Here is a 110,145-nt window from a genome sequence, read left to right as displayed (position 1 = left end):
CCCCTCCCGTAGTCACCAAGTGGGGCGAGATCACCCTCCAGAAGGTCAACGAGACCGGTGCTGCACTTGCTGGTGCTTCCTTCTCGGTGTACTCCACCGAGGCTGACGCCCTGGCCGGAACCAACCCCATCACCCTCAACGGTGCGAGCACCTTCACCGTTGCTGCTGACGGTACGCTGACCATCTCCGGCCTGCGCTACTCGGACTGGGCCAACGGTGCAGCTGTTGCACCCGGCTCCGCTGATTACCGCACCTACTACCTGGTGGAGACCACTGCTCCGTCCGGCTACGAGCTGCTTGCTGAGCCCGTTTCCTTCCTGGTAAACGCTGCGTCCACCACCGTAGGCATCGACCTCGAGGTCAAGAACGTACCGTCCAACGGCGGCTTCGAGCTGCCGCTGACCGGTGGCGTTGGAACCGGTCTGCTGTACGGAGCCGGCCTTCTCCTGATCGCCGGTGCCAGCCTGTTGTTCGTCCGCACACGCAGGACCACCAACAGCTAATTCCGGGAGCCGGTCAAAGCCGCGCTCCAGGTGAAAACAGGGTGGGGGAAGACGCATAACCTGCGTTTTCCCCCACTTTGGTTCCTGCATGTACCGTTATCTGCCCAGGATTCTGATGTCACAACTCCCAGCCCGTATCCGCAGCTTTTCCCGACAATGGAGCAAACAGCGAGTTTTCATAGTCCTTGCTGCTGTGATCGGTGTGGGAGTGCTCCTGTATCCCACCGCTGCCGCCTGGTTCTCGGATCGGGTCCATGCCACGGAAATCAGCGGCTACGTGGACTCCGTGCAAAATCTCAATCCCTCGGAACAGAAAGCGCTGTTTGAGGAGGCCCGGAAGTTCAACGAGGGTCTCCCGTCGGGACCCCTCCGCGATCCGTACTCACTCAACAGCAAAGGCGAACAGGCCGTCATCGGCGCCGGTTCCGAGGCCTACAAGAAGATGCTTGCTGTGGGACCGGGCGGAATGATGGGCCGCATCAGTATCCCCTCCATCCGCGCCGACCTGCCGATCTTTCACGGCACGGAAGAAGATGCGCTCTCCAAGGGAGTGGGGCATTTGTTCGGATCTGCGCTCCCGGTCGGGGGCGCCAGCACCCACAGCGTACTGACCGGGCACTCCGGCTTTGTTAATGCGACCCTCTTTGACCACGTGGACCAGATGGCCGAAGGCGATGTCTTCAGCATTTCAACCCTGGACGAAACCCTGTACTACAAGGTGGACCAGATCCTGACGGTACTTCCGGATGAAACCGACGCCCTCAGGAAGGTTGAGGGCAAGGACTACGTCACCCTCATCACCTGCACGCCCAAGGGTGTCAACAGCCACAGGTTGCTGGTACGGGGTGAACGCACCGAGCCTCCCTCTGCCGATGACGGACAACAAGTCCTTCCCAGCACCACGATCGATCCCGGCTTTCCCTGGTGGGCTCTTGCCATGCTGGGCATCACTGTGGTTGCTGTGGTGGTGACCCGGCCACGCGCCAGTAAGCCGGAACCAGTGGGTTCCGGAGGCCACCCCTACTAGTCTTGGCCCATGACCATACGAGCCAATGAACTCACTGCCCTGATCACCGGGGCCACCGCGGGGCTCGGTGCTGAATTTGCGCGCCAACTCGCCGAATCGGGCCATCACGTGGTCCTTGTGGCCCGTGACCAGGAACGCTTGAAGGAAAAGGCCGCCGAGCTCGAACGCGACTTCAGTATCTCGGCGGAGATCCTTCCCGCCGATCTGACCACCGGCGTCGGGGTTTCGGCGGTGGCGGACCGACTCCGGGACGCCACCCGGCCCGTGGACGTACTGGTCAATAACGCCGGGATCGGCCTTCTGAAGTCTTTTGAACGCAATGACCTGGACGAGGAACGGCGGCACCTCCGGCTCCACGTGCAGACACCCATGGAGCTGTGCCACGCCGCCTTGGAGGTCATGTTGGTCCGGGGCAAGGGCAGGATCATCAACGTGGCCAGCGTTGCCGCCTTCGCCAACCGTGGCACGTACTCGGCGGCCAAGGCCTGGCAGGTGACCTTCAGCCGATGGGCAAACATCACCTATGCGAAGTCCGGCGTGCAGGTTACCGCAGTGTGCCCGGGTTTCACACACACCGAATTCCACGACCGCATGGGCATGGACAAGTCCGTAGCCCCCCGGTTCCTTTGGCTCACCGCTGAGCGGGTAGTGCGCGAAGGCCTGGCGGACAACGCCAAAGGCAAGGGCGTTTCCATCCCGACGCGCCGCTACAAAGTGGTCACCTTTTTTGCCCGCGTTCTGCCGGCCAAGCTGACGTCCGGCCCGCCCCGGAAGCCGCTGGAGCCGTAGGCCGGTGGTGCGGACCAGTTCCTACTGCGGAACACGCCTACGAGGCGCCCGAACCAGCACCGCCACCGCAATGCCCACCACTGCGCCCACGAACGTTTCAACAGCACGCTCCATCACCAGCAGGCCCGGGTCCATGGGTGCTGCCAGCTGTGCGATCAGCAGGATCACCGGCGTAAAGAACACCATGGCCCACCCGTAGTGCCGGGCCATGAAGAGCTCCGTGGGGAACTGGCACAGAACCACCAACACGGCGAGCACCACGGTTGTCTGCCCGGGGAAGTACTGAAGCGGCGATAGCGGACCTGGGAAAAGTACGACGGCGACCACCGCCAAGCCGAGGAACGTCCCCACGATGCGGTGGATACCTCGGTGGACGCGGCTTGGGAGGTCGGCTCCGGCGAGGGGCACAGCCGCGGCAGCCATGGCCCAGTGCGGATGCCCGCTCCCGCTCAGCACTCCGATGGCCCCGGCTGCACCGACCGCGAGCGAGTAGCGAGCGGCGTGGACCAGGGCAGCCTGGACCAAGGCTGCCTGGCGCTGCGGTCCGCGAAGGATGGGAACATCACGTCCGGCACCGGCCTCCCACACACGGTGACGGAGCCAGCCGGCAAACCCCACCAGAAGCGAAAAGGCGGCCGACCCGGCACCGATGAGTACCGCCGTCGTGAGTGGAACGTTGGTTGGCACGGAGGCGCAGGCGCCCAAAGCGAGGATGCCGAAGAACGGGCCGATCGGTTTGAGGCGCACTGCGTCCGCGTACAGGGAGCCCGCCCCGGCAAAGCAGGTGGCTACCAGCACCAACCACCATGAATGGATGTGGTTGACCGAGAGGAAAACGCCGATGGTCAGCCCACCCACCAGGAACAGGGCCGCCTGGGCTTGGTGCTTGAGCCTGAGCTGATGCGTTTCGTTGCGGCCGTACATTCCGGTCAGTGCACCGAAGACGGCGTACATCATGAGGTCCGGGCGGCCGATGAGAATGAGGACCAGTGCCGGTACCGCGACGCTCAGGGCAACGCGCACGGCTGAGAGGCGATCGTTGTTGGCGGGCCCAAGCCGGTGGAGTTCGCGGGCGTGGACCATCAATCCGGGCACGGGGGAACACCACCAATCAGTCAGGGCTTGCCTTTGGAAATTAGCACTATCACCGTCGTGGCCGCCATTAGCCCGGTCACAAGCCGTAGCGGACGTCGGTGCGCTGAGGAGGAAAGGTCTGGGAAGATCGAGGTATGCCCGTCGCTTTCGTTTGCCGCACCCGCTCCAGCATGTCGCCGCAGGAGCTGTTTGATCTTTCCCGCAACATCGACGCCCACGTGGGATCGATGACCAAAAGCCGGGAGAAGGCAGTGGCCGGAGTGACCACCGGCCTGATTTCCGAAGGCCAGACCGTCACGTGGCAGGCGTGGCATCTGGGTGTCCGCTTCCGTATGACCAGTCGCATCACGCGGATGGAGGCGCCGTCGTCGTTCTCTGACGAACAGGTGAAGGGCCCCTTCAAGTACCTCCGCCATACTCACGAGTTCCGGGCGGACGGCAGTGGGACGCTCATGGTGGATACCGTGGAATTTGCTGCGCCGTTCGGTCCCGTGGGCAGGCTCGTGGAGAAGCTTGTTCTGGCCCGGTACCTGCAGAACCTGATAGAGAAGCGCAACGAATTCCTGGTGGCCCAGGCACCACCGGCATCACCTTTGGATTCCCGGCAATGATCAGGCTCGCGCATGCCGACGACCTACTGGTCCTGCAGGAGATCGAGCGTGCCGCGGGTGAGGCCTTCCGTTCCTTGGGGATGGATTCAGTGGCGGACGACCCCCCACTTTCCGTCGATGAGCTGCAGGGTTACGCCGCAGCGGGCAGGGCCTGGGTTTCCGTGGACGGGCTCGATTACCCGGTGGCTTACCTGTTGGCGGACGTCGTTGATGGCAACGGCCACGTGGAGCAGGTCAGCGTCCATCCGGATCAAGCGCACCAAGGCCTGGGCCGCGAGCTCCTGCATGCCGCCCGGGTGTGGACCCGTGGACACGGCATGCAGCGGCAAACGTTGAGCACATTCCGCGATGTGCCCTGGAACGCTCCGTACTACCGCCGGCTTGGTTTTGACGTGCTCGACGCCGGCACTTGGGGTCCGGAGCTGACCCGCCTCATGGATCACGAGGCTGAGTTGGGCCTGACCCGCTGGCCCCGCGTAGCCATGTGGCGCCCAGCGGTCCCGCCCACCTAGCTCAGCTGCGCTGGTCCGCCACCAGCTCTACCTCGTAGCTGTCCGTATTGAGCAAGTACGCCGCGTAGTGGTCCGGGCCGCCCGCGTGCGGATACTTCGACTCGAACATCTCATACCAACCCGCGTCCGCACCCAGTGCCCGGATCCGGTCCACGTTCTCCCGGGTTCCGGCATGGAAGGCTACGTGGTTGAGCCCAGGATCGGTGCGCCGGTGCGCGGTCCCGGTGATGGCATCCGTCTGCTCTACCACCACGTAGGTGCCGTCAAGCTTCCAACTGCACCCGGTAGGCCACTCCTGGAACGGCTCATAACCAAGCTCACCCAGCAACCAGCCCCACTCTTGCCGTGCCCGTTCAAGGATCGGCACCCAGATCTCAAGATGGTGGATGGACCCCACCGGACTCTCGCGCATGCGCCGATTCTACGAGGTCCGGGCCGGTTCCACACCGGCTGCGCTCGCGGCACGCGGAATCCTACTTCCTGAGCCTGACACGGACGGCGGCACCGGCGCACAGAATCACCACGAGGCCGCCGATCACGGTGGTCCATGTCATCGATTCGCCGAGCAGGAGCCCTGCCCAGGCGATGCTCATGACGGGTTGGACCAGTTGGATCTGGCTGACCTGCGCCATGGGCCCGATGGCCAGTCCGCGATACCAGGCGAAGAAGCCCAGGAACATGCTCACTACGCCGAGGTAAGCGAAGGACAACCACTGGATGGTGGTGGCGGCAGGCATACCCGGACCCAGTGACACCACCGTCAGAAGAATCATTACAGGGGAAGCCACCACCAACGCCCAGGAGATGGTCTGCCACGCACCGAGTTCCCTGGCCAGCAGCCCGCCCTCCGCGTAGCCAATGGCCGCAGCCACCACGGCACCCAGCAACAGAAGGTCGGCCCAGTGCAGCGAACCGAAACCACCCGATTGGACCAGGGCGAACACCACAGCGGCAACCACGCCCACTGCCGTGAGGACCCAAAACAGCATTCGTGGCCGTTCCCGTCCCCGGATCACCGCTACAGTCGCGGTTGCTGCGGGCAGCAGCGCGATCACCACCGCGCCATGGCTGGCGGACGTACTGGTCAAGGCGAACGTGGTCAGGAGCGGGAACCCGGCTACGATTCCTCCGGCAACCACCGCAAGTCGAATCCATTGCCGGCCTTGAGGAAGACGCTGCCGGGTCAATCCCAAGGCAAGAGCCGCGAGAATGGCCGCAACCACCGCCCTGCCCGCTCCGATGAACAAGGGGGACATCCCCTCCACAGCCACCCGGGTGAGCGGAACAGTGAAGGAGAAAGCAACGACGCCGAGGAGGCCCCACCAGATCCCTGTTGACATCCTGGTGGATACCACTGGCCGCGAAAGTGTAGTAGCGCTACTATTATGACTCATGAATCACGATAGCAGTTCACGGATCGTCGTGCGAGTAAAAGAATGGATCGCAGGAGCGGCGCCCGGAGCCAAACTGCCATCGACCCGGCAACTCGTGGCCGAGTACCAAGCCAGCCCCGTCACGGTTCAAAAGGCACTGCGGACACTCACCGCACAGGGCCTGATTGAGAGCCGTCCCGGCGTGGGAACCTTCGTGCGCGCCTACCGGACGGCCAGGCCCTCGGACTACGGATGGCAAACAGCAGCGTTGCGGGCAGCCCAAGCCGCACGACCATTGAACTCTGCCGCCATGCGGAGCGCCACCAACGATGTCATCGCTTTCCACTCCGGGTATCCGGACCGTGAACTCCTCCCCGAGCGGCTCGTCCGCGCCGCCCTCACTCGTGCCGCAAGGGGAGATGCGGCCCTGTCCCGGCCGCCGGCGCAAGGTCTTCCCGAACTCCAGACCTGGTTCGCGCAGGAACTCAGTACCTCAACGCCGGTGGGCATTACACCGCCCCAGCCGAGCGACGTCGTCGTACTTCCGGGGAGCCAGAGCGGACTCAGCTCGATTTTCCGAGGCCTGGTGGGGCACGGCCGGCCGTTGCTGGTGGAGTCGCCCAGTTACTGGGGCGCGCTGCTGGCGGCAGGCCAGGCGGGCGTCAATGTCATCCCTGTTCCGTCCGGTCCGGAAGGTCCGGACCCGGAAGAACTGGACCGGGCTTTCGAGGAATCGGGCGCGCGGTTGTTCTACGCACAGCCAAACTTCGCCAACCCCACGGGTGCTCAGTGGTCGGCCGAACGTGGGGAAGAGGTCCTGCGGATTCTCCAGCGGCACGGAGCGTTCCTTGTGGAGGACGACTGGGCGCACGACTTCGGTATCACCGCACGCTCAGTCCCGCTGGCGGCCAAGGACGATTCCGGGCATGTGGTCTACATTCGTTCGCTGACCAAGAGCGTTTCGCCCTCCGTCCGCATCGCTGCGGTTATCGCACGCGGGCCGGCACGCGAACGGATCATGGGAGCGCAAGCCGCCGAATCGATGTACGTCAGCGGGCTGCTCCAAGCAGCAGCGCTCGACGTCGTCACCCAGCCCGGGTGGCAAACTCACCTTCGCGGACTCGGACACCAGTTGCAGTCCCGCCGCGACCTCCTGGTCACCAGCCTCCGCGAGCATGTTCCCCAAGCACACCTAAGCCACCTGCCCAAGGGCGGCTTGAACCTGTGGTTGCGGATGCCGGACGGGTTCGACGTCGATCACCTCACCAAGGATTGCGAGGCGGCCGGGGTGCTCATTGCCGCGGGCACGGAGTGGTTCCCGGCGGAACCGGAAGGACCTTACATCCGGCTCAATTTCGCCGGCCCCAATCCCGGCGGTTTCCCGGAGGGGGCCCGGATTATCGGCGAGGCAGTGAAGGCCCAGTTGGGGCTTTAACAGCCGCAGCCACCAACCTCAAGGAGAGCGCCTTGGGGCTGGTGGCTACGGTGGGCGGCACGGCGGCCGCGAACTATCTGAATGGCTTCGCAGAAGTTGCAGGCAAAGAATTCCTAAGCGGGGGTCAGGTCCTTGTTGCCTTTACCGAACACCGCGTCATCAACGGGCTGGCCGTCGAACGGCATCTCGTCCAGGTTGATCAGCGGGTTGGTGTCCTGTGTTGCTACGAGCTCGCGTGCCTCTGCCTGGGTGTCCACGCTGGGCATGGAGCCGGGCAGGGGGCGCTGGGCGGATTCACGCAGGAAGTAGATGGCGATCGCACCAATGATGGACGTAGCCATCAGGTAGTACGCCGGCATCATGTCATCGCCCGTGCCCTCGATCAGGCCCTGCACGATGAACGGTGTGGTTCCACCGAAGATCGCCACCGAGAAGTTGTAAGCGATGCCCATTCCGCCGTAACGGCTGGACGTCGGGAACAGTGCCGGCAGTGCAGAGGCCAGGTTGGCGATGTAGAACGTCACCGGGAAGGCAATCAGGGCAAGGCCGGCCAGCGTGGACCAGATATCGCCAATGCCGATCAGCATGAACGCCGGTATGGAGAAGACGATGGTGCTGCCTGCGCCGACCCACAGCACGGGGCGGCGGCCGATCCGGTCCGAAAGCTTACCGGTCAGCGGGATGCACACGGCCATGATCACCAGGACCGGGATGGTCAGCAAGGTGCCGTGGACGGGGTCGTAACCCTTGGAATCAGTGAGGTACGTGGGCATGTACGAGGTCAGTGCGTAACCAACGGTGTTGGCTGCAGCTGCCAGGATCATGGCCAGCACGATCTGGCGCCAATAGGCCTTGATGATGCCGATGGGTCCCTTGGCCACGGCAGCATCCTGTGAGGCTGCATCCTTGGCCGAGGCTTCCTGGGCATCCAGGGTTGCCTGGAACTGGGGGGATTCCTCGATCTTGCTTCGGAAGTACACGGCAATGAGGCCCAGCGGACCGGCGATCAGGAACGGAATCCTCCAACCCCATTCCTCCATGGCTGCCTGTCCGAGCGTGAGCTGCAGGACCGAAACCAGGGCGGCGCCGAGGGCGAAGCCGATGTAGCTGCCCATATCAAGGAAGCTGGCAAAGTAGCCGCGGCGCTTGTCCGGGGCGTACTCGCTGACAAAAGTGGTGGCACCGGCGTACTCGCCACCGGTGGAGAAACCCTGGATGAGCTTCAGGATCACCAGCAACGCGGCGGCCCAGATGCCGATCTGCGCGTAACCGGGAAGGAGGCCGACGGCGAACGTACTTGCCGCCATGAGCATCAGTGTTGCTGCGAGCACCTTCTGGCGGCCCACCTTGTCGCCGAGCCAACCGAACACGACGCCACCGAGGGGGCGTGCGATGAAGGTTGCGGCGAAGGTGCCCAGAAGGAAAAGTGTCTGGACGGACTTGTCTGCTTCCGGCAGGAAGACAGGGCCCATGGTGGTGATGAGGTAGCCGAACACGCCGACGTCGTACCATTCCATGGTGTTGCCGACGATGGTGCCGCCGAGTGCTTTGCGCAGCATCGGCTTGTTCACCACATTGACGTCGGATTCTTTCAGCCGGCGCTTCGGGCGGAGCTTGGTCTTCTTTGTTGCGTTCTTTACTGCGTTTGCGGCGCCCGTGGGGGCTGCCGCTTCCTGGTTTCCGGTGGCGTTCCTTGCGCCATCCGGAGAGACGGACGTGCTTTGGTCTATGGGCATTTGGGCTTCTCCTAGGGAGGTCATTTGCTTGCGACTTCTGCTGCCCCGCTCTGGGCAGGGTTTCAATTTTACGGGTTTTGGGCCGAAAACCCGAGTTGAGATCCGATTTTTGGGCTCTGAGAGGGTGCAAATTGCCTAGGTGTGTTGCATCTCATTACCTGCTCTTGCCCTGCAATCATGCGGATGACCGGCCGTTTTTGCCCTCGGGAGCACGTTGTTACCAAATTGTTTAGCTACACCCATGTAACGGGGCTGATTCGGCCCTAAAAGCTGACGGTTTGGGAGCCGATTCCGCAGATGAGCCTGCGCGAGAAAGTGGTGGTCCAGCAGTTGCCCGGGCAGAACGAGTCGCTTACACATTGACGGCGGCCACCAGCATCGCGCCAATGGCCACCGCTCCCGGTTAGGGGATGTTGTGCCAGAACAGGCGGACGACATCAACGACTAGTCGGATGATGTTCACCGCCAAGTTCCAGGCGCCCCATGGTTCTTCACGTTTCCGTTTGGATTCCATGCCGGCACCTCCTCCCGGAGGAACAGGGCACGGGCTACACGTGTCTATGAGCACAACAACGTTGCGCCCCACGTGCGTAGGGCCATACACTCAAAGTGTTCGGATTTGAGGATATGACCCTCTGACCGCACCAATGAGCGCACCGCGCTGAACAAAGACCCGATTGCACTCGGGTCTTTTGTTCTTTAACGGCACCTCAGGCTCTTACCTGATGTTCCCAGCGTATCGGCCAGAAGGCGCCCCAACGACCACACCAGCGCAGCCTCAGGCGTTAAGCCGTGCGTCCACAAACCGAGGAGCCATAGACTCCATCTGCTCCATCACCAGTTTGATCGCTTCCGGTTGCTTGTCCGGCGGGTACCCGAAACGGACCAGAAGCCTTTTGATCGATGAACGAAGTTTTGCCTTGACGTCATCGCGTACCGTCCAGTCGGTCCGAACGTCCCGGCGCATCACCGCCAGCAGCTCGCGGGCGATATCGGCGAGCACGCCTTCGCCCTGTATCTCCACGGCAGACTCGTTGGAGGCCACAGCGTCGTAGAAGGCCAGTTCGTCCGAATTCAGAGGGGGAGTGAAATGGGCGCCTCGATTGCCCTCGGCCGCGACTTCGCGTGCCAGCTCGACCAACTCGGCGATGATCTCCCGACGTCAGCTGCTGGTTGGTGTACTTTCGCATCAGCTCGGTAACGCGTTCTGAGAAGGCCCGTTGGCGAATCACGTTGTTTCTGGTCGCAACAGCAGACTCGTCAGCGATGAGCTTCCGCAGTGCCTCTATTGCCAGTTGCGGGTTGCGGGCATTCTGGGTCTTGGCCATGAATTCCGGCGTCAGGTCGTCCAGCGAGGGCTTCGGCATGCCCGCTGCCTCGTAGATGTCCAGTACCTCTCCGGAAGAGGTTGCTGACGCCACGAGGTTACCCAGCAGCCGCTGGATCTCCTCCGGCACCGGCTCCCCGCTGGCCTGTCGGTCTGCGGCGTCGAACTTGGCCATGTAGACCCGCGTCTCCTCGTAGATCTGGATTTCGGGCAGAAGTTCAGCCAAGTTATCCGAGCCGGAACACAGCGCCCACGCCCGTGACAGCTGGCCGGAGTACCGGCGGTACTTTGAGGCCAGTGTTTCTTCGCCTTCAGCCGGCTTGTTCCCCGGTGTTTCCGGGCTCCGCAGGTAGTTGGCCGCGCCCGTGGCCGCGCTGACAAAGGCCCGCGGGCCGCCCTTCACTTTCGGCTTGCGAACGCCAAAGCGGAAGATCTCACCATTAGGAAGCTCACGCGAGGCAACTCGACGATGACCGCCAAATTTGCCGAGTTGGAGGCGGCGAAGACGGCAGGGTGGGACGTCAACTGACGGGCCATTCAGAAAGCCGCTGAATGTACTGCTTCCGCCGCAGATTCTAGAGAACTCCACAGCAGCAATGGACTGACCGACACTTCCTGAGACAACGAAGACCGGCACCCGGAACGGTGTCGGCCTTCGCTGTCTCTGTGTGGGCGGTTCTTTGGTCAAGGCTGAGGGTTGGACGGGCTATGCTCGATGACCGATCACCACGGTTGCATCCAGCTCTTCATCGGAGGCAAGCTCCACCCGCAGCCCGGCCCCGCCAAGGATCCGGGCCGTCCCAGGCGACTGCTCCTGCGATGTTTCGATCAACAGCCACCCGCCCGGCGCCAACCACCCGGCTGCCCCCAGCGCAACCCGACGCTGGAGAACCAAACCGTCAGCGCCGCCGTCGAGCGCTAACCGCGGCTCATGGACCCGCGCCTCCTGCGGCATCATCTCGATGGCCCTGGTAGGAACGTACGGCGCATTGGCGAGCAGCACGTCCACCTTCCCGCGCAGTTCAAGGGGGAGCGCCGCGTAAAGGTCGCCCTGGTGAACAGTGCCGCCGCGGGGCTCGATGTTGTGTCGCGCGCAGTGGACAGCGTCGGGATCGATGTCTGCCGCGTGCAACTCACTGCTTCCCAGACGATCACTGAGCGCGGCACCGATGGCCCCGGAACCGCAGCACAGATCCACGACGACGGCTCCGGGTTGGGCGATCATCGCTGCCATCCGCACCAGGAACTCCGTGCGACGCCGCGGGACGAACACGCCGGGATCCACCGACATCCGCGTCCCGCAGAAATCGGCCCACCCCACGATGTGTTCCAAGGGCAGGCCGCTGAGCCGTTGATCCACCATGCGGCTGAGCTGGTCCGGATGGTGGGCGGCCTCGATGAGCAGTTGCGCTTCATCTTCCGCGAAAACACAGCCGGCGGCGCGCAGGGTGGCCACAACGTCGGATCCCCGGGTCATGAAGGCCATGCTAGCCAAGGGGTTCCCAAAGTTCTCCGTTTTTGGTTAGGGTATGAGGCATGGGAACACTGATTTTTGAGTAGACCGGCCTTTGCCTGAGCGGCACAGCCGAGTTTCACCTGACAAAAATCCACGCCTGTTGAGGCCCTGCCTCCATGCCGTTCCCGTTCTCGATGCCTTTTCCCGAACCGCAACGACAGGGATACGTGTCTCTTCAGGACTCACACTTTTAGGAGTCCACACATGACTGCCAACCCTTCCGAAAACAAGAAGACCCCGGCTACCGGCGGTATCAAATCCAAGCTGACCGACGCCCAGAAGGCCATGCTGGCCAGCAAGTCCGGAGGCGGTGCCCCCGCCGGCTGGCAAAGCACCGGCAAGGGGCACAAGCCCACCTCCGCCAGCGGCAAGCAGGCCAAGACCGAGAAGAAGGTCCGCTGGTAAAAACTGCGGACAAGTACCACTGGAAAACAGGCACAACTGGAAATACAGGCACACTGGAAAGGAAGAACCATGACTGCGAATCACGAATCTGAACGCATCAATCCTGAGGTTGCTAGCCACTTGGTGGAGTCCATGGGCTTGGCGCCGATGCCCGAGCCGACAACCATTGCCATCGCACTGGGCGCTGACCAGAGCAAGCAGTGGCCGGACGGCAATGGCAAACGCCGCCACCCGAAGGACCGCGACCAAGCCCACGGCCGCATGGGCCAGGGCGCAGCTGTGACGGCGATCCACAGGACAAGCCGCCCGCAGATGCCGCACTCCTCCTAACCGAACCACCCGCACCACCCGCGTAGCCAGCCCAACTGAGTGACAGCAAACGTCCCATTGAACCCTCAATAGAGCGTTATCTGTTACTCAGTTGGGCTGGCTTACGTCGTCAGGGGACTTGTCCGGACGCCAACCACGCCACACTGGATGACGTAGTCGGCCGGGCCCTGTCCATTCGCCGAACGTCACCTCGGCCACCAAGTCCGGGCTCACCCATCTGGCGCCCGCAGCGTCCTCCCGTGGAATGTCCGCGAAGGGGGAGTCGCTCACTGCCCGGGGCTCCAACTGCTCCATGACCTCGCGGAGTTGCCAGTCCTTGAAACCGGTGCCCACCCGGCCCACGTAGTGCAGCTTCCCGCCGTCGGGAATGCCCAGCAGCAGCGCACCGAACGTCCCGCTCCGTGCCCCGGCGCCCGGACGCCAACCGCCCACCACAACTTCCTGGCTTTGCTCCAGCTTGAGCTTGATCCAGGACCTGCTGCGGCGGCCGATCACATAACGGCTATCGGCCTTCTTTGCCATGACACCTTCCAGGCCAAGCTCGGCAGCGCTGGTCATGAGGTCCTCAACGTCGTGGTCCAACACTGCTGAAAGGTGCAGCGGGCAGCCTTTGCGTACACGCTCCGCAAACCCCGAAAGCTTCTCCCGGCGATCGCGGAACGGCAGCCCGCTCAAGTCCGTGCCGGCGTCGTAAAGAAGGTCGAACAGCATCAGTTGCACCGGAACGGTTGTGCGGGCACGTTCAATGTCCGCGGCTTTGACGAGGTTCATCCGGAGCTGCAACCGCCCGAAATCAGGCCTGGATCCCTTGCCGAGCGCCACGATTTCGCCGTCAGCCACGAAGTCGCCCTCCGGCCAGCAACCGCGGTCGGTCAGCTCAGGATAGGCGGCGGTGAGTTCGTTTCCGTTACGGCTCATCAGGCGGATCCTGCCCTCGGTGCCGGTGATGATTGCCCGGATTCCGTCCCATTTCAGTTCATACAGCCAATCGTCGCCACGGAGATCAGCAGTGGTCCCGGAGGTAGCGAGCATGGGGGTGTAGTTCGGCATGGGTTGCGGAGCTGCAGGCGCGGCTGCCGGGGGCCGTGTCCCGGACTTCGACGAACTGGTGGCAGAAATTCTCCGACCCCCGGGCTGTTCCTTCATGAGGTGGATGAGCCAATTCTGACCAGTGTTGATGAGCGCGAACCGCTTGGTTCCACCCAGGCCACCACCGGGTTCGCCGGTGAGAGTGGCGATGACTTCCTTGCCGTCCCGCCACTTCTCGCACGTGTACTCGCCGCGATCCCAGATGGTCATGGTTCCAGCCCCGTACTCACCCTTGGGAATGACGCCCGCGAAGTTCGCGTACTCCATGGGGTGGTCTTCGGTGTGCACGGCAAGGTTGTTCCGGTCGGGGGTTTCCGGGACACCCCGCGGCAACGCCCACGACGCCAGGACGCCGTGATGCTCCAACCGAAGGTCCAAGTGATAGCGCCGGGCGTGGTGCTCCTGGATGACGAAGATACCCCCCGGCGGCGGAGGGTCTCCGGGTTTCGGCTGATCGGAGGACTCCGCGGTTTGCGGGGAACCAGCCGACGACGACGGAAACGGCTCCGGCGTTTTCTGCGGATCGCGCATCCCGACGTACTTGGCGAGACGATTCTCCACCGTCACCACACGCTCGCGGGAACGGCCGGGACCGCTGGTGCTGGAACCGGCGCCGGGACCGCTGGTGCCGGGACCGCTTGAAGCAGCACCGCCGTCGTCGTCCTTCTCATCCTCGCCGTGAGGTGGAAGGTGCCGCTCGGAAATCGGGGCGAAGTGGTCCTTGCCCGTCCTGACGCGCTTCATGACGGCCAAGTAGTCGAGGTGGTCCAGCGAAGGGGAGGCGAGCTCGCGCCACGTGCGGGGCGCAGCGACCGTGGGGTGGGCCTTTCCGCGCAGCGAATAGGGGACGATGGTGGTCTTGTTGCCGCTGTTCTGGCTCCAGTCCACCAACACTTTTCCGTGGCGGAGGGACTTTTTCATATCGCTGACCACCAGTTCCGGGTGGTCCGATTCCAAAGCTCGGGCGAGTTCTTTGGCGAAGCCGGACACTTGCTCGGACTTCAGGGTTCCGTCGAGGCCGGTATAGAGGTGGATTCCCTTGCTGCCGCTGGTGACTGGGACAGGATCCATGCCCATGTCCTGCAGGATGGAACGGGCCAGCTTGGCTACTTCGACGCACTCAGGCAGCCCGGCGCCGGGACCGGGATCGAGGTCCAGGACGAAGCGGTCCGGCCGGAGCGGCTTCCCTGAAGGATCCACTTGCCACTGCGGAACGTGGATCTCGAGGGACGCGATCTGGGCCATCCAGGTGAGCGTGGCCAGGTTGTTGACCATGGGATAGACGTTGGTGTGGTCCGAATGCTCAATGGCGGCACGGGGAATCCATTTCGGCGCAGAGTCCTCGAGGTTCTTTTGGAAGAACACCTGGCCGGGATTTTCGGCGGTGCCCACCCCATTGACCCAGCGCTTACGGGTGACGGGCCGGTTGGCCGCGGCAGGAATCAGGAAAGGTGCCACGGCGGCGTAATACTCCAGCACTTCGGCCTTGGTGGTGCCGGTTTCCGGGTAGATGATTTTCCCCAGGTTGGTGAGGGTGAGTTCGTGGCCTTCCACGTTCACGCGCTCTTGTTGCTTGCCTGCCACCTCTTCTCCTCTGCTGTGTTGTGCTGTTGACTGGGTGCATGAGGGCCATATGGAAGGGATCTATCGCGTTCGGTCTGGTCAACGTACCAGTGAAGCTCTACAGTGCCACGGAGGATCACGATATAAGCCTGCACCAAGTCCACAATAAGGACGGCGGGCGCATTCGGTACCAGCGAAAATGCGAAATTTGCGGCGAAGTTGTGGCGTACGAGGATATTGATAAGGCCTACGAAGAAGAGGGCCGCACGGTGGTCCTGACGTCGACCGAATTGAAATCGTTGCCGGAAGAGAACAGCCGCGAAATTGAGGTGGTGGAGTTTATCCCCGCCGAGCAGTTGGACCCCATCATGTACGAGCGCAGCTATTTCCTGGAGCCGGACTCCAAATCGCCCAAGGCGTACATGCTGCTCCGGCAGACACTCGAGGACACGGACAGGATTGCAATCGTCCAATACGCGTTGCGGCAGAAGACCCGTTTGGGGGCGCTGCGGGTGCGTGGGGACGTGTTGTTGTTGCAAGCGTTGCTGTGGGGCGACGAGGTCCGGGAGGCCAAATTTCCGTCCTTGGAGACTGATATCAAGATTTCCGACAAGGAATTGGAAATGTCCTCGGCCCTGGTGGAATCCATGGCCCACGACTTTGACCCCGATGAATATACCGATGACTATCAAGTGCAGCTCCGAACACTGATCGAGGCCAAACTGGAAAAGGGCGAGGCCCTGGATACCGAGGCCACCTTCGGTGCCGTGGAAGGCGAAGGCGAGGGCGGCGACGTCATCGACCTCATGGAAGCCCTCAAGCGCAGCCTGGATAAGAAACGCGGCAAGGAAAAAGCGGACGACGACGCCGCTGCCGCCGGCAAAACTGCCACCAAACCAAAGGCGCGGGCCAAGAAAAAGGCGTGAACCGGCGTCGTAAATAAATCCATCAGAATCCAAGAAAGCAGCGGCCGCCGTACAAGCGGCCGCTGCTTTTTAGCCGCTGTCAGTGATTTCTCAGCATGGAGATAAGCTCGGATTTCTTCTTATCCGAATACCCTTTGAGGCCTAATTCCTTGGCGCGGGACTTCAGCTTGCCTACCGTCCAGTCATCGTAATCACCGGACTTTCCACCCTTGCTTCCTATTTCCTTGCGCCCCTTGGCCGCTGCTGCGTTGGAGACGCGGGCTGCTTTCTCCTTGGACGCCCCATCTTCGCGGAGCTCTTCATAAAGTTCGGGGTCCTTCAAGCTGGAGTTTTTCTTGCCTGGCATGATGTGTTCCTTTCCCGGATGTGGCTAGGCGCCAGTCTCGTAGTGGGGCTCTGCAACCGGCTTTGACTCCGGCGAGCCCCTCTCCCGGAGGTAGACGGAGGCTCCTACCAGCACGGCGACGGCCAGGAACTCGCTTTGCCAGTTCTGGAAGGACTCGAACCAGAACTGGCTGGAACCCATGTACTCCCAGGTGGAGACCTCGGGGAGGCCGTGGCTGCGTTGCTCGTCGTTGTAGGCCGCCGTACCGCCGAATGCGTGCAAGGTGAATGAGAGCAGGAAAAGCAGGCCCAGGAGGCCGGAAAGCGAATGCTCATAGACCTTCAGGACCCAGCCGCCCCGGCGTACCGGCCAAGGGGTCTTCGCGGTCATTTTGGCGTCGCGAGGGTCCTCATCCTGGGGTGCGTCCTTGTCCACGGGCTTCGATTCGGAGGAGCCTCTTTGGAAGAGGAAAACCGTCAGGACCACGTACATGGCCATCTGGAGGAACTCCGATTCCCAGTTCTCGAAGACGGCTTCCCAGAAATTTCCTGAGGTCAGGAAATCAGCAATGCCCGTTGCCGGCTGCCCGTGCGCTTGCTGTTCTTCGCTGTAGCTGGCGGCTCCTGAAATGATCATTCCGCCGAGGAAAACGAAGAACAGGCCCGCGTTGACCAGCAACAAGCCGTGGTCCTTGACCCAATTGCGCTTAGGTCTCTTGTCCTTGCCGGGTGCCTGGTGATCTTGGGCAGGTCGCAGCATCTTGCTCACACCTCTCTGGAATCTCCGCCGTTGGCATAGCCGTTTCCGTTGCCATTTTCGTTGCCGTGTCCGTTGCGGACGGCACGGCGATGTAGCCACAAGGGGGCGCCTACTACCAGCAGCAGCAGCACCAGGATGATGAAGCTGGCCGCCACAATGCCCGCGGTCCGGCCCGCAACGAAGTCGAACACCAAGGTGGCCGAACCCACGATCAGGAGTGCCACACCGCCCAAAGCCCACTTGGTGACGACGTCGGCGCTCGAAACCAGCGTGGCTTTGAGCCCCCTCCGGAACAGTCGCCGATGAACGCTGACGGGAAGGACAATGAGGACGGTGGTCAGTGCTGCCACCATCACGTTGAACAGGTACAGGCTGCGTTGCCAGTCGTCCAACTCTTCGAAGCGTTCTTGGAAGGGCAGCGTCAGCAGGAAGCCGCCCAGAATCTGGACCCCGGTTTGGAGTACCCGCAATTCCTGGATGAGTTCCATCCAGTTGCGGTCCATGCGTTCCTCAAGGGATTCGTTGCGACCGGTTCTGGGAGCCTGCTCCGGCTCTACCATCTGTGCACCTCCATGGTGGTTTTGGTGGACGACGACCATACACGGGACTACGGTCGAACTGTCAGCATTCCTCGATCTTCCATCGGGGCCTCATCGCCATTTCCAAGGAGGAAGCAATGAGCCAGGACGAACACCGCGTGGACCCGGAGAGCGAACCCGGCGGCTACGGCACCCCCACCCCCGAACAGGAAATGCCTGGTCAGGGTGATGAACGCGAGACCCCTGAACGGCCGGCCCAAGGAGTCCCCGACACTCCTGGTGACGAGTTCCCCACACCCCGGGATCCCGATGCGGCCCCACCGCCCTCGGCCACTGGTGACGGCCCGGGCTGAGCCGGATGCCGGAGGGCTGTTCCCACCGCACTTGCAGTGGTGGGAACAGCCCTCATGGTCTGTAAGTGCCGGTGAAGTGCCCGGGGAGCGGGTGCGGCCGCGTTGCCTATACCGTGTGTCCCCTGCGGCCCGACATGAAGCTCAACAACCAGCCAATGGCTGCGACGACGAGGAGGATGACGCCTACCCACAGCAGCCAACTGAGGGCTTCGGTGAAGCCGCCTACCAAGAGAAGAACAATTGCCACTACGCCGGCAATGATCAGAAGTGTATTCATGGTCAGCACATTCCTTTCCAAGGGAATCTTTGATGTATCGCTGATTCCCGAGTATGCATTCCGATTTACTTCAATTGAGTTATGCCGGCACTTCGAGGCGTTTGGCAGCCTCAAAGTGCCTTTAACGCTATTACCTGGCGAAGCTCCCTTGGGGTGGAGTTCGCCAGTTGTGAACACTAACACTCCTCATTGTACTACTAAGCATCCTTATGAAAGGCTTATGGGAGTCGTCACTTGATGATTGGGCAGCTACCGCAGACATTTTGCGGTGCATTTTGGCTCACATGAACGTCTATGAGAGGAACACATGAAAGCGTCACAGCAGCTTGCAGACAACCTTCAGATCGTCCTGACCGACCTCATCGAGCTGCAGCTCCAAGGGAAGCAGGCGCACTGGAACATTGTGGGACCGAACTTCCGCGATCTCCACCTCCAGCTGGACGAGCTGGTCCTTGCTACGCGCCAGTTCGCTGACGACACCGCTGAGCGCATGCGTGCGCTCCATGCCCTGCCGGACGGACGCAGCGCCACCATCGCCAAGGGCACGCGCCTGGAAGAATTCCCCGCCGGCCTGGTCAACACCAAGAACGCCGTCAAGCTGGTCACCGACCGCGTAGAGCGTGCTGTCCAGACCATGCGCGATGTCCATGACGAAGTGGATGAGGAAGACCCCACGACGGCGGACCTGCTGCACGCGTTCATCTCGCGCCTTGAGCAGCTGGTCTGGATGATCAACGCCGAAATCATGAATGCCGGCGCTGCCGTGACGGATCCGGACGAGGCCTAGAAACTGCAGGACCGGCTGAACACGGGTAGGGCTGGCGAAACATGCCACGGCTCAAGCGCAGTGACCTGTCCAAGCCCGGAATTGTCCGCCGCAAGGTAGGAAAAGGGTTCAGCTACCGGCATCCGGACGGGAGCCTGGTCAGCAAAGAGGATCGCCGGCGCATCAATGCGCTGGCGATCCCGCCTGCGTGGACCGATGTATGGATCAGCCCTTTTGAGAACGGGCACATCCTGGCCACGGGCATCGATGATGCCGGTCGCAGCCAGTACATCTACCACCCCACGTGGCGGGAGCGGAAGGACACCGAGAAGTTCATCAGGGCCGCGAAGCTCGGCTTGGTCCTGCCGGCCATCCGGCGCAACGTCACCCTCCACCTGCAGGACACCGATAACCCACGGCAACAGACGCTCGCCGCTGCCGTACGGTTGATGGACCTTGGCGCGCTCCGCGTTGGCTCCGAGGTGTACATGAAGCAGAACGGTTCCTATGGGCTCACCACACTCCGTTGCCGCCATGCACGGGTTGAAGGGCAGGATGTCTTCCTGAAGTTCCCCGGGAAAAGTGGCCAGCTGTGGGACAGGTCCATCCACGATCCCTCGCTGGCAGCCTTTTTGGAACCACTCGCCCAGCGCCCGGGCAAGGAGCGCCTGCTCGCCTACTTTACTGAGGGGACCTGGGTCTCCGTGGACGCGTCAATGATCAACGAATATCTGCGAGGCATCACAGGCGACGCTTATTCTTCCAAGGATTTCCGGACGTGGAAGGGTACCGCAGCTGCGGCGCTTTGCCTTATCAAATCAGGCCACAAGGGCACACCCCGCCAAGCGATCGTGAGGGCCATCAAGGAAGCCTCGGAACTGCTGGGAAACACCCCGTCCGTGGCCCGATCCTCGTACGTGGACCCTCGCGTCATTGAGGCCTACCTCGCGGACCAGCTCAAGGAAGTGAAGCCCACTGAGGCTTCCGTTGCCGCCTTCCTGAACGGCGAAACGCCGAGGTCTTAGCTCTGCGAACTTTGTGAGTACACTCGTACTAATAAAGATCGGAATGAACAAGCTTTGGGGAGCAGTAAATGATTCTGATGGCGATCGTGGCGTGCGAAATTGCATTCTGGGTGGCAATTATTGCCGGACTCGCAGCGAGGTACCTCCTGCGGAGGCCCCGCCTTGGTGCGGCCCTCCTGATCCTTGCTCCGGTGATCGACGCCGTCCTGCTCGCCCTGGTGGCAGTGGACCTGCTCGGCGGAGGAACGGCCTCATGGCACCACGGACTGGCCGCGATCTACATCGGCGTCTCCATTGCATATGGCAAACGCATGGTTGCATGGGCGGACGGACATTTCCATCACCGATTTGCCGGTGGACCTGCACCTGAACGACTCACGGGAACCCGCTACACGGTCAAATGCTGGCGGGATGTGCTTTTGACTGCGTTGGCGGTGGCTATCGCTGCGGGGACACTGGGAGGCATCATCTTCCTGGTCAATGATGCAGAACGAACCTCGGCACTCTCCGGCTTCTTTCGCATCCTGGGAATCATCTTCGCCATCGACTTCCTTTGGGCTGTGAGCTACACGATCTGGCCAAAGAAAGCCGCCCGCCCTTTGCCCGCTGCTGCTTCTTCGAACTGAACACCATGCCCCGCAGAATCGACGCCGAAGCACGCACTGCCGAGATTGCGGAGGCCTCTTTACGTGTCCTTGAACGCGATGGGCTGGCGGGCTTGTCGGTGCGCGGCGTCGCAGCGGAAGCGGGTATTGCTGCTGCCTCGTTGCGGCGGTCATTTGCCACACAGCACGCCCTCCGGGAGTACTGCCTGCAACTCATCGAGGACCGGGTCACCGCCAGGATCTCCGCACTTGAGCTGACCGGCCGCGCCCTGGTTGACGGGCTGCTGCTGCAGTTGCTTCCCCTCGACAAAGAGCGGCGCCTGGAACTGGTGGCGCAAGTCCAACTCGGCGTTCTTTCGCTCACCGACAACCGGCTCCGTCCTCCGGCGATCAGGCTGAGCGAGGGGGTAGATCGCGCGTGCCACGCAGCCGTGCAGATCCTGATCGAGGCGGGCCTGTTCAACAAGCAGCGCGACCCTGTGTACGAAGCGCAGCGGCTGCGGGCACTCCTGGATGGAATCGCCATGCGTGGACTGTGGAGCGGGGAGTTGCCGGCATCGAGCCACATGCCCGGACTGCTCACCCGCCATCTCGACTCGCTCGCCAATCCGTAGGCCTTCCGCCGGAGTGCGGATGAAGGCGCATCAAGGACCATAGCTGCACTCCCGCTGACAACAACAAAAGAGCCTGGCGACACCCGAATCCGGGTGTCGCCAGGCTCTTTGCGCGGCGCTGAGTGTGGAGTCTCCCTACTCGGCGTCGTGGTCCGTTTCCAGGATCTTCACCAGGCTGTCCAGGGCGGCGTCCGCACCTTCGCCTTCGGCGCGCAGCACTACAACGTCGCCGTGGGATGCGCCCAGGCTCATCAGGGACAGGATGCTGGCCGCGTCCATGGCGTCGTCGGCCGGTTCACCCTGGCGGGCGATGGTGACATCAAGGTCCAGGTCTCCCGCGGCCTCGGCAAAAATTGCTGCGGGGCGGGCGTGGAGGCCGACGCGGCTTGCGATGGTGGCTGTACGTTCTGGCATTGGTGCTCCTCTTTGTGAAGGGGTGGCTGTGGTGAAGGGTGGCTTTGTGGGAAGTCTAGACCGTTGGAAGCCTAGACGCTGACGGTTGCCGGGGCGGCTTCCGCTTCTACCGGCTTCTTGACCGCAAAGCGCTTGAGGGCAATGACGGCCAAGGCGCTGACCACCATGCCGGCAACGATGGCGATGATGAACATCGGCAGGTTGCCAATGGCGAAGAAGACGAAGAAGCCGCCGTGCGGTGCCTGGGAGGTTACTCCGGTGGCCATGCAGAGTGCGCCGGTGAGGGCACCGCCCACCATGCTGGCAGGGATGACGCGCAACGGGTCGGTTGCGGCGAAGGGGATGGCACCTTCGGAGATGAAGGAAGCACCCAGCAGCCAGGCGGCCTTGCCGTTTTCACGCTCGTTGAGGGTGAAGAGCTTCTTGTTCAGGACCGTAGCAAGGGCCATGGCCAGCGGAGGAACCATGCCGGCTGCCATCACTGTGCCCATGATCAGCCATGGCGCCTGGTTGTCGGCGCTGCCCGCGGTCAAGCCGGCTACTGCGAAGGCGTAGGCAACCTTGTTGACCGGGCCGCCGAGGTCGAAGCACATCATGAGACCAAGGATGATGCCCAGAACCACTGCTGAAGCACCGCTCATGCCCGTGAGCCAGTTGTTCAGAGCCAGGGTAAGGCCGGCGATAGGGCCGCCGAGGACCAGGAACATCAAACCCGAAGCAAAGATCGAACCGAGAAGGGGGATGATCACCACGGGCATCAACCCACGGAGCCAGCGCGGTACCTGCCAGGTGCCGATCAAGTAAGCGATGTAACCGGCCAGCAGACCGCCGATGATGCCGCCGAGGAACCCTGCGTCCATGAAGCTGGCCACGGCTCCGGCAACGAAACCGGGCGCAATACCCGGCCGGTCGGCGATGGCGTAGGCGATGTAACCGGCCAGCGCCGGGACCAGGAAGCCCATGGACAGGGCACCGATCTTGAACGCCACTGCACCGAGGTAGATGGACAGCCCGCCTTCAGGAAGGTTGGTGAAGTTGTTCTCCAACACCACCTTGTCGGCCACTTCAGTGATGTCGTAACCGCCCAGCAGGAAGCCCAGTGCAATCAGCAGGCCACCGCCGGCGACGAACGGAATCATGTAGCTCACGCCGGTGAGGAGGGCGCGCTTCAGCTTCTGGCCGATGTGCTCACCCTTTTCCTCTTCCGCGCGCTCTGCCTGCTCTTCAGCTCCGGCATGGGGGACGCGGCGTGCACGGGGATCCTCCGCGGCTGCCAGTGCTTCCTCCACCATCTTGGTGGGTTCGTCGATGCCACGCTTTACCGGTGCATTGATGACGGGCTTGCCGGCGAACCGCTCCTTGCCGCGAACGTCGACATCCACGGCGAAGATCACCGCGTCAGCTGCGGCGATCACTGCCGGGTCAAGTGGCTTGGCCCCCGAGGAACCCTGGGTCTCAACCTGGAGGTCGACGCCCATTTCCTTGGCAGCAGCAACCAGCGAGTCAGCCGCCATGTACGTGTGGGCAATGCCTGTGGGGCAAGCGGTCACTGCCACAATGCGCTTTGGTGCGGCAGTCGTCGTCGTGCCGGTGGCAGGGCTGGCAGCAGCGGCAGGTGCGGTATCCGCCGCCGGAGCAGCCGCAGGCTTGTCGGCCAGTGCGCCGTCCACGAGGTCTACGATGTCCTGCTCGGTGGCTGCCGCACGCAGCGCCGCCGTGAAGTCCTTTTTGATGAGCGAGCGAGCCAGTTTGGACAGCAGCTTCAAGTGTTCCTGGTCCGCGCCGTCCGGGGCTGCGATGAAGAAGATGAGGTCTGCGGGCCCGTCCTTGGCGCCGAAGTCCACCTTGTGGGACAGCCGGGCCATGGCCAATGCAGGCTCTTGGACCGCAGCGGAGCGGCAGTGCGGGATGGCGATGCCGCCGGGGACGCCGGTGGCGGTCTTCTGCTCCCGGGCGAAGGCATCGGCGAAGAGACCTTCAACCTCGGAAGCACGGCCGGAGGCGGCAACTTTGCCAGCCAGGACGCGGATGACGTCGGCGGGGGAGTCGCCCAGGTTTTGGTCGAGGGTGACCAATTGGGGTGTGATCAGCTGGGTCACTGTGAGTCCTTTTGGAGGGCCGTGATGGTTACGGCATCGGGGGTTGTTTGGTGGACTGCCGGGACGGTGGAGCCCGGCAGGGAAGCAGCAGCGGCACCGTGCGCCACGGCTTGACGAAGGCAGTCCTGTGCGGATCCGCCCTGGGTTGCAGCCAGCAAATAGCCGGCCAGTGCAGAGTCCCCGGCGCCTACCGTGCTGACGGCTTGGATGGGCGGATGCGTGGCAAGCCATGCTCCGTCCGCCGTCACCAGGATTGCTCCCTTGGACCCGAGTGTTGCGAGAACAGCGCCTACACCGCTTGCGACGACGGCGGCTGCGGCTTCAGCGGCTTTGGCCGGATCCGCTTCCAGTTCGTCAGCTGTGGAGACGTTGGTGAAACCGGCGGCGGCGGCAAGCTCGGCGAGCTCCTCCGCGTTCGGCTTGAGCAGGTCCGGCTTTCCCGAAGCGTCGCCCACCAAGGCGGCCGCGAGCGGCGCCCCGGAGGAGTCGATGGCGATCCGGGGGGCCGCCGTTCCGTCCGCGTTCGACCTGAGCCGACGAGCGATGGTGGCGTAATAATCCGCAGGCACCCCGGGTGGGAGTGATCCTGCGAGAACCACCCAGCCGGCGCCACGGGAGCGCTCCAACAACAGCCCGATCAGGGCTTCCTGCTGGTCACCGCTCAGTTCCGGGCCGGGTTCGTTGATCTTGGTGGTGACGCCGTCCGGTTCGGTGAGCGTGACGTTGCTGCGCAGCGCCTGACCGATGGGTAGCGCGGCGAACGGCACGCCGGCGTCGTGCAGTCCGGAAAGGACCGGGTCCGAGTCCGCGCCCGGAAGGACTGCCAGCGTGTCCAAACCGGAGGCCACCAGCGCCCGGGAAACGTTGACGCCCTTCCCGCCGGATTCCTGGTGGACGGCTACCGCGCGCTGCACCTCGCCGCGAGCCAGGGCCCCGGGGAGTTCCACCGTGCGGTCAAGGCTGGGGTTGGCGGTCAAGGTGATGATCATGCGATCACCACGTCGACGCCGGCATCTGCCAGGGCTGCGGCGAGTTCCGCGGAGGGTTCGCTGTCTGTAATCAAGGTGTCAACATCCTTCAAGGTGGCGAACTGGACCAGTGTTTCGGCGTCCAGTTTGGAAGAGTCGGCCAGGGCCACCACGCGGCGGGCTGAGGTGACGAAGGCGGCCTTGACGGCTGCTTCCTCAGGATCCGGAGTGCTGAGGCCGAAGGTTGCGTGGATGCCGTTGGCACCCACAAAAGCGATGTCGGGGCGAAGCTTGCAAGCGGCCTCCACGGTGGACTGCCCGACGGCGGCCTGCGTCAGTCCGCGGACACGCCCACCAAGGATCTGGAGTGCTATGCCCTGTGTGGAGGAGAGCTTGCCGGCAATGGGGATGGCGTGGGTAATGACCACGAGTTCATCGTTTCCGTTGGCCGACGGCGTCCGCTGGGCCAGGAGATCGGCGAGGGTTTCCGTGGTGGAACCTGCGTCAAGGAGGACACTGCCGGTGGTGAGCTCCGGGATCAGGGCCAGTGCGGCGTTGGCGATACGGGATTTTTCCACCTGGCGCTGGACGGCCCGTTCGAGGATGCTTTCTTCGCGGGTGCTCAGGCGGTCCGAGGGGACGGCGCCGCCATGGACGCGCCGGAGGTTTCCCGAGACTTCGAGGGCCGCGAGGTCACGGCGGACTGTCTCAGTGGTGATGCTGAAACGGTCGGCGAGGTCAGTGACGCTCACCCGTCCGCGCTCTGCGACGAGTGCGGAGATCAGTTGCTGGCGTTCTTCGGCGAACACTTACCCTCCATAGGTCAAGCTGCTTCCTGGGCAGCCACATCAGTGACTGCCGTCACAACGATGTGGAATTGCTTGACTCTATCTTTGTTTATGTTGATAAGTCAAGGGAAACCAACATAAACAAAGATTGGAGGGTTGGCGAGTGGACACAACAAAGGGCATGCCATGCTCCCTGTAGCGCGACATGCCCTCGTTCGGATCCTGACTGGGGGATTTGCCAGGATCCGGTCCATGGGTTGACCGGTCCCTTATGTCAGGGGCGCCGGTTGTTCGCCCTTTCCGGGCGGGGAAGGAACCGCAGGTCCCGGCGTTGGGTCCGGAACGGGCGGCGGGCCCGGCTCCGGCAGCGGTACAGGCTCGGGTGTAGGCCCGGGTTCACGGGTTGGATCAGTCCCCGGCCCCCGCGAGGGGTCTGGATGAGAGGGGTCCGGCGGGAACCCGCTCATGGTCAGGCACTCCTTCGACGCGACGAATGTTGGGGTCGCAGGCTTTCGGGAACAGAGGACGGGTACCGGCTGGAATCCCATCCCGAACTCCGGTAATCGATAGGCAGGTTGTCTGGATCCGGCGGGTCAGGAAGTTTCCGCCGGGCAGCCGGCCTGAGCTGCGAGCCCGTTGTTGAAGAGTCTTTCCTCTGTGATTCCGTGTGCATGCTATCCCTCCCGGTAGCTCCAGAAATGGTGTGGCCGCTGTTCCTCATTCCGGAATCTCCATGCGGAATCCGCAATGGCATCCAAGGATGCGGGTGTTGATAAGGACCTCGTACATCCGCAGCTGGCCACCTGGTTTCAGGACCAAGGGGGCTTGGATCCTGCGAAGCTCGCAGCTCTTGGTTTTCATGGGTTCGCCGCAGTGCAGGTACTGCCCGCCGAACTGGAGCACGCCTTGATTGACGCCCGGACGGTTCAGTATCAGCGCCACCCTCTGGACAGAGGCCACCTGTTGGTAGGCGTACCTGCAGGTATGGCACTCGTAGGTGACTTCAACCATGTTTGGCGCGGGTGGGTAGTGCGATTGGATGGAATTCACCAGCAGGTGCTTGTCCGTATTGCAGTGTTGGCACCACAAGGGCTCGTCAGGCGGTTGGTGGGCTTCATCCGGAACTCTGGAGGCTGGCTGGGCCGGCATGGGTCTGTACCTCTGCATCGAAGAAATGCGGGACGCCCGTCTGCATGAGCTGGAAAGCCTGGGTCCTGTGATGGGGACTGTTAGCTAGATTGTGCACATAGGTGCACCGCATATGCAAGGATTTTGTAGGCACCCTAAAAGGGGTGACAACCTGAACCCGGACGACCGTAAACTAAGGCATGGACGAAATGAACGTTGAATTAGCGCTGCCTGATGCTGCATCAGCGCCAGACGAAGTTTCGGTGCCTGAGCAGCTGCAGGACCTTGTTATTGACAGCGAAGACGTTGGTGGATTCCTGGGTGATCTCGCCGTGTACTCGGCGGCAGCCGTATCCAAAGCTGTCGGGATGCCTGTCCATTGTGGGATCACCGTTAGCCGCCGCCGCCGCACCGCAACGGTGGCCGGAAGCACCCCCGAAGCCAAGCTGATCGATGAAGTTCAGCAGGCGTACGGGGACGGGCCCTGCCTGGAAGCGATGCGAAGCCACGCCACCGTGCACGTTCCCGACACCTCCACGGAGGAGCGGTGGAAGGAGTACTGCACGGTGATCGCTGAGCGCGGACATCTGGCCGCTCTGTGCGTCCCCTTGGAGTTGGACGAAGGGGCCACCGCCGCCCTGAACTTCTTCGCTCCCCAATCCGGTGTCTTCGACGACGCCACCATCCAGAACTGCGAGCTGTATGCGAGCCAGGCTGAACGCTCATTGCGGCTGGCCGTGAGGATCGGCGTGAAGCAACAACATGCCGACGACCTCCAGGAGGCCATGCAGTCCCGGACCGTCATTGACCTGGCCTGCGGCATCATCATGGGGCAGAACCGCTGCACCCAGGAAGAAGCCTTCGAGATCCTGAAGAAGGCCTCCAGCACCCGGAACCAGAAGCTGCGCGAGGTCGCAGAGTCGCTGGTCACGAGCGTGGCAAAGCAGGCGCCCGTGGCCCATTTCGAGCCCTGAGCCACAGAAGCCGGGCTCCCGGCGGCAAGGCCATGACTTGTGAGCCGCGCCACTGGTGAACTACATTTTAGGTGGGTTAAGCAGATAGCCCTTGGAGCCTTATGTCACCTGGTGCCATCCCGGATGGTCCAAGAACTGCACCTTTCAGCCGTGGCCGCTTTCGGCCGGCTCTCCGTGCACGCATGCGGGCTCCTTGGAGAAGTAAAGGAGAATGGCAATGACGCTTGGATCCCTGCCCGTCCCGAAACCATCCAGAGGGACGGATCCCGCAACCGGCGAGACCGGAGCGCGGCCCTGGTGCACAGTTTGCGGCACTGATTCGTACATTTTTGTTGAGACGGTGGTTGAAGCCCAGCCGAATCAGTCCGAGGTAGTAGAAGTCAGCTATACCTGCAGTGAGTGCGATACGTTCTACGCCCACGCTGTCCGCTTGGAGGCCCTGGTGCCTGAGATCCAACGGGAATTTCTTTCCACTTCAGCAGCAGGGCTCTGGTTCAGCTGCACCCATTGCGGCGATCCCATGACGTTGGGACGCCCCACCGAACGGGTGATTGAGGCGCCCCGGACCACGGACGATCCGGAAAGCCCCAACCTCCTGGAGGTCTACTTGCAGACGCAGGTACTGCATTGCCGTTGCGGTTTCCAAATGGAGGTTCCGCGCCACGTTGGATGACTGCCGTCTCTGAATAACCAACAGCGGGAGGGGTGGCTATGCGCACGTTTGGTGTTGAAGAGGAACTGTTGATCGCGGATCCGGCGGACGGTACGCCTTTGGCGCTGGCCGCAGACATCCTTGATGTTGCTGCTCCGCACTTTGGCGAGGCGGAAGGCAGTGCCGGTGATGAGCATGGCGCCGGGAACGCGACGCTGAAGTCCGAATTCAAGCAGGAGCAGGTGGAGGTCAACTCGCGTCCCTGCCGGACTGCGGCTGAACTCAGGGACGAGATCCGTGCAGGGCGGGCATTGTCCGACAAAGCCGCACGGACTGTGGGTGCGCGCGTCGCCGCATTGGCCACCCCGCCCGTCTTCCACGCCACTCCCACCACGGGGAACCAGCGGTATGCGGCCATGGGGACGGAATTCGGGTTGATTTCGCGTGAGCAGCTCACCTGCGGCTTCCACGTCCACGTATCCATAGAATCGCCGGAAGAAGGGGTCGCTGTCCTTGACCGGATGCGGCACTGGTTGCCGGTGCTTCTGGCCTTGAGCGCCAATTCTCCTTTCTGGATGGGAGCCGACACCGGTTTCGCCAGCTACCGGACACAGATCTGGAACAGGTGGCCCACTGCCGGCCCCATGGATGTGTTCGGTTCCGTGGAGGGCTACCAGGAGATGCTTTCGGAGTTGTTGGGTACTGGTGTTCCGCTGGACGAGGGCATGATCTACTTCGATGCCCGCCTGTCCAGGGGACATCCCACTGTTGAATTGCGGATCGCAGATGTCTGCCTCTACGCCGAAGACGCCCTCACCATTGCCGTGATCGCCCGTGCCCTGGTGGAAACATCGGCGGCCGAATGGCGGCGAGGAAAACCGGCGTCGAGCACGTTGACGCCGGTCATCCGCATGGCGAACTGGAAAGCCAGCCGCTTTGGCATCAACCACCAACTGCTGCACCCCCTGGAGCAGCGGCCCTATCCTGCTTCAGACGTAGCAGCAGCACTGCTCCGGCACGTTCGCCCGGCGCTCACAGCCACCGGTGATCTTGCCCTCGCCCGGGCAGGAGTGGCGAACATTCTCCGCCGGGGCACCGGCGAACGGCTGCAACGCCAGGCGTACAGCCAGCGTCGCCGGTTGTCCGACGTCGTATCCGCCGCCATTGCCTCCACGCACCAGGACGGCGAACGGTCCGACGCCGGGGTGCTGAGTCACTAGGGAAATTACTGCAGGCGAAGAAGTAGTGCAGGCGAAGAAGTCCGGCGGGTGAAGGGGCAGCGGGCAGACAGTACGACGGCGGCGGGTCGCCTCGGGTGCGGCGGCAACCGGCAGTCAGTACGACGGCGGCGGTCGCCTCGGGTGCAGCGGCAACCGGCCGCCGTCGTAATGCCGCAGTGGAAGACGAGGGTTGAGCCCGTCAACCGGCCGTACAGCCCGAGCAGAACCCTGGCGTTAAGCCCGTCAGCCCTGGTTGATACGGATCATATTGCCTGACGGGTCGCGGAAGGCGCAGTCGCGCGGTCCCCAGGGCTGATCGATGGGTTCCTGGAGAACTTCGGCGCCTGATGCGCGGAGCTTCTCGAACGTAGCGTCCAGGTCATCCGTGGTGAACACCAGCATGGGCATAACACCCTTGGTCAGGAGTTCCTGGATGGCATCGCCGTCGGCCTGTGAACGGCCGGCGTGCGGCGGGGAAAGCACCAGTTCAAGATCCGGCTGGGCGTCGCTGCCTATGGTGACCCAGCGCTGGCCATCCGAGCCGACGTCGTTCCTTACGTCGAAACCCAGGGCGTCGCGGTAGAAGGCAAGCGACTCATCCACATCGTTGACGGTGACATGTGCATACTTCAATGAAATGTTCATGAATCACACGCTATTGCAGCTGTGGCGCGGGCGCTTCTTCAATCCTGCTCAGTCCATCAGGCACCGAAGCAGGAGCCGAAACCGGGGCCAGGGCCGCGGCCGAAACCGGAGCAGAAGCCGGAGCCGAAGTCTTGCCCCCATTGCGTTCGGGCCGCGTGTGCTGCTTGGCGATACAGGAGGGCATGGCCTTGACGGCGTGGTGTTCGCGCGAGCGGTATTCGCTGGGGTTGATGCCAACGATTTCCGTGAATCGCGTGCTGAAGGAGCCAAGCGACGTACAGCCGACTTCCATGCAGGCGTCCGTGACGCTGGTGCCTGCCCGGAGCAGGGCCATGGCCCGTTCGATCCGCCGGGTCATGAGGTAGTTGTAGGGGGATTCGCCGTAGGCGGCCTTGAACTGGCGGGAGAAATGCGCGGGTGACATGAGGGCGCCGGCGGCCATGGTGGGCACATCCAGGGGACGGGCGTATTCGCGATCGATGAAGTCGCGGGCGCGCCGCAGATGGGCCAGGTTGGCCAGTTCCTGCGGAGTCATGGCGCCAGTCTACTAGGCTCATGCCCATGGATTCAGTGGTGTGGTCAAAGCCCGAAAGCCAGCGCGCGGACACTCCGTTGCTGGTGATGATGCACGGTTATGGAACCAGCGAGCAACGCATGGTGGACCTCTTTCCGCATCTTCCCGGCGAGTTCACGTGCGCTGCACTTCGCGGCCCGAAAGTGATTGGCGACGACTACGGCTGGTTCCTGTTGGACTACTTCCTGACCAACGACTTTGCTGACGTTATTTCATCAACCAACTCGGTTTTCAACTGGATCAACTCCGTCAAGGACAACCACAGCAGCGTGAGCCTGCTGGGGTATTCGCAGGGTATGGCCATGGCCAGCACGCTCCTGCGCCTACGGCCCCACGCTTTCAAGGCCACGGTGGGCCTGTCTGGTTTTGTGCTGGACAACGACCTCCTTGCCCTGAGCGAGTCCTTCGATACCCCACCGCCGTTTTTCTGGGGACGCGACAAGGCCGATCCCGTCATCAATGAGGACGCGATTGCCCACACAGCGGAGTGGCTGGAAGCCAATGTGGCTTTGACGGCACGCACTTATCCGGGGATGGGCCACAGGATCGAGCCGCCGGAGCTGGTGGACGTCAGTGCGTTCCTGAAGTTCTACGTCCTGGGGTGATGTTCCGGGTTGATGTTCTGGGCTTGATCCCCGGATTAGACGTCATCCGGGCCCCCGAATCAATCTCTTGGTGAGATTCGCGTCACAATTTCGCATTCGACCGCACTCTATTGAATGACGAAATTGTAAGCGCTTACACTTTTGGCTGGTGACCCGGTCCGGGTCACACGTGAAGGCGTTAGGCGAGCGTGGAAAGGGCTGAGGCCGTGTTGCATGGTTAGGACTCACAGGGCGACAATCCAGGACGTGGCCGTCCTCTCCGGGTTGTCCATTTGCACGGTATCCCGGGCCCTCAGGAACCTCCCGAACGTTTCTGAAAGGGCTCAACATCAGGTAGCCGGGGCTGCCGCCAAGCTGGGTTACAAGGCCTCGGCCGCAGCGTCCAGGCTGGCGGGCGGCAGGACGGGTTCAGTGGCGATAGTTGCCCCGACAGCCACCTCCTGGTTCTTCGCCCAGGCCGTGGAGGCAGCTGAGGAAGTCCTCGGCGACAGCGGCTACGACACCGTGCTGATCAGCCTGCGTAATAAGGACAGTGTGCGGCGGCAGTTCTTCGCAGACCTGGGAAACCTCGCGCAGAGAGTGGACGGGCTGCTCCTGCTCACCCTTGACCTGGTGCCCGGCGAAGTGGCTGCACTGGAGGCGTGCGGACTGGCGATAGCCAGCGTGGGCATGGAAAATGTTCCGTGGGACAATGTAGCTATCGATGACGAACACGCAGCCTGGCAGGCAACCCAACACCTGCTGGGGCTGGGCCATTGGGACTTGGCCGTTCTCTCGAGCAATGAACACCCCGTTGTGACTGAGACTCCACGGTTCCGTGGCTTCAAGCGTGCGCTGGATGAACATCACCTCACCGTCCACCCGGACCTTGTGGTGGGTGCCGGGCCAAGCATCGATGACGGCCGGCGGGCAATGACGGAACTCATCGCCCGTGGCGCGAGGCCCTCGGCGGTGTTCGCCCATTGCGATGAAGCCGCGTTCGGGGCGTTGAAGGCGCTCCGCGAATACGGTTTATCCGTGCCCAAGAACGTGTCAGTGATCGGAATGGACAACCATCCCATGAGCGGGTTCCTTGGATTGAGCACCGTGGCGCAGCCCGTGGCAGACCAAGGCGCCTTCGCAGCGAACCTGCTGTGCGAACGACTCCTGAATACCGAAACCCCCCATCAACCCTCCAACCACCTGCTCGATACCAAGCTCATCGAACGCAAAACCACGCGCCACAAGCGCTGAACGGATTACTGCACATGACTGATCTTCGTAATGCCTGGACCGGCGCCTCGGCGCTGTTGTTCGACCTCGACGGCGTGCTCACGCCCACTGCCGTGGTGCATGAGCAAGCGTGGCAGGAACTGTTTGATGCTTACCTTGCCGGAACCGGCCACCCGCAGGGATACCAAGAGAGCGACTACTTCGACCACATCGACGGCAAGCCGCGGTTCGATGGCGTCCGGGATTTCCTGGCCTCCCGCGGCGTCACCCTGCCTGAGGGGCCGGTTCATGACGACCCCGCGAACCAGACCGTGCAGGGCCTGGGCAACCGCAAGAACGCCATCTTCAACGAGATCGTCAACTCCCGCGGTGTTGAACCCTACGAGGGGTCGGTCAAGTTCATCAACGCCGCATTGGAGCTGGGTCTCAAAGTGGCGGTGGTTTCGTCCTCCCGGAACGCGCCGGCTGTCTTGAAGGCCGCCGGCCTTGACCACCACTTCGAGGTGGTGGTGGACGGCCAGGTGGCTGCCGCCGTCGGACTTCCCGGTAAGCCCGACCCGGCCACGTACGTCTATGGCGCGGGCCTGCTGGGCGTGCCTGTGGAGGAATGCATCGTGGTGGAGGACGCAGTGTCCGGCGTCCAAGCCGGCGCAGGCGCCAATTTTTACGCCGTGATCGGCGTGGACCGCGGGGCGGGCCGCCAAACCCTGCTCGACGCCGGCGCCACGCTGGTGGTCGACGACCTCAACGACCTTCTCTGACCCTACTTTTTCGAAGGACTTCAACCGCCCATGGCACTCATCAGCTCCGATCGGCTGCGCTTCCCCTGCGAGCCCTGGAAGCTCGTGGAGAACATCCACGTCCCCGGTGACGAGGGGACACTGGAAACGTTGTTCGCACTTGGCAACGGCCACCTTGGCATCCGCGGCTCGCACTCGACAGCGGGCGACGGCGAACTTCCCGGCACGTTCATCAACGGATTCCACGAAATCTGGGACATCAAACATGCCGAGAATGCGTACGGTTTTGCGCGGACCGGCCAGCGGATTGTCTACGTTCCGGATGCCAACAATTTCACGGTTTCCATCGATGGCGAAGCCCTGAGCCTGGCGGAGTCTGCCGTGGTTGACTACCACCGCAGCGTCGACTTTTCCACAGGCATATACGAAGAATCCATCACGTGGGCCTGCCGCTCGGGCGCTACCGTCACCACCGTAGAGCGCCGCGCGGTGGGGTTCGATTCGCGCGGGTGCCTTGGCCTTGAACTGTCGCTGACAGCTGACCGGGTGGTATCCGCGGACATCACCTCCGGCGTCGTGAACCGCCAGGACCAGCCTGTGGAGGACCACTCGGCCCACGACCCCCGCCGTTCCGGACGGCACGCCGGCCGCGTCCTCCTGCCGCTCCACCTGCAAGGCGCCGATGGCTCCCTTCGCCTCGCGTGGGAGACCTCGGAATCGCGCCAACGCGTGGCCATGGCCGTGGATCACTGGATTTCCGCCGAAGGCCAGCCCTTCGAAACCCTGGTGGGGGAGGACGACTCGTCCGTCCGCTACGTTCTGGCAATCCACGACGGCGAGACGTTCCGTTTGGAGAAAACGGTCAGTTACGTCGTCGCCGGTTCCTCGGACGCCGAAGACCGCGGCGAAAGCCTGGCAGCCGACGCCGAAGCGAACCTGGTGCCGTTCGCCGACATCCTGGCCCAAAGCAAAGCGCACTACAACGAATACTGGACCACGGCCGACATCCTGATCGGCGGCCAGCCGGAGATGCAGCAGGCGGTCCGATGGGGCCTGTTCCAGCTGGCCCAGGCCACCGCCCGTGCAGGAGTGGCCGGTATCCCGGCCAAGGGTGTGAGCGGTTCGGGCTACGAAGGCCACTACTTCTGGGACCAGGAAATCTACCTCCTGCCCTACCTGACGTACACCAACCCCTGTGGTGCCCGGAAGGTCCTGGAATCCCGCCACGCCATGCTGCCCGACGCGCGGGTGCGTGCCAAAGAGCTCAGCGTTGACGGCGCACTGTTCCCCTGGCGGACCATCAACGGCCTGGAAGCCAGCGCCTACTACGCCGCCGGTACGGCCCAGTTCCACATTGCCGCGGCCATCGCTTTCGCGGCCAACCGGTACGAGTGGGCCAGCGCAGACGCCACCTTCCGTGGGGAACTGGGTGCCGACCTGCTGATCGAGACCGCACGTATGTGGGCCTCGCTGGGCTTCTTCGGCAAGGATGGCATGTTCCACATCCACGGCGTCACCGGTCCGGATGAATACACCGCCGTGGTCAATGACAACTTGTACACCAACGTGATGGCGCGCTTTAACCTTCGTGCCGCCGCGGCATTGGAGCACGAGGGCATTGCCGATACCGAGCGTTTGGTGTGGCGCCAGGCAGCTGAACGGATGTTCCTTCCGTACGATCCCCACCTGCAGCTCCACAGCCAGGACAACGATTTCATGACCTTGGAGCCGTGGGACTGGAACACGCCCAAGTCCAAATACCCGCTGCTGCTGAACTTCCACCCGCTGGTGATCTACCGGCACCAGGTCCTCAAGCAGGCCGATACTGTGTTGGCGATGTTCCTCCAATGGCAGGACTTCTCAGCCGAGGAAAAGCAGCGCGCATTCGACTTCTACGATCCCATCACCACCGGTGACTCCACCCTGTCCGCCTGTGTCCAGGGCATCATGGCCGCCGAGGTGGGGTACGGGGACGTCGCGCTGCAGCACTTTACCGAGGCGCTGTTCATCGACCTGGACAACTCGCACGGCAACACGATCGACGGCGTCCACATCGCCTCCACCGGAGGGATCTGGAGCTCCTTGGTCTGCGGCTTTGCCGGCATGCGGGACCAGGGAGAAGTGCTGCGTTTCGATCCGCGCCTGCCCGTGGAATGGGAGGACCTGTCCTTCCGGCTCAAGGTCCAGGGCCGCCTGCTGGCCGTTGACCTGGCGCAGGGTTCCCTGGCGCTCACACTCGTCTCCGGGGCTGACTACAGTGACGAACCGCTGACCGTGAACGTGCGGGAGGACGTTGTGACCGTAGGTACGGACACCGTCACGGTGCCCCTGGAAACAGTGCCCGTGCCGCCGCCGTCGATCTTCCCCAGCCTCTTCCCGACGGCGGGACTTCCGATTATTCGGTAACTTCCGGCCGGGAGCTATGTGGAGGAAAGGTCCATGGTGGTCAGGCGCAGCCACAGCCACAGCCGTTTCTGCGGATCCGCCAGGTCAAGGTTGAAATCCTCGGCCAGGCGGGTCACGCGGTACCGGACGGTGTTGTTGTGGACGTGAAGCCGGGCGGCCATGGCTGAGATGTTTCCGTTGCTTTCAAGATAGGCGCGGAGGGTATCCAGGTAATCTGTTTGCTGCTCGGCATCCCTGCCCTGGATTCGGGCGATTTCGTCCGTACCGCCCAATCCGTTCTCCTCAATGAACGCCCCTATCTTGAGCAGGTTCAACGGGATCTGGAAGTCCTCATAGAGGGCAACTCCCGGTACTTTGCCTTCGCTCCGGGCCCTTCCAGTGCCACCTTGTTTTCCGTCGCGCGTATGCAGGTTCAGCAGGTGGTTCAGTGTCTGGACTGCCTCGGACCTGGACCGGGGCAGGTCCTCGATGCCATCGGCGATGCCGCCCACGGTGGCGATGACGGAGTAGGAACTGATGGTGTGTGAGTACGCCTGTATTTCCTGGATGAGCCGCCCGTGCACCGCCCGGGGCGAGGTCCCTTTGCAGGGCAGGATCGCGTAGACCACTGAGCCGAGCAGGGCACTGTGCCCCGTGCCGAATTGCACGGTGCACACCGTGGTCACCAAGTGCAGGAGCCGGTGGATATCGCGCACTGATTCCAGGCTTCCGGACTCCGGGCGGACAATCGAAAAGGCGGCCACTGCCAGCCCGTTCGCGGTGTCCAAGCCCAGCTGGGCGGCGGCGAAGATGGCATGCGGAGTATCATCCATGAGCGTCCGGATGAGGTCAGCGTTGCGGCGCTCCCCGAAGTCGGAGGCAGAGCGGGCATGCAGCATGTGCAAGCCCGCCAGCGGAGCCATCCGGTCCAGCGCATTGAGGGCCGCAGCCCGGTTCTCCTCGCCGGGGTCGATGATCCAGATGGAGCCCAATAGCTCCCCTCCAGCCCGGACGGCCAGCGCAAGGCGGGCCATGCCGTCGTCGGGCGCCGGCACCAGGACCGCTCCAGGGGCGGCGTAGACAATCTTGAAATCCTGGTCGAACGCCGGCGGGGTGGTCTCTTCCAAAGTCAGGGTAGTGATGCGCCGGAGCTCATCAATGGGCTGGCCCGGCAAGGTTGAATAACCCAGGATGCGGCCCAGCGGATCCACGATGCTCGCGGCGCCGTTGGTGATGGAGGCCGCGGCGTTGGCGAAAGCGTAGAGGTCTCCCAGTCGGACCCCGGCCACGGAGTCGGCGGCTGCTCCCATGACGGATGCCCTGGCCAATGCCACCAGCCGTGTCCAATCGGCGTCGTCCGGCGCCACCAGGACGGACAGGCTGTAGCAGACGGCCGCGGAACGGAGTTGCTCCATCTTTGCGCCGTGGGCTTTGACGATCACGGCGGCGGCGTTGCTGTTTGCTGCCCTGTGGAGGAGCTGATCGAAATCCGGAGAGCCGTAGGTGCACCCGACGGCAAGGATGATGCGGTCATCCACGCTGGACCAGTGGTCCAGGGGATCGTACATCAGCACGTCCGATACCGGGTGCCCGAGGTTCTCCGGAGTGGGGTTGGCATGGACCAGATCCGCTTGCATCAGCTGGATGCAATCGGAGAGCCGCACCGCCGATTGTTGGATCCCGGGTTGCTGGGCTGCGTCCATAGCTGGACGTTATCACAAGGGGTATTGGCATCTTGTGGAGGAATTCACATATAGAGCGAGTGAGATCTGCGTCACTATTGGGAAAGGAGCCGGGCGGCAAGCCCGGCAGGACCGCAGAGGACAACCATGAAACTCAAAGACATCAAGGCGCTCGCCTCGGTGCAGGGACCGGCCCGCTCCACCGCGGAGCGGCTGGCCCGGAGATGCTTCAGCGTGGAGGACATGCGGAAACTCGCAGCCAGGCGGCTGCCCCGGAGCATCTTCGAATACATCGAAGGCGGAGGCGAGGACGAGGTCTCGCTTCGGCGCAATGTGTCTTCCTATGAGGACTGGTCCTTCCTTCCCAAATGGGGATCGGTGGACAACTTCGACCTCAGCTCAACACTCCTTGGCGGTCCGGTCTCCATGCCAATCACGCTCTCGCCCACCGGCGGCACCCGGCTGTTCCACCCCGAGGGTGAATCCGCGGCAGCCCGGGCAGCGCTCGCCGAGGGCATTCCCTATGGGCTGGCCCATCTCAGCACCACCACCATGGAAGATGTCAGTGCTGCAGCGCCGGGACTTCGGCGATGGTTCAACCTGGAACCCACCCCGGACAAAGGACTGCTGCAGGCCGTCCTGGACAGGGTGTCCGCTGCCGGCTATGAAGCCCTGCTGGTCAATGTTGACTGCCGGGCCATCGGCCACCGCGAGCGCGACTACCGCAACGGGTTCACCGCACCCCCGTCCATCAAGCCGAAAACGGTGGTGGAGGGAATGCTGCACCCTGCTTGGGCGCTGGGGTTCCTGGCCAACGACGCCATAGCTTTCCCCAACCTGGATGCGGACATTCCGGACGGCCCCCTGGCCAGTTCCCCGGACATGTGGCGCACGCTGCTGGCCGGTTCCTACGAGCCCACGGATTGGGACGACATCCAGGACCTGCGGGAACGCTGGAACGGGCCCATCATCCTGAAGGGCGTCGTCAACCCGAACGACGTCGCGCTGGCTGTTGCCCTTGGCATCGACGCCATCCAGGTCAGCAACCACGGCGGACGGCAACTGGACCATATGGCAGCTCCGCTGGATGTCCTTCCGGACATCGTGGAGAGGGCTGCCGGGCAGGTGGAAATCATCGTCGACGGCGGCATCCGCCGGGGTTCGGATGTGGTTAAGGCGCTGGCACTGGGTGCCGATGCCTGCTCCATCGGGCGCCCCTACCTTTACGGGCTGGCGGCCGCCGGCGAAGCCGGCGTGGCTCACGTCCTAAAAATGTTCCGATCCGAAATGACCCGCACCATGATGCTCCTCGGAGTATCCACCATCCAGGAACTGCGGGCGGAAGGCCGGGAATTGATCCGGCACCGCAACGAAGCCTTCACCCGCACCCCATCCACACCCACCCAGTTCGCCCCCACCCCCGCGGCCGCTCCCACGGCCTTTCACATCTGAGGACTCCCTGATGAAGAATGTCTCCGCCCCAAAACTGCCCCAACGTGCCTTACCTTCCGTCGTCGCAACGGCAGCGATCCTGCTGGCAGTGACGGCATGCACCCCCGCCGGCAACACCTCGACGTCCGGCCCCTCAGGCGGCACTGCAGCCGGCACGGGTGTGCCCGCGCTGGAAGTGAACCAAGCCGCCGTCGAGCTCCTCCCGGAATCCGTCAAGACATCCAAGGTGCTGCGCGTTGCCATCCCCACCAATGAGCAGCCGACGCAGTTCTACCGCGAAGGTACGCAGGAAATGACCGGGACCAACCCGGACGTGGCCCGCCTCATCGGCGAGGTATTGGGTGTCAAAGTAGACATCCACGTGGCCAACTTCGACTCCATCATTCCGGGCCTGGCGGCTAACCGTTACGACATGACCGTGTCTTCCATGACCCCTACGGAGAAGCGCATGGAAGTCCTGGACTTTGTTGACTACATGCAGATCGGCAACGGGATTGCCGTGCCCAAGGGCAATCCCGCAGGCATCAAGGATGAAAACGCACTTTGCGGCAAGAAGGTTGGCTTGTTGACCGGCTCGTACCAGTTGACCGTCAACGTTCCTGACTACGACGCTGCCTGTGCCGCCGCCGGCAAGGAGGCCATCCAGAAGAGCGAATTCCAGGACACCCGGCAGGCAATCTCGGCGCTGGGCAGCGGACGCCTGGATACTGTGCTGGCAGACTCGCCGATCCTGAATTTTGCTGCCACGCAGAACCCCCAAATCGAGATCGCCCACACCTACGAGTTCGCTCCCGTGGGAGTTGGCGTGCCGAAGGAGTCCGGCCTGGTGAAATCCGTCTCCGCCGCGCTGGATGCAGTGATTAAGAGTGACTCGTACATCAAAGTCCTCGGGAAGTACGGGCTGGAGACCAGTGCCATCACCGAAGCCCGCGTCAACTTTGCCCAGTAGTTGAATTCGAACCCCGTAGTTGAATTCGAACCCAGTAGTGAAAAATCCCGATCAAGAGACGGTGGCTATGCAGCAGCAACCCTCAAAACCCGATACCAAGGAGCCAGCTGCGGCGGCTTCCGGTGACTCGATTCCTGTGGTGCCGTTGAGGCATCCGGTCCGTTTGGTCCTGGCTGTGGTTCTCATCCTGGTGGCACTGAGTGCTGCATGGGATGTGGCGGTAAATGAACGTTACCGATGGGACGTGGTGGTGTCCTATCTGTTCGCCCCGCAGATCATTGCCGGTGCCGGCCTGACAATCGTGCTCACTGTGGTGTCCATGACAGTTGGTATTGCCCTGGGCACGCTGTTGGCGATCATGAGGCTCTCCGACAACCCCATCCTGAGCACCATCAGCCGGGGTTACATCTGGTTCTTCCGGGGCACGCCCCTGCTGGTCCAACTGATTTTTTGGTACAACATCGCGGCACTCTACCCGGTGATTGCCTTCGGTCTTCCGTTCGGTGGGCCGTCCCTGGTCCTGGGATCGGCCAACGTCCTGATCTCCCCGCTCGGGGCCGCGCTCCTGGGATTGTCCTTGAACGAGGCAGCGTACATGGCCGAGATCATCCGTGGTGGGATCGGCTCCGTGGACAAGGGCCAGTACGATGCCGCCCGCGCCTTGGGCATGAGCGGTGGAAAACTCATGAAGCGGGTGATCCTGCCGCAAGCGATGCGTGTGGTGCTGCCGCCCACTGGCAACCAGGTCATCTCCATGCTGAAGGGCACCTCCCTGGTGAGCGTCCTGGCGATTTCCGATCTTCTCTACTCGGCGCAGATCATCTATGCAAACAACTACCAGACCATTCCACTGCTCATTGTTGCCAGCCTTTGGTACCTGCTCATGACCACCGTCCTGAGCTTCTTCCAAAACAAACTCGAACGCAGATACGGCCGTGGCTTCGACTCAGCACCGCGACGGACCCGCAAGCCCAAGACAAGGACAGCATGATGACTACTGCAATGGTGGAAGCCCGCGGAGTCCGGAAGAACTTCGGTGTCATCGAAATCCTGAAAGGCATTGACCTCAGGGTTGAAAAGGGATCCGTGACCTGCCTGATCGGCCCATCCGGTTCCGGCAAGACCACGTTCCTGCGGTGCATCAACCACCTCGAAAAAGTCGACGCCGGCAGGCTCTACGTCGACGAGCACCTGGTGGGTTACACCGAGCGCAACGGGAAGCTTTACGAAATGAAGGAGCGCCAGACGGCCCGCTCCAGGCTCAACGCCGGCATGGTGTTCCAGCGCTTCAACCTTTTCCCGCACATGACCGTGCTGGAGAACATCGTCGAAGCACCGGTGCACGTTCTTGGCCGCCCCCGCCGTGAAGTGGTGGTGGAGGCGCAGGTGCTGCTGGACCGGGTGGGCTTGGGCAACCGAGGCCATTCCTACCCCCAGGAGCTTTCCGGAGGGCAGCAGCAGCGCATCGCCATTGCCAGGGCGCTGGCCATGAAGCCCAAGCTGATGCTCTTCGATGAACCCACTTCAGCGCTTGACCCGGAGTTGGTGGGCGAAGTCCTGGACGTGATGAAGTCCTTGGCGGAGGCGGGAATGACCATGGTGGTGGTCACTCACGAGCTCGGCTTTGCCCGGCAAGTAGCCGATCAAGTGGTGTTCATGGATGGCGGTGTGGTGGTGGAAAGTGGCCCGCCCGAGCAAGTCCTGGGCAGTCCACGGCGCGAACGCACCAAGGCGTTCCTCTCCAAAGTCCTGTAACCGGCAACCCCGTTTCAGTGTGCGTTCTTCAGCACACATCCCCTCATCTCACGAAAGGCATCACCCACATGACGCGTCACCAGGTGGTCACCGACCTCGCACCCACCCCGGCCGGGCCCTATTCCCAAGCCATTGTGGCCAACGGATTCCTGTACACCGCAGGCCAGACGCCCCACGATCCCATGACGGACGAGCGTGTAGGGATCACCATTGAAGAACAGACCATCCGGACCATGGAGAACCTGGCCAAGGTACTCGGCGCGCACGGCCTGGACTTTTCCCACGTCGTTAAGGCGACCGTGCATCTGCACCACCCCCGGCGGGACTTCGACGGTTTCAATGCCGTCTACGAAAAGTACGTCGTAGCCCCTTACCCGGCCCGGACCACGGTTGGTTCGTTCCTGGGCGACTTCCTGGTGGAGATCGACGTCGTAGCCGCCATCCCGTAACCATCCGCCCCCATTAGGGGGCCACCCCGGCACCCTTCACGCGGCCCCGTCCGATGCATGTCAGATGAGCATTGGGCGGGGTCCCCCTTGACTGCGCCCTCATCACGGTTTCGCAGCAGCAACTGAAGTTCCTTCCATGCCTGATCCATGCCATTTATACTGCGAAAGGCCGTCATGTCAGCACAAGCCCTGCCCTACCCAAACCGCGGCGACCCTGCTTCCGCGGAACCACTCAGCGACCAACAACTGCTGGCTTTGGTTCGTGGCGGTGACGTTGCCGCTTTCGGCGAACTGTTCATCCGTTACCGGCGGGTGGGAGGGTTCGTGGCCCGCGCGGAATCAGACAACCCCAGCGATGCCGCAGACATCGTGGGTGAAGCGTTCGCCGCAGTCTTCCAAGCGATCATGGAGGGCCGCGGTCCGATCGAGTCCTTCCGTCCCTATCTGCTAACCACAATCCGGCGGATGGCACACCGGAAGAATTTGAAGGCAACGCGGATGGTCATGGTCGATTCCAACACCGTGGACGCCTTGGCCTTAGCCGGAGACGACCACGTCCTGGGTACCCACGAGTCCATCGTCTTGGTGCGCGCCTTTCGGAAACTTCCCAAGCGTTGGCAGGATGTGCTCTGGTACGTCGACGTTGAAGGACTGAAACCCGCCCAAGCAGGCCCGTTACTGGGGTTGGCCCCGAACGCCCTCTCCGCCCTGGCCATTCGGGCACGTGAAGGCCTCCGTCAGGTGTATCTGCAGGAGCATGTCGGCGAGGCAACTGTTCAGTCCTGCACGGAGTACCTGAGGTACCTGGGCAGGTATGTTCGGAACGGCCTGAGCGGAAACGCCCAAGTAAGGGTCCGGCAGCACACTGAACGCTGCCCCCACTGTTCAGCCGTTCTCACGGAGCTCCGCGAGCTCCAGGCTTCCATGCGGGGCACGAAGAACAAGTAACTGACCAAGGCGTGGCAGCAAAGACTGTGCAGTGCTACCCCATCTCAGGGCTGACGTGATCCTCGCCGACATCCTGGTTCGCCAGGGCAGCCTGGCTGCCGCCCGATGCCTGGTTGGCCAACAAACGCCGGCGCTCCAGCTCGCAGTTGATCAGATCCAGCAATGCCTGGGCTGGTTCGGACAAGTGATGTGTGTCCGGTGAGCCGAGTTGGTCGCAGTGAATGAGGACGTGGCGGATGCGTTCCAGTTCACGGGATGGCACCAACGGCCAGCGGTGGAACAACTGCCGGACGGCAAGCGCTCCGAGGAGGGCATCGGGCTTGTGCGCCGTACTGTGGGTTCCGTGCTGGGCTGCTGCCCTGCGTCTGGCAATACTGGCCGCGGAGAGCACGACGCCATGGGCCATGAGATTCTCGGCCTTGAGTGAGTTCGGGGCCATGGGGGACCTCCCCGGGGTAGAGCGAAGGAAGCCGTTTGCCTGACTATGAAATTAGCTTACAGAATGTGAGTTATGTCATGTCAATCGTTACGTGAGATCGCCGCCGTCGTGCCCTAATATTCGTCCGGAGCGGGCATGCGCCCGCGTCAAAAGCCGCGCCGGACCGCCGCTTTGTCTTGATCGAAGTGATGCCGGGCCCGGCGGAGAAAGCTGCCGAGCGCCTCTGTTTCCGACTCGGTGCGAAGTATTGAGAAGTCCATGATCCCAGCGCGCTCGTCAGTGTCCCACACGCGCCAGCCCGTGCCGTCACGGTCGATCCAAGCCGAAAGTTCGGCGCGGCCGGTCCGACCGAACCAGTTTGCGGTTGCCACGCGAAGTGTGGCCAGATATTCCGCTACCCTCGCCATGGTCAGGGATTCGGGGTCCGCCAGCAGCTCGTCCAAGCCGTGCAGGTAGTGCAGCTCTTTATTGTGCATGATCCCAGTATCCTTCGGGTTGCGGCGGGATCCGGTCATTGCCTGCTGCCCACATGCCAGGGCCCGTCGGCGGGTCGGCCTCGAATTCAAAACCAAAGAACACATAGTGGAGCAATGAGCCGCGCGAACCGACCCATCACCCAAGTTGCCATAGTTGCCGTTGTCCTTCTCGCCCTCATCTCGTGTGCCGCTCCGGTGCCTTTGCGCGATCCGCCCTCCCGGTCCATCCCGCACGACGCGGACACCGGGCAGACTCTTGCAGAAGCCCGCGAGGCCGTAGAGGCAGTGCCCGGAATTTCCGTCACCCGCTTTGCCGGCGGAGGACCACCGAACGTGAAGGGAAACACCGGGTACTCGGTGGCGTTCACGATCGAACCCGGATACACCCTGGTTTCCGGCGACTTGCTCATCGACTACATCGTCCGCAACGTTTGGGCTGTGGGGGAAGGGTACATGCCGAACACCCAGATTCAGATCAGCTCGCGCACGGCTGACGGGGAGCCTTTCTTCGACCTGGCAGCTGCAGCCGTTGGTTCGGCCTGGCTCAACCCAAAGGCTTCCTTCACCCCTTCGCAACACAGCACCGTCGTCATTCCACTCAGTGCTGAGGACCCCGAGGGGGCCCGCAACCTCATGAACTTCAAGCGGGACGGTTCCTGGCCGGGCGTCATCCCTAAACCGCTCCCGGATGGCACCACCCGCTTGGTAAATTCCCCCGCCGCAGCGAGATAGCGGCCGCACCTGATACTTGCCGCGGCGCCGGCACCCGCTACGGGGTGACGGCGCCCATGCTGCTAGCCCAGGTGGACGTGCGGGGTCTCGCCCGCTCCGCTGAAGGTCTTACGGTCGATCCTGATCAGGAGAAGTGCGATCGGTACGATCAAAACCGCTACCCCGGCCGCCCAAAGGAACACCATGGAGTAGCCCGACGTCAGAGCTGCCAGGGGCTCGCCGCCGACGGCAACGGTAGCTGCGGCTGCAATGGCACTGAAGAGGGCGATGCCCAGCGAGCCGCCGATTTGCTGTGATGCGTTGACTAGGGCGCTGGCTACCCCGGCGTCGTCCTTGTCCACGCCGAAGAGGGCCAGGTTCTGCATGGGGACGAAGACAAGGCCCAGTCCCATGCCCATCAGGATCAATGCAGGCAGCATATTCACCGCGTACGTTCCGTCCGGCGTGACCTGGGTGAGCCACAGCATGGCTGCTGCCATGAAGACCGGGCCGAGGGCGCTCGGAATTTTGGCGCCCAGCCTGGGCAGGTTCTTTGCCACGATGCCCGCCGTGATGATCAGCACCACCGTCATGGGCAAGGATGCGATTCCGGCCGCGAACGGCGCGAACCCCAGGACGATCTGGAGGTAGAAGTTGATGAACAGGATGCCCCCGATCAGCACGGCTCCAGCAAGGAAGGATGCCAGGAAGGCAGCGGCGCGGTTGCGTTCGGTGGCCACGTGCAGCGGCAGCAGCGGGTTTTTGACCTTGCGTTCGACGGCGACGAACAGGACCAGCAACAGCACACCTGCCGCGATGAAGCCCCAGGATTCCACTGCACCCCAACCATGTTCGGCGTTGGCGAAGCCGTAGACCAGGGAGCCCAAGCCCAAAGCGGCAAGAACGACGCCGGGCCAGTCGTATTTGGTGGAGCCTCCGGCTTTGCTTTCGCCCACCAGCGCCCACACGCCAATGAGTGCGACGATCGCGATGGGGACGTTGACGAAGAAGCACCACCGCCACGAGACGAACTCGGTCAGGAAGCCACCCAGCAGGACTCCCACCGCTGCGCCCACGCCGCTGATGGAGCCGAAGATGGCGAAGGCGGTCCCGCGATCCTTACCGCCGGGGAATGCCACCGTCAGGAGTGCCAGGGCTGCCGGGGCGAGGAGTGCTGCGAAGATACCCTGAAGTGCACGGGCCCCGATCAGTTCCCAGGGCTGCTGGGCCAATCCGCCGATGAGCGATGCCACGGCGAAGCCCGCCGAGGCTGTGATGAAAGTCCGCTTCCGTCCCCAAAAGTCCGAGATCCGTCCGCCCAGCAGGAGGAAGGCGCCGAAGACCAATGCGTATGCAGTGACTACCCAGGACCGGGTGGAATCGCTGATACCCATTTCCATTTGGAGACGGGGGAGTGCCAGGTTCACGATGGTTCCATCAAGGACCACCATGAACTGAGCGAGGGCCAGGAAAGGCAAGGCCCGCCAACCGATGCTCTTGCTGCCTTTACCGCCCGGCGGGGTTCCGGTGCTCGTTGGGGCTTGAGCGCCCGATGTCCCTAGTACTTGTGATGCCACGCGTCACCCATTCTTGAAAGTAGTAATACTTATAAAATTATAAGTACTTCCGATAAGCGCCGTAAGCGATTAAGAGGTGACATGCCTTACGTGCCGCTTGAGCGGGGATGAGGCTGCGGAAGCGAAGCTTCGGGCTCTGAAAGGAACGAAGCCAGCCGCTCCAACGCCGGAAGGCTCGCCGCGATCTGCGCACGTTCTTCCGGGAGCAGGCGGGCGCTCGCGGCAATAAGTGCCTCAGCCCAAGCACCTTCCAAGAGCGACTTGATCCGGCGGGACTCCTCGGTGGGATGGAGGGAAACGTACCGTTTGTCCGAGGCGTCCTTCACGCGCGTCACCAGGCCCGCCGCGACGAGCTCGCGCAATTGGGAGCTGACGTTGCTCAGCTGCCGGCCAAGTCTGGCCGCCACCTCGGCTACCGTGACGCCCGGATGGCTTTCAACAACACGGAGGATCTCCAACACGCCGTTGGAGATCGGGCGGAGGCCCGTCTCATTGAGCGACTTGCGGCGAATATCGGAGGAGATGTCAATCATGCAGACGGCCAAGGCCTTGTGGTCCACAGTCTCTTCTCCCATCCCTCAAGCATAGGTGGGCCGGCGCCTCTTCAATCTGCCTGCCAACGGCTGCAATACTCGCAATCATGATCAACCAGCAAGAGCTCTGGGACCATGACGCCGCCCAACGGTACGACACACCCGGGCAGGGGATGTTCGCCCCTGAAGTGCTTGGCCCCACGGTGAAGGTCTTGTCGGAACTCGCCGCGGGAGGAACCTCCTGACGCAGGATGAGCAGGTCCGTTGCTTCCAGAACGCTGCCCGCCATCTGGCTCCCGGAGGCCGGTTCGTCGTCGAGCTCTGGGTGCCGCAGCTGCGTTCACTGCCGCCCGGGCACGGTGGGACGGTGGAAGTGAGCCAGCCCGGGTACCTTCTGGTGGACACCTACGATGTTCTTCGGCAGCACGTCATCTCACACCATGTACAGTTCGGCCCCGAACTTTCGGAGGGGCGCGAGGCACGGATTGATCGGACTCCACACCGCTACATCTGGCCCGCCGAACTCGATCTCATGGCGCGGATAGCCGGCTTTGAGCTCGAAACCCGGTGGGCCGACTGGGACGGCAGTGAATTCACTGCGGGGTCGCGCAGCCACGTGTCGGTGTACCGGCTACTGACCCCCGGATGACCTGACGCTGACCCCAGGATGACCTGACGCGCAGCATAGCCGGATGGTTTGCGGGAGGACGTCCCGGCGCAATCCCGTCAACAAGCATCCCGGAGTTTGGAAAAGCACTTCAGGCCTGTGCCGGCATCCCGGTCCGGGGTATAGTCGGCGCATGCTTTCAACGCGTCGATTTACCTGCCCCCGACCGGTCTCCGGTCGTGAGGGCTGGATGGCGCGCGCCTAGGTCCTGGCGGCGGAGCGGCTCGGGGGAGGACACCCCGCTCTCTCCAAACCTTAAGGACCAGTCATGCCTGCTTACCTCACCCCGGACGAGCTCCACCAATCGCTGATAGTCAGGGACCTATCCAACCCGGACCATGGACCGCATTCCATGCAGACCCTTCTGCGGGACGTGACCGCCGCCTTGCATCACCGGTGGAATGTGCCCGAAAAAGTCATCCGCCACAGCCCCTTGGTCAGTATCGCCGACAACTACGATCACTTGGGATTCAGTCCCGCGGATGTCACCCGGGACCAGCGATACTCCCGTTATGTCAGCCCTACCGTCATGCTGCGTAGCCACACATCGGCTTCCATCCCTGCCCTCTTGCGGGAGCTTGATTCATCTCACCGCCTGGACGAGCTCTGGGTGATCCCGGGCCTGGTGTACCGCCGCGATTCCATTGACCGCACCCACGTGGGCACGCCCCATCAAGTGGACTTGTGGCGCGTGAGTTCTACGTCTGAACTGGGCGGCGACCATCTGCACGAAATGGTTACCACCTTGGTGGCAGGGGTGTTACCGTGCGCTGAGTGGCGCGCAGTTCCCGCAGCGCATCCTTATACGCGGAAGGGCTTGCAGATTGACGTCCGTAAGGACGGCGAATGGCTGGAACTGGCGGAGTGCGGGCTCATGGCCCCGAAGCTTTTCCTGGACGCAGGCCTGGACCCGCGCAAATGGTCGGGCCTGGCGCTGGGTATGGGGCTGGACCGTGCCCTCATGCTGCGCAAAGGCATCCCCGACATCAGGTTGCTCAGGTCTAAGGACCCCGGGATTCAACAGCAATTGCTGGACCTGTCGCCGTGGAAACCCTCCTCCAGGATGCCGTCCATTCGCAGGGATCTCTCCATAGTTGTCGATGGGGAAATGGACGGTGAATTGCTCGGTGACCGGGTTCGTTCGGCTTTGGGGGAGCGGGCTGACGATCTTGAAAGTGTGGAGTTGTTGGCAATGACGCCGTGCCAAGACCTTCCGGCGGCAGCGCGGGAGAGACTCCGTATCCGGGATGGACAGTCGAACGTGCTCATTCGGATGGTGATGCGTCCGCTTGCGAGGACAATGACCGATCCAGAAGCAAACCAGGTCCGGGATGACGTGTATTTGGCACTGCATGAAGGCCCGGTCAAGGAACTCATTGCGGGCTAGGCCAAGGAGCGGTGCGTGAGGACATGCCCGGCGTTATTGGCGGATTGCTAGGCTGGACCCATGACCCGTCGCCTCGCTCTCCTGTCCGCCGTACCCGTTTTGCTGTTGCTCGTCGGTTGCGGAGCCGTGGAGGAAGCAGCCAGCAGTGCAGCCAGTGACGCCGCGTCCAAGGTGGCCACCGCAGCCGCCGATGAAGTAACCAAGCAGATCTGCGCAGTGGTCCAGGACGGATTGGTGGGCGTCGAGGATAAGCAGGTGCTCGCTGGCCTGGTCACCGCCGCCGATGCTGCAGGCGTTCCGTCTGATATCACTACACCTCTTCGTCAAATCGCCGAAGCCGGAGATCAAGTACCGGCCGAGTCCGTGCAGGCATTGAAGGACGCCTGCCCGGCATAGCAGGTGTTGGCATGCTGCTGTGTGCCTCGTTCGACTGTGCTGCATTTAGTTTCGACTGTGCTGCTGTTAGTTCTTCCGGACGTGCTGAGCGCGTAGGTGCTGCAGGTGCTGTGGGGGTTCCGCTGTAGGCAGGCTGATGTGCGGCGTCGGTGACGGTGCGTCCTCGTGCCCCGGCAGAGGCGGCGCTTTCGACTGATAGATGTGTCCGGTAGGAGTCCGGACTTCCAAAGTGTGCGTGTTGCCGGTGTGCGTGTTGCCGCGGGGAACTTGGGTGCTCCACCCCGGGTTCTCCTTGGTGTGATTGCAGGCCTCGCACAGCCCCGCGCCGTTGTTCAGGGTGGTGGCTCCGCCCTCGTGCCACGGCACCACGTGGTCCAGATGCCTGATGGGGGCATCGCAGTACGGGGTTCGGCAGGTGTGGTCACGGGTCTCGATGAAACGGCGTAATCGTTGTGGAAAGATCCTCGCTTTCGAGTCCATTGTCAGGAGTTCTCCACTTCCCGGGGCGGTGTACAGACGCCGAATCAGGACTCGGAACTCTTGCTGCTCCGCAGCTTCCGCATCCTGCTGGCTACGGCTTGTGGACCCAGTCTGCGATTTGGTCCCTGTCTGCGATTTGGTCCCGGGTTGCACTTTGGTTCCGGGCTGCACTTTTGGCCCTGATGGACCGTCGGTCAGGAGGACTCTCGCCCATTCAGCGGGGACGATTCCGTAGCCTTGGATGCGGGCGGGTTCGCTGTCTCCTTGAAAGAGGGTGCGATCTGTCATGACCAGTTGAAGGTCGATCCCCGCGATCCCTCCCGGTGTTCCGGTGACGCGTTCAACTAGGGTGTCGGCCATGATCTGTCCACGGTTTCGGGTGTCGCCGGTCGAGCGGGCTGAATCTGCGTGTCGGCTAAGGGCCGCGTAGGCGGCGACGCCTTGAGCCACTGGAAGCAGAGCGGTGAGGATTGTCATGGTGTCCGGAGCCGGGCGAAGACTGACCCTACGTTCTGCGGCGGCATGGCTTGCCCTCTGGGCGACGGAACGTGGATCACGCCTGTATGCGGAAGCTTTCGCAGCAGCGATGATGCTCCGGTCCCCGGCTCCGTTGAAAGTACCCGTGTCCGGTGCCAGTTCTGCATCCACCGCAGAACGGTCTTCAACACTGAGACATGCAGTTTCCTTGACCAACAGCGTGGCGCGCCACTCATTGAGCTGACCTGTTTGGAGGGCGGCCATGGTTCGCGGCATCTCGTTGACAAGAGCCTTGGCGAGTCCGAGCAGCCGCGACCCGCGATTCGGTGACTCGCGCCGGGCCAGAGCCAGCTGTGCAGCGACTCCACGGCCCTGCTCCGCCGTGGGCATACCGGCTTTGGCCTGCTCCCGGCGCTGAGCCAGATCCAACGCGACAGCTGCCTTGGCCTGCCGGGCGGTGATGGCCGACTTCAGGTCTTCGAGGGCTCGAATCTCCGTGACCAGTTCGCCACTGCTCGCGCTGAGAGGCAACGAACCAACGGCGGCTGCCAGGGTTCCTAAGGTGGGAAGGGGTTGAGCCGTTTCCCATGGCATGGAAGCATCGGCCGCCAAGGGCGTGACCTTGACGCCCGCTTGGCTGGTCCGAATCTGATCCATATCCCCACTCTTCCAGTCGGGAGAAGGGGTTATCAGTCCTGAATTGGTCTATGTGGAAAACCGCGGGAGCTGCGAAAAGAGCCGCACTACCAAGGCGCTACCCCCGCACGCACCGCTACAGGGCCCGGACGCCCCGGCCGGAGGCCCCAGCCAACAGCGCCCGGGTCCGCACCGTGATGGCGGCACCGAGAACCAGGGCAGCAGCGACGGCCGCTGCGACCGCCGTCGGGAATGACTCGGGTGCATCGGCACTGCGGCCGACGGTGATCCAGACAAGACCCCACGCGATGGCAGCTGCGAGGGCGAGCCGCCCGTGGCCCTTGATCGCCAAGGCAATGCCCACCAAGGCCACCACCACCAGGACGGCTACAGACCAGACCTCGGGCCGCAACCCGAAGCCCCCAAACCCTGAGGCCTTTAAAGCAGCAGCAATGTTGGCGCAGACGGCCACGCTGGTCCAGCCCAGATACAGCCCAAGGGTCCCGTCCACCACCACGGCCTCCACCCATGAGCCTGCACGGCTTTGGCTGTAGCGGAGGAAGGCCAGAATCAAAGTCACCAGCAATGCCAGAATCACCAGCACACTGCCCGCGAGCCAGCCGGCCTGCACGGACAAGATCCACGCCGCGTTGAGGATCATTGAGGCGGCAACTATCCATCCCAGCGACCTCTGCCGGGGACTGGTCCGCTGGGCGGGCAGCCATTGCCACACCGTGAAAGCAACCAGGCCGGTGTACACCACGGACCAGATGGAGAAGGCCGGGGTGGCGGGCGCCAGGAGGGTTGAGTCGGCGGCCAACGCGCCGCCGGCTGCCTGGGCGATCGGCGTCCCACCGAACACTCCGACGCCGATCATCGAACCAACAATGCAGATCACCAAGCTGAGGGTGACTGCGATCTGCCGCTTTAGATCTGAGCTGCGGGTTGCCATATGCTGAGCCTCTTTCCTTGCCGGATGTGCGGAGTCATGCATTCACGGGGTGCGTGACTTACTATCAAATTGCTAGTGAAACAAGCTTTACGTTAATCAAAGGAATACCGAATGGATTCGGAAGGCCACGCAAAGGGCTATTGGTACGGCAAAGACCCAGGTCAGAAGGCCATTGCCATTGACGTACTGAACGCCTTGCGGGACTACCGTGCCTCCGAACAAGCGATGCGCCGAAGGACCCGGTCTTCCATGGGAATGGGCGAGAAAGACCTGCTGGCCCTGCGCTACCTGTTTGAAGCCGAGGCTGACGGCAAAGTGATGAAACCCAAGGATTTGGGCGACAAGCTGGGAATAACGTCAGCGTCCATGACCACCCTGATTGACCGTTTGGTGGAGTCCGGCCATATCCGGCGGGAACCGCACCCCTCGGATCGGCGTGCCCTGATTTTGAAAGCAACGCCGGGTTCGGACCAGGAAGTCCGGCACACCTTGGGCGGGATGCACCGCCGGATGCTGGATGCGGCGTGCGCCTTGAGCCCGGAGGAGTCGCAGGTGGTGGTGGGTTTCCTGCAGCACATGCGGGAGGCCTTGGACACGATCGACGAAGAGCCGGAAGGACCCGAGGAACCACCCCGGTCATGACGTGAGGCTCCATTGCAGGATGAAAATGAGCGTCACCAGGAATCCTGACCCGTAGTTGAGCCGGATGAACCGCCGCCACGCCACATTGGTGCGTGCCGCCGTCGTATCCGTGACGTTCCAGTGAGGCGCGCAGTTGACGATGTACGGGATGGCGATGATCGCCGCGAGCGGCCCGGGCCATGGCGTGGCCAGCATCGCCAGTCCCGCAACAAGCCACAGCACGACGGCGAGCCTCACCGTCTTGCGCGCACCGATCACTGTCGCTATGGATCCGATGCCCGCCTGGCGGTCGGGTTCAATGTCCTGGACGGCGCCGAAAGCGTGCGCAGCCATGCCCCACAGGAAGAAGGCCGCCAGCAGGATGATCAACCCCGGCGTCACGTTGGCCCCGGCCAGCGCGAGTCCGACGACGGCGGGACTGACAAAGTGGGTGCTGGACGTCAGCGAGTCCAAGACCGGGCGTTCTTTGAAGCGAAGCCCTGCCACGGAGTAGGCCACCACAGCGAAGGCACTCACGCTCAGGCTGATCCAGGCGGCAGGCCCGCCGGCCAATGCCAGCACCAGCAGGAACGGAACGTTGGTGACAGCGGCGAGCCACAGCATGGGCCGGTGCAGGTGCGGCTGGAGGAGCGCGCCTTCGATGCCGCCCTTGCGGGGGTTCTTGAGGTCCGATTCGTAATCGAAGACGTCGTTGATCCCATACATGGCCAGGTTGTAGGGGATCAGGAAATAGAAAGTGCCTACGATCAGGACCCAGTCGATCTCGCGGGTGGTCAAAAGCATGGCGGCCGCAAACGGGTAGGCGGTGTTGATCCAACTGACCGGGCGGGATGCCAGCAGGGCTTGAGGGACCAGGCCTTTGAAGCGGGCAGGGCCTGCAAGGCCCCCTGAATCGGAACCGGCGCCTTTTCGCTTGCGCGTCAGCCACATCCACAAACCGGGAAGCGCCACGACCCCTGCCAACGGGTAAGCGAAGTCCTCGATCGGAGCGAGCCCTACCTTGACGCCGAGGATATGCGAGGCATCGTAGTGGAAGAGTTCCATGCCGATCATGACGGAATCAAAGACCGCTGTCAGGATGGCAAGGGCCGCGAACGCCAGGCCCACAGCTTTCCAGTGCTTGCCCGATTCCCCGGGCCGGGCACCTCTACGGGCGAAGAGCACGCCGGCAACGGCTGCTGCGGCGATGAAGGCGAGCGCCAGCCATGAGTACGTCATGCGTTCTCACGCTCCCGTTGCTTCTCCACGCGATGTGCGGGGATCCGGTCGATCAGCCGCCGTGCACCGGTATACAAGACCATGGTGCACAGCACCAGGAACAGCAGGAAGACGGGTTCCTCGATGGGCAGTTCCGGTGCGATCAAAAGTCCTGTTGCAATGGTGCCCTCGCCGCGCAGGAAAATCCCCAGGCCGATTCCGGCCAGGTCCCAGGCAAGAAGGAACAAGACCCCGACGACGGTAACGATCACCGCTGCTTTGGCGTCCCGCCAGAAGAACAGACGGAAGCGGTGATCGAGCAGGAGCATGCACATGATGCCTGCCAGCAGCGAGAGAAGATACAAAACACCCATCAGCCAATCCTGCTGGCTACGGGCCTCACAGTGATAGGCCCGGCACTGTGATCGCCGCGGATCCGCTTCACAACCAGCTCTGCGCTGATCAGGCACATGGGCACTCCGACGCCCGGGGCCGTGGTGGCACCGGCGTAGTAGAGCCCCTGTACGCGCTTGGAGGCATTCTGCGCCCTGAACATGGCGCTTTGTTTCAGCGTATGCGCCGGGCCCAGCATTCCGCCCCGCCAGGAATTGTACTGGTGGGCGAAATCGGCGGGACCGATGGTCTCCCGGACCACGATCCTGCTGCGGAGGTCCGGGATGTTGGCCCACTGGGCGATCTGGTCGATGGCGGCGTCGGCGGTCCGCTCAATGAGGGCGTCCCCGGTGCCGTCGGGGCCACCTGCTCCCAGGTGCGGATCGGCCGGGACCGGAACCAGGACAAACAGGTTCTCATGTCCGTGGGGCGCTACGTGGGGGTCGGTGGCACTGGGTTTGCACACGTAGATGGATGCCGGGTCCGGGATGCTGGTGTTTTCGCCAAAGATGGCGGCGAAGTTCGCCTTCCAATCCCTCGTGAAGAACAAGGAATGGTGGGGGAGCTCCGGCAGGGGACCCTGCACGCCCAGCATTACCAGGACGGCGCCGGGACCGCTGGTGCGGCTCTGCCAGTACTTGTTGTTGTAGCTCCGGTCCCTGACCCCCAGTAACTGGGTCTCGGTGTGGTGGAGGTCTGCGCCGGAAACCACCAGGTCCGCCACGCTGTAGTGCTCAGCGCCGGCAGCGTCGCGCCACTTGACTCCCGTCACCTCCCGGCAGTCCTTTCCGGAAACAGATGGCGGGAGCTTTACGCCATCGAAACGCCCCACCTTCCTGGTCCGTGGTGCCTCCCGCGTGGTGATCTTCAAGGCTTCCGCGCTGGTGTGGATCCTGACCCCGGCGTCCACCGCCAACGCTTCGAGGCGGCCCACGAGCTCCCAAAATCCACCCATGGGATACTGCACGCCGTCGCCCAGGTCCAAGGCGCTCATCAAGTGGTACATGGCGGGGGCGTCGGAAGGATTAGTGCCCAGGAAAACGGCCGGGTATCCCAGGACCTGCCGGAGTACGGGATGTTGGAAGCGTTGGGATACGTACTTATCAAGCGGTGTCAGGAGCAGCTTCGCCAGCTTGGGCAGGCTTCGCAGCACTTCCGGATGAAGCAGTCCCTGCAGCCTGGTGAACGGGTTGTAGAGGAAGAACCGTTCGGCCATCTCCGTGGTGTGCCGGGCGGAGGCGAGATACGAGGTAAGCTCCCCGGCGCTGCCCGGCTCCACCTGCTCGAAGGTCTTCAAAACCTGATCGCTGCCCAACGGGACTGTCAGCGGGTCCGGCCGGACGCCGTCGTGGTTTGGTTCGCTGAAGACGCGGTACGCAGGGCTGAGCGTGCGGAGATCCAACTGTTCGGCCGCGCTGGTGCCGAGGAGTTTGAAGAAGTGGTCGAAAACTCCGGGCATCAGGTACCAGGAGGGGCCGGTATCGAACCGGAACCCGTCCCGCTCAAGGCTGCCGGCGCGGCCGCCCACACGGTCCCGCTGCTCCAGGAGTTGGACCTCGTGGCCTTCATGGGCGAGGAGTGCGGCGGTGGCGAGCCCGGCGATGCCGCCGCCGATCACTACAGTCCGGGTCATCGGTGCAGCTCCATCCAGGTAGAGGCGACGGCACGGGCGGCGAGGCCGGCTTTCACGGCGTCCGGCACCCGGACCCGCGAGCGGTACAGCTCGTCCACCGTGGTCTGCTCGATCTTGTCCGTCAAGGCCTGGAACAGCGCCGACGCGCTCCGGACAGCAGCCCTGGCATCGCGGGGCAGCATTGGAATGACGGCGTTGGCGTCCGCCAGCTGCGCCCGGACGGTCCTGACCCACTCCACCCGGTCATGCTCCTCGAGGTGGTCCGAAGTGCCGAGGTAGTTGCGGCCCAGACGCGAGGTATCGTCCGCCAGATCGCGGAGGAAGTTGATGTTCTGGAAAGCAGCGCCCAGCCGGCTGGCGCCGTACTGCAAAGCCGCGGCATCGGCGTCGTCGATCTTTTCATCCCGCATGAAAACACGCAGGCACATCAGCCCCACCACCTCTGCGGAACCGTGGACGTAGCCATCGTGGGCATCGGCGTCGAAACGGAGCTGCTGTGCTTGCTCCTGAACGGAAGTGGTGGCAGGCGTGCGCTCGCCGAGATCCGTTCGCATGGAGGCAAAGAAGGGATCGATGAGGGCTTCATCGATGCCCGCGGCCCGGGCGGTCTGGGCAAAGGCGTGAATTATGAGGTCGCTGCTGTAGCCGAGCTTGACCGCGCGGTGAGTCTCATCGATGAAGTGGGCCAGGGCGTCGCACTGCTCCTGGTAGCTGAGTCCGGCTTCCGCGGTGACGCCGTCCACGAGCTCGTCCGCCACACGCACCAGTGCGTAGATATTGCGTACGTGCTGGCGGTGCCGGGGCCCCAGCAGCCTGCAGGCCAGGCCGAAGGACGTTGAATAGGCCGCGATTACCTGGTTGGCTGCCCGCTCTGCCGTCCGGGTGAAATGGGTGAACGAGGTATCGGTGGCGAGGCTCATGATTGCCGTCCTTCCAGCTGCCCCGCAAGGTCAAGCAGTACGTTGCGTGCGCCCGCCGGGATGGTGCTTGTGAGCTGATGGTTGAAGGCCGCCAGCTGTTCTTCGATAAGGCCTTGGACAAATGCTTCGGCTCCGCACTCAGTGAGGTGGCGTCGAACGTGCTCGCCGTCCTCGCTATTAAGTCCGGGCCTGCCGAACAGGGGCTCGATATGCGGCCAGGTGCTGGTGGTCCGCGCATGGGCGATGATGGCCGTTTCCTTGCCTTCCCTCAGATCGGAAAAAGGATCCTTGCCGTGGCGGCGCGGATCCCCGAAAGTGGACAAAAGGTCGTCCTGGAGTTGGAAGGCCAGGCCCAGGTGCCTGCCTGCGGTAGCCAGCGCAGTCTCGACGGCGAAGTCCGCACCGGCCAGCGCGGCAGCGGCCCGCAAGGGGAGCTCGAACGTATAGGTGGCCGTCTTGTACCCGCACATCACCAGGATGGTGTCGAGGTCCGGCGCTACGACGCCATCGCCCAGCCCCACGTCCAGTTGCTCGCCGGCAACGGTCTCATTGATGGTGTGTTCCAGGAGGTCCAGGAGGCGGAGCCGTAATTCGTGCGGGAGGTCCGCGCGGGCGAAGGACTGGTGGGTTGCGGCCAGCAGCATGTCGCCCATCAGGATCCCGCCGGTCTGGGCCCAATGGAGGGCGCCGTCCGGGCGGGGGAGTTCGCCGGCCTCGGCCAGGAGGGAGCCGATGAGGTTGGGATGCCCGCGGCGGACGAGGTCGCCGTCGATCACGTCATCATGCAGGAGGAAAGCGTAATGGAGAAGCTCGATCGCTGCGGCGATGCTGATGGCAGTTTCGCGGTGGCCGGGTTCGCTGTTCCCCGTGGAGCTGCGCTGCTGGAGGGCGTCGAAGGTTTCCATGAGCAGCAAGGGCCGGACGAACTTGCCGCCCAGCACGTTTTGGCCCGCCAGCGCCCAGAGCCGGGCGAAACTTGGTCCGTACGCTGTGGCGGCGCTTGCCCTTTTACCGATCAGTCCGGTCAGCTCGTTTTCGATGGCACCGCAGAGGTCGGTGCGGCTGCGAACGGCTCCGGAGGTGACGGTCATGCTTTGGCTCCGTCATGGGAGTGGGCGTGGGAGTGGGCGCCGTCGTGGGCGCTGTCGTGGAGCGGCAAGGCCCGGGCGTCAAGCAGTTGGGGGAACTGCAGTCCGAGCCATGGGCTGAAAGCAGACGGAGTGTGGGCCAAGGCATCCTCCAGCAGTGCCGGAGAGATCCAGGCCCAGTCAGCAACCTCGGCTGGATTCGGCTGCAGGGGGCCGCTGATCCGGGCGATGAATACCGGGCAGACCTCATTCTCCACGATCCCCGTGGGGTCCACTGCCCTGTACCGGAAGTCGGGGAGCGCCAGTTCGATCCTTTTGGCGTCCACCCCGAGTTCGAACTGTGCGCGGCGCATTACCGCGTCCTCGAACTCCTCGCCTGGCGCAGGGTGGCCGCAGAAACTGTTGGTCCACACTCCGGGCCAGGTCTTCTTTTCCGGTGAGCGGCGGGTCAGGAGGACCTCGCCGGCGTCGTTGAGCAGGTAGCAGGAAAAAGCCAGGTGAAGGGGCGTATCCAGCGTGTGCACTCCCGCTTTTGCTGCCTCCCCAATGGGTGTTCCGGCGTCGTCCAGGAGGACCACCATCTCTGTCGCGTTCATCCTGCGCCTACCTCCTACACCCAGTGCCTTAGAGAAACTTGAATATTGCTAGACAAGCTAGAAGAAAGGCTACCATGTAGGAAGTTGGGTGTAACATACTCAACATGTCCAGACCTGATGAGATTCCTGAAGAAGCCGGGACCCCGGTTTCCTCCGGCATCTATCACCTGGACGCCAACGATCCCCATGGCGAACTCATGGACCGCTCCGGTCTTTCAGATGAGGATGTCCAGCAGATCAGCGACCTCATGGCTGCCCTTGGACGGTTGCGCGAGGCGGAACAGCGGCTGACCGACGCCTCCCTGAGGTACATGAAACTCAACCAATCAGACATGCGCGCACTGCACTATTTGATTGTCTGCGCCAACCATGACGTAATTGCCACACCAGGCGCAATAGCGTCCCGCCTCAACATCTCGACGGCGTCAACCACCAAGCTGCTCGATCGGCTGGAACGCGCGGGGCACGTCACCCGTCGTGCCCACCCCTCGGACCGCAGGGCGCTCGCGATCGCCATCACCCCCGAAACGCACGAGGCCGCCATGCGGACAGTCGGCCGGCAGCAGGCCAAACGGTTCCTGGCTGCAGCAAAGCTCACTCCCGAAGAACGCGGGACCGTCATGCGATTCCTTGATGACATGGCGCAGGAAATCGAAGTCTCCGAAGAGGCGTGGGCAGGTTCGGAGTAGGCCACTACCCGGTGGTCACCAGCCTCAGTACAGGAAGATCGGCAGCCAATCGCGGTTGTGTGCGTGGACCAACGCCAGGAACAAGACGAAGTCGAAGAGCAGGTGCACCGACACCACGTAGGTGAACGACTTGGTCAGCTTGAAGGTGTATCCCTGCAGCAAGGCGAACGGGAACGTCAGCAGGGGACCCCAGGACTGATAGCCGATTTCCCACAGGAATGAGGAGAAGACCACGGCCTGCAGGAGGTTGGCCAGCCAGTCCGGAAAGTGCTGGCGCAACAACGTGAACGTGGTGCAGATGAAGAACAGTTCGTCCCAGATTCCTACGGCATTGACGCCCAGGAAGAGCCTCCAGAAGATGTCGGGATCGGAGGCATCCGGCCAATTTTGGTAGACGCCGGTGCTGATCAGGTAGACAGGCAGGATGAAGTAGCCCAACGCCACAACGCCCATCAGGTACAGCTTCGCTGCCAAAGGCCATTTTCGGCCGGTGTTGACGGGGAACTTGATGATGTCTTCCCGGTACACAAAACGGGACACCAGCCACGGCACCAACACGGCCAACGCGAGCGCCCCGCCCATGATGGCCATGTGCTCTGTGCTGAGGTCGGCATTGAGCGGAACCAGGCTGAAGATGGTCATGCCTGTCGCGATCAACGCCAGGTGCCGCATCAGCCGGCTGTCAATGAGTGCGGCGGTAACAACGCTCGCCAGGAGCAAACCGTAGCCCAGCAGCCCATTCCCTAAGGCAAAGAGGGGAATGCCGGACAGGGAAAGCAGCGCTGCCGGTAACAGTTTCCAGCTCAGCGCGGTACGGGGTGCTTCCGTTGAAAGGGACGTCACCCCCTAAGCATCTCAGGGCCGGTGGCCCAACAACACGGTTTCCGCGCAGGGAAAGCGCAGGCAACAAAGGCGGACTGTTCTTCTGTATTATTCGTCACAGGGCCCACAGATGGGTCGGTCGGGTAGTTGTCTGGCTTAGCCAGCGGGGGATACACATAAAGGAATAGCTGATGGCTCAAGAAGAGGGCTCTCTTTCACCGGATGGCGGTGCGGACTCCGCACGCCCGGATGACGCCGCCGCGTCGCCGCTAGTCGAAACCAGTATGCGTGAGCAGGTCAAGGACATCATCGAGTCCATCCTTGCCGATACCGATTCCCGCAGCGAAGCCGCCCGGAACAGGCTCCGCGCGTTGATGGAGACGTATCCGGAAAACCCTCAGCGTGCCCTGTTGGAGCACCTGCTGGAAACCCGCAAAGAAACCTCGCCGGCCTCCAACGTGCCGGTTCACCTCGAATCCGCCAGTGTGCATCTCGAGTCCGTCGACGCAGCGCGCACGGTTTCGGTCCCCGTCAGTCTTGAGGTCCGGGAAGGCATCCAGGCGGTCCTGGCGGACAAGCTCCTGTTGACAGCCTTTCAGCCTGTCCACGCACTGCCCACCGGTGAAGTGGTGGGCGTTGAAGCGCTCACCCGGTTCGTTGGGGAAGATGGCGCCGGAGCCGATGTCTGGTTCAGCGAGGCTGCTGCTGCGGGACTGGGAACCGAGTTGGAGATTGCTGCCCTTCATTGCGCACTTACCGCGGCGCACGATGTTCCCGAGACCATGTCCGTTGCCCTCAACCTCACACCTGCAACCTCCGGGGATACCAGGGTCCGGAACCTGCTGGCTGCCGCGGCCCTCGCCCCGGACCGGATCATCGTTGAGCTCACAGGCAGCCTGGCCGATGTGGGCGGCCAAACCGGCCGTGACGGACTTGGGCCCCTGCGCGCCTTGGGCCTGCGCCTGGCCATCAGCGCCTCCGGAGCGGCATTGGTTTCCCTGGAGCGGGTGGAACAACTGCGCCCGGACATCATCAAGCTGGACCGCCACCTGATTGAAGGCATCGAGAGCAGCGAGGGCCAAAGGATCCGAGCCAGGGCCATCGTTGAGCTCGCCAGGGAGATCGGCGCGGAAGTCATTGCCGTGGGCATTGAAACGGACGCGGAACTCCAGGAAGTCACGGCGCTCAAGATCACCGCAGCGCAGGGTTACCTCCTGGGGCGCCCCTCGGTTCACCCGCTGGACTGGTCGGCATGGAGCATCCGGGCACAAACGGAAGCCCAGCCAGCAAGCTGAGGGTCGCTCCACCCTAGGAAGGCCGCACGATGTTCTGCGGATCGTTGCCAAGGAAGGTTCCAGGCAGCATCCCGGCGCCGAAGACGGGGCCAGGTTCCGGCCGCTTAGGCTGCCTGCCGTCGTCGGCGTTGCGTTGCCTCAGGCGGCGCACCACCCACGGAAAGAGGTGTTCGCGCGCCCAGACGATGTCGCCCGCCCGGGCCTGGCGCCAACTGCGCTCCGGCAAGGGTTTAGGCGCCAACGGTTCCAGTGAGTGCGGAACGTTGAGTGTTCCGAGCACCATGATGGCGATGGTGTGCTGTCCCAGCGGGGAGAAATGGAGCCGGTCCGGATCCCACATCCGCGGATCGGTGAGTTGCCGCAAAGCCCAGAGGTCTGCGATCAGTGCGTCGTGCCGGGCCGCGATGACACGCAGGTTCTCGTTGAAGATGGCCACCTTGCCGCGCGTGAACCCCAACACCGGGGTGGCGCCCCAGTCAGGCCCGGTGAACAGCAGGATGGTGGCGCCTGTGGAGGCCAGTGTTTCCACGCCGGCATCCAGCTCCAGTGCGAGCTTGTCAGGATCGCTCCTGTGGAAAAGGAGGTCGTTGCCGCCGGCGTTGAGGCTGATCAGGTCCGGTCTAAGGTCCAGCGCCGGGCCCACCTGCTCCTCCAGGATCTGGTGGAGCAACCGCCCGCTGATCGCCAGGTTTGCATAGGCGAAATCCTCATGGCCGATGCTCAGTTCTTCGGCAACCCGGTCCGCCCAGCCACGGAGGCCGCCCGGACTCCGTGGCTCCGGATCGCCCAAACCTTCGGTGAAGGAGTCGCCCAATGCCACATAACGGCTCCAGGGGTGCGGGCCAGCCCGGAAGCCGCCGGAACCACCCTGCTCCCATCCGTTGGCGCCCTGGGCGTTCATCTCCCCATAGTGCGCTGGATCATCGGATTTTTGTACAGCTGCTGGCGGCTTTTCCGCGCGGCAGGCGGATTTCAAGAAAAAACTGTGGATGCGCATCCAGAACAGGCCTCCGGACGGTAGTAGGGGTGTCAGCAAAATTCCCGCAGGTCGGGCCGATTGAGGAGAAGGACATGCGCAGCAGAATATTCACGGCAGGAGCAGGAGCCAGCGTTGCGGCACTGGCAGCAGCTATCGTCTTGGCTGTCCCCGCACAGGCGGCGGAGGGTGACGCCCACCTTTCTGTCCTGCACGGTGTACCCGGATTGACCGTTGATGTTTGGGTCAACGGAGCACGTACCCTGGACGATTTCACACCCGGCACCCTGGCCGGGCCGTTGGCGCTTCCTCCCGGAGCCTACGATCTGGCGATCACCGCCTCCGACGCTGCGGACGCCTCGGCCCCGGTGATCGGCCCGGTGACGGTGACCTTGGCAGCGAACGGCAACTACACCGCCGTCGCGAATCTCGATGCGGCCGGGAAGCCGACAGCTAACTTCTTCACCAACGACGTCTCCCGCATCGACGCCGGGAAGGGCAAGTTGACCGTCCGGCACACGGCAGCGGCACCAGCAGTGGACGTGCTTGCCGGTGGCACGGCAGTGGTGACCAATCTGGCCAACCCCAACGAACAAACATTGACCCTTGACCCCGGTACGGTTTCGGCCGCCGTGGCCGCAGCCGGCACTACGGCACCGGTGATCGGCCCGGCCGACGTAACGGTCGCCGAGGGCACGCACACCATTGTCTACGCCTGGGGAAGCCTCGCGGACAAGAACCTCCAACTGGCGGTGCAGAACATTGAAGGCCTGCATTCGGCTCCCGGATCCGTACCCGGTGCCATGGACGGCTCCTCCGGCGGCGCCTCCACCGAACAGTTGGTGCTCGGTAGCGGACTTGCTGCCGCAGCGTTGCTGCTGATCATCATCGGTGTTGGCAAGGCCCGCACGCCCGCCTCCGCGCGGAAGCCCTGAAGCGAGGGCAACTGCCTGAGATAGGTAGCGGAACAGGTCCTGGCCGTCAGTGCCGATGAACTTTCGGGCATTGACTGAACCTTTGGGCATTGACGGCCAGGACCCCCATCCACCACGGCAACCCCAGGGTGTTGCCCGTAGACCCGCCAGGACACCGTCACATGACATCCACGCAAAGCATTAAACCCCGACGGCGGATCCCCCACCGGGGGTCGGTCGCCCTCGCTGCCGTGGCAGTGCTGCTGATGACAGCGTGCGGGACAACGGCACCATCGATGTCCGGGACTGCTTCCAACGAGGCGACCAGCCCGAGCCCGGGTGTGAAGCAGGCGGCACCTTCCCCGTCTCCACCGGATCAGTCGGCACCACTTGCCGGCATCGACTTGCAGGGCACTGCTCCCACGCAGGCCGCGGCGGCTCCAGTTCCCGTATCCCTCCAGGTAGCGGGAACATCCATCGACATGCCCGTTATCCCCGTGGGGGTCTCGGACGGCGGAGCCATGGAAATACCGGAGACCTTATACGAGGCCGGGTGGTACCGCTTCGGGCCCGCGCCGGGAGCAGCCCAAGGCACAGCGGTCCTGGCCGGACACATTGACACCACCTCGGACCAGGCGCCGTTCTCGCAGTTGAAATCCCTGCCGGCCGGAACCCTGGTGACTGTAGGGAGGGACGGAGCCCCTGCACTTAAATACCGGGTTGTGTCGGTCACGCTCATGGCCAAGGACGCTTTTGATGGCGACTCGCTCTTCCGCCGGACCGGCCCGCACGAACTCAAGGTGGTGACCTGCGGCGGACGATGGCTGGACGAACGAATGGACTACAGCGACAATGTGATTGTCACCGCGGTCCTTGAATAAGTACCCCAACCCGGCCGTGGTCATCGTCGCTGACGCCGGGAAGGAGTCTCCTTTGGTATCCCCAAACGAGGTTTCCTCAACCTGGGATGACACGTTGACTGATTCCTTCATGGCAGGGGATGAACGGGCGCTTGTGGCTGCTTACAAGGAGTTCGCCCCATTGGTGCATACGCTCGCGTTGCGATCACTGCGGGAACGCGCGGCGGCTGACGATGCCACCCAAGAGGTGTTCATCCGGGTATGGCGCTCCCGCAGCACCTTCAATCCGGCGGTGGCGCGGCTGCCGGCCTGGATCGTGGGTATTACACGCCATGTCATTGCGGACGCGCAGTCCGCTTCAACCAGGGAAACCCGCAGGGTCCTTGCCGTTGCCCGGACCCGGGAAGCGGCGGGGGAAGTTCCTCCGGAACAAGCCGTCGAGGTCCTGGCCGACCGGCTGCTCCTGGACGGAGAACTGGACCGGCTCGGCGAACCGCAGGGTGCCATCATGAAGTTGGCGTTTTACGAGGACCTGACGCATGAGCAGATCTCCCGCAAACTTGAACTTCCGCTTGGTACCGTCAAGAGCCACATTCGGCGCAGCTTGATCCATCTAAGAAGCAGACTGGAGGTCGACCATGCCGCACCTTGATCCGGAAGAGTTGAGCCTCCACGCGATGTACGGCGACTGGCTTGATGAGGAGGGCCGGAAGCACCTCGCAAGCTGCGATACCTGCACGGCTGAATACACCACGCTGCGCCGTACCGTGGATGCCATAAAAACCACGCCGGACTCCAGCAGCCTGGTAGTGCCAGGACCACATGTGTGGGGTGCAATCCACCAGGAATTGGGGCTTTCCGAAGCAGCCCGAAAAGACCCTTTGGACTCTGCACAGGGAACCGAAGAGGGTTTCACCAGTCCGTCCGAACCCGTGCGGCCGCAGGAACCACCCGCGGATTTCGATTCCTTTAAGAAGCGTCCCCGGGGCTGGAAGCGCCCCGGTATCTGGTTGGCCGTTGCCGCAGCCGGTGCACTGGCAATCGCCGGTGCGACCCTCTGGAACATCAATCAGGCAGCAACTCCCTTGGCGCGGGCAGAGTTGTCCCCGCTGGCCCAACACTCTGCCACGGGTTCAGCCACAGTCCTTGAATCAAGGGACGGAGCCCGCACTTTGGAAGTGAAGCTCAGCAAAGACGAAGCACAGGGCTACCAGGAAGTCTGGCTCATCGGCCCGGACCTTACCCGGCTGATCAGTTTGGGAATCATGGACTCGGACTCCGGTACCTTCCCCCTGCCGGCGGACCTCAACCTGGCCGATTTCCCTATTGTGGACGTTTCGGATGAGCCATTGGACGGAAACCCGGGCCACTCCAGCGTAAGCATTGTCAGGGGCTCGCTCAGTTCCTGAGGGGTGTGCCCATCAGGCGCTGCATCTGTTCCCCGGCGTCGCTCCCTGGCGCCGGGGTGTAGACCACGATATGCAGGTCCGGGCGGTCCGAGGGCGAGACCTGATGGTGTTCCACATGCAGCACGCCCACGGCAGGGTGGTGGAACTGGCGCTCGCGGGATTGGAAGCCAAGAATGTCATAGCGGTCCCAGCTTTCCTGGAATTCGGGGCTGGCCTCCTTGAGGCGTTCAACTTGGTACTCCACATCGGGGTCGCCCAGGCGCTGTCCGGTCTCAGCCCTGAACTCAGCCAGGAAGCGCTTGCTGGTGACGTCCCAGTCGGGCAGAAGATCACGAATGTAGGGGTCGGTGAAGACCAACCACAAAAGGTTCCTGTCGGCGGCGTCGAACGTTCCAATGTTCGGATAGAGCGCCTCGTAGGCGCGGTTCCACCCGGCGATGCCCCAATCCGGCGAAAGCGCGTAGGAAGGATTGGGATCCAAGGCGTCCAAGAGCCGCTGCACATGGGCAGGCGCATCGGCGGCCACAGGACCTTTGGGCAGTGCAGATGAATAGCCGCCCAGGGAAAGCACGTAGCTCAGCCCGGTGTCCGAAAGGTGTAACGTGCGGGCAACGGCCTCCAGGACTTGCCGGGACGGGCTGATGTCCCGTCCCTGCTCCAGCCAGGTGTACCAAGTGACGCTGACCCCGGACAGGAACGCGATCTCCTCCCGGCGCAGGCCGCGCTCTCGGGAACGTCCCACCGGTGGCAGTCCGTAGTCCGAACGCAGGGCTTGGTTTCGGCGGGTCCTGAGGAAGAGTCCCAGTTCCTTGCGCCTCTCATCTTTCACGGGATCAACACTATTACTCTGGTACTTTCACTACTAGTAGCAGCACCGTCTTCCGCCGGGTGTAGAACAACAGCAGGATGGTACTTATGCCTGCACTTCGCTCCAGAACAGTTACCCATGGCCGCAACATGGCCGGAGCCCGCGCACTGTTGCGCGCTTCCGGCGTCGCCAACACCGACATCGGCAAGCCGATCATTGCCGTTGCCAACTCCTTCACCGAATTCGTCCCCGGCCACACCCACCTGGCCCCCGTGGGCAGGATCGTCTCCGATGCGATCCTCGCCGCCGGAGCGGTTCCGCGCGAATTCAACACCATCGCCGTGGACGACGGCATCGCCATGGGCCACTCGGGCATGCTCTACTCCCTGCCGTCCCGCGACCTGATTGCCGACTCCGTGGAGTACATGGTCAACGCCCACTGCGCGGACGCCCTGGTCTGCATCTCCAACTGTGACAAGATCACCCCGGGCATGCTCATGGCCGCGCTGCGCCTGAACATCCCCGTAGTGTTCGTCTCCGGCGGCCCTATGGAAGCCGGCCGCGTGACCCTGACTGATGGCTCCGTTCGCTCCCTGGACCTGGTGAACGCGATTTCCGACGCCGTGGACGAGTCCATCTCCGATGAAGACATCAACCTCATTGAAGAGAACGCCTGCCCCACCTGCGGGTCCTGCTCGGGCATGTTCACCGCCAACTCCATGAACTGCCTCGCAGAAGCAATCGGCCTGGCCCTGCCCGGCAACGGCTCGGTGCTGGCTACCCACACCGCGCGCAAGGCGCTGTACGAGAAGGCCGGCGCCACGGTGGTCGAACTCGTCAAGCGCTATTACGACGGCGACGACGACTCCGTGCTGCCGCGCTCCATCGCCACCAAAGAGGCCTTTGACAACGCCATGGCCCTGGATATCTCCATGGGTGGCTCCACCAACACCATCCTGCACCTGCTGGCCGCGGCCCAGGAAGCCGGCGTTGATTACGGCCTTGCCGAGATGGACGCCAAGTCCCGCCAGGTGCCGTGCCTGGCCAAGGTGGCCCCGAACGTCGCCGGGGACAAGACCTACTACATGGAGGACGTGCACCGCGCCGGCGGCATCCCCGCGCTGCTGGGCGAGCTGAACCGTGGCGGCCTCCTGCACAAGAACGTCCACTCGGTGCACTCCGACGACCTTGATGGCTGGCTGGACGATTGGGACATCCGCGGCGGCAACGCCACCGACGAAGCGCAGGCACTGTGGCACGCTGCTCCCGGTGGCGTCCGTTCTTCCACCGCATTCTCTCAGTCGAACCAGTGGACCTCACTGGATACCGATGCTGAGGGCGGTTGCATCCGTTCGGTGGAGCACGCCTTCTCCAAGGACGGCGGCCTGGCTGTGTTGCGCGGCAACGTGGCAGTGGACGGTGCCGTGGTGAAGACCGCCGGTGTGGACGAGTCCATCTGGGTCTTCGAAGGCCCCGCCGTTGTATGCGAGTCCCAGGACGAAGCCGTGGAGAAGATCCTGAACAAGTCCATCAAGGAAGGCGACGTAGTGGTCATCCGCTACGAAGGGCCCCGAGGCGGACCGGGGATGCAGGAAATGCTTTACCCCACCTCATTCCTCAAGGGCCGTGGCCTGGGCAAGAAATGTGCCCTGATCACCGATGGCCGCTTCTCCGGCGGTACCTCGGGCCTGTCGATCGGGCATATTTCCCCGGAGGCTGCTTCCGGTGGTGCCATCGCCCTGGTGGAGGACGGCGACATCATCAGCATCGACATCACTCAGCGTTCCCTCCAGCTGCAGGTCCCGGACGAGGTCCTCGCTGAACGACGCGAAAAGCTCGAGGTCAACGGCGGCTACAAGCCGAAGGACCGCGAACGCCACGTCTCCCCGGCGCTGCGTGCTTACGCCGCCATGGCCTTGTCCGCGGACAAGGGCGCCGTGCGTGACGTCTCCCTGGTGGAGAACCTCTAGGTACAAAGAGAAACGTCGACCTGCCCGGTTGGGCAGGTCGACGTTTCTCTGTGGACGTTTCTGTGGTGGAGGGCAGGACTAGTTGATGGCTGCCTTCAGTTCCTTGGCGGCCAGTTCAGGATCCTCAGCGCTGTAGATCGCGCTGCCGGCAACGGCGACGTCGGCGCCTGCCAGTTGTACTGCCGCAATGGTTCCGGCATTCACGCCGCCAGCTACTGAGAATGGCACGCGGGCTTCTTCGCCCGCATTGAGCAGGGTGCGCAGGTTGTAGCCGGGCTGGGCCTGCTCATCCAGGCCCGCGTGGAACTCGACGAACTTGGCGCCCAGCGCGCGGGCTTCCTTGGCGCGCGAAACCTTGTCTGCCACACCGATCAGGTCCACAACAATGCCCTTGTTATGGGCTTTGGCTGCCTTGACTGCCCCGGCAATGGTGGAATCATCGGCGGTGCCCAGGACCGAAACCAAGTCCGCTCCAGCCTTGAATGCGATGTCGGCCTCGAGCTCGCCGGCGTCCATGGTCTTCATGTCGGCGAAGACGATCTTGGTGGGGTGCGCATCCTTGATGGCGGTCACGGCTGTGAGGCCCGCAGCCTTGATCAGCGGCGTGCCGAGTTCGATGATGTCCACGTGCTCGGCCACCTTGCCGGCCAGGTCAAGGGCGTCCTCTACGGTGAGGAGATCCAGGGCTACTTGAAGTTTCATGAGTTCTTCTTTCTTGTGGATGGTGTTGCTGGGAGGGGTGGTGCAGGTTTGGGCGCTACTCGAGATTGGCGTGCCGGAGCCAAAGCTGCTCGGCAGGCTCATCCGTGTTCTCCCACAGGGTTTGGAATACGGCCTCGGTTGCAAGGAAGAGGGATTGCTCGAACAAGCTGCCGGAGTACTGGCGCGAGAGGTTGGAGCCGTGATCGGTCTTCTGCGCGGCGGGAATGATCACCAGGACATCGGCGAGTCCGGCCAGGGGTGATTCCGGGTTGGTGGTCACCGCGGCGACGTCCGCCCCCGCGGTGATGGCCGTTTCCGCCGCCTTGACCACGCCGGAGGTGGTTCCTGAGCCGGATGCCACCAGCAGGAGGTCGCCCGGAGCGATGGCCGGCGTAGTGGTATCCCCGGCGACATGGACTGTCAGGCCGAGGTGCATGAGCCGCATGGCAGCCATGCGGAGCACCAGCCCGCTGCGGCCCGCGCCGGCAAGGAAGACGCGTTCCGCCGCCCGGATCCTGCCCGCGAGGGCTGCCAACTGGTGGACATCGATCGCGTTGGTGGTGCTCACGATCTCGTCCTGGATCAGGGACAGGTTCAGGGTTGTCTGCGCTGGTGCTTTGCTCAGGGACGGCTTTTCTACGACTGCGTCCACTCTCTCTCTCCTTCAGTTGCCGTGGCTGGGTTCGCTTTGCTTCCCTTCCAGCTTGGTGCAGCGGGTGGGTGGGCGGAACGCTGATTTGGGATGGCTTTCCCCACCCCTTTGGGTAGTTCCTGCTCCTGAATGTCGCTTATGCTGGCCGAATGCAGAACTGGGCTCTCCTCCACTCCATCAGCGACCTCGCTGCCGCGCCCCTGAACCGCATTGCCGAATCCCTCCGCGATGCCACGCTCCCGTTCCTCTCCAGCAGTGCCCTGGTGATTTTCACCGAGGACTGCACCGGACGGCCCCAGAAGAAGGCCGGCGATGAAGGCGTGGTCAGCCGGGTGTCCATTGCCGAACTGGACCGGCTGAGGTCGGCGATGCCGGGTGAGGAGCCGTGGCGAACCTCTGCGGTCATCGCCGGCGAGCAGCGGGAGGTCCTTGCCCTGGGCTATGCACCCAGCAAGGCACTGCTGGTCCTCACCGACCCGACACTGACCGACATTTCACCGAAGGACGACGCCCTGGTGCAGGGGCAGGTGCAGGGAAGCGAAGAGGAGGCTCTCCGTCTTCTCAACTATCTTTGGCGATTAACCGCCCGACGCATCCAGGAGAAAGTAACCGACGCGCCGCCGTCGTACCTTCTGGAATCGCGGGCCGCATCTGCTGAGCGGATCCGTGTGACGGCCGAGTTGATCGACCAGCACTCCACCACCCTCGAAACGCTGCTGGCAGCCTTGCGGTCAACCTCCATGGACGACGCCGCGGCGCGCGCCTCCGTGACCGACCTCGCCGTCAAGGCCTTGGTGGGCCTGCGGACGCTTAGTGACCGGACCAGTGACCTGGTAGAGGAGCCGGTGGCGACGGCGTTCGAGCGGCTTCGCGAGGATCTTCGGCCGTTGATGCATTTCAGCAACATCGACATCCAGTTCATTGAGCCGCCCGCCAATGGCCGTGCGCTCCCCGGCGAAGTTGCCCACGCTGCCCGTGCCGTTGTCCGGGGGCTGGTGTTGGCGATCGCGGAGCAGTCCGACGTCCACCGCGTGCGAGCCCAGTGGGACTGCGACGGGGAGAACCTGCTGATCAACGTGCGCGACGACGGTTTGGGCGCGCTCTCGCAGGATTCGCCCAGTATCGCCCGGTTGCAGCAGCGGGTGCAGGCCGTTGACGGGCGGATGTCCCTGGAGGTGATGCAGGGCTGGGGTGCGGACATTTCCGTCGTGCTGCCGCTGGATCCGCCGCCCGCCCCGGGTGGGGATGTTGCAGTTTGGGATCTGGCACCCCGTGAGTTGGAAGTCCTGCAATTGCTGACCGCGGGGCAGCGGAACCGAAGCATCGCCGGTGCTCTGCACATCAGTGAAAACACGGTGAAGTTCCATATCAGGAATCTCTTCAGGAAGCTCGATGTCCGTTCCAGGGCCGAGGCTATTGCCTTGGCGCACTCCGCCGGGCTCCGGTAGCGCCTGCTACTTCCCGGCCTCAGCCCGCAGCCGTTCCTCTCCCTCTGCATAGGCATCCAATAGCTTCCGTGCGTGCTCGCCGGCCGGGCCTTCCTGGGCCAGCGCAGACCGCATGCCTTCAAGTTTTTCTGCTCCGGCCGGGAAGGGTGGCAGCAGCGGGATGTTCGGATCGGTCAGCACTTCAATGACAGCTGGACGATCCATGCCAAGGGCGTAGTCCCAGGCGTCGCCCAGCTTGGCAGGATCCTCCACCCTGATTCCCGCCAAGCCCAACAGCTCCGCGTATGCCGCATAGGGGAAATCGGGAATTTCCTGGCTGGCCGGGAACCTTGGCTCAGCCTCGGTCTCCCGCTGTTCCCAGGAGACTTCAGCGAGGTCGCGGTTATTGAAGACGCAGACCACAAACCTGGGATCGGCCCAGGCCCGCCATCGGTGTGCCACCGTTATCAACTCAGCCACCCCCAGCATCTGCATGCCGCCATCTCCGGCCAAGGCCACCAACGGGCGGTCGGGGTGCGCCAGTTTCGCCGCCAAACCGTAAGGGATGGCGCATCCCATGCTGGCGAGCGTCCCGCTCAGGTGGGCCGGGACTCCGGCTGGAAGGATCAACTGGCGCGCGTACCAGTAAACGCAACTGCCGACGTCGATGCTTAGTTGTGCGTTGCCGGGGAGCCGGCCGTTGAGCTCGCGGATCACCAGTTCCGGATTGACCGGATCGGAGGGGATAGCCGCCCGGTCTTCCGACAACTGATGCCACGCCCGGACCTGGCCCTCCACGGCCTCCCGCCAAGCAGTGCGAGAGGGCTGGGTTTGGTCCTTCAAGCGTTTGCCCAGGGCCGCGAGTGTCCCGGCGGCATCGCCCACCAGGCCCACCTCAACCGGGTATCGGTTGGCGATTTTGCGGCCGTCGATGTCGATTTGCACGGCCTTCGCGGTGCCGGGCTTGGGGTAGAACTCGGTCCAGGGATCGTTGGAGCCGATGATGACCAGGGTGTCGCAGTTTTCCAGCAGGTAGGCGCTGGCGGTGGTGCCCAGATGGCCCATGGTGCCGGTGGCGAAGGGGAGGGTTTCATCCACGTAGGGCTTTCCTAGCAGGCTGGTGGTGATGCCCGCGTCCAGTTGCTCGGCGAGCTCCACCACTTCCTTTTGGGCGCCGCGTGCACCTTGGCCCACGAACAGGGCGATGCGTTCGCCCTGGGTGATGATGTCCGCGGCTGTCTCGAGCTGCTCCTCGAGGGGAGTGACCTGGGCTGGATGCCATACAGGCGCGGTCACCACAATTCCGTGCTCATGCCCGAGCTCGGGAACTTCGGCCGTCTGGATGTCATGGGGGACGATTACCACGCACGGGGACTTGGTTTCCAAGGCGGTGCGGAAGGCCCGGTCCAGCAGCATGGGGACCTGCTCGGGTGAACTGGCCAGTTGCGCGAACTGGGCCGCGACGTCCTTGAAAAGAGTCAAAAGGTCGATTTCCTGCATGTAGGCCGAGCCCAGAACCGTGGTGCTCTGCTGCCCGATGATCGCTACCACCGGAACGCTGTCCATCTTTGCGTCGTAAAGGCCGTTGAGCAGGTGGACGGCGCCGGGACCTTGCGTGGATGTCACTACTCCCACGCCACCGGTGTACTTGCCATGACCCACGGCCATGAAGGCGGCTGCTTCTTCATGCCGGGCCTGCACAAATTCGACCTTGCCCCGGGACCTGCGGAGCGCACCCATGAAACCGTTGATGCCGTCACCGCTGTAGCCGAAGACCCTGTCCACGCCCCAGGCTTGGAGGCGGTCCACCATCAGGTCCGAAACTGTTTGCTGGGTCATGCCGGTGCTCCTCGTCAGTAGTGGAGAGGTACTTCCTGACGCCATAGTAAGCATACTTAGCTATGCGGCACGCGGGGGAAGGGTTTGCCGCTAAGCAGCTTCGTCACTCCGGTTGCCTGTGAGCGGCAGGCGCGTCGCTTCGCCGTCGGGCCTGTCCCGTTGCAGCGGAACGGCGCCGGGAGTGGCGGTATCTTCTGCGGGCTTCGTGGAACGCGGCCGGGCAATCAGCAAGGCGGCGATCGGCGCCAACAACAGGAGAAGTACCACTGTGCCCGCTCCGGCCAGGCCCGTCAGGAAAATCAACCCCGCCATCAACAGGAGGTGGACGTTCGGTGCGTCGGGAAACGCAAGGGCGGCCGTCATGGCCAATCCATTTGGTGACTTCACAATCATGCTCCTGGCGCATCTTCTGGCTGTTCTTTCCTCAACTGGTATGTGGGCGGAACGGAGAATATGTGATGCGATTCCAAGGCGTTTTATCGTCAGCATGCTGACGATAAAACATTTCTTCAAACACTGCGTCACGTTTTCGCAGGTCAAGGCACATATTGAGTGCCCATGTCGTTGAACCGCGGACTGCGCCGTTGCCCTTTTCGGCTGCGTTGCGGTTCACCGACGGAGTTAGCAGCGATGGGTGTGGTGGGTTCTGGGGCCCGCCCGGGGCGCCGTCGCTGCGTAAACCGGGCTAGTGCGGTCGGTCGTCTGAGTCGCGACCGGCCGCATGATCCGGCATCTGTGAATGATGAACGCCATCAAATGTTTACAAGCAATTCCTCCAAACCGTGGTGAATTCCTGAGGTGTAAACCTAGACTGACCGCATGGCGCAGACCCAGACCCGCATTTTCCGCGCTGTTTCCCTGGCATTGGTTGCCGCCGCATTTTTGGCAGGCTGTGCGGGAAGCGGTTCAAGCCCATTTGTTGGTGTGTGGGGTGACACCAGCGACACCAAGCAGCCCTCCCTCGAACTGAAATCAGATGGCGCTGCCACGGGGACTGATGGCTGCAACAGGCTCGTCGGCTCCTGGAAAGAGGACGGCAAAACCATTTCGTTCGGAGGTTTCTCCTCCACCCGCATGGCCTGTGAAGGCGTTGACACGTGGCTTTCGAACGCTGCCACGGCCAAGATCCAGGAAGACGGAAAGCTTGCGGTTTTCGGTCAGGGCGGAGACCAGATCGGCACGCTTGCTGCCGGCAAATAACAGGGTTCCTCCGGAAGTGGATTTCAAGCGGATCTTTGGGGGTAGCTGTGTTGGATTCAAATACTGAGGGTGTTGAGCAGGCGGCATCAACAGGAACATTGCCCGGCTGGGAGCAAGTCGATTCCCTGGTAATTGCCGCCCACGAGCGGAACCGCGGGTGCAAGGACGGTGCGGTGGCGGACTACATTCCCGTCCTGGCGCAGGCCAATCCTGAGCTGTTCGGCGTCTGCGTGGTGGAAGTCGACGGCGGAGTACACGCGGTTGGCGATGCGGACGCGGAATTCTCCATCCAGTCCATTTCCAAAGCTTTTGTCTACGCCCTGGTCTGCGAGGAATTCGGTCATGCGGCTGTGGCTGACCTGGTGGGGGTGAACAACACCGGATTGGCCTTCAACTCGGTGATAGCCCTTGAGCTCAATGATGGCCACCCCATGAATCCCATGGTCAACGCCGGTGCTCTGGCCACCACAGCATTGATGCCCGGCATCACCCCGGATGAACAGTGGGCTGCCATCCACTCCGGGCTCTCTGCCTTTGCAGGCCGTGACCTGGTGCTGGATGAGGAGGTCTACCAGTCCGAAGCGGCCACCAACACCCGCAACCGGGCCATCGCGCGTCTTCTGGAAAGTTACGGCAGGATCGGGCGTGATCCGCTGGCCGTCGTCGATGTCTATACCAAGCAGTGCTCACTCCGGGTCAGCGCCCGTGATCTTGCCGTCATGGGTGCCACATTGGCTGATGGCGGCGTCAACCCCGTGACCGGCAATCGGGTGGTCTCAGCCGACGTGTGCCGGGATACCCTGGCGATCCTGGCCGCCAACGGGCTGTACGAACGGTCAGGGGAATGGCTCTTCGAGATCGGACTTCCGGGTAAGTCCGGGGTGTCCGGCGGGCTGCTCACGGTCTCGCCAGGGAAAGCAGGAATCGGCACTTTCTCGCCGCGGCTTGATCCGGCGGGAAACAGTGTCCGCGGCCAACAGGCCACCGCGTATCTCTCCAGGGTCCTGGGCCTGAACATTTTCGCTTCCCAAGCGTACGCACCGACTTCCCAGGCGTACGCACCGAACGGAAGGTCCACAGAAGTCCCCTAGTATGGCCGAAACCTACTGTGCGATGCCCCGCATGCTGTTGTTCCGCTTTTCGTGCGTCAGCTCCGCCAAGCCGAGGGCCTCGAGCAGCGGTGGCATGTACATTCCGAACCGGCCCCGGTAGCCCTTGCGCAGCCCGTACCAACCACCCTCCTTGGTTCCTGCGGCCATGATGTGTCCTTTCGTGGTGATGCCTACGCTACACAGCGTCGGGCTGGGTGTCTGCAGCCTCAGGACCCGGGGTGTCCGAGGTCAAGGGATTGTTGATCTCATCGGTCGTCATTCGCGCTGCGAAGAGAGCCACGAACGCCATGGCGGGGCACACCACACCACCAACGAAGAAGATCAGCCAGAGGGGAACAACCTCGGCGAGCGGGCCTGCCAAGGCCATGGAAACGGGCATCAAGGCCAGGGAAACAAAGAAGTCCAGGCTGGAGATCCTGCCGAGCAAGTGCCGTGGAACGCGCCGTTGCAGCAGGGTGCCCCAAATGACGGTTCCGATTCCCTCGGTAACTCCAAAGATGAGCATGGCGGCCGCGAGCATCCAAAAACTGTCCATGAAACCAATCGCGGCTACAGGCAGGCTTCCCAGGCCCCACGTCAGAACCATGACGGTCAGGTAGCGGCGGGGGAGGCGCAGGGACGCAGTTGCCAAGGCCGCGACGGCGCTACCGACGCCCATGATGGCGAGCAGGAAACCGAACATCCTGGAGTCGCCGCCCAACTGGTCCTGGACTACGAAGGGAAGCAGGACCTCGATGGGTCCAATGAGGAACAGCACGGACAGGCAGGCCCACACCAAGGTCCATAGCAGCCAGGGAGTGCGGACGGTGTAGCTGAATCCCTCAGCAAGATCCTTGAACAGGGACGATTTTGCGGGTGTCCCGGCAGGCCCATCCGCGCCATCCACGACAACTGCGCCATCCGCGCCAACAGGGCCCACGCCCAGGGCTTCCCGGCTCAGGAAATTCACTATTCCAAACGCCAGCAAATGGCACACGGCAACCCCCGCAACCGCGTGTGCCGGGGACAACGTCGCCACCAGGATTCCGGCAAGTGCCGGGCCCGCTGCCTGTTGCAGGACCGGCCGCACCGTGCCCTCCAGGCCGTTGGCGGCAAGGAGGTCATCCGCAGGCAGGATGCGTGGCAGGATCGCGGAATATGCAGGGAAGAAGAACGCCTGCCCCACACCCAGGACGAACGCGCCCAGGGCCAGATGCCCTAGCTGAAGGACGTCGGCCATGGCCAGTGCCGTGATGGTGGCAATGACTGCCAGGTTGGCACCTTCAACCGCGATGATCAGGAGCCGTTGCGGGAGCCTGTCGGCCGCGATGCCTCCGGCCAGAACGAACCCCACCAGGCCCACGCTGGCAGCGGTAGCCACCAGCGACAATTCCAAGGGACCGCCGCCGAGGTGGATGACCTCGTAGACCATGGCCACTGCCCACATTCCGGATCCAAAAATGGAAATGGACAGCGCAGCGATCAGTACCCTGAATTCCCGGTGCGCAAAAGGGCGCAGCGCTCTCAACGCGGCCATTTCACCAGCCCGGACCTGCGCGTTGATACTGCGGAAGACGCGCCGGCCGAGGGCGCGTACGGCAGGGACCTGCGGTTATGAAGCGTCCGACGACGGCGCATCGGCGTCGTCGGTGTCCGCACCTTCCGCAGGGTCCTGGCTATGGCGGCCGGTATCTTGCGGAACCCAGCCTTCCGGTTGGCCTTCCGCGGGGGCGTCGGTGTGGCGCCGGGTAGCGTCGTCGTGCTTGTCCGAAGTGTTCATGGCGGATACTCCCTGTCCTTGCTTGGACTGCTTCCGTGAGTGCCCCCAGTCTACGCCGCACTATGGCCGGTACCACGTCCGCTGTACGCGGAATAGTATCCACATAGGCCCCCACTGGGGCTTTGCAGGTCAGGGGTGTGGCATAGGCTGAATCCAGCAGTTCCCGTACCACGAACCAGCTGCCAAGGAGAGGTGAAGATGCCCAAGCGACCCAACCCGGCGGTGAAAATCGCCCAAGAGACAGCCCATAACGCCGTCTTCGATGAGCAAGGCAACACCAAGCCCGGCGTCCACAATGTCCTGCTGAAAGCAGTCGAAGTCCAGCGGCCCCTGGTCCTGGCCAACCTGCGTAGGCTGCAGCGCAGGTACCCCAACGACAACCCTGCACAGCTGGCCGCGAAACTTGAGCGCCACTACTTGCTTGCCATCTCCGGTGGCGGTGCAGCGGTAGGTGCCACCGCCGTCGTGCCTGGCATTGGAACCGCAGCCAGCCTTGGACTCTCAGCGCTTGCCACTGTGGGTTTCCTGGAGACAACGGCGTTGTATGCGTCGTCCCTGGCCGAGCTCCACGGCATCCGGCTGACGGATCCCGTGCGTGCGCAAACCATGGTCATGGCCATCATGTTGGGGGAGGAAGGCACGTCCATGCTCGGAGCTTTGAGCGGCCAGTCGCTCGGTCGCAGCAAGGGCGTGACCAACGCATGGGGCAAGACCCTCACCAAGAAGATTCCTGGCAGTGGCTTCGGGGTCATCCGTGACTCCATCCAACGGGCCTTCCTCAAGAACCTCGTGAAGCGCCAAGGAACCGCCTTCCTCGGCCGTGCCCTGCCGTTCGGCGTGGGTGCAGTGGTGGGTGGTGCGGGCAACCTCATGATGGGCCGCGCTGTGGTCTCCACTGCCAAGGAAGCTTTCGGGCCGCTGCCGGACACCATCCCGGGCGAACTGCTCCCCACTGCCACCAAAAACTCTGTCGCGGCTGAAGCGGCACCGGAAACCCTCACGCTGGAAGGCGGTAACAGTGGACCTGAACGCTGACCTCGGAGAATCTTTCGGCTCCTGGACCATGGGAGACGACGCCTCAATGTTCCGCATCGTCAGCAGCGCCAACGTGGCCTGTGGATTCCATGCCGGAGATCCTCTGACCATGTTGGACAGCTGCCGCGCCGCTTTTGAATTGGACGTCCGTGTAGGAGCCCATGTGGGCTACCGGGACCTGGCGGGCTTTGGACGACGTTCACTGGATATGACCTTCGACGAACTCTTCGGCGACGTTTTGTACCAGCTCGGCGCCCTGGACGGTATGGCCCACGCAGTGGGTGCATCGGTGGATTACGTGAAGCCGCATGGTGCGCTCTACAACCGGATCGTCAATGATGCCGAGCAGGCCGAGGCCGTGGTCGCCGCGGTCCACGCCTACGATCCCGGCCTGCCTGTGCTGGGATTGCCGGGCTCTGAGTGGCTGAAGCTCGCAGAGGAATCCGGGCACCCGGTATTCCGCGAAGCATTCGTTGACCGCGCCTACCTTCCGGATGGCACACTGGTTCCCCGTACCCAGGACGGTGCAGTGCTGCATGACCCGGCCGCCGTCGTGGCCCAGGCCGTCCGGCTGGCAACGCGCAAGGAAATCCTGGCCATCGACGGAACTGTTGTCCCCGTCGTGGCTGATTCCCTCTGCATCCACGGCGATACTCCGGGAGCGGTCGACATGGCCGCTGCGGTCCGGGAAGGGCTGGAGCAGGCCGGCGTGCAGATTGAGGCGTTTGCGTAGGACAGATTTTGGGTAGGACATGTCCTGCTGAATCTTGAGGAGGGTTTTGCCGATGGGCGCAGTGGTGGCGGCTCCCGGAATGTTGACCCTTGCCCTTGCACCCGATCACGCACTGGACCGGACGTCCCTGCAGTTGGCGAACGCCTTGCTGGGAAATCCGAAGCATGCAGCCGGGCTCGAGGTGCTTGTAGGCGGACTCAAGCTGAGGTTCGTGACCGGATCCGCGGTGGCAGTCACCGGCGCCGAGGGCGTGGTGACGCTCAACGGTTCAGAGTTTCCGCTGAATACGGCCGTCAGGGTAGCTCCTGGAGCAGTGTTGGCCTTCGGCCCGGCATTGTTCGGGATCCGATATTACGTGGCGCTTCAAGGCGGTGTGCAGGAATCCGGTGAGGTGCTGTCTGCCGGCGCGGCCGTGACGTTCGGAAAGCCGTACGGTCAGGCTCTCCCTGCAGGCAACAATCCTGTGGGCAACAATCCTGTGGGCAACGGCTCTGCCGTGCACCACTCTGCCGTCAGGCAACCTGGCGTCATCCACCCTGCCCGGCGGGCACTGGACCCGGAACGACCGGTTGTTGCCAGGATTTCACGCGTGCCGAAAGACCCCAAGGCCCAGGATGTCGACGCCGGAACGTGGCTTCGGTTGACCACGGAACCGTGGACCCTCTCGCAGGAATCGGACCGTGTGGGTGCACGGCTTCTTGGTCGGCCGCTTGAGGTGGGCCAAACGGCCCCAGCTGCCAAAGCCCAAGCAGCCGAGCCACAACCGTTGGCCTTGGGCTCAGTGGTGTTGCCGCCGTCGGGCCTTCCCGTCATTGCGTTGGCTGACCGTCCGGCAACGGCCAAATCCCCGGTGATTGCACTGGTGCGTGACGAAGACCTGGACTTGCTCGGCCAAGCAAGGCCAGGGCAGATGGTGCACTTGCTCGGCTGAGAAAACAGGGCAACATCTCAAGGAGCGCTGGATGATTTTGCTGCAAGGGCCGGCGTAGGATCAGGCCCTGAACTCAGCCCCGCCGTTTTTCGGCCAGACGCTGCACCTGCCACCCATGGACGTCGGCCAGCCACTCCAACGGAGCGGACGGGCCAACCCTCGGGTCCTCCGCCTCACGGTCATCTTGCAGCGCCTGAACGTAGGCGCGATCCAGAGCGATGCGTTCCCGCAACTGCCCAGCCAGGCCCACTGAACCGTGGCCCGGGACGACGGCAACAACATCGTCGGCCACGGAATCGAAGAGCCGCAGCGCTTCTAGATAGTCAGTGAGCGGATCCGCTGCTTCGAGGTCGAGGAACGGCATCAGGGTGTCGGACAGCATGTCGCCGGCTACCAGGACACCGGACCCTTCGATCAAGAGGGCCGCGTGGCCAGGGGCGTGGGCCTGATGCTCCAGGATGCGGACGGTGGGTCCGTCCCACGGGATCTGCACAGTACCGGCAGGCAGTCCGGAAATGAGGCCGAGCAACGCCATCGGGATCTCATCGGCATGCTCCGGAGGCAGCCCTTCTGCTACCTGTTCCTTCCAGTCGGCAGCGGCCAGGACCGTCTGGATGGAGGCCGCGCAGCGCGCCGTGCCGTAGCGGGGCGGGTTGCCGAAGTCAGGGTGCCAGAGCACATGGTCCCAATCGGGGTGCGTGGAGAAACCGGCCACGACGGGCTGGCCCAACTCGCGGAGGTCGTCCGCGATGGTGGCCATTTCGTTGACTGTAATACCGGGGTCGATCAGCAGGACACCGTCCCGGCCTTGCACCACCGTGCAATTGCTCTGGATGAATTCGCTCTCGTGAACCAGAACGCCCTCAGCGACGTGCTTCAGCATGGAAGCGCCTCAGCCCTGGAGCTTCTGCGCCAGCATGACCAGGATCCCGCTGGGCCCGCGGAGGTAGGTGAGCTTGTAAACGCCCTGGTAGTTTGCCACACCACGCAATGGGTAGCATCCGTGCTTGGCGGCGATCTCCAGGGCTTGATCGATGTCGTCCACCGAGAAAGCAACCCGGTGCATGCCGATCTCGTTGGGGAGGGTGGGATTGGTCTCGATCGCATCAGGGTGGATGTACTCGAAAAGCTCCAGCTGGCCGTTGCCATCCGGCGTTTGGAGCACCGCAATCTTTGCGTGGTTGCCGTCCAGCCCTACTGCCGTATCGGCCCAGTCACCGCTGACCGTGTCACGGCCCAGCACGGTGAGGCCGAGATCCGTGAAAAAGGCGATGGTCTCTTCGAGATTCCGGACCGCAATACCAACGTTTTCAAGTTTGATGGGCATGCGTTGAAGGTACCAAGGCGCAAGGGATAGCTCCAGAGAGGCAGTTATGCCTGGCCGCCCGCTTGTCTCTTAGCCGAACAGCAGGTGCGCCACCGTGAAGATCGCCAGCCCGGCCAGCGCTCCCACCACTGTGCCGTTGATGCGGATGTATTGCAGGTCCTTGCCCACCTGCAGTTCGATCTTCTGGGACGTCTCTTGGGCATCCCAACGCGCCACGGTGTCAGAGATGACGCCTGCGATGTCGGAGCGGTAGGTATTCACCAGATACCCGGCCGCGTCTCCGATCCAGGCGTTGACCTTGCCGGCCAGTTCGTCGTCGTTGACCAGCCGTGTACCGAAGTCACGGACGGCGCCCTTGAAGCGCTGGCTCAGTTCGCTGTCGGGATCGTCGACGGCGTTGAGCAGCGCAGTCTTCACGGTTCCCCAGGTGCGGGACGCCAGTTCGCGGACCTCGGGGTCGCCCAGGATCTGGGCTTTGATGGATTCCGCTCGCTCGATCATGGCGGGATCATGCTGCAGGTCCTGGGCCAGGTCGGTGAGGTAGGCGTCGATCGACTGGCGCACTTGGTGGTTCTGGTCGGCCTGAACTGCGCGGACAAATTTGGAGAGCTCCACATAAACCCTGTCGCCCACCAGGCCGTCCACGAACGTCGGCACCCACAAGGGGGAACGGTCCGAGACGAGCCTGTTCACCGTTGCATGGTTGGCCTCCACCCAGTCGGCGGCACGATCAACCAACAGGTCAACCAGCGTGTGGTGGTGCCCGTCGGCGAATATCCGTTCGGCCATCCGGCCCACGGGTGGTCCCCATGGCGGGGTCAGCAAATGCTTGCGGACCATGCCCTCGATGACAGCCTGTACGTCGTCGTCGTTCAGGACGGTGAACGCGCCACGGATGATCGCGCCACCTTCCTTGGCCACCCGTTCAGCTCCCCCTGGCGCGGACAACCAGGTGCCCGCCTTTCGGGCAATGTCGATGCTGGACAGCTTGTCTTGCACCACTTCCTGGGAGAGGAAGTTGCTCTCCACGAAGTCACTGAGCGATTCGCCGATCTGGTCCTTCCGGCGCGGAATGATGGCCGTGTGGGGGATCTTCAGGCCCATGGGGTACTTGAACAGCGCAGTGACAGCGAACCAGTCGGCCAGGGCACCCACCATGCCGCCCTCGGCCGCCGCCCGAACATATTCCAGCCACGGATACTGCTTCTGGAACGCGAACGCCACGGTGAAGATCACCGCCATGGCGATCAGCAGTGCCAAGGCCAACCGTTTCATGCGAAGCAGCGCGGCGGCTTTTTCCATGTCACCTGTTGAGAGCCCGACGACGGCGGACCGCCGTGCGCGCGGGGAACCTGCACGTCCGGAACCTGCGCTTCGGGAATCTGGGGAACCCGGCTGTTGGGGCAGCGGATTGGGGTTGGTGGCGTCTTCAGTTGGGATTTGTTCAGAGTTCACCTGCATGAGCCCAGCGTAGCGCCGTAGATGCATGGACGTGGGCTACCGTGTCTGCATGACTAGCGACGACTACGCCCCAGGCCGCCCCAAGGTCTACGCCCATCGCGGTGCGAGTGCAGCCTACGCCGAGCACACCAGGGCTGCTTATCTGCAAGCCATCGCAGATGGCGCCGACGGTGTGGAGTGCGATGTCCACCTGACCCGGGACCAACATGTGGTGTTGCTGCATGACGCCAACCTGGACCGTACGTCCACGGGGACGGGCCCGGTGGCCGAGCACACCTTGGAGGAACTCCGGGCTTTGGATTTCTCGTCCTGGAAGGGCGCGCGAATTCCCGACGCCTATGGGGGAGTGGCGGATCAGTTCCTGACCCTGCCGGAATTGCTGGACATCCTGCGTGGGGCCGGACGGGAGATCGGCTTGGCGATCGAGCTCAAGCATCCCAGTCCTTACCGGCTCAAGCTGGAGGATACGGTGTTGGCCTTGTTGGAAGAAGAAGGCTGGACGCCGGAGGAATCCCGTGTGGACAACATCCGGATCTCCTTTATGAGCTTTGATACCGATTCCGTCCAACGCCTGCTGCAGAGCGTGCCCAAAGAGCACGTGTGCCAGCTGGTGGACGACTTCACGGTGAAGGAGCTCCGTGAGGAACTCGGGCTGGGCTTCCTGACCGGTGGTGCAGTTGCCAACGTCATGCGCGCCACGCAGCTGGAGGCTGAACGGGTCCTGGACGACGGCGAAGCAGTGATTGCCGGTCCCGGTATTGATTATGTGCGGGAGCACGCACGGAACGTTCAGCGGTGGTTGGAGGCCGGCCGTATATTCCGTGTGTGGACTGTAGATTCGGAGAAGGATGTGGCCATGTGCCAAGGCCTCGGCATCCATGAGATCACCACCAACAAACCGGCGCAGGTACTGAAGCAGTTGATGGTGTCAAGCTGACTTTGGGTGCCACCTGGCTTGTGATTGAGTGGTCTCATGTCATTTCGCTGGTCAGCACAAGCAACCCGAACCACGTCCGCAGTAGCTTTGAGTGCACTGCTCATGGCCAGCGCTGCGAAGCACCTCCGCACGCCTAAGTTCTATTACCCCGTGGTTCCGGACTACCTGTGCCGCAATGACGAGCCGGAAAGCCGCCCCAATGGACCCCTGGCAGTGATGTCCCGCGAGGAATGGGTTGCGTCCTCCGGCCTGATCGAGGCCGCGGCCGCCGTCGGGCTCCTGATCCCTGCCACGCGGAAGGTTGCCGCGGACGCCACCACGGCGATGTTCACTGCATTCCTTGCCGGGCATATTGATGCGCTTCGTCGCGCCTACGGCCCCCAAGGCACGCCGGCCGAACGACGCATCCACACGGTCCGCTTGCCGCTGCAGATTCCCCTGATCTTGTGGTCTTGGAGCCTGCGGAAATGAGCAACAGGGCCACCCCCGTCAGGCTGAGGGAGTCACCTGCCTTCAAAGTGGCAGTGTCCTTGAGTATTGCCACGGGACTCTATGGCGTGTCTTTCGGAGCGCTGTCCGTAGCTTCGGGGTTCGACTTTTGGCAGACCATGGTGTTGAGCCTGTTGCTGTTCAGCGGCGGCTCGCAGTTTGCCTTCATTGGTGTGGTGGCAGGTGGCGGTTCCGGCGTGGCGGCCATGACGGCCAGCGCCCTTCTGGGTCTCCGCAACGGCATCTACGGCATGCAAATCAACGCCATGCTCCGTCCCGGCGGGTGGAAGCGTTACGTTTCCGCGCACGTCACCATCGACGAATCAACTGCGACGGCGTCCGGCCAGTCTGATCCCGACGAGCAACGCCGCGGTTTCTGGACTGCCGGAATCGGTATATTCATTCTTTGGAATATCTTTACCGCCATCGGAGCTTTGGCCGGTGACGCCATGGGCGATCCCAAGCAGTGGGGTTTGGACGGGGCTGCCGTGGCCGCCTTCCTGGCCTTGCTGTGGCCGCGGTTGAAGGGCCGCGAACCCTGGGCCATCGCCGCTGCATGTGCTCTGGCAACCATTTTGGCCGTGCCCTTCGTTCCCTCGGGCGTTCCCATCCTGGTGGCCGCGGTAGTGGCGGGCGTTATCGGCTGGTTCAGCCACGGCCGCCTGGATGAAGGGCTGGAACCAGACCTGGATCCCTATGCAGAGAAGCACCGGCACGGGCAGGGGGAGAGCAAATGAGCCTTTGGCTGTGGATCCTGATTGCCTGTGTGTTGGCATACCTCACCAAATTGGTGGGCTACTTTGTGCCGGCCAAGCTGCTGGAGAGTCCTCGCATCATGCATGTGGCCGGCACCATGACCATCGGGTTGTTGGCCTCCCTCACGGTGGTGAACGCCGTTGCTTCGGGCCAAGGCATTGTCCTTGATGCCCGCATCGGCGCCTTGGCGGCCGCCGCCGTCGCGCTGTGGCTCCGGGCACCGTTCCTGGTGGTGGTGATTTCAGGCGCTGCCGCGGCCGCCCTCCTCAGGCTGCTCGGCTGGGGCTAGGCTGCTCGGCTGGGGCTAGGCTGCTGCCGGGTTAGCGGTACTGCTGGCCATCGGGGTTTTGGGATGGCGGCTGCTGTCCTGGGATCTGTTGTCCGGGGAACTGCTGCGCCGGGGGCTGCTCTCCATAGCCCTGCGGATACGCGGGCGCATACCCCTGCGGGTAGGGCACGAACTGCCGTCCGGCAGCCGGTCCCAAGTAGGGTGCCGAGCCATAGGACAGCATGGGCACGAACACCACGGGCAGCAGGACCAATCCCACGGTGTAACCGGCGTCCTTGCCGAAGGACTTGGAGAGATCGTGAAGTGCCACGATGCTGAAGTAGATTCCCGCGAACGGGATGAAGGACAACAGGAGCCAGTACCACGGGCGCCCGGCGATCTCCATGACCTTGATGCTGTTGTAGATCGGGACAAAGGCGGCCCACGCCGGACGGCCGGCTTTGGTGAATATTCCCATGTAGAGCACGCCGACGATCGCAAAGACCACGGCAAAGTAGATGACCATCAGCAGCATGACCAAGCCGGCCGCAGCAGCAGACTCGGAACCACTGGATGAGTATGAGCTCAAGGGAATATTCATACGCCTGAGCCTACTGCCCGCAAAGCCTTCGTCGCGATGGGCAGGAGTCACCATGCAGGCGGAAAGAGACGCGGCTAGGGAGCCTCGGTCAGCGTCACGCCTGGGATGCCGGACTGCTCGGGAAGGGGCCGGGACGGGCGCTCGGTCCGGATGGCATCCTCGATCAAGGCCACAGGACGCTTCCATGCCTGGGAACCAGGTTCCATGGTGTCCACGGCGCCGATCAGCATGGCCACCAGCCGGACCATGTCCTCAATGGTGATATCCCGCCGCAAGGAACCTTGGCCCTGGCCGCGCTCCAACAGGGTGGCCATGGAGCCGATGATGCCGCGGGTGATGCCGATCAGGAGTCCGCGGCGGCCGGCGACGGCGTCAAGAAGGTTCGCGTCTTCGCTGGCAACCTGCATCACGGCGTCGATGACGTTGATGAGTCCTTCGGCTGCATCCATGCCGTCGAGCGCGGCCTTGGCGACTGGGTCCACATGCTGGCGCAGTTGGCGTGACAACGCTGCGAGGACCAGCTGCTCTTTGTCCGAGAAGTTGCGGAACAGCGTTGCGGGGCCAACTCCGGCTGTGGCGGCAATGGTCTGCAGCGGCACTTCGGGGCCGTGTTCCCGGAAGCATTGCCGCGCAGCGGTGATGATCTTGTCCACATTGCGTGCGGCGTCTGCCCTGAGGGGCTTGCGTTCAGAGGGCTGTTCCATGCTTGTCAGGGTAGCAACGGAGCGTCGAAGGCCTCTTGTTACGCGGGAGTAGGCCGTTATATGACAAACCAGTACGTGAAACACTGGATTTTATGTTGCTTGCCTTCTCAGTCGCCCCTTCGGGCCAGCCCGCATCCGCCGCCAACGGCGGACCCACCCCCGACGCTTCGGTCCACGACGCCGTCGCTGCCGCCGTCAAGATTGTCCGCGAGTCCGGACTGCCCAACCAGACCGACTCCATGTTCACCACGATCGAAGGCGAATGGGACGAGGTGTTCGACGTCGTCAAGCGCGCCACCGAAGCTGTGGGCCGCTACGGCAGCCGTGTCTCCCTGGTGATCAAGGCTGACATCCGGCCCGGGTACAGCGGCGAACTGACCGGCAAGGTGGAGCGGCTCGAAGAGGCGATCGCCGGTTCGGAAGAGGAAAACATCTAGTTCGCCGTGAACATCGCATGATGCCGTGTCAGGCGCCACGGCATCATGCGGGGACGGGTTTCAACTGGTTTTGATTGTTCCGCCGTCGATGACCAGGTCCGCGCCAGTGATGCTGTTCGCAATTGGCGAGGCCAGAAACGTGATGAACGCCGCCACGTCTTCCGGTTCCGCAATGCGCCCGGAGGCAACGCCGAACGTCGCTGGCATTGCTTCGAGGAATTCTTCGTGGGTTGCCCCGTACATCTCGGCGACCCTTGCTCCGAAGCCATCGGAATCACGCCAAAGCCCAGTGCCCACGGGCCCGGGCGAGACTGTGTTCACCCGTACCCCCTGCGGTCCGAATTCTTCGCTGAGCCGTTTGCTGAAGGCTGTCAGGGCGGCCTTGGCCTCGCTGTATCCGACCGGGCCGGTGGAAGGGATGCGCGCATTGATTGACGAGACGTTGACGATGACGCCTTGGTGTTCCACGATGCTTGGCAGGGCAGCGCGTGAGGTCCGTACCGCGCTGAGCAGGTTGAGGTCCAGCAGTCTCTGCCACTGATCCTCGTCGGCATCGAGGAATCCGCCCAGCTTCAAGCTGTTGGCGTCCCCGGCGCCCACGTTGTTGACCAGGATGTCCACTCGGCCCTCTTTGGCCAAGGCCGCATCGATCAACTCCTGCGCTCCGGTCCTCGTGGACAGGTCGACAGAAACGCCAAGGCTGCACACTTCCCGAAGTTCGGGGCTGATGGTGCGGGCCGCCCCGACTACCCGAACGCCCTCCGATGCCAATGCCCGTGACGTGGCTAGCCCGATGCCACGACTCGCGCCAGTGACAACAGCAACTTTCCCGTTGAGTGAGTAATCCATGCACCTATCCTTTTCTGGAACAGTTGGTCAAAAATTAGGGTACTAATCTCCCGGGCTGCTTTCCGGTGAGAACTAAAGAACTGCCAGGGCGGTGTCGATGACGCGATGGAGAGTCGGTGCGTCGTACGTCATCGCCATCACTCGAAGGCCGGCCAGGGTTGTGGCCAGATGCTCGGCCAAGGCCTGCGCGTCGCGGTCGGGGGAAATGTCTCCCTTGAGCTGGCCGCTTTGGATTCGAGCAGCAAACCATCCGGTCGATTCGTCCTGCATCAGCCGGAGCTTGCCTGCCAGTGCCGGATCCTGCCCGGCGAGCTCTACCGCAGTATTGCCGATCAAGCACCCCCGGGGATGGGCCTGCTCCAAGTCGTTGTCAACGATCGTGCGAAGGGCCGCGCGAAGACACTCCTTGGTGGTTCCGGGGTGCTCCAGTAACTCCTGGGCCATGTGCATCATCTGGTCCTGGTACAGGTTGAGGCAGCGGTCAAAGAGGTCCCGCTTGCTCGTGAAAGCGTTGTAGAGGCTCCCCTTGGCGATGCCGGTGGCTTCGGCGAGTCTTGCGGGCGAAGTTGCCGCATAGCCGTGGGTCCAAAACGCGTCCATGGCGTCGGAGATGACTTTTTCGTCGTCGAAGCTTCTTGGCCGGCCCATGCCCGCAGCCTAGGCCCTTTTTGACCATCAGGTCAAAAAGGGTTTTCTGCCGAAGCCACCAGTGCAAGACTGGGGGCCATGATTGAACACGTGACAGAGCCCGGTTGGGTTGACGTCGAGCGTTACCTGACCGACGTCGTCGTGCGTCCCGAACCTGCCCACCGGCGTGCGCTGACATCGGCCGTCGAAGCCGGCATGCCTGCGATTGAGGTTGCCCCCAACGCAGGCAAGCTGCTCCGGATGCTGGTGCAGATGTCCGGGGCCAGGCGGGCCCTGGAGATCGGGACCTTGGCCGGTTTCAGCACCATTTGGATGGCGCAGGGATTGCCCGACGACGGCCGGGTGGTCACCTGCGAATTCCTGCAGAAGCACGCGGACGTAGCGCGCGCCAATGTGGATGCTGCCGGTGTAGGACACAAGGTGGACATCCGCGTCGGTGCGGCACTGGATACCCTTCCCACGCTGGCGGGCCAGGAATCGTTCGACTTCGTCTTCATTGATGCGGACAAGGAGAACGACGCCAATTACCTGGACTGGGCCATCCGGCTTGGGCGCTCAGGCACGGTGATCGTGGTGGACAACGTGATCTGGGGCGGAGCAATCCTTGAGCCGGCCCGTGACGAGGCCAACGCGCCGGGCATTGTGAAAATGCTGGAAATGATGGGCCAGGATCACCGTTTGGACGCCACTGCCATCCAAACGGTGGGCAGCAAGGGCTGGGACGGTTTCGCGATCGCGAGGGTCAGGTAGCGCATGGATTTCACGCTTCGCCCCGCCACGGTGGATGACGCCGAGGCCATAGCCGTCATGCATGTGCAGTCGTGGCGCGAAAGCTATGGGCAGCTGCTCCCTCGGGAGTTCTTTGAAAAACAGCAAGCGGCGCTGCCCGACCGCATCCAGCGCTACCGGGATTACATCGCTGCGGGCCACACCAGGATGCTGGCCCACGATCCCGACGGTCTCCTGGTAGGCATCGGCGCCGCAGGCCCGGGCAGGGATGAGGACAGTCCCTGCGAGCGGGAGCTTTTCATGCTCTACACCTTGGAACGCATTCATGGGCGAGGAGTGGGCCAAGCATTGGTGGATGCCTTGATCGGCGACGGCCCCGCATACCTCTGGGTCCTGGATGACAATCCGCGCGCCCAGGCCTTCTATCGGCGAAATGGGTTTGTTCCGGACGGCAAGCGGCAGCTGTGTGATCCATCCTGGCACTCACTGCCGGAGCATCGGATGGTCCGTCCCGGGCTGCAGCAAGTTCCCGCCCACTGAACTGTTCCCACAGCTGACTCCTGTGGATATGGTGATCTCGGGCGGTGTCGACGAGGTCCGCCCGGTCCGATTCCCGGGAGGAAGCATGTCTATTCCAGAGCAGGATCCAAGCGAGCAGGAAGGCCCCGCGGACGGTGGCGCGGACGGCGTCCCCGGCATGCACGACGGCGGTGCTGACGGTGGTGCCGACGGCGGTGCGGATGGTGGGGCTGAAGGCCCCGCGGACGGTGGCGCTAACGGCGTCCCCGGTACCCATGATGGTGGCGCTGATGGCGGTGCCGATGGTGGCGCTGATGGCGGTGCCGACGGTGGTGCTGATGGTGGTGCTGATGGTGGTGCTGATGGTGGTGCTGATGGCGGCGCCGGACAACAAGGCAGCTGATTTTGAGCTCTACCAGCACTGATTTCCAGGACCCCGGCGCGGTAAGAGGCGGCGGGGTCCTGGAAACACGCTTGATCGACATCGGCCAGGACAAGTTCGCCAGTGACGTCTGGGGCCGGACAGCCTTGCTCACCCGTGGTGTCAGCGATTTCTCCGATGTGTTCTCCGGCAGCGCCGTTGATGAATTGATTTCACGCCGCGGGCTCCGGACACCTTTCCTGCGTGTCGCCAAGGGAGGATCCACCCTTCCTGAGTCCTCCTACACTTCTCCGGCAGGGGTCGGCGCCACCATCCCGGACCAACTCGATGACACTGCGTTGTGGCGCAAATTCGCTGACGGCGCCACCTTGGTCCTGCAGGCGCTGCACCGCACCTGGGAGCCAGTGTCGAGTTTCAGTTCGCAGTTGAGCACCGAACTGGGGCACCCTGTGCAGGCCAATGCCTACATCACGCCGCCCCAGAACCGTGGCTTCGATGACCACTACGACGTCCATGATGTCTTTGTACTGCAAATCGAGGGAACCAAGCGCTGGATCATCCATGAGCCGGTTCACGTGGACCCGTTGCGCAGCCAACCCTGGACCGACCGCCGGGACGCCGTTGCCCAGGCCGCCAAGGGCGAGGCTTACATTGACACTGTCCTGGAGCCGGGCGATGTCCTTTACCTTCCGCGTGGTTGGTTGCATGCCGCCCAGGCGCAGGGGGAAGTTTCCATCCATCTCACCTTGGGAGTCCATAGCTGGACCCGCCAAGCCTTGGCCGAACACTTGGCACAGGCAGCAGTTGCTGCGCTGTGCGAGGATCCCGGGATGCGCCGTTCCTTGCCGTTGGGTGTGGATGGACCTGAGGAGGAGATCGCCGCAGTCCGGGAGCGCCTCGCAGCCGCTGTCATGGAAGCGGAAACCACATCCCTTTTCCACCGCGCCCGAAGGGGACAAGGGCGTCCGGCTCCTCTGGGTCCGGTGGCCCAACGTGCGGCCCTTGACGGACTCAGGCCGGAGTCGGTGGTGCGGCTCAGGGACGCCTTGGAAGCACGGCTGGAGGGCTCACGCTTATCGACCCGCGTTGGGTGGCTCGATTTTCCCGAGGACAATATGCCCTCCGTGCGGCGTCTGCTGGAGGGCGGGGATCATCTGGTGGCTGATCTCGGGATTGAGCTGGTCGAAAGGCTCTTGCGCGCAGGAGTTCTCGTCCCCGTTGAACAGTGACTTTCCCGTGGCGGCAACGGGGCGTTTCTTCTGCGCGGAAAGCGCCAGGATACGCGGTGACTCGATGGCAGGCACGGCGTCACCTTCCTTGGTGTGGGTCCTTGTGGAGTACCCGGGTGGGTGGCCGCCCAACGGATTCGATGGCCTTGACCTGGAGCCCGGGACAAAGGCCCTGGTCAGTTCCGCCGCGCGGACTGCCCGTGCGCGGGTCCTCTTGGTGCGGCGGCCCGGCCCCCGGCGGCTAGGTGCCCGCCGGCGGCATGGTCCGGCCAAGTGGGCCGTACTTTGGCACGAAAGCTCCGGGGCTTATCGCCAATTGTGGGGAACGTGGGACCGGGATGAGGACCTGGCCGAGATTGCCTTGGCTTTGGCATCTCCCGGCGAGACCGGATTCCCGCCGACCATCCTGGTCTGTGCCCATGGGCAGCATGACACCTGCTGCGCCGTGCGGGGACGGCCGGTGGTGCGCGCGCTCACGGAGCGTTGGCCGGAGCTGGTGTGGGAATGTTCGCATGTTGGGGGTGACAGGTTCGCTGCCAATGCCGTCATTGCCCCGGACGGCGTGTACTACGGGGGGCTCGACGCCGGATCCTCCATCGCCACCATTGAGGAGCATTTATCCGGGCGGATCCATGCACGGTACCTGCGCGGGTATACGGATCTCCTGCCCCCGCAGCAAGCCGCTGTTGCGGCCGTCCTGGCGCAGTTCGGCCCTGCCGGCCGGCATGACTATGTGGTCACTGAGGCCCTGCGTGAGGGCGATTATTGGCGCATCCGGATCAGCGGTCGGCCGCCCCACCCGGCAAAGATCGAGGTGGAATTGCGGGCGAGCAGGGGCCCGGAGCGCCAGTTGACGTGCCGGGCAGTGACGCCGGGCTCGGTGATAGTCTACGAACCCACGTCGATCCGGCGAACGTGACGCCCACAAGCCGAGGACTTCGCTTAAGGCGTTTTGGGTGATTCGGGATCGTCGGGGGGATCCATATCCAGCGGAGGGTCCAGGAGGCCCGGAGGTTTGGGCACCCGGGCAAGCATGAGGCAGACGACGGTCAGCCACGCCACTGCCACCGTCAGCACCTCCGCCCACACAGTTTCTCCAAGATCCATGTAGAGATCATAGGACCCAATGGCCCTAAATCATAAGTATCCTTAGTGTCGGTGGACGGTGAGGGGGAATGTGTCGCTCCACTAGGCTTGGAGCATGACTCGGACGGGGCGGAAATAGTGGCGAAACGCGGTAAAAGGTCGACGACGGGAGTCGTCGAGGTGCCGTCCGGCGCCCGCCCTGATGGTCCAGTGGCGGGGATCTATTACATCGATACCGGCGACTGCGAACTCATCCCGGACCAGGACAACTCCAACGGCTGGTTGCTGAAGATCAACGGCGTCATGAGCTCGCACATCGACCTCGCGGACCCGCTGTTCCTGGATTTCGAATATATGCGGTGGATTGCCGCACTGGTTGAATCGCGCTGGCCCCGCGAACAGAAACCGAAGCTGCGTGCCCTGCATCTTGGCGGGGGAGCATGCTCCATGGCCCGCTACTTCCATGCGGCCTACCCCGAAGCCAGGCAGGTAGTGGTGGAGCTGGACGGCAAGCTTGCCGACTACGTCCGCGGTTGGTTCGACCTGCCCAAGGCGCCGCTGTTGAGGCTCCGCGTCGGTGAAGCCCGGCAGGTCACTGAATCCCTCACTCCCGATACCCGCGACCTCATCATCCGCGATGTCTTCGCCGGAGCCTTCACCCCAGGGGCCTTGACCACGCGCGAATTCACGGCGCACGCTGACGCGGTCCTGGCTCCGGACGGCCTGTACGTGGTCAACTCCGGGGACGCCCCCGACCTCAAGAACGCCCGCGCCGATGCCGCCACGATCGCTGACACGTTCGAGCACACCATGATCATCGCGGACCCCGCCATGCTCAAAGGACGCCGCTACGGCAACATGATCATGGCCGGCAGCCACGCACCTTTCGGTGATGACCCCACCTTGGCCCGCAAACTCCTGGGCGGGGGCGTCCCGGCGCACATCTGGGATGACGCGAAAGTGCGCGCGTTCGCGAAGGGAACCCCGGTGCGGCACGACCCCCGGGAGTGAGTTTTTGCACTACAAACTCCGGATCAATTCCGGCTGAGTGAGCTGTTCCAGGCCTCCCACAACGTGGCATACCTGCCGCCGGTGGCCAGCAGTTGCTCATGCGGGCCCGATTCGATGATCTGCCCGTGCTCCATCACCACCACGGTGTCTGCGGAGGCTGCCTGTGATAATCGGTGTGCGATCACCACGGACGTCCGGCCTGCCAGCGCGGCTTCGGCGGCCTCATCCAGCATGGTGGCCGAGCCTGTTCCCGCCTCGGCCGTGGCTTCATCGAGGACTGCGATAGGCGGATCCTTAAGCATCAGCCGGGCAAGAGCCAGTTGCTGTGCCTGCTCGGGGGTGAGCTGGTGCCCGCCGGCGCCTACGGGCGTCTCCAGTCCGTCGTCGAGCATGTCAGTCCAAGCAGCTCCAACGGCTTCCAGTGCGCGGCTAACTTCTGCCGCGGAAGCGTCCGGTTTGGCGAGCCTGAGGTCCTCGGCGAGCGTGCCGGAGAAGACGTGCACCTCCTGGCTGACCATCGCGATCCGCGAGTGCAGGTCCGCGGGGGCTGCGGCGGCGGAATCGAGTCCGCCCACCCAGGCCGTCCCGCTATGGGGGTGTTCCAAGCCCATGATGACCTTGGCCAGGGTGGTTTTTCCGGCACCCGAAGTGCCCACGATCGCGATCCGCTCGCCCGGACGGACGGTGAGCGAGACCCCGTTGAGGGCCGGTCGCTGGCCCGGGTAGGCAAAGGTGACGTTGTCCAGGACGATGCCGGCATCTGTAGCAGCTGACGTTGCCGTTGCGGGAGATGGGCCTGCGGTCATGGTCAACCCGAACATGCGGCCCAATCCGGCGGCGGCTTTCTGGAGCTCATCGAACTGCCCAAGGACCAGGCCGATGGGGTCGAACAGCCGGTAGAAGTAGAGGGCTGCCGCGGTGGCTGCGCCAATAGTGACAGCCCCTCGGCGTGAAGCCAAAACCCCACCACCAGAACAGCGGACAGACCGATCAGTTCGGCAAGGTTGAGGCGGTTGTAGAACCGCGTCAGGAAACCCACCCCGCGCAGCGAATGACCGATGTTCTCCTTCGAGGCAGCCGCCACCAGGTCCGCGTGACGGGATCTCAGACCCAAGGCCAGGACAGATGGGGAACCGTGGACGGTCTCGATGATTTGCTCGGTCCGGTTGGCCTCGGTGATGCGGACTGTCCGATAAATGGGGGCGGTCCGTTTGAGGAACCACCGCAAGGTGAAAATTTGCAGTGGCGCGGCAATCAACACGGCCACGGCAAAACGCCAGTCGATGACGCCCAGACCCAACAAGGTCACGCCGATGGTAAAAGCAGCGCTGGTGAACGCGGGCAGCACGCCCGAGATCGCTTCACTGACGGCCTCGACATCGCCGGATACCCGGGCCACGACATCGCCGATGCCCGCCTTTTCCAACTGTGCGAGCGGCTTCCGGACGGCGGCCGCGAACACTTCCTCACGTAGCCCGGCCAAGGCTTCCTCGCAGATCCGGGCCAGCAGGTTTTGGCCCAGGACGCCCAACAGCGCCTCCAGGCCGCCGGCCACCAACAGCCCGATGGCCAGCCACAGCAGGGACATGACGTCCCCGCCGGATGCCGCGATATTGACCATCACGCCCAAAATTGCCGGGGCCGCCAAGCCACAGCAGGACGCTGCCAGCAACACGAAAATGGTCACAGCGAGCCTGCCGGGACGCCGCGCCAACAGGCGCCACATGGCCCTCCGGGTCTCGCGGGGGGTGGCAATAGGCAGGATCTCCGAGCTCATGAGCCCACCACCTCGCGGTAGCCGGCCGACGTCGCGAGCAACTCCCGGTGCGTCCCTGTTTCCGGTGGTCTATCGGCGCCGCCCACCACCACGCGATGGCACACGGCCAGCAGCGTAGGACTGGTAGTGACCAGCACCAGGGCCTTATCCGGGAAATTGCCCAGACCGCGGGCAATGACGGCCTCGGTGGCGGTATCGACGGCGGTGGTGGGGTCGTGCAGGACCAGTACCGGTTGCTGCTGGTGCAGTGAGCGCCCCAATACCAGCCGCTGACGCTGGCCACCGGAAAGGCTCTGGCCGTGCCCGGTCAAGACGGTTTCGGTGCCTTCCGGCAGTTGTGAAATAAAATCCCCGACGGCGGCAGCCGCCATGGCCCGTTCCTGCAGCCGGGCATCGGCTGCTGCCACGTTCTCGCGGACGCTGCCGCGGAAAAGTACGCCCTCGTGACTGTCGGCAAAGACTCTGGCGCGAACGTGCACCGGGTCCAGGTCGGCGGCATCGCGGCCCTCAATGGACACCACGCCGCGGGGAGCCGGTATGCGGAAGCCGAGGGTATCCACCAGCCGCCTGGCTTGGGAGCCGTCCGGAAGCACCACGCCCACGATTTCCCCCGCGGACGCCGTGAACGGCGGGAACCCCTTGCTGTCCGGACCGTCGAGCAGTTCCAGGAGCGGGATTGGCTGCCCCGCGGAGACTGGCTGTGCCGCGAACCCGGCGGACGTCGTCGAGCTGGAACCAGGCGCGGGCACGGCGTCCGGTTCCTCGAGCAATACCGCGATCCGTGCTGCCGAGGCCCGTTTGCGTGCGAGTTCAACACTGAGGAAGCCCAGCCAGGTCATGGGCCCTTGAACAAACTGGGCTACGCCAACAACAGCCACCAATTGCCCCACCGTAATGCTTCCCTGGAGGGCGAACCAGGCTGCGAAGAAGGCGATACCTGCCAGGAACGCTGCGGACAAGGCCGTGCTTGCTCCTGTGTAGGCTGACTTTGCGCGGATGGCTTTGAGGGCGGATGCGAGCGATGTCCGGCTCGCTTCACGATAGCGGCCCATGGCAGCGTGCTCTGCGCCCAAGCCTTTCAGCGGCCGGGAACCGGTGATGAAATCGGTGGCCAGGGCGCCGGCTCGTGCTGCCGTGGACTGTTCCACGTCGCTGCGGTTTTCCAGTGGTTTGGTCAACCGGTGCATCACCAACAGCATGATGGGTGTTGCCAAGAGAACGGCAAGGCCCAACGGCACGGAGATGAGCAGGAGAGTGACGGCTGAGGTAATCACACCTGCCGCTGCAGCAAGGGCGCCGCTGATCAGCCAGGAAAGCCCGGCAACCCTGTCGGCGTCCGAGGAAGCAATTGCAACAATTTCACCCGGGGCCCGTCGGGTGGCCATTCCGCGGGGATGGAGTGTCCGTTCCACCACCAGTTGGCGGAGATCGTGCGAGCCGTAATTGTAGGATCGCTCGGTGGCCAGGGTGCCGAGGCGCCAGGAGAGTGCCAGCACTACGAACACCGCTGCCAAGGCGCCCAACCATCCCAGGAGGGCGCCGGCGTCGTTCGGTTCAATGGCGTTGTCCACCGCAGCGTCGATGGTTGCCGGAACCAAAGCCTCGCTGACTTGGTGCAGGGAGAGCCCGGCGCAGCCCGCCACCAACAGCTTCCAGCGGCCGTTGGCGAACAATGTGAAGCTGAAGAGCCGGGAGGCTTTCCAGGGTGCTTGCTTGTTACGCCCGGGCGGGCAGGGCGGAGTGGCGGAACGGGAAGGCATGCTTACCATAGTAAGGCTCACCTAACTTCGAGAAGGCCAGATGACCCGCCAAGCTATATCGCAATCCGGACACGCAGCGGCCCAACTGGAAGTGTTGCCGGGAGTGCTCGGGGAAGCGCGGCAGGACGCCCCGGCCGAAGGCGGGATGGTGTCTCAGGTCAAGGGCGTCTCCACGCAGTATTTCGAGTGCGCGACGCCGGCAACGTGGACGGACCATGTCCACACTATATCCGGCGGGCAACGGCAGCGCGTGTGGGTGGCCATGGTCCTGGCCCAGCAAACCCCGCTGCTCCTGCTGGACGAACCCACCACGTTCCTGGACATCGCGCACCAGATCGAGCTGCTGGAGCTGTTCCGGCGCTTGAATCGGGAGGGAAACACCCTGGTGGCCGTGCTGCACGACCTCAACCACGCCTGCCGTTACGCCACGCACCTGATCGCCATGAAGGACGGTGCCGTGGTTGCCGAGGGGCGGCCCGCCGACGTCGTCACAGCCGAGCTGGTGGAGCACGTGTTCGGCCTGCCGTGCATGGTGATCGATGATCCGGTGAGCCACACGCCACTGGTGATCCCACTCGGGTCCTGACCTCGGCACCCGCGTTACTCCGCGCCCAGCAGCTCCTTCCGCCGCTGCTCCGTCTCCTCCCGCAAGGCCTGCACGACGGCGGCTACCGCGGGGCGGCGCATGGAGTCCGGGCGGAGGACCATCCAGTAGGGGAGGAGCTCGGCGAAGTCGGACGGGAGCAGTCGCACCAAATCCGCGTGCCGGTCAGCCATGAAGCACGGCAGGAATCCCACGCCTGCTCCGGCCCGGGTAGCTTCCACATGCACAAACACGTTGGTCGAACTCAGGCCGTCCCGCATCGTGGGGACCAGCCTGCGGGGTGCGTCCAGGTCGTCCACCTGAAGCATCGAGTCAACAAAATAGACCAGCTGGTGCTGCGTCAGTTCCTCGATGCTCTCCGGTGTGCCCTTGTCAGCCAGGTAGGCACGCGAGGCATACATCCCCAGCCGATACTCACCCAGCCTGATGGCCTCTGCCCGGTGGACCTGCGGCGTCCCCACCACCACTTCGATATCCAGGCCGGAACGTTGCTGCAACGCCCTGCGTGTCACCGTTACGATCTCCACGCTCAGCCCCGGGTGTTCCCTTCGCAGGCGCGCCACCGCCGGCGCCGCAATGTAGGCGCTGAAGCCATCCGTTGCGGTCATGCGTACGACGCCGGTGATGGGGTCGGGTGCACGGTCGCTCGGTCCCAGCGCGCTCACCGCAGCTTCAATCCGCTCAGCGACCAATACGGCTTCCGCACCCAACTCGGTCACTTCCCAACCACCGGCCGCACGCGCGAGGACCCTGCCGCCCAGCGCCTTCTCCAGCGCCGCTATCCTGCGCGAAACGGTGGTGTGGTTCAGTCCCAAGGCCTGGGCCGCCGTCGTGAATTTTCCTGAGCGTGAAACGGCCAGGAAGATGAGGAGGTCGTCGGGGTTCGGATTCATATCTGCAATTCTGCACACATAGGGTGCCACTTTGGTCATTGAGCGCGGAAGAATCTGCAGCAATACTCAGTGGAGCATTTCGTGTTGTGGATCACATCACGGTCAAAAGGGTCAAAGAGGACACTGAGGAGATGGATATGAGCGTAGAGCAGCGCTCCGCATCAAAAGCAGGGAAAGGCGCCGGCGAAGGCTCCGGACTCAAGAAGATCGTCGCGGCCTCGATGGTGGGCACGGTGGTGGAATGGTATGAGTTCTTCCTGTACGCCACGGCTGCCACGCTGGTTTTCGGCAAGTACTTCTTCCCGAGCACCGGCAACGAGCTGGACGGCATCATCCAGGCATTTATCACTTACGCCGTGGGCTTCGTAGCCCGTCCGCTCGGTGGCATCGTGTTCGGCCAGATCGGCGACAAACTGGGCCGCAAGCCCACCCTCCAGCTGACCATCGTGATCGTAGGCGTTTCCACGTTCCTGATGGGCTGCCTCCCGGGCTTCGTGGACATCGGCTACTGGGCACCGGCCATGTTGGTGGCGCTGCGCTTCATCCAAGGATTCGCACTTGGCGGCGAATGGGGCGGTGCTGTCCTGCTGGTAGCTGAGCACAGCCCCAACAAGTCCCGGGGCTTCTGGTCATCATGGCCGCAGGCGGCAGTGCCGGTAGGTAACCTCCTTGCCACCGCCGTCCTGTTCACCATGTCTTCAGTCCTCAGCAGCGAGGCCTTCCTGGGCTGGGGCTGGCGTGTGGCGTTCTGGTTGTCGGCAGTGATCGTGTTCGTGGGCTACTACATCCGAACCCACGTCACCGAAGCCCCCATCTTCCTCGAAGCCAAGGCGCAGGTGGAAGAGTCCAAGGCCATCAGCTACGGCGTGGGCGAAGTCATCCGGAAGTACCCCAAGGGCATCCTCCAGGCCATGGGCCTCCGCTTCGCGGAGAACATCATGTACTACCTCGTGGTGAGCTTCGCGATCGTCTACCTCAAGAGTGTCCACAAGTACGACACCTCATCGCTCCTCCTGGCGCTCCTGATCGCCCACGTCATCCATTTCCTGGTCATCCCGCAGGTCGGGCGGCTCGTGGACTCATGGGGTCGCAAGCCGGTCTACTTGGTCGGTGCGATTGCCGGTGCAACCTGGCCGTTCTTCGCCTTCCCCATGTTTGACACCAAGAACGCCGTGATCATCGTCCTCGCCGTCACCATCGGCCTCTGCCTGCACGCCTTCATGTACGCGGGCCAACCGGCCATCATGTCCGAGCTCTTCCCAACCCGCATGCGCTACTCGGGTGTATCGCTCGGCTCCCAGGTCACGTCCATCTTCGCCGGCTCGCTGGCACCGCTGCTGGCAACCCAGTGGCTCAAGGACACCGGCTCCTGGGTTCCAACAGCCATCTACCTCGTGGTTGCTTGCGCCATCACCGTCGTCGCAGTTGTCTCGCTGAAGGAGACCAAGGGCATCGCGCTCCAAGAGGTGGACCAGGCCGACGCAATCCGGCACGGCCTGACAACCACTACCCCGAAGGGCTGATCCGATGGACAACTCCTTGAACGGACGCAAAGCACTGGTGACCGGCGGGGCCGGCGGAATCGGGGCCGCCTGCGCCCGGGCGCTCGCCGCCCGCGGGGCGAAAGTAGTAGTGGCCGACGTCGATGCCTCCGGAGCTGCGGCGCTCGCCGATGAGTTGGGCGGCACGGCCTGGACCGTGGACCTGCTGGACGTGGACTCATTGGCCGCACTCAGCCTGGACTGCGACATCCTGGTCAACAACGCCGGAATCCAAAAAGTTGCCCCGATCGAGGAGTTCGAACCCGCGGAGTTCCGGCGGATCCTGGCCCTGATGCTGGAGGCCCCGTTCCTCCTCATCAGGGCCGCGCTCCCGCACATGTACGCCAACGGTTTTGGCAGGATCATCAACATCTCGTCCGTCCACGGGCTCCGCGCATCGGCGTACAAAAGCGCGTATGTTTCTGCCAAGCATGGACTCGAGGGCCTGAGCAAGGTCACCGCCTTGGAGGGTGGCGAGCACGGCGTCACGTCCAACTGCATCAACCCGGGCTATGTTCGGACGCCCTTGGTGGAACGCCAGATCGCGGATCAGGCCCGGCTCCACGGCATCGCCGAGGCAGAAGTCCTGGCCAAAGTGATGCTGACGGAGTCCGCGGTGAAACGGCTGGTGGAACCGGAGGAAGTTGCGTCGCTGGCCGCGTGGATGGCCTCCGACGACGCCGGTATGGTCACCGGCGCGAGCTACACGATGGACGGTGGGTGGTCGGCCCGGTAGCCCTGTAGTTTCGGCGGTGTGGACGGCAAGTCACCTTCGCTGTTGTTGGGGTCTTTAGTTCTTACGCGGTCCTGTATCTCGACGCATTCGTTACACGGCTGCGCTTCAAACGGCTGCTGCGAAGCGGGCGTTTGGAGTGTTGGATCCGCTGCCACGAGCCACAGGAAAGCGGCCGCCGGACGGGCTGGGAGCGCGGGCTGGTGTCGTTTCGCACCCCTTCCCGGGCGTTTTGAAGGTTGTCCACATAGACAACATGGGGTCTGATGTTCGGCCCGAGTCGCTGGAAGAGTGGCTTCATGGACGGAAACGGGGGATCGCAGCAAGCGCCAGTGGCTTCGCCACCGAATGCTTCTTCCCTTGTCCTGACTCCCTCGGCTACCGCCTCGGCGGTATCTGGCGCGGCCGTTCGAGGACCGGGCATTCAGGGGCTCATCTTTGATCTGAGGACACTTCCGATCAACGCCGATAGCTCGGGGCTTATTGATGAGATGCGCGAACTTGAGGAACTGACGTCTGCAATTTCGGCCCGGCAGGCCCGGGTTGCGGTGGCGTTTGATCTTACGCAGCGGGCCGAGCAGGCCCAGTCCGGGGTTCCCGCGGCAGAACGCGGCATGGGCGTTGCTGCGCAGGTGGCGTTGGCACGGCGGGAATCACCAAACAAAGGGTCCAGGCTTTTAGGGCTTGCCAAGGCGCTGGTCACGGAGATGCCCCGGACCATGGCAGCCCTGGAGTCGGGCCAGTTGAACGAATGGCGGGCAACGCTGCTAGTGAGGGAAACAGCCTGCCTGTCCGTTGAAGACCGGGCTGCTGTGGACGAGGAACTCGCCCCTGACGCCGGGACCTTTGAAGGAGCCGGGGACAAAACCATCATCGCTGCCGCCAAGGCCGCCGCGTATCGCCGTGACCCGCGCTCGGTGGCGCAACGAGCCAGCCATGCAGCCACGGAACGGACGGTCAGCCTCCGTCCTGCGCCGGACACCATGACATACCTCACCGCCCTGCTCCCGGTCGCCCAAGGCGTGGCTGTCTATGCCTCGCTGACTCGGACGGCTGACTCCCTTCGCTCCAGCGGAGACGGGCGAACCCGCGGCCAGGTCATGGCAGACACCCTGACTGAACGCATTACCGGTACACCGGGTGGTGTCTCAGGTATCAACCTCAACCTCGTCATGACCGATCGCGCGCTCTTCCAAGGGGATGCCGAACCCGCCCGACTCGAAGGCTACGGAATCGTACCCGCGGAATGGGCAAGGGCGCTTCTTGCTGAGGAACCATCCGGGTCCGAGGACCAGCATCATCGCAGCGAATTCACAGTGTTGCTCCGCCGCCTCTACACCGCTCCCGGCAGCGGCGAACTCTTGACGATGGACTCCAGAGCTCGATTCTTCCCGCAACGGTTGCGGCGCTTCATCAACATCCGGGACAACACATGCCGTACCCCGTACTGCGACGCGCCCATCCGGCACATCGACCACATCATTCCATGGCATTCGGAAGGCGGCACAAACCTCCAAAACGGAGCCGGTCTTTGCGAAGCCTGCAACCACACCAAGGAAAATCCGGGCTGGAACGCCGCGAGCATGCCCGGTGAGGTGCACACACTTCAGGTCCGCACTCCCACCGGGCATAGCTACCAATCCAAAGCACCACCGTTGCCGGGGCACAAGTCCACACGCCTCAGAAGCTGAGGCTGGAGCGCCTTCAACAACAAGAGGCCTTCAACAAATTAGCTTGCCTTCACCACGGGGATGGCGGCCGTCTCGTCCACCAGCTCTGCCCGGCGAAGGCCACCCCCGCGGACCCACAGTTTGTAGGCCACGAACAAAAGAACCAGCCAGGTGCCGCCCACATAGAGCGCTATCCGCGTGTCCTCGAAGACGCCGAGGATCACGATCACCATGGCCATGAACGCCATGGTCAGGATCGAGGCAACGGGCCACAACGGCGACCCGAATTCCGACGCCGGCAGGCCCTTGCGCTTGATCTCCCGCTTCATGGCAACGTGCGACGCCAGGATCATCACCCAGACCCACACTGTGGCAAAGGTAGCGATCGAGGCGATGAGCACGAACACGTCCTCCGGAATGACGGCGTTCAAGATGACACCCACCAGCAGGATGCCGCCCATCATCAGCACGGTCATCCACGGAACTCCGTGCCGGGAGATCTTGCTGAAGCTCTTGGGCGCATGGCCCTGCTGGGCCAGGCCGAACAGGATGCGTCCGGCCCCGAAGATGTCGCTGTTGATCGCCGAGAGAGCAGCTGTAATCACCACGGCGTTGAGGATGTGGGGCGCGGCAGGGATGCCCAGGCCGTCGAAGATCTGCACGAACGGGCTCCCGCTGCTTCCGATCTCGTTCCAGGGGAAGATGCTCATCAGCACGCCGAGGGTCAGCACGTAGAAGAGCAGCACACGGACGGGAACAGTGTTGACTGCCTGCGGGATGACCTTCTTGGGGTTGGTGGCCTCGCCGGCCGTGATACCGATCGTTTCGATCCCACCAAAAGCAAACATCACGACGGCGAACGCGGCCAGGAGCCCTTCGAAACCGTTCGGGAACAAACCGCCATGGTTCACCAGGTTCCCCAGCCCCGGTGCCACTCCACCGCCGTCGCCGGTTTGGAAACCGAACACGACAATCGCCGCACCGCCCACAATCATGGCGATGATCGCCACAACCTTGATCAGGGAGAACCAGAACTCCAGCTCTCCGAAGACCTTCACACTGAGCAGGTTCATGGCGCCAAGGAACAGGATGATCGCGAGCACCCAGATCCATCTGTCCACTTGGGGGAACCAGAAGCCCATATAGATGCTGAAGGCCGTGACGTCGGCAATAGCCACAATCGCCATCTCGAACACGTAGGTCCACCCGGTCACAAAGCCGGCGAAAGGCCCCAGATACTTGGACGCGTACTGGCCGAAGGAGCCGGACACGGGGTGTCGGACGGCCATTTCACCGAGGGCGCGCATCACCATGAACACGGCTGCGCCGCCGATGATGTAGGCCAGCAGGACAGCCGGGCCGGCTTTTTGGATGGCAGAGGCAGAGCCGTAGAAGAGGCCGGTACCGATTGCGGATCCGAGGGCCATGAAGCGGATGTGGCGGACGTTCAGGCCTCGGCTGAGCGCCGTACCCGCGGCTTGGAGGACAGAGTTCTCCGCAGCCAGCTTGGTTTGTTGCATAGTAAAACCTTCTCGTCTTTGGGAGGGGATCGCTATCCAGCAGATCACTTTTGAGCCCCTTGTGATCGGACTCACGGGCGTTTGGTGTCTTTGATCGCAGACAGTGCGTTTTACGAGCGGGCACTGCCTTGCGGGATGGTGGTCAAAGTCATAGTCCGGGGTCGGATATGATGACCGCGGACAGCTCATCAAACCGGTCAGGCATCCCTCGCTTTCAGCGTCGCCCCCCTTGAATTCAGCGCTGCCATCGCATCCTTATGGGGGACTTTTGATTTCTGTATTTCGCCGGACCCGACGCCGTTTGACCGCTGCCGCTGTTGCCATTGCGGCTGGCTCATCCTTGCTCTTTGCTGCCCCCGCGCAGGCTTACGACACCCCGGATTTTGAGGTCCCGAGCGCTTCCCAGGCTCCCTTGGCGTATGTGCAGCGGGCTTCTGACAACGCTGGCGTCATGGAGCTGTGGAGGACGGGTGGCCCAGCGACCCGCGCCGCCGCCGCGGCAGCGCTGATTGGCGGGGCAGCCGCGGTCCAGGCATTCGTCGACGGCGGACAAGACGCTCCGCTGGCAGCGGACCGCAAGCAGCTGGTCACCGAGCTGACGCAGCGGGGGAGTGAGCATGTGCGCTCGAAAGCGAAGGAGATTCTGGCCTCCAACAACCCCGCGCTGATCGATGCGTTCCTCGCCTCCGGCTGGGAGAGCACGTGGAGGGTGGACCTCAAAACAGTTGCCTACTACTTCACCGAGTACAACAATGGCCTGGTCCAGCGCGAGGCTCAGAAGAGCCTTGATGAAGGCCAGCAAGCAGTCGAAGAGTTCGTCCTGAGCGGCTGGATGGTCAAGGCCCAGGTGTCGGACCGACAGGCAGCGTACGCACTGATCGCCTCGCCCAACCCCGCGGTTTCAGCCGGAGCCAAGACCGCTCTCGCCACCACAGAGCCCGCCGCCGATGCCGCGAAGGTTGCTGATTACCTCCGCTACGGCCAGTTCGTCGCAGGCGACCACCACACTGAGTCGGCTGCCACTACTGCCCTTCTCCAGCAGGTCAAAGCTGACGTGAAGGCCAACCCGGCGGGAGACGCAGGAGTCGCAGACCGTGCGAAGACCGCCGTCGAGCAAGGACGCAACACTGCCGCCGCTGCCCGCACAGCAGACTCGGCCCGCTTGGTTGCCGATCGCGACCTCCTGAGCGCCCATGCTGTTCCGCGCGGAGCCCTGGATAACGCGACACTGGTTTCGGAGAAGCCGGCCAGGGAAGCGTTTGCCGCTGCAGCCAAGGAATTGCCGGGACTTCTGGCTGCCCTTTCGGCGCCTGATGCCGATCCCGAAGCCCTGATCAAGGAAGCCCGCCAAGCCACGCTGGATCTCGCGCTGGTGGGCACACCTGAGGTGAAAAAGGCTGCCGAAAAGGCCTTGTTGGCGGGCGACCCGGCGATCAAGAGTTTTATAGCCAAGGGCCACGACGAGGCCATTGAGAAGGATTCAAGCGGAGTATCTGCGTTCGGCACGGACCGCCAGCGCGTGTACCAGCTGTTGAGCCTCGGTGGCAGCCACGTTAACAAGGCGGCAGACCTCGCCCTGGGCTCCACCAACCACGCAGAAGTCCGCTACTTCCTGGAGTACGGGTTCGCTACGGCGCAGGATCTGGACAACCGCATCCTTGCCTACGCATCCCTGGACAAGGCCGGGCCGGAACTTCGGGCGGCCGCCACAGTGGCCCTCGAAGGCAGTCGCGCGGATCTTCGGGCATTCGCCGCCAGCGGGCAGTTTGCTGCCCTCAAGCGCGACGAAGCCACCGCAGCACATGTGGCGTCGGTTGATGCCATGATCGCCGAACTCACGGAACTGGCGGACAAGGCAGCGCTCGACGCCGGTATAGCAGCCGACGCTGCGAGGGCCGCTGAAGCAGCCCGCCAGGCGGAAGCTGCGAGGGCCGCTGAAGCTGCGAGGGCGGCTGAAGCTGCGCGCCAAGCAGAGGCAGCCAAGGCCGCAGCGGCGGCCGAGCAGGCTCGCGGTAAGCTCCCGCTGAACGTGCCGAGGGGTGACTCGTCCGAAATGTTCGCAGCAGCTCCCACCGTGGTGCCGTGGCCGCAGGCGCCGGTTCCCGCCGTCGCGCTGGCCGTCACGGGTGAGGCGCCGGACGGCGAGCCTGTTGCCGCCGAGCGCCCGGAGGCAACGGATGCCAGTGTCCCGCCGGCAGCTACGTGGCCCAGCGAATCGGCCACGGCGGAGTCGTTGTCGCAAGAGGCGGCGGCCCCCTTGGCAGCTTCCTCGCCTGGGATGGGACCTTGGACCATCGGCCTGATCGTGGCGCTGGTTCTGGCCGCAGCCGGGGCAATTACGTTCCTGCTGCGTCGGAAAGCCCCAGTGCCGGCGCCCGCCGCGGCGTCCACCGCCGCGTCCACGCCCAAGGACTCACCCAAGCCGTAGCTTCACCCAAGCCGCAGGCAGCTGGGGGTCGTTCTGGTATCCCAGACACCTACCCGGGGTGGCAGGTTGGCTGCGCGACTCCAGAGGGTGCACGCTTGGGTACGGGATACCGGACAGCCATCGCGTCCGCTCATCCAGGACCCGAGCAGTGAGGAACCATGACAACGTCGCCAGTAGCACCAGGCAAGGCCACCTCCAAAGTCCCTGCGGCCGAGAATACGCTGCGAATCCTGAAACTGTTGGCCTCGCGCCGGGGTCCCATGGCGGCGTCGAATATTGCTACGGCCTTGGGTTTGCCGCGTTCCAGCGTCTATCACCTGCTGGGCGTGATGGAGGCCAACGGCTTTGTCCTGCACCTTCACGAGGAGCAGCGGTACGGGCTCGGGATCAGCGCGTTTGAACTCAGCTCCGCGTACTCCCGCCAGGAGCCCTTGTCCCGGCTGGGCCGGCCCATGCTCGCATCGCTGGTGGACGTGATCGGCGAGAGCGCCCACCTGGCCGTTCTCCACGGCCGCGACGTCCTCTACATCGTGGAGGAGCGCGCCAAGAACCGCCCCAGCCTGGTGACCGACGTCGGAGTCCGCCTGCCCAGCCACCTCACGGCCTCCGGGCGGGCGATCCTGGCCGCCCTCCCGAAGTCGCAGGTCCGCGCCCTGTACCCCAACGCGGCTGCCTTCACTTCCAGGCACGAGGTGGAGTTTCCCATCATGAAATATTCGGCGTTGTCCTCCCATCTGGATCAGGTGAGGCAGCGTGGCTACGCCACGGAAAACGGCGAAGTCACGCCAGGATTCGGCTCCATCGCCGCCGCTGTGACAGACCATGTGGGATGGCCGACGGCGGCAGTTGCCGTCACGTTCCTGGAGGACAAAGTGCCTGCTGAGCAATGGCCGGTGCTGGCTGCGCGGATCCGGAAAGCCGCCGACGAACTCTCAGTCCGGATCCATGGGCGGCCTGGGCAGTAAGTTTCCATTAGGTCCTCCCTGCATGCGGGAGACTTCCTCCAGGCAAGGCTTGGGCGCGTCTGTAATCCCGGACAGCACCATCCCAAAAGCCGTTCCGGCCCCGGGATAAAGGGGCTTTAGTAGAAGCAGGAGATCTTTCCACCACCTACTTCCCACAGACGAAGGAGTCACCATGGCACCCGCCGATTTCACCACTGGTGCCCGTCCGGTCAAGGCCGCCCGGGGTACTGAGCTCACTGCCAAGTCGTGGCAGACCGAGGCGCCGTTGCGCATGTTGATGAACAACCTTGATCCGGAGGTCGCTGAGCGTCCGGATGACCTGGTGGTTTACGGCGGCACGGGCCGTGCTGTCCGTTCCTGGGCCGCGTTCGATGCGATCACCCGGACCCTGGAGACCATGGAGAAGGACGAAACCCTCCTGGTGCAGTCGGGCAAGCCGGTGGGTGTGTTCCGCACCCATGAGTGGGCGCCGCGGGTGCTTTTGGCGAACTCGAACCTGGTGGGGGACTGGGCGACGTGGCCTGAGTTCCGCCGGCTCGAGGCTGAGGGTTTGATGATGTACGGGCAGATGACGGCCGGGTCCTGGATTTACATCGGTACCCAGGGCATCTTGCAGGGCACGTACGAAACCTTCGCCGCCGTCGGGAATAAGCTGATTGCCGCCAGGCAGAACCCCGCCCGTCACCCGGCGCCGTCTTTGGAAGGCGCTGCCGCTGCGGGTTCCTCGGAGGGCCCGCTGGCCGGGACCCTGACCTTGACCGGTGGTTGCGGTGGCATGGGCGGTGCGCAGCCGTTGGCGGTGACGTTGAACGATGGCGCCTGCTTGATTGTGGACGTGGATGAGACCCGTCTGCGTCGCCGCGCCGGCAAGCGCTACCTGGACGAGGTGGAGACGGACCTGGATGCGGCCATCGCGAAGGTCCAGAAGGCCAAGGACGAGCGTCGTGGCTGGTCCGTGGGCTACGTGGGTAACGCCGCTGAGGTGTTCCCGGAATTGCTGGCCCGCCACAAGGCCGGGGAAGTGACGTTTGATGTGGTCACGGACCAGACAAGCGCGCATGATCCGTTGTCTTACCTGCCTGAGGGCATCACGGTGGCCGAGTGGCACACCGAGGCCGAGGCGGATCCGGATGGGTTCACCAAAAAGGCTCAGGCTTCCATGGCCCGGCACGTCCAGGCGATGGTGGAGTTCCAGGACGCCGGTGCTGAGGTGTTTGATTACGGCAACTCCATCCGTGATGAGGCACGTAAGGGCGGGTACGAGCGCGCTTTTGAGTTCCCCGGCTTCGTCCCGGCCTACATCCGTCCGTTGTTCTGCGAGGGCCTTGGCCCGTTCCGCTGGGTTGCCCTGTCCGGGGACCCGGAGGACATCGCCGTGACGGACAAGGCAATCAAGGAGTTGTTCCCGGAGAACAAGCACCTGCATAAGTGGCTCGACGCTGCTGCGGACCGGGTGGAGTTCGAGGGCCTGCCGGCACGTATTTGCTGGCTCGGGTATGGCGAACGCGCCAAGGCCGGCCTGCTGTTCAACCAGTTGGTGAAGGAGGGCAAGGTCAAGGCTCCGATCGTGATTGGCCGTGACCACCTGGATTCGGGTTCCGTGGCGTCTCCGTACCGTGAGACCGAGTCCATGGCCGATGGTTCGGATGCGATTGCGGACTGGCCGTTGCTCAACGCCCTGATCAACACCTCTTCGGGCGCTACCTGGGTTTCGATCCACCACGGCGGCGGTGTCGGTATTGGCCGTTCCCTGCACGCCGGACAGGTCTCCGTTGCTGACGGAACCGACCTCGCCGCAGAGAAGCTCGAACGGCTCCTGACCAACGACCCCGGCATGGGCGTCATCCGCCACGTCGACGCCGGCTACGACCGCGCCGTCGAGGTCGCCAACGAACGCGGCGTCCGCATCCCCATGAACGAATCCGCAGAGAGCAAGTAAGAACATGACCATTACCTCGAACGAACAGCTCACCGTCACCCTCGGCTCCAGCGGCGTCACCCCGGAAGACGTCGTCGCCGTCGCCCGCCACAACGCCAAGGTGACCATCTCCCAGGACGCCCTGGACAACGTGGCCAAGGTCCGTGCCCACATTGACGACCTCGCCACCAGCGACGTCCCGGCCTACGGCATCTCCACGGGCTTCGGCGCGCTGGCCAACCGCCACATCCCCAACGACCTCCGCACCCAGCTGCAGAAGTCGCTGATCCGCAGCCACGCCGCCGGCATGGGCCCGGCAGTTGAACGCGAAGTGGTCCGCGGCATCATGTTCCTCCGCGCCAAGACCCTGGCTTCCGGCCGCACGGGCGTCCGTCCGGTGGTCCTGCAGACCATGGTGGATGTCCTCAACGCCGGCATCACCCCTCTGGTCCGCGAGTTCGGCTCGCTGGGTTGCTCCGGCGACCTCGCGCCGCTGTCCCACTGCGCGCTGGTCCTCATGGGCGAAGGCGAAGCAACAGGACCCGACGGCGAACTGTACGGAACCGCAGGCAAGCCCCCTGTTGCTGAGCTGCTCGCGCAGCACGGGATCGAGCCGGTTACCCTCGCCGAGAAGGAGGGCCTGGCCCTCGTCAACGGCACCGAAGGCATGCTCGGCATGCTCCTGATGGCCATCGCGGACATCCGTTTGTTGCTTGCGACGGCGGACGTCACTGCCGCGCTCAGCGTCGAGGCGCTGCTCGGCACGGACCAGGTGTTCCTGCCGGAGCTCCATGCCGCACTCAGGCCGCACCCGGGCCAGGCTGCCAGCGCGGACAACATGCTGCGTGTGCTGTCCAACTCGCCGATCGTCGCGTCCCACCGGATCAACGACACCAAGGTCCAGGACGCCTACTCGCTGCGTTGCGCCCCGCAGGTTGCCGGCGCTGTCCGCGACACCGTGGACCACGCCGCACTGGTTGCTTCCCGCGAACTCGCCGCAGCGATCGACAACCCGGTGGTCCTCCCGGACGGCCGCGTCACGTCCAACGGCAACTTCCACGGCGCCCCCGTGGCCTACGTCCTGGACTTCCTGGCCATCGCAGTGGCGGACCTCAGCTCCATCGCCGAGCGCCGCACCGACCGTATGCTCGATCCCGCACGCTCGCACGGACTGCCGGCCTTCCTTGCCGGTGATCCGGGCGTCGATTCCGGCCTCATGATCGCGCAATACACGCAGGCCGGCTTGGTCTCTGACAACAAGCGCCTCGCTGTTCCGGCGTCGGTGGACTCCATCCCGAGCTCCGCCATGCAGGAAGACCACGTGTCCATGGGCTGGCACGCTGCCCGGAAGCTGCGCAAGGCCGTGGAGAACCTCCGCCGCGTGCTCGCCGTCGAGCTTGTCACCAGCGCCCGCGCCATCGACATGCGCAC

At 63.4% G+C, this 110,145-nt stretch carries 113 protein-coding genes and 5 pseudogenes (2 of these 118 only partly in view); 64 read left to right on the top strand and 54 right to left on the bottom strand.

The features are described 5' to 3' along the window. From M1D51_RS20445 to M1D51_RS20435, 3 genes are all read left to right on the top strand, one after another. Positions 1-503, top strand: partial view of a SpaH/EbpB family LPXTG-anchored major pilin gene (locus tag M1D51_RS20445; RefSeq protein ID WP_172325274.1) — the final stretch only. It extends 979 nt beyond the left edge of the window; the window shows 503 of its 1,482 coding nt (coding positions 980-1,482); its start codon lies beyond the left edge, outside the window; it ends in the stop codon at positions 501-503. 115 nt (positions 504-618) lie between these two features. Then, on the top strand, positions 619-1,530 hold the full coding sequence (locus M1D51_RS20440) for a class C sortase (RefSeq protein ID WP_458107822.1): 912 nt from the start codon (positions 619-621) through the stop codon (positions 1,528-1,530). A 9-nt stretch (positions 1,531-1,539) separates the two neighbouring features. Then, positions 1,540-2,319 (top strand): SDR family NAD(P)-dependent oxidoreductase, encoded by a 780-nt coding sequence (locus M1D51_RS20435; RefSeq protein WP_458107821.1) that lies wholly within the window; start codon positions 1,540-1,542, stop codon positions 2,317-2,319. A 21-nt stretch (positions 2,320-2,340) separates the two neighbouring features. Here M1D51_RS20435 and M1D51_RS20430 read toward each other — a convergent pair whose 3' ends face one another. Then, a complete protein-coding gene (locus M1D51_RS20430) occupies positions 2,341-3,414 on the bottom strand; it encodes an FUSC family protein (RefSeq protein WP_458107820.1) in 1,074 nt (357 codons plus the stop codon). A 134-nt stretch (positions 3,415-3,548) separates the two neighbouring features. Between M1D51_RS20430 and M1D51_RS20425 the strand changes: the two genes are divergently transcribed. Together M1D51_RS20425 and M1D51_RS20420 are read left to right on the top strand one after the other, a co-directional pair. Further along, a complete protein-coding gene (locus M1D51_RS20425; RefSeq protein WP_458107819.1) occupies positions 3,549-4,025 on the top strand; it encodes an SRPBCC family protein in 477 nt (158 codons plus the stop codon). Next, positions 4,022-4,537, top strand: coding sequence for a GNAT family N-acetyltransferase (locus M1D51_RS20420; protein WP_458107818.1), 516 nt, complete (start codon positions 4,022-4,024; stop codon positions 4,535-4,537). Before M1D51_RS20425 ends, M1D51_RS20420 begins: the two co-directional genes overlap by 4 nt. 1 nt (position 4,538) lies before the next feature. Here M1D51_RS20420 and M1D51_RS20415 read toward each other — a convergent pair whose 3' ends face one another. Continuing rightward, positions 4,539-4,949: a VOC family protein gene (locus tag M1D51_RS20415; protein ID WP_458107817.1), complete on the bottom strand. Its 411-nt coding sequence runs from the start codon at positions 4,947-4,949 to the stop codon at positions 4,539-4,541. A gap of 61 nt (positions 4,950-5,010) precedes the next feature. Then, entirely contained in the window at positions 5,011-5,931 is a 921-nt protein-coding gene (locus tag M1D51_RS20410; protein WP_458107816.1) for a DMT family transporter, read from the bottom strand. Between M1D51_RS20410 and M1D51_RS20405 the strand changes: the two genes are divergently transcribed. Further along, positions 5,930-7,345: an aminotransferase-like domain-containing protein gene (locus M1D51_RS20405; RefSeq protein WP_458107815.1), complete on the top strand. Its 1,416-nt coding sequence runs from the start codon at positions 5,930-5,932 to the stop codon at positions 7,343-7,345. The genes M1D51_RS20410 and M1D51_RS20405 overlap by 2 nt on opposite strands. A 113-nt stretch (positions 7,346-7,458) precedes the next feature. On the opposite strand, the gene M1D51_RS20400 is transcribed toward M1D51_RS20405, so the two are convergent. From M1D51_RS20400 to M1D51_RS20390, 3 genes and pseudogenes are all read right to left on the bottom strand, one after another. Then, the gene (locus M1D51_RS20400) at positions 7,459-9,081 is read right to left on the bottom strand and encodes an MFS transporter (protein WP_458107814.1); all 1,623 of its coding nucleotides are present in this window, start codon (positions 9,079-9,081) and stop codon (positions 7,459-7,461) included. 778 nt (positions 9,082-9,859) lie between these two features. Continuing rightward, a pseudogene (locus M1D51_RS20395) lies at positions 9,860-10,811 on the bottom strand (DUF3387 domain-containing protein). A 303-nt stretch (positions 10,812-11,114) separates the two neighbouring features. Continuing rightward, positions 11,115-11,885 carry a putative protein N(5)-glutamine methyltransferase gene (locus tag M1D51_RS20390; RefSeq protein WP_458107813.1) on the bottom strand — a complete coding sequence of 257 codons (771 nt, stop codon included), beginning with the start codon at positions 11,883-11,885 and terminating at the stop codon, positions 11,115-11,117. A 243-nt stretch (positions 11,886-12,128) separates the two neighbouring features. Between M1D51_RS20390 and M1D51_RS20385 the strand changes: the two genes are divergently transcribed. After that, a complete protein-coding gene (locus M1D51_RS20385) occupies positions 12,129-12,329 on the top strand; it encodes a hypothetical protein (RefSeq protein ID WP_458107812.1) in 201 nt (66 codons plus the stop codon). 69 nt (positions 12,330-12,398) lie between these two features. Further along, positions 12,399-12,659: a hypothetical protein gene (locus tag M1D51_RS20380; protein WP_458107811.1), complete on the top strand. Its 261-nt coding sequence runs from the start codon at positions 12,399-12,401 to the stop codon at positions 12,657-12,659. 87 nt (positions 12,660-12,746) lie between these two features. Here the strand turns inward: M1D51_RS20380 and M1D51_RS20375 are convergent, their stop codons facing one another. Further along, positions 12,747-15,332 (bottom strand): ATP-dependent DNA ligase, encoded by a 2,586-nt coding sequence (locus M1D51_RS20375; RefSeq protein ID WP_458107810.1) that lies wholly within the window; start codon positions 15,330-15,332, stop codon positions 12,747-12,749. A 38-nt stretch (positions 15,333-15,370) separates the two neighbouring features. On the opposite strand from M1D51_RS20375, the pseudogene ku reads away from it, so the two are divergent. Continuing rightward, positions 15,371-16,234: pseudogene (gene ku / locus M1D51_RS20370) on the top strand (non-homologous end joining protein Ku); the annotation flags it as partial. Positions 16,235-16,316: 82 nt separating this feature from the next. On the opposite strand, the gene M1D51_RS20365 reads toward ku, so the two are convergent. Genes M1D51_RS20365 through M1D51_RS20355 form a run of 3 tightly spaced genes read right to left on the bottom strand, consistent with a single transcriptional unit; the run spans position 16,317 to position 17,881 of the window. Continuing rightward, positions 16,317-16,583, bottom strand: a complete 267-nt coding sequence (locus tag M1D51_RS20365; protein ID WP_458107809.1) for a DUF7218 family protein — start codon at positions 16,581-16,583, stop codon at positions 16,317-16,319. Between the two features lie 24 nt (positions 16,584-16,607). Further along, positions 16,608-17,321: a DUF6766 family protein gene (locus tag M1D51_RS20360; protein WP_458107808.1), complete on the bottom strand. Its 714-nt coding sequence runs from the start codon at positions 17,319-17,321 to the stop codon at positions 16,608-16,610. Positions 17,322-17,326: 5 nt separating this feature from the next. Further along, positions 17,327-17,881: a DUF6328 family protein gene (locus tag M1D51_RS20355; RefSeq protein WP_458107807.1), complete on the bottom strand. Its 555-nt coding sequence runs from the start codon at positions 17,879-17,881 to the stop codon at positions 17,327-17,329. Between the two features lie 116 nt (positions 17,882-17,997). Between M1D51_RS20355 and M1D51_RS20350 the strand changes: the two genes are divergently transcribed. After that, on the top strand, positions 17,998-18,213 hold the full coding sequence (locus M1D51_RS20350) for a hypothetical protein (RefSeq protein ID WP_172323796.1): 216 nt from the start codon (positions 17,998-18,000) through the stop codon (positions 18,211-18,213). A 106-nt stretch (positions 18,214-18,319) separates the two neighbouring features. On the opposite strand, the gene M1D51_RS20345 is transcribed toward M1D51_RS20350, so the two are convergent. Continuing rightward, positions 18,320-18,490 carry a hypothetical protein gene (locus M1D51_RS20345; RefSeq protein ID WP_172323795.1) on the bottom strand — a complete coding sequence of 57 codons (171 nt, stop codon included), beginning with the start codon at positions 18,488-18,490 and terminating at the stop codon, positions 18,320-18,322. 307 nt (positions 18,491-18,797) lie between these two features. On the opposite strand from M1D51_RS20345, the gene M1D51_RS20340 reads away from it, so the two are divergent. From M1D51_RS20340 to M1D51_RS20325, 4 genes are all read left to right on the top strand, one after another. Beyond that, positions 18,798-19,277: a Dps family protein gene (locus M1D51_RS20340; protein ID WP_141283449.1), complete on the top strand. Its 480-nt coding sequence runs from the start codon at positions 18,798-18,800 to the stop codon at positions 19,275-19,277. A gap of 41 nt (positions 19,278-19,318) precedes the next feature. Continuing rightward, a complete protein-coding gene (locus M1D51_RS20335) occupies positions 19,319-20,281 on the top strand; it encodes a DNA topoisomerase IB (protein WP_458107806.1) in 963 nt (320 codons plus the stop codon). Between the two features lie 68 nt (positions 20,282-20,349). Next, positions 20,350-20,907, top strand: coding sequence for a hypothetical protein (locus M1D51_RS20330; RefSeq protein ID WP_172323793.1), 558 nt, complete (start codon positions 20,350-20,352; stop codon positions 20,905-20,907). 5 nt (positions 20,908-20,912) lie between these two features. Then, complete coding sequence (locus M1D51_RS20325; protein ID WP_458107805.1) at positions 20,913-21,500, top strand: TetR/AcrR family transcriptional regulator; 588 nt, start codon at positions 20,913-20,915, stop codon at positions 21,498-21,500. Positions 21,501-21,635: 135 nt separating this feature from the next. On the opposite strand, the gene M1D51_RS20320 is transcribed toward M1D51_RS20325, so the two are convergent. From M1D51_RS20320 to M1D51_RS20300, 5 genes are all read right to left on the bottom strand, one after another. Beyond that, on the bottom strand, positions 21,636-21,914 hold the full coding sequence (locus tag M1D51_RS20320) for an HPr family phosphocarrier protein (protein WP_017197107.1): 279 nt from the start codon (positions 21,912-21,914) through the stop codon (positions 21,636-21,638). 71 nt (positions 21,915-21,985) lie between these two features. Continuing rightward, on the bottom strand, positions 21,986-24,013 hold the full coding sequence (locus M1D51_RS20315; RefSeq protein WP_172323791.1) for a PTS fructose transporter subunit IIABC: 2,028 nt from the start codon (positions 24,011-24,013) through the stop codon (positions 21,986-21,988). Then, the gene (locus M1D51_RS20310; RefSeq protein WP_172323790.1) at positions 24,010-25,002 is read right to left on the bottom strand and encodes a 1-phosphofructokinase family hexose kinase; all 993 of its coding nucleotides are present in this window, start codon (positions 25,000-25,002) and stop codon (positions 24,010-24,012) included. The genes M1D51_RS20315 and M1D51_RS20310 overlap by 4 nt, the downstream gene beginning before the upstream one ends. Then, entirely contained in the window at positions 24,999-25,790 is a 792-nt protein-coding gene (locus M1D51_RS20305) for a DeoR/GlpR family DNA-binding transcription regulator (RefSeq protein ID WP_172323789.1), read from the bottom strand. The genes M1D51_RS20310 and M1D51_RS20305 overlap by 4 nt, the downstream gene beginning before the upstream one ends. Before the next feature lie 696 nt (positions 25,791-26,486). Further along, positions 26,487-26,918: a hypothetical protein gene (locus tag M1D51_RS20300; protein ID WP_458107804.1), complete on the bottom strand. Its 432-nt coding sequence runs from the start codon at positions 26,916-26,918 to the stop codon at positions 26,487-26,489. Positions 26,919-27,097: 179 nt separating this feature from the next. Between M1D51_RS20300 and M1D51_RS20295 the strand changes: the two genes are divergently transcribed. The 3 genes from M1D51_RS20295 to M1D51_RS20285 all read left to right on the top strand — a co-directional run bounded on the left by M1D51_RS20295 (position 27,098) and on the right by M1D51_RS20285 (position 29,743). Further along, positions 27,098-27,871, top strand: a complete 774-nt coding sequence (locus tag M1D51_RS20295) for a GAF and ANTAR domain-containing protein (RefSeq protein ID WP_172326508.1) — start codon at positions 27,098-27,100, stop codon at positions 27,869-27,871. Positions 27,872-28,088: 217 nt separating this feature from the next. Then, positions 28,089-28,544 (top strand): hypothetical protein, encoded by a 456-nt coding sequence (locus tag M1D51_RS20290; protein ID WP_172326507.1) that lies wholly within the window; start codon positions 28,089-28,091, stop codon positions 28,542-28,544. Between the two features lie 38 nt (positions 28,545-28,582). Then, complete coding sequence (locus M1D51_RS20285) at positions 28,583-29,743, top strand: glutamate--cysteine ligase 2 (RefSeq protein WP_458107803.1); 1,161 nt, start codon at positions 28,583-28,585, stop codon at positions 29,741-29,743. 243 nt (positions 29,744-29,986) lie between these two features. Here M1D51_RS20285 and M1D51_RS20280 read toward each other — a convergent pair whose 3' ends face one another. After that, the gene (locus M1D51_RS20280) at positions 29,987-30,388 is read right to left on the bottom strand and encodes a VOC family protein (RefSeq protein ID WP_011773069.1); all 402 of its coding nucleotides are present in this window, start codon (positions 30,386-30,388) and stop codon (positions 29,987-29,989) included. A 136-nt stretch (positions 30,389-30,524) separates the two neighbouring features. Then, positions 30,525-30,923: pseudogene (locus M1D51_RS20275) on the bottom strand (helix-turn-helix transcriptional regulator); the annotation flags it as partial. A 26-nt stretch (positions 30,924-30,949) separates the two neighbouring features. On the opposite strand from M1D51_RS20275, the gene M1D51_RS20270 reads away from it, so the two are divergent. From M1D51_RS20270 to M1D51_RS20255, 4 genes are all read left to right on the top strand, one after another. Then, on the top strand, positions 30,950-31,567 hold the full coding sequence (locus M1D51_RS20270; protein ID WP_458109627.1) for an alpha/beta hydrolase: 618 nt from the start codon (positions 30,950-30,952) through the stop codon (positions 31,565-31,567). Positions 31,568-31,780: 213 nt separating this feature from the next. Then, on the top strand, positions 31,781-32,800 hold the full coding sequence (locus M1D51_RS20265; RefSeq protein ID WP_458107802.1) for a LacI family DNA-binding transcriptional regulator: 1,020 nt from the start codon (positions 31,781-31,783) through the stop codon (positions 32,798-32,800). 14 nt (positions 32,801-32,814) lie between these two features. After that, the gene (locus M1D51_RS20260) at positions 32,815-33,540 is read left to right on the top strand and encodes an HAD family hydrolase (RefSeq protein ID WP_172325353.1); all 726 of its coding nucleotides are present in this window, start codon (positions 32,815-32,817) and stop codon (positions 33,538-33,540) included. A gap of 30 nt (positions 33,541-33,570) precedes the next feature. After that, complete coding sequence (locus M1D51_RS20255) at positions 33,571-35,925, top strand: glycoside hydrolase family 65 protein (RefSeq protein ID WP_458107801.1); 2,355 nt, start codon at positions 33,571-33,573, stop codon at positions 35,923-35,925. Between the two features lie 14 nt (positions 35,926-35,939). On the opposite strand, the gene M1D51_RS20250 is transcribed toward M1D51_RS20255, so the two are convergent. Then, positions 35,940-37,607, bottom strand: a complete 1,668-nt coding sequence (locus M1D51_RS20250; RefSeq protein WP_458107800.1) for a PucR family transcriptional regulator — start codon at positions 37,605-37,607, stop codon at positions 35,940-35,942. A 126-nt stretch (positions 37,608-37,733) separates the two neighbouring features. Here M1D51_RS20250 and M1D51_RS20245 point away from each other — a divergent pair, with 126 nt between their 5' ends. The 6 genes from M1D51_RS20245 (at position 37,734) to M1D51_RS20220 (ending at position 43,139) form a co-directional block, all read left to right on the top strand. After that, entirely contained in the window at positions 37,734-39,038 is a 1,305-nt protein-coding gene (locus M1D51_RS20245) for an alpha-hydroxy acid oxidase (protein ID WP_458107799.1), read from the top strand. A gap of 10 nt (positions 39,039-39,048) precedes the next feature. Further along, positions 39,049-39,987 carry an ABC transporter substrate-binding protein gene (locus M1D51_RS20240; protein WP_458107798.1) on the top strand — a complete coding sequence of 313 codons (939 nt, stop codon included), beginning with the start codon at positions 39,049-39,051 and terminating at the stop codon, positions 39,985-39,987. Positions 39,988-40,054: 67 nt separating this feature from the next. Continuing rightward, positions 40,055-40,978, top strand: coding sequence for an amino acid ABC transporter permease (locus M1D51_RS20235; protein WP_458107797.1), 924 nt, complete (start codon positions 40,055-40,057; stop codon positions 40,976-40,978). Beyond that, positions 40,978-41,742 carry an amino acid ABC transporter ATP-binding protein gene (locus tag M1D51_RS20230; protein WP_458107796.1) on the top strand — a complete coding sequence of 255 codons (765 nt, stop codon included), beginning with the start codon at positions 40,978-40,980 and terminating at the stop codon, positions 41,740-41,742. Before M1D51_RS20235 ends, M1D51_RS20230 begins: the two co-directional genes overlap by 1 nt. A gap of 68 nt (positions 41,743-41,810) precedes the next feature. Continuing rightward, entirely contained in the window at positions 41,811-42,191 is a 381-nt protein-coding gene (locus M1D51_RS20225; RefSeq protein WP_458107795.1) for a RidA family protein, read from the top strand. 174 nt (positions 42,192-42,365) lie between these two features. Further along, a complete protein-coding gene (locus tag M1D51_RS20220; protein WP_458107794.1) occupies positions 42,366-43,139 on the top strand; it encodes a sigma-70 family RNA polymerase sigma factor in 774 nt (257 codons plus the stop codon). 34 nt (positions 43,140-43,173) lie between these two features. On the opposite strand, the gene M1D51_RS20215 is transcribed toward M1D51_RS20220, so the two are convergent. Together M1D51_RS20215 and M1D51_RS20210 are read right to left on the bottom strand one after the other, a co-directional pair. Continuing rightward, positions 43,174-43,578: a hypothetical protein gene (locus M1D51_RS20215; protein WP_458107793.1), complete on the bottom strand. Its 405-nt coding sequence runs from the start codon at positions 43,576-43,578 to the stop codon at positions 43,174-43,176. A gap of 146 nt (positions 43,579-43,724) precedes the next feature. Beyond that, the gene (locus M1D51_RS20210; protein ID WP_458107792.1) at positions 43,725-44,054 is read right to left on the bottom strand and encodes a hypothetical protein; all 330 of its coding nucleotides are present in this window, start codon (positions 44,052-44,054) and stop codon (positions 43,725-43,727) included. A 114-nt stretch (positions 44,055-44,168) separates the two neighbouring features. On the opposite strand from M1D51_RS20210, the gene M1D51_RS20205 reads away from it, so the two are divergent. Next, entirely contained in the window at positions 44,169-44,786 is a 618-nt protein-coding gene (locus M1D51_RS20205) for a hypothetical protein (protein ID WP_458107791.1), read from the top strand. Between the two features lie 62 nt (positions 44,787-44,848). Here M1D51_RS20205 and M1D51_RS20200 read toward each other — a convergent pair whose 3' ends face one another. Further along, positions 44,849-46,342, bottom strand: a complete 1,494-nt coding sequence (locus tag M1D51_RS20200) for an MFS transporter (protein WP_458107790.1) — start codon at positions 46,340-46,342, stop codon at positions 44,849-44,851. 86 nt (positions 46,343-46,428) lie between these two features. Next, positions 46,429-46,917: a MarR family winged helix-turn-helix transcriptional regulator gene (locus tag M1D51_RS20195; protein ID WP_458107789.1), complete on the bottom strand. Its 489-nt coding sequence runs from the start codon at positions 46,915-46,917 to the stop codon at positions 46,429-46,431. 65 nt (positions 46,918-46,982) lie between these two features. On the opposite strand from M1D51_RS20195, the pseudogene M1D51_RS20190 reads away from it, so the two are divergent. From M1D51_RS20190 to M1D51_RS20180, 3 genes and pseudogenes are all read left to right on the top strand, one after another. After that, positions 46,983-47,524: pseudogene (locus M1D51_RS20190) on the top strand (hypothetical protein). 286 nt (positions 47,525-47,810) lie between these two features. Next, positions 47,811-48,929, top strand: coding sequence for a PheS-related mystery ligase SrmL (gene srmL, locus M1D51_RS20185; protein ID WP_458107788.1), 1,119 nt, complete (start codon positions 47,811-47,813; stop codon positions 48,927-48,929). Positions 48,930-48,989: 60 nt separating this feature from the next. After that, complete coding sequence (locus tag M1D51_RS20180; RefSeq protein ID WP_172324460.1) at positions 48,990-49,325, top strand: hypothetical protein; 336 nt, start codon at positions 48,990-48,992, stop codon at positions 49,323-49,325. A 66-nt stretch (positions 49,326-49,391) separates the two neighbouring features. On the opposite strand, the gene M1D51_RS20175 is transcribed toward M1D51_RS20180, so the two are convergent. After that, complete coding sequence (locus tag M1D51_RS20175; protein WP_458107787.1) at positions 49,392-50,939, bottom strand: HNH endonuclease; 1,548 nt, start codon at positions 50,937-50,939, stop codon at positions 49,392-49,394. A gap of 115 nt (positions 50,940-51,054) precedes the next feature. Beyond that, positions 51,055-51,870: a tryptophan-rich sensory protein gene (locus M1D51_RS20170; RefSeq protein WP_458107786.1), complete on the bottom strand. Its 816-nt coding sequence runs from the start codon at positions 51,868-51,870 to the stop codon at positions 51,055-51,057. A 111-nt stretch (positions 51,871-51,981) separates the two neighbouring features. On the opposite strand from M1D51_RS20170, the gene M1D51_RS20165 reads away from it, so the two are divergent. Beyond that, the gene (locus tag M1D51_RS20165; RefSeq protein ID WP_458107785.1) at positions 51,982-52,512 is read left to right on the top strand and encodes a MarR family winged helix-turn-helix transcriptional regulator; all 531 of its coding nucleotides are present in this window, start codon (positions 51,982-51,984) and stop codon (positions 52,510-52,512) included. Here the strand turns inward: M1D51_RS20165 and M1D51_RS20160 are convergent. From M1D51_RS20160 to idi, 6 genes are read right to left on the bottom strand one after another with little or no spacing between them, the layout of a single operon-like run. Beyond that, positions 52,507-53,730: a prenyltransferase gene (locus M1D51_RS20160; RefSeq protein ID WP_458107784.1), complete on the bottom strand. Its 1,224-nt coding sequence runs from the start codon at positions 53,728-53,730 to the stop codon at positions 52,507-52,509. The two genes, M1D51_RS20165 and M1D51_RS20160, sit on opposite strands and share 6 nt — an antisense overlap. Then, positions 53,727-54,083 carry a lycopene cyclase domain-containing protein gene (locus tag M1D51_RS20155; RefSeq protein WP_458107783.1) on the bottom strand — a complete coding sequence of 119 codons (357 nt, stop codon included), beginning with the start codon at positions 54,081-54,083 and terminating at the stop codon, positions 53,727-53,729. The genes M1D51_RS20160 and M1D51_RS20155 overlap by 4 nt, the downstream gene beginning before the upstream one ends. After that, on the bottom strand, positions 54,083-55,735 hold the full coding sequence (gene crtI, locus M1D51_RS20150; protein ID WP_458107782.1) for a phytoene desaturase family protein: 1,653 nt from the start codon (positions 55,733-55,735) through the stop codon (positions 54,083-54,085). The genes M1D51_RS20155 and crtI overlap by 1 nt, the downstream gene beginning before the upstream one ends. Further along, positions 55,732-56,655 (bottom strand): phytoene/squalene synthase family protein, encoded by a 924-nt coding sequence (locus M1D51_RS20145; protein ID WP_458107781.1) that lies wholly within the window; start codon positions 56,653-56,655, stop codon positions 55,732-55,734. Before M1D51_RS20145 ends, crtI begins: the two co-directional genes overlap by 4 nt. After that, positions 56,652-57,746, bottom strand: coding sequence for a polyprenyl synthetase family protein (locus M1D51_RS20140; RefSeq protein ID WP_458107780.1), 1,095 nt, complete (start codon positions 57,744-57,746; stop codon positions 56,652-56,654). Before M1D51_RS20140 ends, M1D51_RS20145 begins: the two co-directional genes overlap by 4 nt. After that, positions 57,743-58,339: an isopentenyl-diphosphate Delta-isomerase gene (gene idi / locus M1D51_RS20135; RefSeq protein WP_458107779.1), complete on the bottom strand. Its 597-nt coding sequence runs from the start codon at positions 58,337-58,339 to the stop codon at positions 57,743-57,745. Before idi ends, M1D51_RS20140 begins: the two co-directional genes overlap by 4 nt. A gap of 104 nt (positions 58,340-58,443) precedes the next feature. Between idi and M1D51_RS20130 the strand changes: the two genes are divergently transcribed. Further along, positions 58,444-59,028 (top strand): MarR family winged helix-turn-helix transcriptional regulator, encoded by a 585-nt coding sequence (locus tag M1D51_RS20130; RefSeq protein WP_172324540.1) that lies wholly within the window; start codon positions 58,444-58,446, stop codon positions 59,026-59,028. A 24-nt stretch (positions 59,029-59,052) separates the two neighbouring features. Here the strand turns inward: M1D51_RS20130 and M1D51_RS20125 are convergent, their stop codons facing one another. Further along, positions 59,053-59,871 (bottom strand): CPBP family intramembrane glutamic endopeptidase, encoded by an 819-nt coding sequence (locus tag M1D51_RS20125; protein ID WP_458107778.1) that lies wholly within the window; start codon positions 59,869-59,871, stop codon positions 59,053-59,055. A gap of 170 nt (positions 59,872-60,041) precedes the next feature. Here M1D51_RS20125 and M1D51_RS20120 point away from each other — a divergent pair, with 170 nt between their 5' ends. After that, the gene (locus M1D51_RS20120) at positions 60,042-61,145 is read left to right on the top strand and encodes an EAL domain-containing protein (protein WP_458107777.1); all 1,104 of its coding nucleotides are present in this window, start codon (positions 60,042-60,044) and stop codon (positions 61,143-61,145) included. A gap of 13 nt (positions 61,146-61,158) precedes the next feature. Here the strand turns inward: M1D51_RS20120 and M1D51_RS20115 are convergent, their stop codons facing one another. Then, positions 61,159-62,046, bottom strand: coding sequence for an SGNH/GDSL hydrolase family protein (locus M1D51_RS20115; RefSeq protein ID WP_458107776.1), 888 nt, complete (start codon positions 62,044-62,046; stop codon positions 61,159-61,161). A 170-nt stretch (positions 62,047-62,216) separates the two neighbouring features. Between M1D51_RS20115 and M1D51_RS20110 the strand changes: the two genes are divergently transcribed. From M1D51_RS20110 to M1D51_RS20095, 4 genes are all read left to right on the top strand, one after another. After that, positions 62,217-63,056 (top strand): DUF4397 domain-containing protein, encoded by an 840-nt coding sequence (locus tag M1D51_RS20110; RefSeq protein WP_172324537.1) that lies wholly within the window; start codon positions 62,217-62,219, stop codon positions 63,054-63,056. Positions 63,057-63,217: 161 nt separating this feature from the next. Beyond that, positions 63,218-63,916 (top strand): class F sortase, encoded by a 699-nt coding sequence (locus tag M1D51_RS20105; RefSeq protein ID WP_458107775.1) that lies wholly within the window; start codon positions 63,218-63,220, stop codon positions 63,914-63,916. Positions 63,917-63,932: 16 nt separating this feature from the next. Next, positions 63,933-64,547, top strand: a complete 615-nt coding sequence (locus M1D51_RS20100; protein ID WP_172324544.1) for an RNA polymerase sigma factor — start codon at positions 63,933-63,935, stop codon at positions 64,545-64,547. Continuing rightward, complete coding sequence (locus M1D51_RS20095) at positions 64,534-65,304, top strand: anti-sigma factor domain-containing protein (protein ID WP_458107774.1); 771 nt, start codon at positions 64,534-64,536, stop codon at positions 65,302-65,304. Before M1D51_RS20100 ends, M1D51_RS20095 begins: the two co-directional genes overlap by 14 nt. On the opposite strand, the gene M1D51_RS20090 is transcribed toward M1D51_RS20095, so the two are convergent. Beyond that, on the bottom strand, positions 65,294-66,133 hold the full coding sequence (locus tag M1D51_RS20090; protein WP_458107773.1) for a helix-turn-helix transcriptional regulator: 840 nt from the start codon (positions 66,131-66,133) through the stop codon (positions 65,294-65,296). The genes M1D51_RS20095 and M1D51_RS20090 overlap by 11 nt on opposite strands. Before the next feature lie 86 nt (positions 66,134-66,219). Between M1D51_RS20090 and ilvD the strand changes: the two genes are divergently transcribed. Next, positions 66,220-68,082 (top strand): dihydroxy-acid dehydratase, encoded by a 1,863-nt coding sequence (gene ilvD / locus M1D51_RS20085; protein ID WP_458107772.1) that lies wholly within the window; start codon positions 66,220-66,222, stop codon positions 68,080-68,082. Between the two features lie 78 nt (positions 68,083-68,160). On the opposite strand, the gene hxlA is transcribed toward ilvD, so the two are convergent. Beyond that, on the bottom strand, positions 68,161-68,784 hold the full coding sequence (gene hxlA / locus M1D51_RS20080; RefSeq protein ID WP_172323064.1) for a 3-hexulose-6-phosphate synthase: 624 nt from the start codon (positions 68,782-68,784) through the stop codon (positions 68,161-68,163). Positions 68,785-68,839: 55 nt separating this feature from the next. Further along, positions 68,840-69,436 (bottom strand): 6-phospho-3-hexuloisomerase, encoded by a 597-nt coding sequence (gene hxlB / locus M1D51_RS20075; RefSeq protein WP_458107771.1) that lies wholly within the window; start codon positions 69,434-69,436, stop codon positions 68,840-68,842. Between the two features lie 149 nt (positions 69,437-69,585). Between hxlB and M1D51_RS20070 the strand changes: the two genes are divergently transcribed. Then, the gene (locus M1D51_RS20070) at positions 69,586-70,884 is read left to right on the top strand and encodes a LuxR C-terminal-related transcriptional regulator (protein ID WP_458107770.1); all 1,299 of its coding nucleotides are present in this window, start codon (positions 69,586-69,588) and stop codon (positions 70,882-70,884) included. A gap of 6 nt (positions 70,885-70,890) precedes the next feature. Here the strand turns inward: M1D51_RS20070 and M1D51_RS20065 are convergent, their stop codons facing one another. Further along, entirely contained in the window at positions 70,891-72,702 is a 1,812-nt protein-coding gene (locus tag M1D51_RS20065; protein WP_458107769.1) for a thiamine pyrophosphate-requiring protein, read from the bottom strand. A 90-nt stretch (positions 72,703-72,792) separates the two neighbouring features. Beyond that, positions 72,793-73,089 (bottom strand): hypothetical protein, encoded by a 297-nt coding sequence (locus M1D51_RS20060; RefSeq protein WP_458107768.1) that lies wholly within the window; start codon positions 73,087-73,089, stop codon positions 72,793-72,795. A gap of 432 nt (positions 73,090-73,521) precedes the next feature. On the opposite strand from M1D51_RS20060, the gene M1D51_RS20055 reads away from it, so the two are divergent. Together M1D51_RS20055 and glsA are read left to right on the top strand one after the other, a co-directional pair. Further along, the gene (locus M1D51_RS20055; protein ID WP_172323059.1) at positions 73,522-73,902 is read left to right on the top strand and encodes an META domain-containing protein; all 381 of its coding nucleotides are present in this window, start codon (positions 73,522-73,524) and stop codon (positions 73,900-73,902) included. A 47-nt stretch (positions 73,903-73,949) separates the two neighbouring features. Next, positions 73,950-74,993 (top strand): glutaminase A, encoded by a 1,044-nt coding sequence (gene glsA, locus M1D51_RS20050; protein ID WP_458107767.1) that lies wholly within the window; start codon positions 73,950-73,952, stop codon positions 74,991-74,993. 12 nt (positions 74,994-75,005) lie between these two features. Here glsA and M1D51_RS20045 read toward each other — a convergent pair whose 3' ends face one another. The 3 genes from M1D51_RS20045 to M1D51_RS20035 all read right to left on the bottom strand — a co-directional run bounded on the left by M1D51_RS20045 (position 75,006) and on the right by M1D51_RS20035 (position 76,773). Beyond that, positions 75,006-75,161, bottom strand: coding sequence for a DUF6855 family protein (locus tag M1D51_RS20045; RefSeq protein WP_458107766.1), 156 nt, complete (start codon positions 75,159-75,161; stop codon positions 75,006-75,008). 28 nt (positions 75,162-75,189) lie between these two features. Then, entirely contained in the window at positions 75,190-76,530 is a 1,341-nt protein-coding gene (locus M1D51_RS20040) for an MFS transporter (protein ID WP_458107765.1), read from the bottom strand. Between the two features lie 75 nt (positions 76,531-76,605). Then, positions 76,606-76,773 carry a hypothetical protein gene (locus M1D51_RS20035; protein WP_216659798.1) on the bottom strand — a complete coding sequence of 56 codons (168 nt, stop codon included), beginning with the start codon at positions 76,771-76,773 and terminating at the stop codon, positions 76,606-76,608. A 198-nt stretch (positions 76,774-76,971) separates the two neighbouring features. Here M1D51_RS20035 and M1D51_RS20030 point away from each other — a divergent pair, with 198 nt between their 5' ends. The 3 genes from M1D51_RS20030 to M1D51_RS20020 are packed head-to-tail and all read left to right on the top strand — an operon-like array spanning position 76,972 to position 79,472. After that, entirely contained in the window at positions 76,972-77,808 is an 837-nt protein-coding gene (locus M1D51_RS20030) for a hypothetical protein (protein WP_253951438.1), read from the top strand. Continuing rightward, positions 77,792-78,541 carry a LamB/YcsF family protein gene (locus M1D51_RS20025; RefSeq protein ID WP_458107764.1) on the top strand — a complete coding sequence of 250 codons (750 nt, stop codon included), beginning with the start codon at positions 77,792-77,794 and terminating at the stop codon, positions 78,539-78,541. Before M1D51_RS20030 ends, M1D51_RS20025 begins: the two co-directional genes overlap by 17 nt. Positions 78,542-78,593: 52 nt before the next feature. Continuing rightward, positions 78,594-79,472, top strand: coding sequence for a 5-oxoprolinase subunit C family protein (locus M1D51_RS20020; RefSeq protein ID WP_172323066.1), 879 nt, complete (start codon positions 78,594-78,596; stop codon positions 79,470-79,472). Positions 79,473-79,545: 73 nt separating this feature from the next. Here M1D51_RS20020 and M1D51_RS20015 read toward each other — a convergent pair whose 3' ends face one another. The 3 genes from M1D51_RS20015 to M1D51_RS20005 all read right to left on the bottom strand — a co-directional run bounded on the left by M1D51_RS20015 (position 79,546) and on the right by M1D51_RS20005 (position 82,260). Continuing rightward, positions 79,546-80,355 carry an MBL fold metallo-hydrolase gene (locus M1D51_RS20015; protein WP_458107763.1) on the bottom strand — a complete coding sequence of 270 codons (810 nt, stop codon included), beginning with the start codon at positions 80,353-80,355 and terminating at the stop codon, positions 79,546-79,548. Between the two features lie 9 nt (positions 80,356-80,364). Further along, complete coding sequence (locus M1D51_RS20010; RefSeq protein WP_458107762.1) at positions 80,365-80,799, bottom strand: VOC family protein; 435 nt, start codon at positions 80,797-80,799, stop codon at positions 80,365-80,367. Between the two features lie 69 nt (positions 80,800-80,868). Then, positions 80,869-82,260, bottom strand: coding sequence for a DUF445 domain-containing protein (locus M1D51_RS20005; RefSeq protein ID WP_458107761.1), 1,392 nt, complete (start codon positions 82,258-82,260; stop codon positions 80,869-80,871). Between the two features lie 49 nt (positions 82,261-82,309). Between M1D51_RS20005 and M1D51_RS20000 the strand changes: the two genes are divergently transcribed. From M1D51_RS20000 to M1D51_RS19985, 4 genes are read left to right on the top strand one after another with little or no spacing between them, the layout of a single operon-like run. Continuing rightward, positions 82,310-83,197: a glycerophosphodiester phosphodiesterase gene (locus tag M1D51_RS20000; protein WP_458107760.1), complete on the top strand. Its 888-nt coding sequence runs from the start codon at positions 82,310-82,312 to the stop codon at positions 83,195-83,197. 36 nt (positions 83,198-83,233) lie between these two features. Further along, a complete protein-coding gene (locus M1D51_RS19995) occupies positions 83,234-83,668 on the top strand; it encodes a DoxX family protein (RefSeq protein WP_458107759.1) in 435 nt (144 codons plus the stop codon). Next, entirely contained in the window at positions 83,665-84,423 is a 759-nt protein-coding gene (locus M1D51_RS19990; protein ID WP_458107758.1) for an AzlC family ABC transporter permease, read from the top strand. The genes M1D51_RS19995 and M1D51_RS19990 overlap by 4 nt, the downstream gene beginning before the upstream one ends. After that, the gene (locus M1D51_RS19985; protein WP_172323049.1) at positions 84,420-84,731 is read left to right on the top strand and encodes an AzlD domain-containing protein; all 312 of its coding nucleotides are present in this window, start codon (positions 84,420-84,422) and stop codon (positions 84,729-84,731) included. The genes M1D51_RS19990 and M1D51_RS19985 overlap by 4 nt, the downstream gene beginning before the upstream one ends. A gap of 31 nt (positions 84,732-84,762) precedes the next feature. Here M1D51_RS19985 and M1D51_RS19980 read toward each other — a convergent pair whose 3' ends face one another. Continuing rightward, positions 84,763-85,311 carry a DUF5684 domain-containing protein gene (locus tag M1D51_RS19980; RefSeq protein ID WP_458107757.1) on the bottom strand — a complete coding sequence of 183 codons (549 nt, stop codon included), beginning with the start codon at positions 85,309-85,311 and terminating at the stop codon, positions 84,763-84,765. A gap of 74 nt (positions 85,312-85,385) precedes the next feature. Continuing rightward, positions 85,386-86,015 (bottom strand): TetR/AcrR family transcriptional regulator, encoded by a 630-nt coding sequence (locus M1D51_RS19975; protein ID WP_172323048.1) that lies wholly within the window; start codon positions 86,013-86,015, stop codon positions 85,386-85,388. Positions 86,016-86,107: 92 nt separating this feature from the next. Here M1D51_RS19975 and M1D51_RS19970 point away from each other — a divergent pair, with 92 nt between their 5' ends. Next, a complete protein-coding gene (locus tag M1D51_RS19970; protein WP_026542096.1) occupies positions 86,108-86,452 on the top strand; it encodes a thiamine-binding protein in 345 nt (114 codons plus the stop codon). Positions 86,453-86,512: 60 nt separating this feature from the next. Here M1D51_RS19970 and M1D51_RS19965 read toward each other — a convergent pair whose 3' ends face one another. Beyond that, positions 86,513-87,301, bottom strand: coding sequence for an oxidoreductase (locus M1D51_RS19965; protein WP_458107756.1), 789 nt, complete (start codon positions 87,299-87,301; stop codon positions 86,513-86,515). Between the two features lie 72 nt (positions 87,302-87,373). Beyond that, positions 87,374-87,949, bottom strand: coding sequence for a TetR/AcrR family transcriptional regulator (locus tag M1D51_RS19960; RefSeq protein ID WP_458107755.1), 576 nt, complete (start codon positions 87,947-87,949; stop codon positions 87,374-87,376). A 78-nt stretch (positions 87,950-88,027) separates the two neighbouring features. Here M1D51_RS19960 and M1D51_RS19955 point away from each other — a divergent pair, with 78 nt between their 5' ends. The 5 genes from M1D51_RS19955 (at position 88,028) to M1D51_RS19935 (ending at position 91,727) form a co-directional block, all read left to right on the top strand. Continuing rightward, positions 88,028-88,699: an O-methyltransferase gene (locus M1D51_RS19955; protein WP_458107754.1), complete on the top strand. Its 672-nt coding sequence runs from the start codon at positions 88,028-88,030 to the stop codon at positions 88,697-88,699. 3 nt (positions 88,700-88,702) lie between these two features. Then, complete coding sequence (locus M1D51_RS19950; protein WP_458107753.1) at positions 88,703-89,218, top strand: N-acetyltransferase family protein; 516 nt, start codon at positions 88,703-88,705, stop codon at positions 89,216-89,218. Between the two features lie 85 nt (positions 89,219-89,303). Beyond that, on the top strand, positions 89,304-89,600 hold the full coding sequence (locus M1D51_RS19945; RefSeq protein ID WP_458107752.1) for a BatC protein: 297 nt from the start codon (positions 89,304-89,306) through the stop codon (positions 89,598-89,600). A gap of 2 nt (positions 89,601-89,602) precedes the next feature. Then, positions 89,603-90,808, top strand: a complete 1,206-nt coding sequence (locus tag M1D51_RS19940; RefSeq protein WP_458107751.1) for a cupin domain-containing protein — start codon at positions 89,603-89,605, stop codon at positions 90,806-90,808. A 64-nt stretch (positions 90,809-90,872) separates the two neighbouring features. Beyond that, positions 90,873-91,727 (top strand): sucrase ferredoxin, encoded by an 855-nt coding sequence (locus tag M1D51_RS19935; RefSeq protein WP_458109626.1) that lies wholly within the window; start codon positions 90,873-90,875, stop codon positions 91,725-91,727. Positions 91,728-91,750: 23 nt separating this feature from the next. On the opposite strand, the gene M1D51_RS19930 is transcribed toward M1D51_RS19935, so the two are convergent. After that, positions 91,751-91,915, bottom strand: coding sequence for a hypothetical protein (locus M1D51_RS19930; RefSeq protein ID WP_172326383.1), 165 nt, complete (start codon positions 91,913-91,915; stop codon positions 91,751-91,753). A 117-nt stretch (positions 91,916-92,032) separates the two neighbouring features. Here M1D51_RS19930 and M1D51_RS19925 point away from each other — a divergent pair, with 117 nt between their 5' ends. Next, on the top strand, positions 92,033-92,905 hold the full coding sequence (locus M1D51_RS19925) for a spermidine synthase (RefSeq protein ID WP_458107750.1): 873 nt from the start codon (positions 92,033-92,035) through the stop codon (positions 92,903-92,905). Between the two features lie 23 nt (positions 92,906-92,928). Here M1D51_RS19925 and M1D51_RS19920 read toward each other — a convergent pair whose 3' ends face one another. From M1D51_RS19920 to M1D51_RS19910, 3 genes are read right to left on the bottom strand one after another with little or no spacing between them, the layout of a single operon-like run. Then, positions 92,929-93,711, bottom strand: a complete 783-nt coding sequence (locus tag M1D51_RS19920) for an ABC transporter ATP-binding protein (protein WP_458107749.1) — start codon at positions 93,709-93,711, stop codon at positions 92,929-92,931. Positions 93,712-93,713: 2 nt separating this feature from the next. Next, positions 93,714-94,682 carry an ABC transporter transmembrane domain-containing protein gene (locus M1D51_RS19915; protein WP_458107748.1) on the bottom strand — a complete coding sequence of 323 codons (969 nt, stop codon included), beginning with the start codon at positions 94,680-94,682 and terminating at the stop codon, positions 93,714-93,716. After that, positions 94,679-96,442: an ABC transporter ATP-binding protein gene (locus M1D51_RS19910; protein ID WP_458107747.1), complete on the bottom strand. Its 1,764-nt coding sequence runs from the start codon at positions 96,440-96,442 to the stop codon at positions 94,679-94,681. The genes M1D51_RS19915 and M1D51_RS19910 overlap by 4 nt, the downstream gene beginning before the upstream one ends. 217 nt (positions 96,443-96,659) lie before the next feature. Between M1D51_RS19910 and M1D51_RS19905 the strand changes: the two are divergent. Continuing rightward, positions 96,660-97,028 (top strand): annotated as a pseudogene (locus M1D51_RS19905) (ABC transporter ATP-binding protein); the annotation flags it as partial. A gap of 14 nt (positions 97,029-97,042) precedes the next feature. Here M1D51_RS19905 and M1D51_RS19900 read toward each other — a convergent pair. Beyond that, the gene (locus M1D51_RS19900; RefSeq protein ID WP_458107746.1) at positions 97,043-97,939 is read right to left on the bottom strand and encodes a LysR family transcriptional regulator; all 897 of its coding nucleotides are present in this window, start codon (positions 97,937-97,939) and stop codon (positions 97,043-97,045) included. A 137-nt stretch (positions 97,940-98,076) separates the two neighbouring features. Here M1D51_RS19900 and M1D51_RS19895 point away from each other — a divergent pair, with 137 nt between their 5' ends. From M1D51_RS19895 to M1D51_RS19885, 3 genes are all read left to right on the top strand, one after another. Further along, on the top strand, positions 98,077-99,462 hold the full coding sequence (locus M1D51_RS19895) for an MFS transporter (RefSeq protein ID WP_458107745.1): 1,386 nt from the start codon (positions 98,077-98,079) through the stop codon (positions 99,460-99,462). A gap of 4 nt (positions 99,463-99,466) precedes the next feature. Beyond that, positions 99,467-100,216: a 3-hydroxybutyrate dehydrogenase gene (locus M1D51_RS19890; protein WP_458107744.1), complete on the top strand. Its 750-nt coding sequence runs from the start codon at positions 99,467-99,469 to the stop codon at positions 100,214-100,216. 296 nt (positions 100,217-100,512) lie between these two features. Continuing rightward, positions 100,513-101,904: a DUF222 domain-containing protein gene (locus M1D51_RS19885; protein WP_458107743.1), complete on the top strand. Its 1,392-nt coding sequence runs from the start codon at positions 100,513-100,515 to the stop codon at positions 101,902-101,904. 38 nt (positions 101,905-101,942) lie between these two features. On the opposite strand, the gene M1D51_RS19880 is transcribed toward M1D51_RS19885, so the two are convergent. Further along, entirely contained in the window at positions 101,943-103,403 is a 1,461-nt protein-coding gene (locus M1D51_RS19880) for an amino acid permease (RefSeq protein ID WP_458107742.1), read from the bottom strand. Positions 103,404-103,671: 268 nt separating this feature from the next. On the opposite strand from M1D51_RS19880, the gene M1D51_RS19875 reads away from it, so the two are divergent. The 4 genes from M1D51_RS19875 to hutH all read left to right on the top strand — a co-directional run. Then, positions 103,672-105,831, top strand: coding sequence for an ALF repeat-containing protein (locus tag M1D51_RS19875; protein ID WP_458107741.1), 2,160 nt, complete (start codon positions 103,672-103,674; stop codon positions 105,829-105,831). A gap of 158 nt (positions 105,832-105,989) precedes the next feature. Further along, positions 105,990-106,796: an IclR family transcriptional regulator gene (locus M1D51_RS19870; RefSeq protein WP_172324256.1), complete on the top strand. Its 807-nt coding sequence runs from the start codon at positions 105,990-105,992 to the stop codon at positions 106,794-106,796. Positions 106,797-106,968: 172 nt separating this feature from the next. Continuing rightward, positions 106,969-108,735: a urocanate hydratase gene (locus M1D51_RS19865; protein WP_458107740.1), complete on the top strand. Its 1,767-nt coding sequence runs from the start codon at positions 106,969-106,971 to the stop codon at positions 108,733-108,735. A 4-nt stretch (positions 108,736-108,739) separates the two neighbouring features. Continuing rightward, a protein-coding gene (gene hutH, locus M1D51_RS19860; protein WP_458107739.1) for a histidine ammonia-lyase crosses the window boundary here: on the top strand, positions 108,740-110,145 show its 5' portion. 187 nt of this gene lie beyond the right edge of the window; 1,406 of the gene's 1,593 nt are visible here — the first part of the coding sequence; the start codon lies at positions 108,740-108,742; its stop codon lies off the right edge, out of view.

This window comes from Arthrobacter sp. R3-55, assembly GCF_054161505.1.
This window is presented reverse-complemented; position numbering and strand designations above follow the sequence as displayed.

Bases quoted from the DNA above. Each gene is read 5' to 3' on its own strand.
- M1D51_RS19870 (WP_172324256.1), top strand. From the start codon at position 105,990: ATGACAACGTCGCCAGTAGCACCAGGCAAGGCCACCTCCAAAGTCCCT.
- M1D51_RS20400 (WP_458107814.1), bottom strand. From the start codon at position 9,081: ATGCCCATAGACCAAAGCACGTCCGTCTCTCCGGATGGCGCAAGGAAC.
- M1D51_RS20435 (WP_458107821.1), top strand. From the start codon at position 1,540: ATGACCATACGAGCCAATGAACTCACTGCCCTGATCACCGGGGCCACC.
- M1D51_RS19960 (WP_458107755.1), bottom strand. From the start codon at position 87,949: ATGGGCCGGCCAAGAAGCTTCGACGACGAAAAAGTCATCTCCGACGCC.
- srmL (WP_458107788.1), top strand. From the start codon at position 47,811: ATGCCTGCTTACCTCACCCCGGACGAGCTCCACCAATCGCTGATAGTC.
- M1D51_RS19970 (WP_026542096.1), top strand. From the start codon at position 86,108: ATGTTGCTTGCCTTCTCAGTCGCCCCTTCGGGCCAGCCCGCATCCGCC.
- M1D51_RS20010 (WP_458107762.1), bottom strand. From the start codon at position 80,799: ATGCCCATCAAACTTGAAAACGTTGGTATTGCGGTCCGGAATCTCGAA.
- M1D51_RS20245 (WP_458107799.1), top strand. From the start codon at position 37,734: ATGAAACTCAAAGACATCAAGGCGCTCGCCTCGGTGCAGGGACCGGCC.
- M1D51_RS20220 (WP_458107794.1), top strand. From the start codon at position 42,366: ATGTCAGCACAAGCCCTGCCCTACCCAAACCGCGGCGACCCTGCTTCC.
- crtI (WP_458107782.1), bottom strand. From the start codon at position 55,735: ATGACCCGGACTGTAGTGATCGGCGGCGGCATCGCCGGGCTCGCCACC.
- M1D51_RS20120 (WP_458107777.1), top strand. From the start codon at position 60,042: ATGGCTCAAGAAGAGGGCTCTCTTTCACCGGATGGCGGTGCGGACTCC.
- M1D51_RS19880 (WP_458107742.1), bottom strand. From the start codon at position 103,403: ATGCAACAAACCAAGCTGGCTGCGGAGAACTCTGTCCTCCAAGCCGCG.
- M1D51_RS20325 (WP_458107805.1), top strand. From the start codon at position 20,913: ATGCCCCGCAGAATCGACGCCGAAGCACGCACTGCCGAGATTGCGGAG.
- M1D51_RS20425 (WP_458107819.1), top strand. From the start codon at position 3,549: ATGCCCGTCGCTTTCGTTTGCCGCACCCGCTCCAGCATGTCGCCGCAG.
- M1D51_RS19920 (WP_458107749.1), bottom strand. From the start codon at position 93,711: ATGACCGCAGGCCCATCTCCCGCAACGGCAACGTCAGCTGCTACAGAT.
- M1D51_RS20300 (WP_458107804.1), bottom strand. From the start codon at position 26,918: ATGCCGGCCCAGCCAGCCTCCAGAGTTCCGGATGAAGCCCACCAACCG.
- M1D51_RS20335 (WP_458107806.1), top strand. From the start codon at position 19,319: ATGCCACGGCTCAAGCGCAGTGACCTGTCCAAGCCCGGAATTGTCCGC.
- M1D51_RS19945 (WP_458107752.1), top strand. From the start codon at position 89,304: ATGTCTATTCCAGAGCAGGATCCAAGCGAGCAGGAAGGCCCCGCGGAC.
- M1D51_RS19910 (WP_458107747.1), bottom strand. From the start codon at position 96,442: ATGCCTTCCCGTTCCGCCACTCCGCCCTGCCCGCCCGGGCGTAACAAG.
- M1D51_RS20295 (WP_172326508.1), top strand. From the start codon at position 27,098: ATGGACGAAATGAACGTTGAATTAGCGCTGCCTGATGCTGCATCAGCG.
- M1D51_RS19965 (WP_458107756.1), bottom strand. From the start codon at position 87,301: ATGGATTACTCACTCAACGGGAAAGTTGCTGTTGTCACTGGCGCGAGT.
- M1D51_RS20105 (WP_458107775.1), top strand. From the start codon at position 63,218: ATGACATCCACGCAAAGCATTAAACCCCGACGGCGGATCCCCCACCGG.
- M1D51_RS20000 (WP_458107760.1), top strand. From the start codon at position 82,310: ATGACTAGCGACGACTACGCCCCAGGCCGCCCCAAGGTCTACGCCCAT.
- M1D51_RS20005 (WP_458107761.1), bottom strand. From the start codon at position 82,260: ATGCAGGTGAACTCTGAACAAATCCCAACTGAAGACGCCACCAACCCC.
- M1D51_RS20130 (WP_172324540.1), top strand. From the start codon at position 58,444: ATGTCCAGACCTGATGAGATTCCTGAAGAAGCCGGGACCCCGGTTTCC.
- M1D51_RS20175 (WP_458107787.1), bottom strand. From the start codon at position 50,939: ATGGATCAGATTCGGACCAGCCAAGCGGGCGTCAAGGTCACGCCCTTG.
- M1D51_RS20180 (WP_172324460.1), top strand. From the start codon at position 48,990: ATGACCCGTCGCCTCGCTCTCCTGTCCGCCGTACCCGTTTTGCTGTTG.
- M1D51_RS20440 (WP_458107822.1), top strand. From the start codon at position 619: ATGTCACAACTCCCAGCCCGTATCCGCAGCTTTTCCCGACAATGGAGC.
- M1D51_RS20340 (WP_141283449.1), top strand. From the start codon at position 18,798: ATGAAAGCGTCACAGCAGCTTGCAGACAACCTTCAGATCGTCCTGACC.
- M1D51_RS20355 (WP_458107807.1), bottom strand. From the start codon at position 17,881: ATGGTAGAGCCGGAGCAGGCTCCCAGAACCGGTCGCAACGAATCCCTT.
- M1D51_RS20330 (WP_172323793.1), top strand. From the start codon at position 20,350: ATGATTCTGATGGCGATCGTGGCGTGCGAAATTGCATTCTGGGTGGCA.
- M1D51_RS20345 (WP_172323795.1), bottom strand. From the start codon at position 18,490: ATGAATACACTTCTGATCATTGCCGGCGTAGTGGCAATTGTTCTTCTC.
- M1D51_RS20225 (WP_458107795.1), top strand. From the start codon at position 41,811: ATGACGCGTCACCAGGTGGTCACCGACCTCGCACCCACCCCGGCCGGG.
- M1D51_RS20030 (WP_253951438.1), top strand. From the start codon at position 76,972: ATGCCCAAGCGACCCAACCCGGCGGTGAAAATCGCCCAAGAGACAGCC.
- M1D51_RS20240 (WP_458107798.1), top strand. From the start codon at position 39,049: ATGAAGAATGTCTCCGCCCCAAAACTGCCCCAACGTGCCTTACCTTCC.
- M1D51_RS19985 (WP_172323049.1), top strand. From the start codon at position 84,420: ATGAGCCTTTGGCTGTGGATCCTGATTGCCTGTGTGTTGGCATACCTC.
- M1D51_RS20380 (WP_458107811.1), top strand. From the start codon at position 12,399: ATGACTGCGAATCACGAATCTGAACGCATCAATCCTGAGGTTGCTAGC.
- M1D51_RS20170 (WP_458107786.1), bottom strand. From the start codon at position 51,870: ATGGCAACCCGCAGCTCAGATCTAAAGCGGCAGATCGCAGTCACCCTC.
- M1D51_RS20070 (WP_458107770.1), top strand. From the start codon at position 69,586: ATGCAGAACTGGGCTCTCCTCCACTCCATCAGCGACCTCGCTGCCGCG.
- M1D51_RS19915 (WP_458107748.1), bottom strand. From the start codon at position 94,682: ATGAGCTCGGAGATCCTGCCTATTGCCACCCCCCGCGAGACCCGGAGG.
- M1D51_RS19935 (WP_458109626.1), top strand. From the start codon at position 90,873: ATGGCAGGCACGGCGTCACCTTCCTTGGTGTGGGTCCTTGTGGAGTAC.
- M1D51_RS20145 (WP_458107781.1), bottom strand. From the start codon at position 56,655: ATGAGCCTCGCCACCGATACCTCGTTCACCCATTTCACCCGGACGGCA.
- M1D51_RS19895 (WP_458107745.1), top strand. From the start codon at position 98,077: ATGAGCGTAGAGCAGCGCTCCGCATCAAAAGCAGGGAAAGGCGCCGGC.
- M1D51_RS20055 (WP_172323059.1), top strand. From the start codon at position 73,522: ATGGCGCAGACCCAGACCCGCATTTTCCGCGCTGTTTCCCTGGCATTG.
- M1D51_RS20215 (WP_458107793.1), bottom strand. From the start codon at position 43,578: ATGGCCCCGAACTCACTCAAGGCCGAGAATCTCATGGCCCATGGCGTC.
- M1D51_RS20165 (WP_458107785.1), top strand. From the start codon at position 51,982: ATGGATTCGGAAGGCCACGCAAAGGGCTATTGGTACGGCAAAGACCCA.
- M1D51_RS20385 (WP_458107812.1), top strand. From the start codon at position 12,129: ATGACTGCCAACCCTTCCGAAAACAAGAAGACCCCGGCTACCGGCGGT.
- M1D51_RS20265 (WP_458107802.1), top strand. From the start codon at position 31,781: ATGGTTAGGACTCACAGGGCGACAATCCAGGACGTGGCCGTCCTCTCC.
- M1D51_RS19950 (WP_458107753.1), top strand. From the start codon at position 88,703: ATGGATTTCACGCTTCGCCCCGCCACGGTGGATGACGCCGAGGCCATA.
- M1D51_RS20195 (WP_458107789.1), bottom strand. From the start codon at position 46,917: ATGGGAGAAGAGACTGTGGACCACAAGGCCTTGGCCGTCTGCATGATT.
- M1D51_RS20420 (WP_458107818.1), top strand. From the start codon at position 4,022: ATGATCAGGCTCGCGCATGCCGACGACCTACTGGTCCTGCAGGAGATC.
- M1D51_RS19995 (WP_458107759.1), top strand. From the start codon at position 83,234: ATGTCATTTCGCTGGTCAGCACAAGCAACCCGAACCACGTCCGCAGTA.
- M1D51_RS20280 (WP_011773069.1), bottom strand. From the start codon at position 30,388: ATGAACATTTCATTGAAGTATGCACATGTCACCGTCAACGATGTGGAT.
- M1D51_RS19890 (WP_458107744.1), top strand. From the start codon at position 99,467: ATGGACAACTCCTTGAACGGACGCAAAGCACTGGTGACCGGCGGGGCC.
- ilvD (WP_458107772.1), top strand. From the start codon at position 66,220: ATGCCTGCACTTCGCTCCAGAACAGTTACCCATGGCCGCAACATGGCC.
- M1D51_RS20095 (WP_458107774.1), top strand. From the start codon at position 64,534: ATGCCGCACCTTGATCCGGAAGAGTTGAGCCTCCACGCGATGTACGGC.
- M1D51_RS20140 (WP_458107780.1), bottom strand. From the start codon at position 57,746: ATGACCGTCACCTCCGGAGCCGTTCGCAGCCGCACCGACCTCTGCGGT.
- M1D51_RS20320 (WP_017197107.1), bottom strand. From the start codon at position 21,914: ATGCCAGAACGTACAGCCACCATCGCAAGCCGCGTCGGCCTCCACGCC.
- M1D51_RS20040 (WP_458107765.1), bottom strand. From the start codon at position 76,530: ATGGCCGCGTTGAGAGCGCTGCGCCCTTTTGCGCACCGGGAATTCAGG.
- M1D51_RS19885 (WP_458107743.1), top strand. From the start codon at position 100,513: ATGGACGGAAACGGGGGATCGCAGCAAGCGCCAGTGGCTTCGCCACCG.
- M1D51_RS19990 (WP_458107758.1), top strand. From the start codon at position 83,665: ATGAGCAACAGGGCCACCCCCGTCAGGCTGAGGGAGTCACCTGCCTTC.
- M1D51_RS19930 (WP_172326383.1), bottom strand. From the start codon at position 91,915: ATGGATCTTGGAGAAACTGTGTGGGCGGAGGTGCTGACGGTGGCAGTG.
- M1D51_RS20035 (WP_216659798.1), bottom strand. From the start codon at position 76,773: ATGAACACTTCGGACAAGCACGACGACGCTACCCGGCGCCACACCGAC.
- M1D51_RS20115 (WP_458107776.1), bottom strand. From the start codon at position 62,046: ATGAACGCCCAGGGCGCCAACGGATGGGAGCAGGGTGGTTCCGGCGGC.
- M1D51_RS20110 (WP_172324537.1), top strand. From the start codon at position 62,217: ATGCGCAGCAGAATATTCACGGCAGGAGCAGGAGCCAGCGTTGCGGCA.
- M1D51_RS20045 (WP_458107766.1), bottom strand. From the start codon at position 75,161: ATGGCCGCAGGAACCAAGGAGGGTGGTTGGTACGGGCTGCGCAAGGGC.
- M1D51_RS20285 (WP_458107803.1), top strand. From the start codon at position 28,583: ATGCGCACGTTTGGTGTTGAAGAGGAACTGTTGATCGCGGATCCGGCG.
- M1D51_RS20260 (WP_172325353.1), top strand. From the start codon at position 32,815: ATGACTGATCTTCGTAATGCCTGGACCGGCGCCTCGGCGCTGTTGTTC.
- M1D51_RS20230 (WP_458107796.1), top strand. From the start codon at position 40,978: ATGACTACTGCAATGGTGGAAGCCCGCGGAGTCCGGAAGAACTTCGGT.
- M1D51_RS20015 (WP_458107763.1), bottom strand. From the start codon at position 80,355: ATGCTGAAGCACGTCGCTGAGGGCGTTCTGGTTCACGAGAGCGAATTC.
- M1D51_RS19865 (WP_458107740.1), top strand. From the start codon at position 106,969: ATGGCACCCGCCGATTTCACCACTGGTGCCCGTCCGGTCAAGGCCGCC.
- M1D51_RS20350 (WP_172323796.1), top strand. From the start codon at position 17,998: ATGAGCCAGGACGAACACCGCGTGGACCCGGAGAGCGAACCCGGCGGC.
- M1D51_RS20210 (WP_458107792.1), bottom strand. From the start codon at position 44,054: ATGCACAATAAAGAGCTGCACTACCTGCACGGCTTGGACGAGCTGCTG.
- M1D51_RS20290 (WP_172326507.1), top strand. From the start codon at position 28,089: ATGACGCTTGGATCCCTGCCCGTCCCGAAACCATCCAGAGGGACGGAT.
- M1D51_RS19980 (WP_458107757.1), bottom strand. From the start codon at position 85,311: ATGAATATTCCCTTGAGCTCATACTCATCCAGTGGTTCCGAGTCTGCT.
- M1D51_RS20270 (WP_458109627.1), top strand. From the start codon at position 30,950: ATGGATTCAGTGGTGTGGTCAAAGCCCGAAAGCCAGCGCGCGGACACT.
- M1D51_RS20155 (WP_458107783.1), bottom strand. From the start codon at position 54,083: ATGGGTGTTTTGTATCTTCTCTCGCTGCTGGCAGGCATCATGTGCATG.
- M1D51_RS20365 (WP_458107809.1), bottom strand. From the start codon at position 16,583: ATGCCAGGCAAGAAAAACTCCAGCTTGAAGGACCCCGAACTTTATGAA.
- M1D51_RS20020 (WP_172323066.1), top strand. From the start codon at position 78,594: ATGGGCGCAGTGGTGGCGGCTCCCGGAATGTTGACCCTTGCCCTTGCA.
- M1D51_RS20160 (WP_458107784.1), bottom strand. From the start codon at position 53,730: ATGACGTACTCATGGCTGGCGCTCGCCTTCATCGCCGCAGCAGCCGTT.
- M1D51_RS19955 (WP_458107754.1), top strand. From the start codon at position 88,028: ATGATTGAACACGTGACAGAGCCCGGTTGGGTTGACGTCGAGCGTTAC.
- M1D51_RS20205 (WP_458107791.1), top strand. From the start codon at position 44,169: ATGAGCCGCGCGAACCGACCCATCACCCAAGTTGCCATAGTTGCCGTT.
- M1D51_RS19900 (WP_458107746.1), bottom strand. From the start codon at position 97,939: ATGAATCCGAACCCCGACGACCTCCTCATCTTCCTGGCCGTTTCACGC.
- M1D51_RS20065 (WP_458107769.1), bottom strand. From the start codon at position 72,702: ATGACCCAGCAAACAGTTTCGGACCTGATGGTGGACCGCCTCCAAGCC.
- M1D51_RS20405 (WP_458107815.1), top strand. From the start codon at position 5,930: ATGAATCACGATAGCAGTTCACGGATCGTCGTGCGAGTAAAAGAATGG.
- M1D51_RS20310 (WP_172323790.1), bottom strand. From the start codon at position 25,002: ATGATCATCACCTTGACCGCCAACCCCAGCCTTGACCGCACGGTGGAA.
- M1D51_RS19975 (WP_172323048.1), bottom strand. From the start codon at position 86,015: ATGGAACAGCCCTCTGAACGCAAGCCCCTCAGGGCAGACGCCGCACGC.
- M1D51_RS20250 (WP_458107800.1), bottom strand. From the start codon at position 37,607: ATGGACGCAGCCCAGCAACCCGGGATCCAACAATCGGCGGTGCGGCTC.
- M1D51_RS20235 (WP_458107797.1), top strand. From the start codon at position 40,055: ATGCAGCAGCAACCCTCAAAACCCGATACCAAGGAGCCAGCTGCGGCG.
- hxlA (WP_172323064.1), bottom strand. From the start codon at position 68,784: ATGAAACTTCAAGTAGCCCTGGATCTCCTCACCGTAGAGGACGCCCTT.
- idi (WP_458107779.1), bottom strand. From the start codon at position 58,339: ATGAACGCGACAGAGATGGTGGTCCTCCTGGACGACGCCGGAACACCC.
- M1D51_RS20410 (WP_458107816.1), bottom strand. From the start codon at position 5,931: ATGAGTCATAATAGTAGCGCTACTACACTTTCGCGGCCAGTGGTATCC.
- M1D51_RS20415 (WP_458107817.1), bottom strand. From the start codon at position 4,949: ATGCGCGAGAGTCCGGTGGGGTCCATCCACCATCTTGAGATCTGGGTG.
- M1D51_RS20360 (WP_458107808.1), bottom strand. From the start codon at position 17,321: ATGCTGCGACCTGCCCAAGATCACCAGGCACCCGGCAAGGACAAGAGA.
- M1D51_RS20390 (WP_458107813.1), bottom strand. From the start codon at position 11,885: ATGACCCGGGGATCCGACGTTGTGGCCACCCTGCGCGCCGCCGGCTGT.
- M1D51_RS20255 (WP_458107801.1), top strand. From the start codon at position 33,571: ATGGCACTCATCAGCTCCGATCGGCTGCGCTTCCCCTGCGAGCCCTGG.